The organism is Pseudomonas sp. FBCC-B1565 (genome assembly GCF_059133265.1).
In genome coordinates this window covers 3,432,333-3,547,675 of sequence record NZ_CP101438.1, presented here as the reverse complement: position 1 = coordinate 3,547,675, position 115,343 = coordinate 3,432,333, and the positions used below count along the sequence as shown (strand labels likewise).

Genomic DNA, 115,343 nt, shown 5'->3' with positions numbered 1-115,343 from the left:
GGCGAAGCAACCCACCAACAGGATACCCAGCACCCACCAGCCGGCGCGGAAGGTGGCGCGGTCGTGGATGGCGCTGGCAGGGTCTTCCAGGTCGGCCGGGTCGTAGGTTTGTGGAATATCGCGGCGGAAGAACCACAGCAGCACCGCCAGGGTGGCCGCGACGCTGACGAAGTTCACCGGCGCCATCACGGCGGCGTATTCGTTGAAACCGATCTTGAAGTAGTCGGCCGAGACGATGTTCACCAGGTTCGACACTACCAGCGGCAGGCTCGCGGTATCGGCGATAAATCCGGCGCCCATGACAAAGGCCAGGGTCGCCGCCGGGGAGAAGCGCAGGGCCAGCAGCATCGACATCACAATGGGTGTCAAGATCAGCGCCGCGCCGTCATTGGCAAACAGCGCCGACACCAGCGCGCCCAGCAGCACCATGTAGGCAAACAAACGCCGTCCGCGCCCGCGTCCCCAGCGCGCCACATGCAAGGCGGTCCAGGCGAAAAAACCAGCCTCATCCAGCAGCAGGCTGATGATGATCAGCGCGACAAAAGTGCCGGTGGCATTCCAGATGATGTGCCACACCACCGGAATGTCAGCCAGGCTGATCACGCCGAAGGCCAGGGCCAGGATCGCGCCCAAGGTTGCGCTCCAGCCGACGCCCAGGCCCTTGGGCTGCCAGATGACCAGGACAATGGTGAAGATAAAAATCGCAATGGCGACAAGCATGGATAAACGCTCCGATGGCTCAGCAGCAGCTGCTGGCCCGTTGTGGTCGGTCGCCCATTGCATCCAGACGCAGTGCGTCGTTGTGCAACCAGGGCTGGTTGGCTTGCAGGGTGGTGTGCAGCACCTGCGTCACCCACTCGGGCAGCGCAGGATTGATGCGGTAGTAGATCCATTGACCCTGACGACGGTCCTGCAGCAACCCGCAACTGCGCAGTTGCGCCAGGTGCCGGGAGATTTTTGGCTGGCTGTCGTCCAAGGCATGGATCAGTTCGCACACGCAAAGTTCGCCTTCGCGCAGGATCAATAACGTCAGGCGTGCCCGGGTGGCATCGGCCAGACATTTGAATAGGGTGGGGGGCGAGATGAGGTCCGACATGGTCAAGGCCTTCGTATATATGGTTATCCGAATATACGTATTTCCATATGTGTAGGTCAAATCCCGTTTCAATTGACTTGGATCATATGTCTCGAAAATCACCACAAGTGTTTGAAATTAAAATGAAACACGAATGTCCTAAAGTGCCTGCCCATTGCTGATGAAGGAAGAACCCGCGTGACCCGTGCCACTCGCAACCTGCGCAAGACCCTGGATTCCGTCGCGGAAAATAACGAAACCGCGGCGTTCGACCTGATGCGCGCCGTCGAGAAACTCGGCGATGAAGTGCTGCGCCAGCGCCTGCTCAATACCATTCACCGGCTCAACCAGGATGCCCACGAACTGCGCGAAGCGCGTGATTCGGTGGAGCAGGTGTCGGTGCGGCTCGCCTGAGCAAGATCGTTCAAGACAACCCCACTGTTGCGCTGGCATGCTTGTCGACTGTCTGTCGATGAGCCGTTTCCATGCCTACTGCCTTACCTCATTACGCCTTCGCTCGCGGCGCCATCGCCGTCATTCCCTTGTCCCTGGCCTGCGCGCCCTGGGGACTGTTGGCCGGTTCCATGGCCATCGATGCGCAATTCAGTCCGTTGGAAGCCCAAGGCCTTTCTGCCATCGTATTCGCCGGTGCGGCGCAACTGGTTGCCATCGGCATGGTCAAGAGTGGCGCCAGCCTGATTTCCATCGTGCTGACCACTTTGCTGCTGACCTCCCAGCATTTGCTGTATGGCATGCATTTGCGGCCGGTCCTTTCTCCCCTTAAAACTCGCTGGCGCATGAGCCTGGGCTTTCTGCTGACCGACGAATTCTTTGCGCTGGTCAGTCACTATGACCGCGAGACCTTCAATCGCTGGTATGCCTTGGGCGTGGGTCTGACGTTCTACATCGCCTGGAACCTGTTCACCCTGGCCGGCATCGTGCTCGGCAAGAGCATTCCCGGTCTCGACCAACTGGGCCTGGAATTCTCCATCGCCGCTACTTTCATCGCGTTGATTACGCCGGTGGTGCGTGACATCCCCACGGTGGTCTGTGTGGCCGTGTCATTGCTGTTCTCGGTGTGGCTGAGCTTCCTGCATTGGGAGTCGGCGGTGGTGGTGTCCGGCCTGCTGGGCATGAGCGCAGGGTATGCCTGCAAGCGACTGGGAGTAGGGCAGCAATGATCTACATCATGATTGTGGCCATGGGCCTGGTGGTATTTCTCAACCGTTACCTGTTTATCGAGCCGCGCCTGCCGGTGCGCCTCAACCGTGGCGCGCGCGAGTTTTTGGGATTCGCGGTGCCGGGCATGCTCACGGCGATTTGCGGGCCGATCATTTTCCTGGCCGACCACCAGCTCAACCTGAGCCCGGCCAACCCTTACCTGCTGGCGGGTATCAGCGCCGTGGCGTTGATGTTCTGGACGCGCAATGTGTTGATGACGGTGCTGCTGAGCATGGCGTTGTTCTATCTGTTCCGCTGGCTGCTCTGAGCACAACCGGGACGAAAAAAAGCCCGCGGGAGAGCGGGCCGAAGGGAGACTTCTAAAAATGAGCGTGACCACTATAGGTCGCGCCTTGCCCCTTTACAGTGAAACAAAGTTCATGCGGCCATCAGTCCGGCCAGTGGCAATGGTACAGTCGCGTTTTTTTCCAACGGAGCAATGGCATGCACAAGGTGGTAATTGGCGCACTGGTACTGGCGGCCCTGGCCGGTTGCGCGGGTTCGAAGATGAAAGAGGCGCGCGCAGGCACGCCTTACAAGACCCTGGCTTCGGACAAGGCCACCCTGGTCGTTGCCGAGTGCGTACAGTTCGGCTGGCAGGACGAAAGTGTGTTCGGCGTTGACGCCGGCGGCTTCAAGGAGCCAATCGGCGCGGGTGGCTTCACGGTGTACACCACCGCCGGCGATTACTTTGTCGATGTGCAGAGCGCGGGCAGCGGTTCCACCATCAAGTACTACGCCATCGAAGACAATATGCCGGCCAAGCGTCGTTTGGCCGCACTGGCGACCTGCCTGTAATCCGTTGCCTTAGTCGATTTAGGAAATGCCTGGCACGACAGCCGCAAGGCATTCGCTTATGATTCACCCGCTCGCCCGACATGATGGCTCTTTACCAGTACACGGACGTCGAGGCCTAAACGTCGGGCGAGCTCCTTTTTAGCCCTCAGCGCGGCATGAAACCCAGGTGCCAGCGCCGAGGGATCTTCAGCGATACCAGCCCCAGCAACCCCGCCAATCCACCGCTGACGATCAGCGCCTTGAGCCCCAGTTGCTGCTCCAGCAGCGCACCGATTACTGCCCCCACGAACATCCCGGCCCAAGGGATCAACTGCACGCGCCAGCCATTGCGGCGCTCGCCGAGCAGCCAGCGCCCCAGCCCACGGCCAAAGCGTGACAGTGCGCCGGTGACGTAAGTCAGACCCACCGGCAGCCCGTTGACCTCTTCCACCGCAGCATTGAGCATGCCCATTGCGATGATCGCCGCCAGCAGCGCGGGCAAGGTATCGGCGAAGGGCAGCAGTGCACCGCCGCACAGCAAGGCGGCAATACACAGCAGTAATGGCAGGGCATGGCGACGGCTGAGTCGGCTGACCACCACGCCCAGCGCGTTACCCACCACAAAGGTCGCCACCAGCAACAGCAGCCGCCCGGTCAGGCCCAGGTCACCCGCGCTGATCGCCACTGCCAGGCGCGTGGTGTTCCCGCTCATGAACGACACAAAGTCGCCGCTCGCCATGAAGCCGATGGCATCGGTCATGCCCGCCAGCACCGACAGGCTGGCCACCAGCATCAGGCCGACGCGGCCACGCCAACGCTGTCGATGGGCCAGTGCAGCATTGGCAGAGGGCTTGCGCGGCGAAGGCAGCATAGGACCGGGTTCCTCGGTGAGATTATCCGGCCACTACGGTAGGACGCTTTCAGCGCGCATGCAATGACCTCAGGCAGGGTCCAGGGTCCAGCCCGTGTGCTGCCAGTCCAGGAAATGTGTCGGTTTGATCGCCTGCACAAACGCTGCGTCATGGGACACCACCAGCATGGCCCCGGTGAAACACTGCAGCGCCTGCTCAAAAGCCATCACCGACTCCAGGTCCAAGTGGTTGGTCGGCTCGTCCAGCAACAGCAATTGCGCCGGCACTGCACGCCACAGGGCTACCGCCATCGCGGCTTTCAAACGTTCGCCGCCGCTGAGTTGCCCGGCGGGTTGGGTCACGCGCAGGGCATCCAGTTGCAGCAGGGCCAGGCGCGTGCGTAATTCGCCTTGCGCCAGCGGTGTGTCCAACAGGTTAAGTTGTTCGACGATGGAGCGATGGTCGTCGAGCAGCGCGATGTGCTGATCGATGTAGGCGCTGGGTACGTGCACGTGGCATTCGCCGCGTTCTGCACGCCATTCTCCCGCCAACACTTTGAGCAGCGTGGATTTGCCGCAACCGTTGGGCCCACGCACAGCCACACGCACCGGGCCGACGAGGTGGACGTTGAGGCAGGTCGACGGCAGCCAGGGTAATTGCGCGTCGATCAACGACAGCACCTGTCGCCCGTTGGGCACCGCTGAAGCAGGCAATGCCAACAGCGTCGGTGTTTCATCCTCGACCCGTGCATAGGCTTGGCGCACCTGGGTATCCAGCTCCTGTTTGTGTTGCTCATGCGCGCTGCGTACGGTGTTGAGGATTTGCGTGGCGGCGCCTTTCCAGCGCGCTTTGGTGAAGCGATCGACGTTGGCCGTTTCCGCATGTTTGCGTGAGCGGGCGGCATGGCGTTGCAGGTTGTCGTGGTCTTTTTGCAGGCGCCGTTTTTCGCGGCTGCGTTCCAGGCGGGCGTGTTCCAGCGCGGCGACGGCGGCGTGTTGTTCAGCCTCGCGCTGTTGTCGATAGGCGTCGTAGTTGCCGCCATATACGTTTACGCCGAGCGGCGACAGTTCAATGATGCGCCCCATGGCGTTGAGTAATTGCCGATCATGGCTGACCACCACCAGGCCGCCACGCCATTCGTCGAGGGCACGCAGCAGCCAGGCGCGGCCATCGCTGTCGAGGTGGTTGGTGGGCTCATCGAGCACCAGCAACTGTGGCGCGGCTAGCAGCGCGCCGATGACGGCGACCCTGGCCAACTGGCCTCCGCTGAGTTGACGGGTGGGGGTATCAACAGAAAGCCGCGACAACCCTGCGGCATCCAAGCGACTACGCAAGCGCTCGGCCAAGTCCCAGCGATCATCAATCAATTCAAGGTCATCGATCTGTGCGGCGCCTGCGGCCATACGCTCAAGGGCGGTCAATATCGCAGCCGTGCCGGTAAGATCGGCGACGGTATCGCCTGGTGCTACCACGACGTTCTGCGCGACATAGATCACGCTGTTCGGGCAGTTCAACGAGCCGGAGGAGGGCGACAGCAGCCCCGCGATCAATTTGGCGAGTACGCTTTTACCTCGACCATTGCGCCCCACGATGCCGGTGGGGGTGTAATCGATGGACAGGTTCAGGTCATCCAGCAGCGTGTCGCCATTGGCGAACTGGAAGGATAAGTGTTGCAGGGAAACAAGCACGGGCAGCCGGTTGACGTCAGTCATCAGCACCTCCAAAAAAATGTCGGACAGGCCAACAAGCGCGCCAGGCGGCTCGTTGCAGATACATTTTGGAAGGCTTAGTGGTTCACGTCGGCGGTCGTCCTGCGTATCAGAAGGGAGGCAGAGCCTAACCCGCCTTGGCTTTTTTCGGCAAGTCCGCCGCCAGTTGCTCAAGGAACATCGCCAACGCCACTTCTTCGGCCTTGAGCCCTTTGCGCAACCTCGGCTTGGGCAATTTGGAGAGTTCACCGAGGCTGAAATGCTCCAGCACGGCGGGGTGGATGTAACACTTGCGGCACACCGCCGGGGTATTGCCCAGTTGCCTGGCGACATCCTTGACCATCGCCACCACATGCCGCTTGGCGTCCGACTCAGGTTGCCATTCCAGCTCGCGCAACACCGCCAGGGCCATGGCGGTGCCGGCCCAGGTGCGGTAGTCCTTGGCGGTGAAGTCCGCACCGGTCAGGCGGTGCAGGTAGTCATTGACGTCCTGGGAACTGACGGTGTGCCGCTCACCGTCTTCGTCCAGGTACTGGAACAGATTCTGCCCCGGCAGCTCCATGCAGCGCTTGACCACCGTGGCCAGGCGCCGGTCCTTGACGCTGATCTGGTGCTCGACGCCGCTCTTGCCGCGAAACTGGAACTGGATCTCGCTGCCTTTCACATCCACATGGCGGGTGCGCAGGGTGGTCAGCCCGTAGGATTTGTTGTCCCGCGCATACTGGGTATTGCCGACCCGGATCAGGGTGGCGTCTAGCAGCATGACGACCGTGGCCAGGACTTTTTCGCGGGTGAAGCCGGGTTCGGCGATTTGCGCTTCCAACTGCTTGCGCAGCTTCGGCAAGGCGTTGCCGAATTCCTGCAGGCGCGAGTACTTGTCGCTGTCGCGCACCTCACGCCAGCGCGGGTGATAGCGGTACTGCTTGCGCCCACGTGCATCGCGGCCGGTGGCTTGCAGATGACCTTGCGGGTCGGCGCAGATCCACACATCGGTGTAGGCCGGCGGTACGGCCAGGGCATTCAGGCGCTTGATCTCGTCGGCATCGCGGATGCGCTCGCCCTTGGGATCGAAGTACTGGAACTTGCCCCGCAGCGTCTTGCGACGGATGCCGGGCTGGGTGTCGTCAACGTAATGCAGGTCGCGGGGCAGCGCAGAATCGGACATGGGGCGGGTTCCTTGGCAACACATCAGGCCGGTATGTCTGATTGACCGCAGCCGTGTGTGGTCGTGCCAAAAGATTGCTCAAGCCAGCACGGCGACCGCCTTGATCTGCGCCCACAGCGCCTGGCCGGGGTGCAGTTGCAGCTGGTCGCGGGAGAATCGCGTGATGCGCGCCAGCAACGGCGTGCCTGCCGCGTCCAGGCGCACCAGCACGTGGGCGCTGTTGTCCGCGGCAATTTCCTGAGTGACGGTGACCGGCAGGCGGTTGAGGATGCTGCTGTGCTCCTCGGCTTGCAGGCTGAGGCTCACGTCCCGCGCCTGCACCTTGATGCGCAGCGCCTTGCCCAACGCCAGCGGTGCGTGGGCCACGCGCATGTGCAGGGCGCTGGCGGGCAGTTGCAGGGTGAGCAATTGGTAGTGGTCGTCGTAGGCACTGACCGTGCCGTTGATGACCACACCTGCATCATCACCCCGCGCCAGGGGCAGGTCGAGCCGCGCCAACGTTTCACCGATGGGGCCGCTGGCCAGGGCCTTGCCGTCGCTGAGCAGCACGATGTGATCGGCCAGGCGTGCCACTTCATCCTGCGCATGGCTGACGTACAGCACCGGGATATCCAGTTCATCGTGCAGGCGTTCGAGGTACGGCAGGATTTCACCCTTGCGCTGGCTGTCGAGGGCGGCCAGCGGTTCGTCCATCAGCAGCAGGCTCGGGCTGGTGAGCAAGGCGCGGGCGATACCGATGCGCTGGCGCTCGCCGCCGGAGAGGTGCTGGGGGTGGCGTTCGAGCAGATGGCCGATGCCCAGCAACTCAGTGGCCTGGGCCATGTCCACCCGGCGCTGTTGGCGGGGAATGCGCTTGAGGCCGAACTCCAGGTTGGCGCGCACTGACAGGTGCGGGAACAGGCTGGCCTCCTGAAACACGTAACCCAGCGCACGCTTATGCGGCGGCACGAACAGCCCGTTCCGACTGTCTTGCCAGACTTCATCATTGATCTGGATGAAGCCGTCTTCGGCGCGTTCCAGCCCGGCGATGCAGCGCAGGCAGGTGGTCTTGCCGGAACCGGAATGCCCGTACAGCGCGGTCACGCCTCGGCCGGGCAGGTGCAGGTCCACGTCGAGGGCAAAACCTGCGTACTTGAGGTTAAGGCGTACATTGATCATCGACATCAGCTCCAGCCCATCCTGGTTTTACGGCTGGAGTAGAGCGCCAGCAACACCAGGAACGCGAACACCACCATGGAGCCGGCCAGCCAGTGGGCCTGGGCGTATTCCATGGCTTCCACATGGTCGTAGATCTGCACGGAGACCACGCGGGTCTTGTCCGGGATATTGCCGCCGATCATCAGCACCACGCCGAATTCGCCGACGGTGTGCGCAAAGCCCAGGATCGAGGCGGTGATAAAGCCGGGCCGGGCCAGGGGCAAAATCACCGTGAAGAAGGTGTCCCAAGGATTGGCGCGCAAGGTCGCGGCCACTTCCAGCGGGCGTGTGCCGATGGCGGAGAAGGCGTTTTGCAACGGTTGCACCACAAACGGCATGGAATAGATCACCGAGCCAATCACCAGCCCGGCGAAGCTGAAGGTGAGGGTGCCCAGGCCCAACCATTGGGTGAACTGGCCGAAGTAGCCATTGGGGCCCATGGTCAACAACAGGTAAAAACCGATCACCGTGGGTGGCAACACCAACGGCAAGGCGACGACCGCGCCGATGGGGCCGCGCCACCAGGAACGGGTGCGCGACAGCCACAAGGCAATCGGAGTGCCGATGACCAGCAGGATCACGGTGGTCAGTGAGGCCAGTTTGATGGTCAACCAGATAGCGGAAAAATCGGCACTCGATAACGGCATTTACTTGGCCAGCTCGTAACCATAGGACTTGATGACGGCAGCGGCTTTAGGCCCCTTGAGGTATTCGACCAGTGCCTTGGCAGCGGCGCTGTCTTTGCCCTTGTTGAGGATCACCGCGTCCTGTTTGATCGGGTCGTGCATGGACGCCGGAACGATCCACGCCGAACCGCTGGTGACTTTGCCGTCTTTGTAGATCTGCGACAAGGCCACAAAGCCCAGATCGGCGTTGCCGGTGGACACGAACTGATAGGCCTGGGTGATGTTCTGGCCTTCGACGAGCTTGTCCTTGACCTTGTCGGTCAGACCTTCCCTGGCCAATACCTGGGTGGCGGCCAGGCCATAGGGTGCGGCTTTCGGGTTGGCAATCGACAGGTGCTTGAACTGGTTTTTCTTCAGCACGTCGCCTTTGGCGTCGACGTAACCGTCCTTCGCCGACCACAGCGCCAAGGTGCCGACGGCGTAGGTGAAACGCGACCCCTTGACGGTGTCGCCTTCGCTTTCCAGCTTCTGCGGGGTGGTGTCGTCGGCGCTCAGGAACACTTCGAATGGCGCGCCGTTCTTGATCTGGGTGTAGAACTGGCCGGTAGCACCGTAGGCCGCGACCAGCTTATGCCCGGTGTCTTTTTCGAAGTCGGCGGCAATCGCCTGGATCGGCGCGGTGAAGTTGGCGGCCACGGCCACCTGGACTTCATCGGCGTGGGCGGCGGTGGCCATCAGGGCGATCCATGTCGCCAGGCAGGTCGATACTAAACGCGGGGTGGTGCTGAAAGTCATATACGGCTCCGATGCCTGTGTAGTTGGAGAAGTGCTGGAGGGCTGCAAAACGCTGTATGTATAGGTATATAGCGAATAAATGGCAAGCAGAAAAAAAGCCGTCGTCGATGCGCCGAGATTTCTCTGCATCACTCGATGGGCGGCCTACATCCATAGGCAGCCGATGCAAGGATAGTGAGGCGCTTTCGGGAAGGAACAACCCATGGAGAAAAGCTACGCCTATGTGAGCGTCGGGGCGACCAGCCTTGCCTCGTCCGAGAGCCAGATACAGCACTGGATCGATGACCGTGTCCTGCAACGGTCCAGGCTGGCGCCAGAGGCCAAGGCGCTGATCAAGACCACTTCCAGGGTGCCGGTGAAGTTCTCGGTCTACGCCGACCCTGACGACACCGACCAAGCGCCGATTATTGAGGCCTGGGAGGAAGTGCCGTTGTGGCACTTGCTTAATGATCGTTATGACTGGAAGAATTTCGTTGGCAAATGGCAAAAAAGCTCGGTACGGGTTGAACCCCGGATGCCACGCTATTACGGGGCCGTCGCCGAGCAACTGACGTTCACCCGATTCTTTCTCGACAGCATCCGTACCGCCAGTCAATCCAGGGTTACCACCGGCACGTCCTATACCCTGGTGTTGCCCGAGAGGAACCTGGTGAAGACCGAAGTAGTGCTGTGCAGTGTCTGGAGTACCACCAACCGGTTGCTGGCGAAGATCTGGTTCGATGTGCCGTTGATCGCGTTGTCGTTAAAGGATTGGCCCAAGGCAATCAGTACCGCGTGGCCCGGTTTGCGGATTGGCGCGCGGTCGGGGGACTACATCGACTATTCCAGGGACCCGACAAAGAACCAGGTTTGGCTCGTACCCTTCGACGAGCCCGTCGCCGATGTCGACTTTATGATTCTGCCCCGCTGGGTCTCCGGTTCAGTGGTGCTGCCCGACATCGATATCGGCGTCGACCAATGCGTGGTCGTGACCCTACGGCGACTGCCAGGAACACCTGCGGAACAGACCTACACCGTCAATATCCCGCAGGCCTATTGGTCGCGAGCCAAATGGGGCTATTACTTGAGCGTCTACATGAATCATCGCTGCCAATGGGTCAACTGTGGCGTGCTGGCCGACGACCAATTGATCTCGGTCAGCAGCGATCAGGAAAACCGCTGGTATGTGCGAAATGATGCGGCGCAGGCATTGATTACTGTACAGATCGTCGCCCGGGACACTACACAATGGCCACAACGCCTTCCGCCCGTCGATCAACTGCCGAGAGCTCCCAAAGCCTGGCAGAAGTGGGATGGCTTGGCCCGAAGCGTGGGCAACGCCCAGCTCACCAAGACCTACATTCAATCGCTGGTCAAACGGTGCCTGGCCAAGACCGGCCTGCCGAACGGAACTACCGAGCGGATAGAGACCGGTAAACGTTTTCGCTACAAGTACCTGGTGGGTTACCCCATGCATTCGTCGGGCATGTCGGCCTACAGTCCACCGCGCTACAAATATTTTTCCTTCGCCCAGGTGATGATCGGCGAGCCACAGCGCAGTGCGTTTTACCGGGAAAAAGTCGGCGAAATACACTTGGACGGCGAGCCGCTGTCACCCTCAGAAATCAAAGCGGTGTCCGGTTTGAGGGATACCCTGGTCGCGGAATTCCTGGCCGATGTCGACAGCCTTTCCAATAGCGCGGACTTCAAGAAGTTGTTCGATGACACCTGCGACGCCGTTGCCCGGGTGCGAGTTGGCCAGTTCATGGCGGATACCCAAGAGCAGGATGTTGAATTGCGCGCAGTCGCCTTTCGATACCTGAAGGGCGACCTCAAGCCACAGGCGTTGCTGTTCAAGGAGAAGGTGGTACCGAACGCCTTGGTCGTGGCGTTTTCGTCGAACAAAGCGTTGCTGGTATCGCTTAACATCGCAGGCCCCAAGTGGGTTGAGTGGCAGCCCAGCACGGCGCCAGGTCAGCCCAGTGAGAAGCTGATGACCTTCATCGGTGCGCACTTGCCGCCGGTGGATAAATTCAGCCTGACGCGCAAGGATTTCCACCCCCGGAAAAAACGCTACGGCTATCACTACCGGCGTTTTCCACCGCAACCGATTACGTTTCGAACCACCGAAGACCTTGCGCTCGAGTTACGCCAGGCGGCCATCGCGGAAATCAAACAGCAGATGGACTACGCCGTATTTTCTTCCGACGAAGAGCGGCGCCGCGCGAAAACAGGCATGTTCAAAAGCCTTGTGCGGGTGGTGTCGGCATTGGTCATCGCGTCCATTGGCCCCACCGGTGGATTGGGCGCGCTGTTACTGTCAGGGATGATCCGGTTCGTCGCCAACATCAGCGACGTGAGCTTTGACTATGCACTGGCGCAGAACAGTGATCGCCCGGAGGAGTACGCGGCCTACATCCATGAGTGCAAATTGGGGGTACTGCTCGGCTTGGTCGATCTGGGGGTGGACGTGACTATCGCCAGCCGCAAGCTGCGTGTCCTGCTCAAGCAGTCAACCCTGGCCGCCAAGTTTGCCGTGCCCGTGCTCAACGTACCGCTGCCCGCCGAGACACCGGTAAGCGTAGCGCTCAATGACGACAGCCAGGGTGTGTTCCTGCTTACGCCCACCTGGCTGGCAGCGATGCGTGAGCGTTTGCGCAAGACTTTGCGCAGTGACAATGAGTTGGCCGAGCTGACAGGCTACCGTGAGGTTTCCACCACCTGCGGTTATACCGAGGCCAGCCGTTGCGCCGAACACCTGCTGAAGAATGGTTGGGAGGTCCAGGGCATTGGTGTGCTGGTGTTTTCCGACCTTCACGACAGCCAACCGCAACAGCACTTTGCACTCTGCCTGCGTCACGAGGGTGATACCGCCATCATGGACAGCGCCCTCAGCCACCTTGATCCGGACGCCGACAAGTGCATCTATTTCGGCACGCTGGGTAGTTGGGAGCAGTACCTCAAGGCGCTGCCTGGATTGCAGAATAAAGTGGTCTGCTACAAGTTCTATGAGTCGATGGCACACGCCAGTCATGAGGTCGATGGCGTCTTCGCACTGGGCATCAGTTGGGCAGGGTTTTTCAACGAAGGCAGTTGCAGCGTGATCAACTTGCCGTCGCGTTATACGGAACAGATCCACCGGCAGATCCAGCGGTTGTGGAACGAGGTGTTCCACCAGTTCGGCCCCAGCCCGTTCGATGCCTCCGCCCCCGGGCGTGAAACGCTCCATTCGTTCAGCCAGGCTGACCTGTTGAGCCAGGTCAGTAACCTTACCAGCCTGGTGAACGAGTCGGAGGAGTTGTTGCGCCGTACCCTTGGCGTCGAAGCCGTTCGCGACCTCAGGGCGCAACTGTTGGGCCTCCTGCAAACCTGGCAAGGGGAGCCGAAGCCGGAGATTCTCGACCTGATGAGCGAGGTCATGAGCGCAGAAGCTGCCATGGTGCAACACGCGCTGATGCACCTGGAAATGCTGCAATCAGGATTGCCGGCGAACCTCACCGCAGGCGGTGACGCGTTAGTGGACTGCATTGATTGGATCGCCATGCGCGCCGAGCAGGAAGATGACAAGTGGCGCGAAGGCGTGCGCCAACTTGTGCAGCGGTATGTCACTGGCGACAAGGCCTCCGTCAGTCTTTTCGCGATAGAAGCACTGGACCTGTTGTACGAGCAGGCCAAGACGGACGCCGAGCTTGCCTTTCATCATTCCCGTTCGGTGAGTTACGGGCGCTTGTCAGCCGCCAGTGGCCGCGCGTTGTTCGCCACAGGGCTGGCGTCCATTCGCGGCGCGGACCTTGCTCGTCAGCCCGAGTGCTTTTTTGCCCTGATCCTGCGCAGCCAGCCCTATGCCCATGACAACGAGCACTTTGCGCGGGTGGTGTATGGCATCAGCGCACTGCGCCAGAACCGTTTTGCGGTGCTGAGCCCGGCCCACGAAAGCCGGCTCAGTGGGTTCGAGCCGGTTGACGCGGTGCTGGCCTAGCGGCCGAAGCGGGCAAGGCGCTGTAGCGTTTGCTCCGCCAATTCGCGGGTCAGTTCATAGGTCGTGGTGTCTTTGCCCAGGCGCAGTGCCTGGCCGGACCATAGGTTGCTGAAGCCCGCTTCATCCTTGGCCTTGAGCGGTATCAGCGCACCGCCGGAGGTGGGGAACGCCGGTGCGGCCGGGTTGATCGCGCCCAACTCGCGCATCACCCGGTTGACGATGCCCCGTGCCGGGCGACCGGTGAACAGATTGGTCAGCGCGGTTTCGCTGGCCTGGGCATGGCGCAATGCATAGTGATGTGAAGCCGTGACGTTGGCTTCGGGAGTAAACAGATACGCCGTGCCAATCTGCACCGCCGAGGCGCCAAGCGCAAAGGCCGCGACAATCCCCCGCGCATCACCGATGCCGCCGGCGGCAATCACCGGCACGCTGACGGCGTCGACGACTTGCGGCAACAGCGCGAACAGGCCGATCTGGGTATTGAGGTCATCACTGAGGAACAAACCACGGTGTCCGCCGGCTTCACTGCCCATGGCGATGATCGCATCGCAACCGTGCTGTTCCAGCCAGATGGCTTCCTCAACAGTGGTCGCCGAGGACAGCACTTTGGCACCGGTGGCTTTAACCCGGTCCAGCAGGGACTTTTCCGGCAGGCCAAAGTGAAAGCTGACCACCTCGGGGCGCAATTCTTCGACGACCTGGCACGCCGCGTCATTGAACGGTTCGCGATTGGAAACCGGGGTTGGCGCATCAAAGTCGGCGCCCAGTTCGCGGTAGTAGGGCTCCAGCAGTGCCTTCCAACGACGATCACGCTCAGGGTCTGGCGCGGGCGGTTGGTGGCAGAAGAAATTGACGTTGATCGGACGCGGGCTGGCCTGGCGGATGGCGGTCAGTGCATCGCGCAATTGCTCGATACTCAGTGCAGCTGCCGGCAATGAGCCCAGCGCACCCGCCTGGTTGGCGGCGATGACCATGGCGGTGGTCGTGCCCACCGCCATGGGAGCCTGGATGATGGGCAATTCAATGCCCAGCAGGTCGAGAAGGCGGGTGTCTGGCCAGGTGCTCATGGGATGCGTCTCCAGCGTTAGTGAGGCTTTTCGCTGTTTTAGCAGGGCCCATGGCCCCCGGCCACTCTGTTTTATTCACTGGACGAACGCGTCGTTTCGTGGTGCATCATCAATCGATGGCGTCGCCCAGCACGGCGTGAATGCGTTCGGCGATATGGGTTGCATGGGTTTCCAGGGCGAAGTGGCCGGTGTCGAGCAGTTCTACCACCGCGTTCGGGTTGTCGGTTGTATAGGCATGGGCGCCTGGCGGGATAAAGAACGGGTCGTTCTGGCCCCAGATCACCAGCGTCGGTACGTGCGTGGCCTTGAAGAACGCCTGGAACGCCGGGTAAAGCGCAAGGTTGTTGCGATAGTCGAGGAACAGGTCCAGTTGGATCTCGTCATTGCCGGGGCGCTGCATGAGCAGTACATCGAGCATGTAGGATTCCGGGGCTACCCGCTCTGGCTGCTTTACGCCGTGCAGGTACTGGTAGCGCGTGCCTTCCAGGCTGATCACTGCGTTGCGGATCACCTCGCGGTTGGCCTGGCTCGGCTCGGCCCAATAGGTACGAATCGGCGCCCAGGCATCACCCAGGCCTTCCAGGTAGGCGTTACCGTTCTGCGACACCAGCGCGCTGACCCGTTCCGGATGTGCCACGGCCAGGCGCAGGCCCACCGGCGCGCCGTAGTCGAAGACATACAACGCGTAACGGCTCAACGCCAGCGCCTCGACAAAATGCCCGACCGTGATTGCCAGGTTATCGAAGCTGTAGGCGTAATCGCGCTCGGCCGCCACCTCGGTGAAACCGAAGCCTGGCAGGTCCGGCGCAATGACCCGGAAGCGCGTGGCGAGCAGGGGGATCAGGTCGCGGTACATGTGCGACGAACTGGGAAAGCCGTGCAGCAGCAAGATGACCGGTGCCGTTGCAGCGCCGGCTTCGCGGTAGAACATGCGCACACCATCGGCATCGACGTGGCGGTAGTGAACGACAGGGGTTGGAGTGGTCATGATGGAGAGCCTTTTGTAACTTGATTGAGGTGATTTAAGGGTTACCGTTTTAAAAAGCTGCGCCGAATATTGTAACCTGTCAAACTATTTATTCAGGTTAGCGTTGTGCTTTTTGTAACTATCCTGGTGTCGAAACAGCGGTTACGATGTGGCCGCTCACAAGAGGATTGCCCCATGACCCTTTCCCCACCCACTGCCGCCCCCTCGGAACCTTACGTCCTGGCCGACGATCCGGTGCTGGACATGCTCAACACTCTTGCGAATATCGACGGCGTGCCGTGGGATTTCTGGCAGACCGATGCCGACGTAGCCGCCTGGCTGGTGCGCCTGCAGTGGGTTGAACAGAACGGCATCCCGTTGTTTGAACCGGGCGCCTTGCTCAGCGCCGCGCGAGAGCTGCGCGAGGTGATTCGTGAATTGGTGGCTGCACGCAAGGCGCAACAACCCGGCAATCCGGCGGCGCTGAACAGCTTTTTACGCAAGGCAGTGAGCCATCCGCAGCTGGTGTGGCGTGCTGGCGAGACGCCAACGCTTGAGCGCCAGCGCAAGCAGCAGACGGCGGAACAGTTCCTGGCGCCGATTGCCGAGGCGGCCGCCACGCTGTTGGTGGAAGGGGATTTCAATCTGATCCGGCGCTGCGAGCATCCGGAATGCATCTTGTGGTTTTATGATCGCACCAAGGCCCACAAGCGCCGCTGGTGCAGCATGGCGTTATGTGGCAATCGGCATAAGGTCGCTGAATTTCGTAAACGCAAACTGAAGCTTTAAAGGAGATGGCTTTGCACACCATTCAGGAGCAACACATCGCGGCAATCCGCGTATCGGGCTTGAAAGTACGTACGCGCAACGCGGATGAGATGACACCGTCAAGTGCGAAGATCGGCCCGATGTGGCAGCGATTTTTCAGTGAGGGACTGTACGAGGGCATCCCGGGAAAACTGCCTGAGTCACCCATTTATGGGGTGTACAGCGGCTATGAGTCGGACGCGCATGGCGAATTTGACGTAACGGCGGGTGTTGCCACCGCTGGGCCGGCGGACGGGTTTGAAAGCCTTGTAATAGAAGCCGGACGCTACCTGGTGTTCGAAGCCCGAGGCCCCATGCCGGAGGCGATCATCAACGCCTGGCAACAGATCTGGACCTACTTCCAGCAGCCTGGCGCGCAGGCCCGTGCCTTTGTCACTGATTTCGAGGCTTACCAGGCGGACGACCTGGCGTTGATCCACATCGGGATCCGCTAGGTCTTCGACGCCTGTTCTCGGGCGAGTAGCTGCTGCTTGCGTTCCACGCCCCAGCGGTAGCCCGACAGCTGGCCATTACTGCGCACCACGCGGTGGCAAGGAATGGCCACTGCCAGGCTGTTGGCGCCACAGGCCTGGGCCACCGCACGGAACGACTTCGGTGCGCCGATACGCTCGGCGATCTGTGCGTAGCTGGCGGTGCTGCCCGCTGGAATCTCGCGCAAGGCTTGCCATACCCGCTCCTGGAATGCCGTGCCGCGCAGGTCCAGCGGCAGGTCCAGGCCAAGTGCGGGCGCTTCGACAAACCCTACGACCTGCGCAATCAATTGCTCGAAACCCGGGTCGGCGCCCACCAGTTCGGCGTTGGGAAATTGATCCTGTAGATCGCGCACCAGTTGGTCCGGATCATTCCCCAGCAGAATCGCGCAGACGCCGCGAGCGCTCTGCGCCACCAGGATCGCTCCCAGTGAGCACTGCCCGACGGCGAACAGGATCGCCGTATTGGTGCCGCCGGCCTTGTAGTCGCTGGGCTTCATGCCAAGCAGTTGGTCAGCGGACTCATAAAAGCGACTGTTGGAGTTGAAGCCTGCGTCATACAGGGCATCCGTCACCGAGTGCGCGCCCTTGAGACCGTCGCGCACCTTGCGCGAGCGATGGGCGCTGGCATAGCCCTTGGGTGTCAGGCCGGTAACGGCTTTGAACACGCGGTGAAAATGAAAAGGGCTGAGGTTGGCGTGCTGCGCCAACGTGTTCAGGCTGGGCGGGGTGTCGGCCTGTTCGATATGCCGACAAGCGTCGGCCACCAGTTGTGCATGCTGCGCTGCGAGCTGGGTCTGGTCGCCGGCCGCGCGTTTGCTGGCGCGATAACCGGCGGCTTCGGCCTGCGCCGGGGTGTCGAAGAACTCGATGTTTTCCGGACGTGGCAAGCGTGACGCGCTACTGGGGCGGCAGTACACGCCGGTGGTCTTCACGCCGTAGACGAACAGCGCATCGGCCTTGGGGTCGCGGGCCAGTATGGCTGCCCAGCGCGGGTCTTGTTCGGTAGTCATGGTGGGCACTCTTGACGGATCCCGGCCAGATTAGACGGGTCGCGAACACCTGGCACTCTGAAGCTTGCGGTCAAATCAGCCGGCGGTGCGAAAGGTCAGGTTGATGCGTTGCGCACCCATTACCGGGTGCATGCCTTCCTTGATCGGCATCACACCATGAAAGCGCAGGCGGTCCACGCCGCCCCAGACCACCACGTCGCCATGGAACAGCGAGACTTTGCGGGTCTTGTCGTTACGCGCGTGCCCACCAAACAGAAAAATCGCCGGCAGGCCGAGCGAGACGGACACCACCGGTTCGCTGTAGCGACGCTCATTCTTGTCTTGATGCAGCGACATTTTTGCGCCGGGTACATAGCGGTTGATCAGGCAGGCGTCCGGGGCAAAGTCAGGGAAACCGGCCTCTGCAGCCGCCTGCACGGCCAATTGGCGCAGGGTATCCGGCATCTGCGGCCAGGGTTGCTGGCTACGTGGGTCCACGGGTGAGTAACGGTAACCGGAGGTGTCGGTAGTCCAGCCCAGGTCGCCGCAACTGCTCAATGCCGCCGACATGGTAAAACCACCCGGTGTGACCATTTGCCGAAACGGTGACTGAGCCAGCACCCGCCGCAGTTCCGGTAGAAGGCGCTCAATCCAGGGCAGGGCGTAGCCTTTCAATACACAGGACTGTTCGCCAATTTGCTCGCGCCCGGCGGGTTGCTGCAAGGCGTCGTCGGCGAACAGATCTTCGGTGGGGCCGGACATCGGCTTACAGCGCCTTGCTCACATTGATATCGGTGATTTCATCACTGGCATCGTGAATTTTCGCCAGCGCTTGCTTGGCTTCTTCGACGCTGTTGGTCTGCAGTTGTGCGAACTCAAAGCGGCGTTCGCCATTGAGCTTGTACTTGATCACGTATTTGGTAGTGGCGGTCACGGTCATTTCCTGTGGGGTGTTCGGGTCAGCTCAGCTTGGAACTGGTACGGCGCACAATGCGGATCTTGTGGGACAGCGCAGGTTTGCGGGTCACGCTGATGGCTCGGCGCGTGACCACGTCCAGGGTGATGTTCCAGAACCCAGTGCTCGGTGCGGTGATTTTGGCGGGGAACTTGTCGAATGCGCCACCGTGGTAAGTGTGACGGCCGCCATTCTTAAAGCTGCGAAAATTCGCATCGCTCATCAGACGGATATTACAAGTCTGCGAGCATTCGATGACAACAATGTCTCCCTCGTTGAGGTGCTCGCGCTGGTGGATGAATTTCATGGGGGGTGTCTCCAGAAGGGCTTTTTCTGAAAAATCAGAACGATACGTAGGTTAAGATGGAGTTTATCAGCCCCAGCGCGTTTATTATCGGCCCGTCTTCAACGACGTCGACAATTTAAAACAGTTATTTACCGAGTTATCAGGGATAAATCCTACGTGGGCGGGAGAAAAATACCATCCCCGCTGTCGTAGGATCTTTATCGGAGGTTTTGTATGAAGTGGAGTGTGTTGGTTCTGGCCTTGGCGATTGGTGGGTGTGCTTCGGTTGCAGATATCAAGCAGACCCCGCCGACCCTAGCGGTCATTTCCGGGAAGAAGCCGCAGGAATATGCTGCCTGTGTCGTGCGCAAACTATCCGCCACGCGCCGCCCGCCGCAGATCGAGCCCCATAAGGACGGTGTGCAGGTGATCGTGCCGCAGAAATTCTCGGCTGACCCGTCGGCGATTTTCGAGATCGAAGACCGTTCCAGTGGTAGCAGTATCAAGCTCTACGAGAGCATGTCCAATGTGCCGATCCGTCCCGGTGATGTGAAGAAGGCCGGCGAAGAGTGTATTTCCGGCTCATAAGCGCCGTTTCACCCAGCCACTTCGAATCCGATCAAAAAGCCTGGCCCCGCCATTGTGGGACCGGGCTTTTTTTGATGGCGCGTTTTGGGAGTTGTCGCGAGGGGCTCATTCCCCTACCATTTGTAGGCTTATGCCATAAACGCCTAAGCATATAACTATAAAAATGGAGTCGTGATGATGTCTCTGGAACGAGTATTGGTGGGCAGTGCGCTGATGTTGCTACTGGGCAATGCCTGCGCGTTGGATGGGAAGAAGATCTTCACCGAAGGCGGTTCGCAGCCCGGCGCCATGCCCTGTGTCGCCTGCCACGGTGCCGATGGTGGAGGGCTGGCCGCAGCGGGTTTTCCCCGGTTGGCGGGCTTGCCTGCACCCTACCTGCGTAAACAGCTGGAAGACTTCAAGCACGGCAGTCGCGCCAACCCGGTGATGCAACCCTTGGCGACTGCGCTCACCGACGCTGAAATCGACGCGGTCAGTCAGGCGCTGGCGGCGATGCCTGGCGCGGTCCCGCAAATGGTTCATCGCAGCGAGATGCCTGTCGGCGCTGCGCAAAAACTTGCGCAGCAGGGGGCGTGGGAGCGCCAGATTCCAGCGTGTGCCAGTTGTCACGGCCGGGCCGGTACGGGTGTCGGCGATGCGTTTCCACCGTTGGCCGGTCAGCCTGCCGCTTACTTGGCGGCCCAGTTGACGGCTTGGCAAAACGGAACCCGTCACAATGATCCGAATGACTTGATGGGGCATATCGCCAAAGCCCTGACCTCGGAAGAAGTGCAGGGTGTCGCCCAGTATTTCGCAGCGTTGAAGTTGGAGGTCAAGCCATGAGCCCGCTGATATTGGCCTTGGGCCTGTTGGGCATATCGTCAGCCCAGGCGGCGACGATTGCTATGGAAGACCAATCGCAGTTGCAACCTGTCGCCGGCCACGCACCGGTCAGTCAATTCCAGCCACCTCAGGAAAGTGAGCTGCCCGACAACGCCTACGGCAAGTTGGTCAAGGATGGCTATGCGCTGTTCGTGGATACCCGGCGCCTGGCGCCGAAATTTGTCGGCAACGGGCTCAATTGCAGCAATTGCCACCTGGACCAGGGACGCCTGGCCAATTCGGCGCCGTTATGGGCGGCTTACCCTATGTACCCGGCGTACCGAAAGAAGAACGACAAGGTCAATACCTTTGCCGAGCGATTGCAGGGGTGTTTCCAATTCAGCATGAACGGCGGTACGCCGCCGGCTGCTGACAGCCCGGAAATTACTGCGCTTTCGGTGTATGCCTACTGGCTGGCCAGCAAGGCGCCGTTAGGCGTTGAATTGCCGGGCCGGGGTTATCCCGACGTGGCACAGCCGGCCAAGGGTTACGACATCGCCCAAGGCGCCGAGGTGTACAAAGGGCAATGCGCGGTCTGCCATGGCGTTGAAGGTCAGGGCCAGAAGGTCGGTGAAAGCTACGTGATGCCACCGCTGTGGGGTAAGGATTCCTACAATTGGGGGGCCGGCATGCACCGCATCAATACGGCAGCGTCCTTCATCAAGCACAACATGCCATTGGGCAAGGGCGGTAGCCTGAGCGACCAGCAAGCCTGGGACGTTGCGGCCTACGTCAACAGCCACGAACGACCGCAGGACCCGCGGCTAGTTGACGGCTCGGTGGAGAAGACTCGGGTTAAATTCCACGCCAATGACGGCATCAATCTCTACGGCCAAACCGTAGAAGGCGTGCTGATTGGGCAGGGCATCCGTTAAACTCTCGGCCATTCAATGCAAAAATGCCGCGCAAACCCTCGGTTTGTGCGGCATTTGTTTTTTCGGGAAGTCTTTTATGAAGCGTGAACACGTCAGGGCTCGCCAGGCCGAAGGCCAGATATCGGCCACTCATATCATTCAGAATCCGGCCGACTTGGGGGAGTGGATCGTATTCTTCAAGAAAAGCGGCGGCCGCAGCTTTTTCCTGGTGGACGATCAGGATGAAGTCGAGTCGTTCCCACGGCTGGATGACTTGGTGGAGACCATTCGTGGCCTGGGTATCAAGTTCGCCGATATCCAGCTGTAGCCGCGACGCTTACTTGCACACCACCACGACACTGCGGCTTTTGAAGTTGCCGACGTCCTGGCCCAGGGTCTTTTCACTTTCCTTGAGCGAAGGTGTGCCTTCGGTGCCGACGATACGGTAGCCAGTGCCTGCGCAAGAGGCATCAGCCTTCTCATAGCAACTCGCCCAGGAGTTGGCTTCGCCCGAGCAGTCGATGGTCAGGCCTTGCTCACCGTTTTTCAGGTAGACATCAGAGGTGGTGGTGCATCCGGCGAGCGCCAGTGCTGCAGTCAGTGCCAGAATCTTGTTCATGTAGGTTCATCATCGAGGGTGTTGGAGGGCGCGCTGACACTGTCGTGGGGCGTTCTGGCGAGATTATAGCGAACTGCCATCTACGTACAGACAAACACAAAAAAGCCCCATTCAGCGGGGCCTTTTGCACAGGGCGTTGACGTTTACTTGCCCTTGGGCCGCTTGCTCGAAGCGTGGCCTGCTTCATCGACAAACACTTCGGCTACAGCGATAGCCTGGCTTTCGCTGGCGAATGCGCCGGCGACGCTGTCGCCGTGGAAGTTGATCAGGTGCCAACCGTCCGCTCGCTTGGTGATCAGGTAGCCGTTCACGCCTTTTGGTTCTGACATCTATCAAGTATCTCGTGGTCTGGTTCAAGGGCCTAATGATAGCGCCAAATGTCGCGGGAGCGCGCAAGTTATTCTAGGTCAGTGTTGCAGCCGTAAAAGCATGCTAAAAAGGTCGTAGCCCTTGGAAATACTGAGGTGCAGGCTTTTTTGGCCGTGCCGGTGCAAATGCGCTTCGCAAGATGCGCGGAACTTACGCCGACATTTTTTCTCTATGATGACATCGCAACGCCAGCAGGACCCATTGTAAGGTGACTGCGGCCTGATTAGACTGCGCCGAATTCCGTACGCACAGCCCTTTGTAAGGACTTTTATGATCAAGAAATGCTTGTTCCCAGCAGCCGGTTACGGCACTCGCTTCTTGCCAGCGACCAAGGCCATGCCCAAAGAGATGCTGCCGGTGGTGAACAAGCCACTGATTCAGTACGGCGTCGAAGAGGCACTGGATGCCGGCCTGAACGAAATCTCCATTGTGACCGGCCGTGGTAAGCGCGCGCTGGAAGACCACTTCGACATCAGCTACGAGCTGGAAAACCAGATCAAGGGCACCGACAAGGAAAAATACCTGGTCGGCATCCGCAAACTGCTGGACGAGTGCTCGTTCTCCTACACCCGCCAGACCCAGATGAAAGGCCTCGGCCATGCGATCCTGACCGGCCGCCCGCTGATCGGTGACGAACCGTTCGCCGTGGTCCTGGCGGATGACCTGTGCGTGAACCTGGAAGGCGACGGCGTACTGACCCAGATGGTCAAGCTGTACCAGAAGTACCGTTGCACCATCGTTGCGGTCCAGGAGGTTGACCCTCAGGAAACCAACAAGTACGGCGTGATTGCCGGCGACGACATCGGTGATGGCCTGATCCGCGTTCGTGACATGGTCGAGAAGCCGGCGCCGGAAGATGCTCCGTCGAACCTGGCGATCATCGGTCGTTACATTCTGACTCCGGACATCTTCAAGTTGATCGAGGAAACCGAGCCAGGCAAGGGTGGCGAGATCCAGATCACCGACGCCCTGTTGAAGCAAGCCAAAGACGGCTGCGTGATTGCCTACAAGTTCAAAGGCCGTCGTTTCGACTGCGGTGGTGCCGAGGGTTACATCGAGGCGACTAACTTCTGCTACGAGCACTTCTACAAGACTGGCAAGGCTTACTGATTCACGCTGTAGGCAGCCTGTTCCAAAAAAGCCACCTTCGGGTGGCTTTTTCGTTTTTCAGCCCCATCTAAGTCGGTATGCTGATGTCCTGCCGAGGAGAGTGAAATGGCCTACGATTTTGACCTGTATGTAATTGGCGCCGGTTCCGGCGGTGTGCGTGCGGCACGTTTTGCCGCAGGCTTTGGTGCCAAGGTGGCCGTGGCGGAAAGCCGCTACCTGGGAGGCACCTGTGTCAACGTCGGCTGCGTGCCGAAAAAACTGTTGGTGTACGGCGCCCATTTTGCCGAGGATTTTGAGCAGGCCGGCGGTTTTGGCTGGTCGTTGGGCGAGGCGAATTTTGATTGGGCCACTTTGATCGCCAACAAGGACCGCGAGATCAATCGCCTCAATGGCATCTATCGCAACCTGCTGGTCAACAGCGGCGTGACCCTGCATGAAGGGCATGCGCGCCTGGTGGACCCGCATCAGGTCGAAATCAATGGCCAGCGCTTTACCGCCAGGCACATCCTGATTGCAACAGGTGGTTGGCCGCAGATTCCGGAGATTCCGGGGCGCGAACATGCCATTGGCTCCAATGAAGCGTTTTTCCTCAAGGAATTGCCCAAGCGTGTTCTGGTGGTCGGCGGCGGTTACATTGCCGTTGAGTTTGCCGGTATTTTCCACGGCCTGGGTGCCCAGACCTCGTTGCTGTATCGCGGCGACTTGTTCCTGCGCGGCTTCGACGGTTCGGTACGCACGCACTTGAAGGAAGAACTGACCAAGCGCGGCCTGGACCTGCAATTCAATGCCGACATCGAGCGCATTGACAAGCAGGCCGATGGTAGCCTCAAGGCCACCCTGAAAGACGGCCGGGTGCTGGAGGCTGATTGCGTGTTCTACGCCACGGGGCGACGTCCGATGCTGGACAACCTGGGGCTGGAGAACACCGGCGTCAAACTCGACAAGCGTGGTTTCGTTGAGGTGGATGACCTGTACCAGACCGCCGAGCCCTCGATCCTGGCCATCGGCGACGTGATCGGTCGTGTGCAATTGACCCCGGTTGCCCTGGCCGAAGGCATGGCCGTGGCGCGTCGCCTGTTCAAGCCTGAGCAGTATCGCCCGGTGGATTACAAGATGATCCCGACGGCGGTGTTCAGTCTGCCGAACATTGGCACCGTGGGGCTCTCCGAAGAAGAGGCGAAAGAGAAGGGCCATGAGGTGCAGGTCTTCGAAAGCCGTTTCCGGCCGATGAAGCTGACCCTGACCGAGTGCCAGGAAAAGACCCTGATGAAGCTGGTGGTCGACGCCGACACCGACAAAGTGCTGGGTTGCCACATGGTCGGCCCGGATGCGGGGGAAATCGTGCAGGGCCTGGCGATCGCGCTCAAGGCGGGCGCGACCAAGCAGCATTTCGATGAAACCATTGGCGTGCACCCGACGGCGGCGGAAGAGTTCGTCACCATGCGCACGCCCGTAGCGGGTTGATCAGGCCTTGGGCGTTGCCTCTGGCGCCGCTGCAACGGCGGCAGCCAGGCGCAACGCCTCGACACTGGCCTGAGCCTTGATCAGCGCCAGCTCAAGCGTTTTATTGGTGCGCTGGTGCTCGTCCAGTGCTTCCTGGCGTGACTGGCTCTCCAGCGCCGCTACCCGCAGGCGCTCCTGAAGCAGGGTGCGTTCGCTGTCAATCAGGCTCACCTGTTCCGTCAGTTTGAGCTGCTGGGCCTGATCTTTGCGGGATTGCTCCTGCAGTGCGGTCAATTCCTTCGCTGTCACCCGATGCTCGATCAACAGCCGCTCATTGTCGCGATGCAGTTGGGTGATTTCATCCTGGCGCACCATGGCGCTCTGTTGGGCCTGGCGCAGTTCTGCCTGTACCTGTTGCAACTGGCCTTCATGGCGGCGCTGTTCCTGTTCGCGCTGCTCCTTGATGGCATTGCGGTAATGCTCCAGCGCGTCCCGGGCATGCAGGTGCTTTTCTTCCAATGAACGAATCTGCTCGTCCTTGTCGTTGATCCTTAGCTCGTAGTCACTGCACGCCTGGCTCAGCCCGGCGTTGCGGGTTTGCTCGGTCTGCAGGCTGGTGCTGGCGGTTTGCAGGGCGGCGCTTTCTTCTGCCAGGGCGGCGGCCTGGATATCGAACTGCTGCTGGAGTTGGCCATGGGCCTCCTCAAGGGCTCGCACCTGGGCGAGCAGGGCGGCCTTCTGCTGTTCGAACTGCGCCAGGGCCAGGTCGATTGGTTCCTGGGCTTTCTCTTTCAGGCGCTGGGCCAGTCGCGCCACCAGTTCGCCAAGCTCGTCGTCGATTGGCGCTTCGGTGATGGTGGTGCGGGTTTCGCTTTCATCCAGCTCTTTCAAATAACGATGAATGGTGGTTTTCGAGCCGGTATTGCCCATCTCGATACGCACTGCGTCGATGCTGGGGTTCTCGCCGCGGGCGAGGATTGCCAAGCGGGCCGTTTGAACTACTGCTTTGTTGATGCCGCCGCGAGCCATGGGGTCTCCGTCGATTTTGTAATGTGGTACGTGGTATGTATATACATACTATATCACGTATAAAAACTTGTTTAAATTCATCATTTAACAGATGGGATATTGGCGTATTATCCCGTGTCATTACCGTTTAATCCGCTAATGCGTCAGTCAACAGTACGAATAGGCCTCCCATGAGCGATCTGGATCGTTATCTCAACGCTGCCACCCGCGACAACACGCGGCGTAGCTATCGCGCAGCGATCGAGCATTTCGAAGTGAGCTGGGGCGGGTTCCTGCCGGCGACCAGCGACAGCGTGGCGCGGTATCTGGTCGCCCATGCCGGTGTGCTGGCGGTCAACACGCTGAAGTTGCGGCTCTCGGCACTGGCGCAATGGCATACGAGCCAGGGGTTTCCTGACCCAACCAAGGCGTCCGTGGTGCGCAAGGTGCTCAAGGGCATTCGTGCAGTGCACCCGGCGCGGGAGAAGCAAGCCGAACCGTTGCAGCTCAAGCATCTGGAGCTAGTGGTTGCTTCTCTTGACGCTGAAGCGATAGAAGCGGCGCAAACACAGAACCAGCCCCGATTGCTGCGTGCCAAGCGTGATACCGCATTGATCCTGCTGGGATTCTGGCGTGGCTTTCGCAGCGACGAGTTGTGTCGTCTCTCTATCGAGCATGTGCAAGCGATGCCCGGTGCAGGGATCAGCCTGTACCTACCCCGCAGCAAAAGCGACCGCGACAATCTCGGCAAGACCTATCACACCCCGGCACTGTTGCGCCTGTGCCCGGTGCAGGCCTATAGCGAGTGGCTCAGTGCCTCGGCTTTGGTACGTGGCCCGGTGTTTCGCGGGATTGATCGCTGGGGCAACCTGGGGGAGGAGGGCTTGCACCCCAACAGTGTGATCCCGCTGCTGCGCCAGGCGCTGGAGCGTGCCGGCATTCCCGCCGAGCACTACACCAGCCACTCGCTGCGCCGGGGCTTTGCCACCTGGGCTCATCGCAGCGGCTGGGATTTGAAGTCGTTGATGAGTTACGTCGGCTGGAGCGACATGAAATCCGCCATGCGCTATGTTGAAGCGACGCCCTTTCTCGGCATGAGCCTGGCGAGCCAGCCGCTGCTTTGAGATTTCTTCTATTAATACAGTCACCTGATAGGGAAAACCAATCGTCAGCATCAGGTTTGCCAATGAGCCATCGGCGTAGAGAGTGGGTAGGATTCACCTCATCAACTTACTAAGCCCTTCTACAAACCTGACGGAGAGTCAACGATGCCTATCATCAACAGCCAAGTAAAACCGTTCAAAGCTACCGCCTACAAAAACGGCAACTTCGTAGATGTGTCCGACGCTGACCTGAAAGGCAAGTGGTCTGTTGTGTTCTTCTACCCAGCCGACTTCACCTTCGTTTGCCCAACCGAGCTGGAAGACCTGGCTGACAACTACGCCGAATTCCAGAAACTGGGCGTCGAAATCTACAGCGTTTCCACCGACACCCACTTTGCCCATGCGGCCTGGCACAACACTTCGCCAGCCATTGGCAAGATCCAGTACACCATGATCGGCGACCCAACCCTGACCATCTCCCGCAACTTCGACGTACTGATCGAAGAAGCTGGCCTGGCAGACCGCGGTACGTTCGTGATCAACCCGGAAGGTCAGATCAAGATCGTTGAACTGAACGACGGTGGCGTTGGCCGTGATGCTTCCGAGCTGCTGCGCAAAATCAAGGCCGCTCAGTACGTTGCTGCCCACCCAGGCGAAGTGTGCCCAGCCAAGTGGAAAGAAGGCGAGGCCACCCTGGCTCCGTCCCTGGACCTGGTCGGCAAGATCTAAGTCTGTGAAGTCTCAAGGGCGGGAATCCGCACTTAAGTAAGCTGCATCCGCCCTCAAAACGCCCGGGCGAGGTTCGCTCGGGCGTTTTTTTGTCTGCAATAAACCGAATGAACAGGAAATCGCCCGTATGTTGGACGCCAATCTTAAAGCTCAGTTGAAGTCATACCTGGAACGGGTCACCCAGCCGATCGAGATCGTCGCCTCCCTCGACGACGGCGCGAAATCCCAGGAAATGCTTGCCCTTTTGCAGGACGTGGTCAGCCTTACGACGCTGATTACCCTGAAGACTGATGGCAACGATGCGCGCAAGCCTTCGTTCTCCATCAACCGCCCGGGTGCCGATATCAGCCTGCGTTTCGCCGGCATCCCCATGGGCCATGAATTCACTTCGCTGGTGCTGGCCCTGCTGCAAGTGGGTGGCCACCCGTCGAAGGCCAGTGTCGAAGTGATTGAACAGATCCGCGCCCTCAAAGGCGAGTTCAGCTTCGAGACTTACTTCTCGCTGTCCTGCCAGAACTGCCCGGATGTGGTCCAGGCGTTGAATCTGATGGCCGTGCTCAACCCGAACATCCGCCACGTCGCCATCGACGGTGCACTGTTTCAGGCTGAGGTTGACGAGCGCCAGGTTATGGCGGTGCCCAGCGTGTACCTCAATGGTGTGAACTTCGGTCAGGGCCGCATGGGCCTGGAAGAGATTCTTGCCAAGCTCGACACCAGCGGCATCGAAAAAGCCGCCGAGAAAATCAGCGCCAAAGACGCCTTCGATGTGCTCGTCGTCGGCGGCGGCCCAGCCGGTTCGTCGGCTGCGATCTACGCGGCACGCAAAGGTATTCGCACCGGCGTCGCCGCCGAGCGTTTCGGCGGGCAAGTGCTGGACACCATGTCCATCGAGAACTTTATCTCGGTACAGGAAACCGAGGGGCCGAAACTGGCCAGCGCCCTGGAAGCTCACGTGCGTCAGTACGATGTGGACATCATGAACCTGCAGCGCGCCAGTGCCTTGATCCCGGCGAAAAACGCCGGTGACCTGCACGAAATTCGCTTCGAAAGCGGTGCGACCCTCAAGTCCAAGACCGTGATCCTGGCGACCGGCGCTCGCTGGAGAGAAATGGGTGTGCCGGGCGAGCAGGAATACAAGGCCAAGGGCGTGTGCTTCTGCCCGCACTGTGACGGTCCGTTGTTCAAGGGCAAGCGTGTGGCGGTGATCGGCGGGGGTAACTCCGGCGTGGAAGCCGCGATCGACCTGGCTGGTATCGTCAGCCACGTAACTTTGCTCGAGTTCGACAGCAAGTTGCGCGCCGACGCTGTGTTGCAGCGCAAGCTCTACAGCCTGCCGAACGTCGACGTGATCACCAGCGCGCTGACCAGCGAAGTCAAAGGCGATGGCCAGAAAGTCACCGGCCTGGCGTACAAGGACCGCGACAGCGGCGAGTTCAAGACCATCGACCTGGAAGGGATCTTTGTCCAGATCGGCTTGTTGCCCAACACCGACTGGCTCAAAGGCACCGTGGAACTGACGCCGCGTGGCGAGATCATCGTCGATGCGCGTGGCGAGACGTCACTGCCGGGTGTATTTGCTGCCGGTGACGTCACGACTGTGCCCTACAAGCAGATCGTGATTGCGGTGGGCGAGGGTGCCAAGGCCACCCTGAGTGCGTTCGATCACCTGATCCGAACTTCTGCCCCGGCGTAAGGACGGCCGCGCAAATGAAAAACCCCATGAGTGATCATGGGGTTTTTTCGTTACAGCGGCGCGGGCTGGATAATTTCGACCCAGTACGCATCCGGGTCCTTGATGAACGCCAGGCTCTTCATGCGGCCATCGCTCAGGCGCTTCTGGAAATCGCAGCCCAGGGCTTCGAAGCGCTCGCAGGCGGCGACGATATCCGGCACCGAGATGCAGATATGGCCGAAACCACGCGGATCGGTATTGCCGTTGTGATAGGCGAAGTCGGCGTCGTTTTCGGTGCCGTGGTTGTGGGTCAGTTCCAGGATGCCTGGAATCGACTTCATCCACTGGGTGCGCTCGGCAGCATCGGCCGGGATCTGGGATTTATCGACCAGGGCGAGGAAGTACAGGCTGAACTCGGCTTCCGGGAAGTCGCGTTTTTCAACCAGGGAAAAGCCCAGGACGCGAGTGTAGAAGTCCAGCGACTTGGTAATGTCCTTGACCCGCAGCATGGTGTGGTTGAACACGAAGTTGGCGGTGGCGGTATCAGGTTGGGCAGTGACGCCCGGGAAGGTGTTCAGTTCGTGCAGGCTCATGGGCCCTCCAGAAAAAATGGGGCAAACGCGGCTCTGAAATGTGAGCGGTTCCTTGGCTTGCGGCTGGCATCCGTGCAGCCGGGCCATGATACGCAAGGCTCGGCCCGGTCGCCATATGAAAAAGCCACGCAGGCCTTGCGGCCTGTGGGTGCCGGGGCTCAAACTTTGGTCCTTGGACCTTGGGTGTTTTTCGTAATGACCGAATTTCGTAAACCGTTGTTGAGCATGCTGTGCTTGTGGTTGGGCAGTTCCTGCGTAGTAGCCGCTGAGCCCGAAATTCATTGGCCTAGCGGGTGGCAGGTTGAAGAAGTGATGGCGGATGACCAGGCGCCTGCAAAGCCCCAGGCAGTGTCGCGGCAGCGGGCAATCAAGAATGATGAAAACGGTACGACCCTGATGGTCATGGAGTTGACCGGGACGCCGATTGAAGTTGGTCATAAGGTTAATCTTCAAGGCGTACTGCTGGAGATGCGCAAATCCATCCAGAAGGATTTCGCCCAGGGTGGTTATCAAAGCGTGTGCAGCAAGATGCACCCTACAACATTGAGCCGTCTTGACGCGTTGGAAACTACTTGCGTGATAACCGAGAACGGGCGGCACGTGCTCTCGCAAACATTGGTGGGCGCGGTTGATACCGATAAGGCGTATGTTTTTTCATACGCAGGTCAGGCCGAGGCGTACGAAGCAAGCAAGGAAGAAGTCAGTTCGGTGCGCGACAGCCTGAAACTTTAAGTGCGTGAGGCCTGTCGATTTTGAACAAAGTGAAATGTTATTTAAGTTCGATTTCGAACCGATAAAATAAAAAAGCCCCGCATCAGCGGGGCTCTTTATAAGTGCAGTACGATCAGCCGCGAAGCCAGGAATCTACAGTGGCAGCGCCGTACTGTTCTTTCCAGGCCTTGAGGCCACGGTGGTTACCGCCTTTGGTTTCGATCAGTTCACCGGTGTGCGGGTTCTGGTAAACCTTGACCACACGCGCACGGCGCTGTTTAGGTGCGGCGGCAACAGCGCTGGACTTGCCCAGGTTTGGATCAAGGATGGAAATGATGTCGCGCAGGCCTTTGCCATAGCTCTTCATCAGGGCTTGAAGCTTTTCTTCGAATTCGATTTCTTTCTTCAGGCCAGCATCGTTCTTCAGGGATTCCAGCTGGGCAAGCTGCTCTTGAAGGGCTTTTTCTGCTGCGCGAAATTCGGCGAGTCTGGACAAAATCTGTACTCCAATAGTGTAGTTGGCTGATATCAACTGCAGACAAAGCTATAAGCCAAGCGCTTTAAGGCGACCCAGGAAAGAAGTCATCCCGCGAGTTCTGCACAGGCAGGAAAAATTGTAGTAGTTAATGCGTCACGAGTAAATCATGTCTTTTCTATAGACCCAACTATTTCAGTGCAGGTAGTGCATGGCTATTCAATGACGCGCCAGCGATTTAATAAATTCATCACAGGGTAAAGGTTTTCCAAACAGGTAACCTTGCAGGAAGTCCACCCCTTGAGCGGCCAGATATTCACACTGTTCGCGCGTTTCCACACCTTCTGCAACGATGCCCAAGTCGAGCTTGCCCGACAGCGCTATGATGCTGTCCAGAATATGCCCCGATAGTGCATCTGCACCGATCATGGCGACAAAACTCTGGTCGATCTTCAAGTAGTCCACATTGAAGTTGCGTAAATACCCGAGGCTGGAATGACCGGTGCCGAAATCATCAATGGCAATCATCACTCCCAATTGATGCAACGCGTCGAACAAGCGGCGGGCAATGTCGGTGGGTTCGATCAGCTCGCGCTCGGTCAACTCCAGCACCAGGGTCACCTGGCCCACGGGAAAGGCGGCGAGAAACTCGCGGCAGTCCTCCACCAGTGCCAGGTCCTGGCAGTGGCGTGCGGTGATATTCACACCAATATGGAATCCGGGGCTGAAACGCGTGGCATGAGGCGCCAGTTGCGCGGCGGTCTGGCGCAGGAGGGCACGAGTCATCGGCACGATCAGGCCCGAATGCTCGGCGAGGGGGATAAACAGATCGGGTCGCACCAGCCCTTCCTTGGGGTGTTGCCAACGCATCAGTACTTCGCAGCCTGCCCATTCACGGGTATCGCCGCGCACCACGGGCTGGAAGTACGGAATGAATTCGTTGGCGCCCAAGGCCCGTCGCAGTTCATGGGTAGGGGCCGAAGAACGCTTTTGCAGCCAATGCGCAAGCACTCCCGCCGCCACGCCAAAAAACACCAGCAGGCTGAACAATGCCGGGTATCGTGCCTGCATGTAGCGCCAGACTTCGCCAGCCGGCATGCCCGCGTCGACGCTGTAGTGATAACGCGCGGATACAAGATGATGGTGGGCCACGGCAAATACCGGAACCGCTGTGTCATGCACTTTTCCATCGGCCCCCAGCCAATGGGTCCCCACTTGCAGCACCAGGTCGGCGTAGGGGCTGATCAGCCGCAGGGCGTTGGTCAGGTGGTAGCCGTCGATCGACGCAAAAGCGGCCTTGTCGCCCTCGACCAGCCGGTACACCAGCAGAGCGGTATCCGGCGTCACCGGGTTGCCATTCATTAGCCATAACTTGCCGTCCACGTAATCATCCGGGTTGACCGGTGACGCGTATTGGTCGCCAAACAGCGAGCTGCAATAGATGTTTCTCTGCCAGGACAAGGTGGTTGCCCGCACGAACGGGCGGCGTGTGACCTGTTCACGCAAGGCCAGCTGTGCGGCGTTATCACACGGCTGTCCTGCCAACGGCAGCAATGCCTGGGCGGCGAGCGCGGTGTTATCGAGCATCAAGTCGAATTGGCGTACGGCTTCCTGTGCGGTCTGGGCGGTGCTTTGTTCAAGGGTACGTTCGGCTTGCCAATGGAGGATCACCACGCCCAATGCCAGCGGCACCATGGCGCAGAACACGCTGATCAGGTTGCGGGTGGCACGGCTGCGCGGGCCTTTGACGGTCAAGGGCATGGGATGTAAGCCTGTTACGAGAGATGAGAGAGGCGCCGGCACGGCAGGTCGGACTTGTCTCGATGATAGTTGCAGTCGCCGCAATAAGCTCGGGATACCTAGCCGTTCGGTCAGTAGGCAGCCTTGCGCACGTTACTTATGATCAAAACGTCGGTTTTTCTAAGGTGGACGCATCATGAAAAGCAAAAGGCGGACAGCGGCGTTTCTCACATTCATGGGTATCATCGTCGGGCCTGCCATGGCAGCAGACGGCATCATCACCCTCAGTGGAGATATTGTTGGCAGCACGTGCCCGATTACCGGGGGGACCGGATCAGGGCCGGGCACCGGGGCGAGCTTTCCGGTAGCGCTGGACAAAGTGCAGGCCTCCGCGTTGAAGGCGGTCGGTGATACGGCCGGCAGCAAGCCCTTTTTCATCTACGTGGGCGGTACGGCATCCCCTTGTGCGGCGTCTTCGGTGGCGGTGTTGTTCGAGAGCACCAGCCCCGGGGTCAACCCGCTGACGGGGAATCTGCTCAACACGGCCGCCTCCGGCGCGGCGAATGTGGAGGTGCAAATCATCGATGGGGCCGTGAACCGGCCCATCGACCTGCGGCTGGGGACGACATCCACCCCCGCAATTCCGGACGATGGCATTGCAACGTTGCCATTTGCGGCGCGGTACATCGCTACTGGCGCGGCCGGTAATGGGCCAGTCCAGGCGGCGGTGCAGTACTCCGTGACCTTTCCCTGAGCGAGCCGGGAACAGGAGTGCGCAGCCATGGGGTGTTTGACAAAGGCCCGGCGCTGCCTGGGATTTCTGCTGGCCGCACTGTTGCCCGGCGCACCGGTGACGGTCGATGCCGGCGTGATTATCAACGGAACGCGCCATATCTACCCTGAGCGCCAGGCTGAGATCACCATCCAATTGACCAATGAAGACGCCGCAGCACCGCGCCTGGTCCAAGCGTGGGTCGAACCCGGTGATCGGCGGGTCGGTCCGGAAGACAGCAACGTGCCGTTCAGCCTTTCGCCGCCGGTGTTCCGTATCGACGCGGGCAAGGGCCACGCCATGCGCCTGGTGTATTCCCGAGAGCTATTGCCCAAAGACCGCGAAACACTGTTCTGGCTCAATGTGCTGGAGGTACCGCCAAGGTTTCACTCATCGGCTCCGCTGGACGACGAGCAAGGCAATCAACTGCGGTTTGCGTTCCGCATCCGCACCAAAGTGTTCTTCCGTCCTGACCAGCTGCCGGGAAAGCCCGATGACGCTCCGGGGCAATTACGTTGGTCGCTCTACAAGACGGCGACGGGACAGGGGCTGGAGGTGCATAACCCGTCGGCCTTTCATGTCACGTTCCAAGAGGTTGCGCTGGCCTTGGGGCCACGGGCCGATGCTCGCCTCTTGCGCAGCGACACCGGGATGGTTGCGCCGGGCGATACCTTGCGCCTGGCGGTCCACGAAGCCGCCCCGCACATTCCGGCCGATGCCCAGGTGCATTTCCAGTACATCAACGACTATGGCGCGTTCTCACCGCCGCAGCGTGCTGCGCTGAGGCTTTGACCGTGAACAGGCAGTCGATGCTTGCCGGGCTGATCAGTGCAGCATTGACGTCGATTGAACATGCGACAGCCGCGGAGCCGGTGTTTGACCTGCAAGCCTTTTCCAGCGAGGGCGCGGCCGTCGATGTGTCTCGGTTCAGTCGCTACGACCTGATGAGCCCTGGCACTCATCTTATGGAGATCATTGTCAACGGCCAGCCCATGGGCCGCCGTGAAGTAACGTTCATGACCACTGACGCACAAGCCGATGCTGTGCCCTGTGTCGACCATGACTTGCTGCTGCAACTTGGTGTCGCACCGGAGCGCATCGGCACGCTGCGCACGGCTTCCGAGTGTCCCGCGCTGGCGGATTGGCTGCCTGCGGCGACAAGCCGTGTAGACGCCGCCGCGCTGGAGTGGACGGTGAGCCTGCCCCAGGTGTACGTCAGACAACTCCCCCGTGGCTTTATCGACCCGTCTTACTGGGATGAAGGCATCAACGCCGGCCTGCTCAATTACACCTTCAGCACTACCCGCATGATGGCGGGCGCGGGCACCGACCGTGCTTATCTGGGCCTGAATGCGGGCCTCAACCTCGGCCGCTGGCGCCTGCGGCACCAAGGCGCGCAGACCTGGGATTCGGCGACCGGCCAGCCGCCCTATCAAAACACCTCGACCTTTGCGCAACGCAGCCTCCCGGTATGGCAGGCGCAGTTGCGAGTCGGCGACAGTTTCAGCAGCGGGCAGATCCTGGAAGGCGTACGCGTACGGGGCGTGACCCTGGCCAGCGATGAGCGGATGCTGGCCCCGTCCCGTCAAGGTTATGCGCCCCTGGTGCGTGGCGTGGCAGAAGGCAATGCCACCGTTACCATTCGCCAGAATGGCTACACGCTCTACGAGACGACGGTGGCGCCAGGTCCGTTCGAGATCAATGACCTGCCAGCCACCGGGTATGGCGGTGACTTGACCGTCAGCGTGACCGAGGTGGATGGGCGGCGGAACACGTTCACGGTGCCGTACTCCGCAACACCGCTGTTATTGCGCAGCGGGGCTCGCCACTATCAGGTGAGCCTGGGCCAGGTGAACCAGCTCGGCGTGTCCGCAGGCATGCCAGCGATGGTGCAGGGCACGCTTGCCCACGGTGTGGCGGACGGGTTGACGGTGTACGGTGGCGGCACCGGCACCCAGGGCTATCACCAGGGCAAATTGGGCGTCGCGGCAAGCACTGCGTTGGGCGTATGGTCCCTGGATGCCACCGGCTCCCGCACACGGCTGGACGGGCAGGGCAACCGCTCGGGGCACAGCCTGGGCCTGGGTTATTACAAAAGCGTGCCGACCTCCGGTACTCACTTCGCACTGGGCATGTACCGTTACTCCACGCCGGGGTATTTCAGTTTGTACGATGCCTTGAGCGCACAGGAAGGCCTGAGAAAAGGCTATGGCGCGGAGCGATTGGCCAGGCAGAAAAGCCGCATCGATCTGAATGTCAGCCAGCAATTGGGCGGCGGAACGTTAACTCTGTCCGGCAGTTCCACCGCCTATTGGCGGCGGCAGCAGGGGCGCCAGACCACCTTTTCAGTGAGCTACGGGGCTACCTGGAAACGCCTGGGCTGGAATGTCTCGATGCAGCGTTCACGTGTCGAAGACACTCGCCTGCGCGACGAGCAGCGACGCAGCCCGAGGGAACACAGCGACGCGCTCTTCTTTGGTGATGTTGGCCAGCGCGGGCGGCTGGATAACCGCATCACCCTGACCTTGTCGATGCCGGTGGGTGCGGGACTGCGCGCCCCCACATTGACCAGCACCCAGCATTGGGACCGTGGCGACCGGCGCGGTAGCCAACAGCAACTGGGTCTCAATGGTCTGCTGGGGGAGGATGCCAGCGCTCATTATGGCGTTTGGGCCAACCGTAGCGCAGCAGCAGGTTCACGGGCCAGCGCAGTGAATGCTTACACCGGCTATCGCGGTGAGGCAGTGGCGATGCGCCTGGGTTATGGCCAATCCAACCAGGGTGCGCAACTGGCATTCAGCGCAGATGGCGCGCTGGTCGCTCATTCCGACGGATTGATCCTGTCCCAGAGCCTGGGCGAATCCGCCGCCCTGGTACACGCCCCAAACGCGCAGGGGGCAGCACTCAACAACGGCCACGCGCGTATCGGCGCGGGTGGTTATGCGGTGGCGCCCAACCTGCAAGCATTCCGGCGCAATGTGGTGACGCTTGATCCCAATGGCATGCCCGTGGACGTCGAGCTGCTGGAGTCCAGCCAAAGTGTCGTGCCCACCCTGGGCGCATTGACGCTGTTGCGCTTCAAGGTCGCCAGCGGTCGCGCCGTGATCGTCAAGGCGCGCCGGGACAACGGCAAGCCCTTGCCGTTTGCCGCGCAGGTGTTCGATGAACAAGGGCGCGAAGTCGGGGTAGTGGGGCAGGCGAGCAAGGCATTTGTCAGGGGTATCAGCGACAGCGGCCGGCTGACTGTGCGTTGGAGCGCTGCGGCGGATGGACGTTGCGTCATTGTCTACCAATTGCCGTCCAGACCTTCCGCCGAGCGCCAGCGCAGCGCGCAGGTGTGGGAAGGTCGATGCGTGGCCATCCCATGAAGCGCCTTGCCGCCTGTGTCCTGGCGCTGCTGTTGACGGCACTGACATTACCCGTGGCCCGGGCGGGTGGCGACTGCGATGCCGCCGCCCCGACACTGATCAACGTGCCCGCCATCGACCCGCTGCCCGTTAACCCCAGTCCAGGGCAAGTATTGGGCAACCCGGATGGCTATACGTTCGACGTCCCCAACGCGATGGTTTGCCGATATGACGATGTATTCAGTGAGTATTGGAGCTACATATCCCTGAGCAGTGACCTGAGCTTCACAGGGAGCTTTTATTTTCATTATGGGGTGCGGATGCCGATTTACCGGACCGGCGTCGCGGGGGTCGGGATGGGTATGATTGCCGAAGATCGCGACAACAGGTCACCCCAGGCGGTCAGTACCGGTATCAACGTTTTGCATCCACCCATATACCCGGGGATACCGAGCTGGGGCTTGCGGGGGCGGTTGTTTTTCTTTGTCACCGGTCCTATCCAGGGCGGCCTTATTGCCTCCCGCCCGATCGCCCGCTTCGCCGTGCGCTCGGCGACGGGCGAGCACATGATCACCCTGGGCAGCACGTTGATCGGGCCGCCGCGCAAACCGACGTGTTCCGTCTCGACACCCAGCCTGGCAATGCGCCTGGGGACGGTGTCGGCGCGTGATTTCAGTGGCATCGGCAGCACCGCAGGGGCCGTCACCGAGACCATCGTGTTGCAATGTGCCGGCGGTACCGGTGCCAGCCTCGATGTGCTGGTGACCCTGACCGACCAGACCGCGCCAGCCAACCGTAGCAATCGCCTGTCTCTTACCAGCGATTCGAATGCTCGGGGCGTGGCCCTGCAGTTGCTGCACCAGGACCGGCTGCTGAGCTACGGCCCCGACTCCAGCGCAATCGGCACGCCCAACCAGTGGCTGGCGGGCACCACCGATAATGGCACCTTTACCATTCCACTCACGGCACGCTACGTGCAAACGGCCGCACGCATCCAGGCCGGAACGGCCAATGGGCAGGCGACGTTCACCCTGAGTTATCGATGAGTACGGGCTTGCTCTGCTGGAAGGCGGCGTGTTTCAGCATGTTGTGGGCTACCATCGCCAGTGGTGACGTGGTGTTGGACCGTACACGCATCATCTACCCCATGGGTAGCCGTGAAGTGAGCCTGCAACTGACCAATCAAGCCGACAGCCCGAGGCTGGTCCAGGCTTGGATCGATAAGGGTGACGCGCAGTTGCCACCGGAATACAGCGATGTGCCCTTCACCCTCACGCCGCCGATCAAACGCATTGACGCGGGCAAAGGTGCAGCGTTGCGTATTGTCTACCAGCCAAGCGAAGCTCCTGTGCCGGTTGCCGACCAGGAAGCGCTGTACTGGCTCAACGTGCTGAGTGTTCGACCCTCTGCCACCGACGCCACGGGCGGCAATACCTTGCAATGGGCGATTCGGACGCGGATCAAACTGTTCCTGCGACCGCTGGCGCTTGCCAACGGCGCAGCGGATGCCGCGAGCGGATTGGCCTGGCGCCTGGTCGGCGGGCAGCGAACCGTTGTGCAAGTGCGCAACCCCAGCGCGTTTCACGTGACGCTGGCGTCGGTGGTACTGGTTGTCGAAGGCGTCGAATACCCCCATCACAATCCACCCATGGTTGCCCCACGGTCCGCCACTCACCTGTCCTTCGACACGGTCCTGAAGGCGCCATCCGGTGCGGCCAGCCTGCGATTCAGTACCGTGGATGACAACGGCGCGCTGCGCCATCATCGCCAGTCGCTATAGCGGTGAGACATGCCCATAGTCCAGGCCCTGCGCCACGCGTATGAACGCCAGGGTCGCAGGGGACGCCTGGCGGCGATCCAGTACTGCCAGGCCGATCGAACGGGTAATGGCCGGTGCCAGTGGGCGCGCCACATAACGCGGATCTGGCGTAACCGGCAGGGAACCCTGGGCCACCACGCTGAGGCCATCGCCACGGCTTACCGCTTCCAGCGTGCTGAGCAGTTGCGCGCAACGATAACGCACCTTCGGCGTCAGCCGGGCGCTGGCGAACAGGCGTGAGACCAGCTCCGACGAGCCGGCCTCGGTCAGGATGAAGGTCGTCTCGCACAGGTCTTCAAGGCGCAGGGCAGGGTGTTCGGCCAGGGGATGGTTGGCCGGCAACAGCGCAACCATCTGATCGGTGAACAACGCGAAGGTGTCGAACCGCTCCTGCTCCAGCACCACGAAGCCCACGTCGATGCGCCGCTCATCCAGCCATTGGATGACCTGGCGGTCCGGGCCTTCATCGACATGCACCTCAATGTCAGGGTAGGCCTGGCGAAACGGTTGCAGGATCTGCGGCAACAGCCGATTGGACGACGTTGGCCCGAAGGAGCCGATACGCAGCGTGCCGCGCTTCAAGCCCCGGGCATCGGCGGCCTCCTGCTCCAGGGTGTTGGCCAGGCCGAGCATGGCGCGGGCGCGCAACAGCAATTGTTCGCCGATGTCGGTCAACGCCACATGGGCTTGATGCCGACGGAACAACTCCACCCCCAGTTCCTGCTCCAGACCCTTGATGGCATGGGACACCGCCGATTGGCTGATACCCAGGCGGTTGGCGGCATGGGTAAAGCCTTGCAGCTCAGCGACCAGGGAGAAAATTTCCAGTTGGGTCAGGGTCATGAGTGTTTACTCATTTTACGATGATCAGGTATTGGGCAAACACTAGGCTAACCCGTCCAACGCCAGAGCAATACCCCGATGAAACCTTCAACCGATTGTTTGACCTACCTGAAGCTCGCTGCCGTCTCCATGATCTGGGGCGGCACCTTCGTCGCCGGGCGTTCTTTGTCCGGTGCCGTCGACCCGCTGCTGGCGGCCAGCCTGCGTTTTGTGCTGGCCAGCGTCGCGCTGTTGCTGTTCATGGCGTTCGCGCGCATTCCCCTGGCCCGTCCAAACCTGCCGCAGTTGGGGCGACTGGCATTGCTGGGATTCTTCGGCATCTTTTTCTACAACCTGTGCTTTTTCTATGGCTTGCAGTACATCGGCGCGTCGCGGGCGTCGCTGATCGTCGCCTTGAACCCAGCGGTGATTGGCCTGGCATCCTGCCTGTTATTCAAGGAGCGCCTGGGGCCTGGCAAGGCGCTGGGAATCGCGTTGTGCCTGGCGGGCGCGGCGGTTGTCATTGTCAACCGCGACCCACTGGGGCTGCAGGGCGCGACCGACGCCTGGCGCGGCGATCTGTTGATCGCCGGCTGTGTGGCGGGGTGGGGCATCTATTCATTGGGCTCACGCACGCTGAACCAGAGCCTGGGCCCCTTGCAGACCGTCACCTGGTCGGTGTGGCTGGGAACGCTGATGCTCGCGGCCACCACGTTGCTGAGCGGACGGCTGACGCTGGATGCGCTCACTGCTATCCACCTGCCGCAGTTGTACAGCCTGCTTTACCTCGGTGTACTGGGCTCGGCCCTGGCGTATATCGGCTATTACGATGGCATCCGGCGTATTGGCGCGACCCGCAGTGGTGTATTCATCGCGCTCAATCCGCTGACGGCGGTGATCTGCGGCGCCTTGCTGCTGGACGAGCCTTTCACCCAGCCGATGCTGCTGGGCGGGGCCGTGATCCTGGCGGGCATCTACCTGTGCAATAAACCCCTTGCACGGGTACGGGTAATGGGGATTTGATAAGAGTACGGACAAACGTGGTTACGCTGTGTAGAATCGATTTACGCATACAAGAATATGGACTTGCGCTCACGCAAGCCTAAGCCGTCAGAGACCGATGACACCATGAAGCTACTCGGCTCCCCCCTCATCTTTGGTGACTTCCTCGCCCGCAGTGTGCGAGGCCTTTCCTGTGCGCCGCCCGTGCTCCTCATCCTTGCTGGCAATTGAAACCTTCAAAACACAAGAATGATGAGGCGCCAAATCATGGCAGATCTATACGAAAACCCAATGGGCCTGATGGGCTTTGAATTCATCGAATTCGCGTCGCCGACGCCGGGTACCCTGGAGCCGATCTTCGAGATCATGGGCTTCACCAAGGTTGCGACCCACCGTTCCAAGAACGTGCACCTGTACCGCCAGGGCGAGATCAACCTGATCCTCAACAACGAACCCAACAGCATTGCCTCCTACTTCGCGGCCGAACATGGTCCGTCGGTGTGCGGCATGGCGTTCCGCGTCAAGGACTCGCAAAAAGCCTACAACCGCGCCCTGGAACTGGGCGCCCAGCCGATCCATATCGAAACCGGCCCGATGGAACTGAACCTGCCAGCCATCAAGGGCATCGGCGGCGCGCCGCTGTACCTGATCGACCGTTTCGGCGAAGGCAGTTCGATTTACGATATCGACTTCGTCTACCTCGACGGCGTGGAGCGCAACCCGGTGGGCGCCGGCCTGAAGGTCATCGACCACCTGACCCACAACGTCTATCGCGGTCGCATGGTCTATTGGGCCAACTTCTACGAGAAGCTGTTCAACTTCCGTGAAGCGCGTTACTTCGATATCAAGGGCGAGTACACCGGCCTGACGTCCAAGGCCATGAGCGCGCCGGATGGCATGATCCGCATCCCGCTGAACGAAGAGTCGTCCAAGGGCGCCGGGCAGATCGAAGAGTTCCTGATGCAGTTCAACGGCGAGGGCATCCAGCACGTGGCGTTCCTCACCGACGACCTGGTCAAGACCTGGGACGCGCTGAAGAAGATTGGCATGCGCTTCATGACCGCGCCGCCGGACACCTACTACGAAATGCTCGAAGGCCGCTTGCCGAACCACGGCGAGCCGGTGGATCAGCTGCAGGCACGCGGCATTCTGCTGGACGGTTCCTCGGTTGAAGGCGACAAGCGCCTGCTGCTGCAGATCTTCTCGGAAACCTTGATGGGGCCGGTGTTCTTCGAATTCATCCAGCGCAAGGGCGATGATGGGTTTGGTGAGGGCAACTTCAAGGCGCTGTTCGAGTCGATCGAACGCGACCAGGTGCGTCGTGGTGTATTGACCACCGACTGACGCACACAAAAAAGCCCGGCCGAGGGTAACCTGGCCGGGCTTTTTGCTGCCTGCCGATCAGGCTTTACGCTGGCGTACCAGGTGTTTGAAGCCTTCGAATACCAGCACCATCACCGCCAGCCAGATCGGGATATAGGTCAACCATTCGCCGCCCTTGATCCCCTCACCCAGGATCAACGCCACGCCCAGCAAGAGCACCGGCTCAACGTAGCTGAGCAAGCCGAACAGGCTGAACGCCAGCAAGCGGCTGGCGATGATGTAGCTCACCAGCGCCGAAGCGCTGATCAGGCCCAGCATCGGAATCAGCGCGTACAGCTTGGGGTGCGCATCCAGCACCGCAAAGCCTTGCTCGCCGCTTTGCACAAACCACCAGGCCACCGGCAGCATCAACGCCATGTCCAGCCAGAGCCCACCCAAATGGTCGGTCTTGAGGTACTTGCGCACGATGAAATAGACCGGGTAGCCGATGATCACCACCAGCGTGGCCCAGGAAAAACCACCGGCCTGGTACAGCTCGTTGAGCACCCCAAGGCCGGCGAAACAGACGGCGATCTGTTGTAAGTACGACAGCTGTTCACCCCATACCAGGCGGCCGGTCAGGACCATGGTCAGCGGCAACAGGAAGTACCCCACCGACACATCCAGGCTACGCCCATTCAGCGGTGCCCACATGAACAGCCACAGCTGCACGCCCAGCAGGGCGGAAGACACCAGCACACCACCAATCAATGCGGGCCTGGCAGCCAGCATCCGCAGCAGTTCCCACACTCGTCGCCATTCGCCACTGACCATCATGAACACCGTCATGCACGGCACGGTGAGCAACATGCGCCAGCCGAAAATTTCCAGGCCGCTCAAGGGCGTGAGCAGCGACGTGAAGTAATACATCACGGCAAACAACACCGAGGCCAAGACCGATAACACGACACCTTTAGACACGCTGTCCTCGCGAAAAACCATTGATACGAAAAGAGGGGAAATTTCAGGAGGGGATTATGGTGCTTTTAGCAGGAGAGGGGTGCGCTGTTTTGGGGCGTTTTTCAGCAAATTTTCGCGTTAGTCCGCTGCGGGGGCGAGCTAACTGTGGCAAGCCCGCTCGCCACAGCAAGCCCGCTCACCACAATGGACGGTCTAGCTCAATAACCGCGGGCGATGCGCCCCGACACAAAATGCCCGACATCATTGAACCCCGGCGTCGACGAATGCCCCGGCGTCACCAGCGAATCGATGAACGCTTCATCCTCCGCCGTGACCTTCACCTCCAACGCCCCAAGGTAGGCATCCCATTGCGCCTCGGTGCGCGGTCCGACAATCGCCGAGCTCACCGCCGAATTGTTCAATACCCAGGCAATCGCAAACTCCACGATCCCCACGCCACGCCCTTGGGTGTATTGCTGGATCTGCTGGGCGATGCGCAGCGATTCCACGCGCCATTCGGTTTCCAGGATGCGTTTGTCCTGGCGCGCCGCACGGCTGCCGGCCTCGGGAGTGACGTCCGGCGCGTATTTGCCACTGAGCACGCCACGGGCCAATGGGCTGTAAGGCACCACACCCAGGCCGTAAGCGGCCGCCGCGGTGATCTGCTCGACTTCGGCCTGGCGGTTGACGATGTTGTACAGCGGCTGGCTGATGATCGGCTTGTCGACACCCAGGCGTTCGGCCACGCGAATCACCTCGGCAATGCGCCAACCGCGATAGTTCGACAAGCCCCAGTAGCGGATCTTGCCCTGGCGGATCAGGTCGCCAATCGCTGACACCGTCACTTCCAGCGGCGTGTTGTGGTCTTCGCGGTGCAGGTAGTAGATGTCCAGGTAATCGGTATCTAGCCGGGTCAGGCTGGCGTCCAGCGCGTTGAATATGCGCTTGCGGCTCAAGCCGCTGCGGTTGGGCAAACCGTCCAGCGGGCCGATGCCAACCTTGGACGCCACTACCCAGTCCTGGCGATTGCGCACGATAGCTTCGCCGACGATTTCCTCGGAACGTCCGCCGGTGTAGACGTCTGCCGTGTCGATAAAATTGATGCCCTGGTCCCAGGCCTTGTCGATGATGCGCAGCGAGTCCTCGGTGTTGGTCTGTTCGCCAAACATCATGGTGCCCAGGGTCAAGGCGCTGACCTTCAACCCGGACTGGCCCAATGTGCGGTAAATCATGGATAACTCCTCAAGGCGGGGGAACGTACCCCATGCAATACCAGACTCGGCCGCTCTGGGACAAGCCCTGGGCGCGTTTCTTCATGGACTCAGCAGGGTCTTGCAGCGCGCTTGTAAAAAACGATGCAGCACCTTCACCCGTTCCGATACTTGAAGACGGTGAGGGCACATCAGGTTGAACGGCGTCGGCTCGCCTTGCCAGTCAGGCAGCAACGGCACCAGCCGTCCGGCCTGGATGTCCTGGGCGATATCCAGGTTGGCTTTGTAGGCGATGCCGTGACCGGCCAACGCCCAGCGCCGCACGATTTCACCGTCATCGCTCAAGTAATCGCCCGACACCTCGACCTCCTGCAACACCGCGCCCTGGCGGAAATACCAGATGCTGTTGGCGCGGCCCTGACGCATGTAGCGCAGCGTGTTGTGCTGCGCTAAATCGCTCGGAACCCGGGGCGTGCCGTGACGCGCCAGGTAATCCGGGCTGGCACAGGCGATGCGGTGGTGGTCGGGCACCACTGGCAGCGCCACCAGGCTGGATTCCCGGGGCACGCCAAAGCGCAGGGCAATGTCCACGGTGTCGCGGAACAGGTCGGCATTGGTGTCGTTGAGCAGCAATTGCAGGCGGATATTCGGGTTTTCGAGCTTGAACGCGTCCAGCCAGCCCAATAGCACATTGCGCCCGAAGTCCGAGGGCGCCGCCAGTTGCAGCAGGCCACTGAGGCTCTGGCCCTGCTGCTTGATCGCCTGCTCGCCCTCGGACAGCGCCTCCAGTGCGACGCGCACGCTCTCCAGGTAGCGGCGACCTTCTTCGGTCAGGCGCATGCTGCGGGTGGAACGTGCCAGCAGGCGAATGCCCAGGCGGGTTTCCAGGCGCTTGAGGGCAATGCTGGCGGCGGCCGGGGTCAAGCCGAGGCTGCGGGCGGCGGCAGAAAGGCTGCCGGTGTCGGCGGTGCGCACGAAGACTTCAAGGTCGAGGGTCGAGCTCATTTGTAAAAATCCTTTAAAGATCTTGTCGTTTTACCGGGATTTTTCGTCGATTGCCAAGCTGGGAAGATGAACCCTCACTTTCTCAATCAGGAATTTCCCCATGACTTCTTCCCTCAACGGCAAAACCGTCATCGTGATTGGCGGCAGCAGCGGAATTGGCGCGGCCGTGGCCAAGGCCGCTGCTGCGCGCGGGGCGCAGGTGGTGCTGGCCGGGCGGCGCTTGACCAGCGGCGTGGTAAACGGCCTGCGCAGCGAACCGGTGGACGTCACTGACGCAGGGTCCTTGCAACACTTGTTCGAACGCGTGGGGCGGTTCGACCACCTGGTCTACACCTCAGGGCCCACCGTGCGCGCCAAGACCTTGATCGAAACCGATCTGAGCGAGGCCCAGGACAACTTCAACGTAAAACTCTGGGGCTCGCTGCGGGCGATCCAACTGGCACTGCCATTCCTGGATGAGCAGGGCAGCATCAGCCTGACCTCCGGGCAACTGGGACGTAAATTGGCGCCGGGCCAGTTCATCAAGACCGGCATCAACGCCGCCACCGAAGCGCTGGGTAAACAGTTGGCGAAGGAGTTGGCACCGCGCCGGGTCAACGTGGTCAGCCCAGGGGTGATCGATACACCGGCGTATGCCGGCCTTGCAGAGGAGCAGCGCCTGGCGATGTTTGCCAAGGCCGGCGCCGCGTTGCCTGTCGGGCGAGTAGGGCAAGCAGAGGAAGTGGCGGCGGGGTATGTGCTGGCCATGGAAAATGGCTTTATGACCGGCGCCGTGATCGATATCGACGGCGGCGGTCTGCTCTGATTGCCGCAGCGACCTAAGCCTTCAGGGTACGCGTCATCCGCAACGCCAATACGCTACCGGCGACAATCACCGCCGCCAGTAAGTACAGCGCCACATCCGTGGACCCGGTGGCATCCTTCACAAAGCCCACGATGTAGGGGCTGAGGAAGCCGGCCATCTGGCCCATGGAGTTGATCAACGCCAGGCCGCCTGCCGCCGCGCCCGCACTGAGCATGGCGGTGGGCACCGGCCAGAACATCGGTAGGCCGGTCAGCGCACCCATGGTCGCGATGGTCAGGCCGAGGATCGCAATCGCCGGTGTCGTGGCGAAGTTCACCGCAATCACCAGGCCAATAGCGCCCATCAACATCGGTATCACCAAGTGCCAGCGGCGCTCCTTGCGCAAGTCGGCGGAGCGACCCACCAGCAGCATGAATACCGCTGCCAGCAAGTAGGGGATTGCACTGAGCCAGCCGATCACCAGGTTATCGCTGAACCCCAGGTTCTTGATAATCGACGGCAGCCAGAAATTGATGGCGTACACGCCGCTCTGGATGCAGAAGTAGATCAAACCGAACGCCCAGATTGCGGGGTTCTTGAACACTTCGGCCAGCGAATCGCTGGTGGTTTTCGGCTTGTTGGCCAGGTCGGTCGCCTGGTCGGCTTCCAGCACCGCGCGCTCGTGGGGCTTGAGCCACTTGGCGCTGGCAAAGCTGTCGCTGAGCAGGAAGTAGGCGAGGGCGCCCAGGATCACGGTCGGGATGCCTTGCAGCAGGAACATCCACTGCCAGCCGGCAAGGCCGCCCTGGCCGGCAGCAAAGTGGTTGAGGATCCAGCCGGAGAACGGGCTGCCGAGCAAGCCGGAGACCGGGATAGCCGACATGAACAGCGCCATGATCCGCCCACGGCGGAAGGTCGGGAACCACTGCGAGAGGTACAGCACCACGCCGGGGAAGAAGCCTGCTTCAGCGGCACCGGTAAACAGGCGCAGGGTATAAAAGTGCGTCGGTGTGGTGACGAACAGCAGGCAGGTGGACAGCGTGCCCCAGACGATCATCATCAACGCAATCCAGCGGCGTGGACCGAATTTGGTCAACGCCAGGTTGCTCGGCACGCCGCACAGCACGTAGCCGATAAAGAAGATCCCGGCACCGAGGCCGTACACGGTTTCGCTGAATTTCAACGCGTCGAGCATCTGCAACTTGGCAAAGCCGACGTTTACCCGGTCGAGGTAGTTGAACAGATAGCAGATGAAAATGAAGGGGATCAGGCGCAGGGTAATGCGCTTGTAGATGGCGTTTTTATCGTCATCGGTGGCCAGTGTGGCTGCGGCGCTCTGTGACATGGGAGTCTCTCTTTATTATGATTTTTCGCGATGCGAGGGTAACGTTGATCGCCTGAAGAGTCTCGGCCCTCCGGCGGGCCGCTGTCTTTGTGCTTGCGCACAGCGAACCCTGCTTTGCGCTGTGCCGATGAACAACCACCCTTTCAAGGAATTTAGCCGCATGTTCGAGCTGGATCATGACCTGGCGCAGGATATCGTCGATCGGACCATGGCGATCCTGCCCCACAACGTCAACGTCATGGACAGCCAGGGCCTGATTCTCGGCAGCGGCGAACCCGAACGTATCAATACCCGCCATGAAGGCGCGCAGCTGGTGCTCGCCAATGGCCGCGTGGTGGAAATCGATGGCCAGACCGCCAAGCACCTCAAGGGCGTGCAACCGGGCATCAACCTGCCGCTGCTGCATGATGGCCGCCTGATCGGTGTGCTGGGCATCACTGGCGAACCGGAAGGCCTGCGCACCTACGCCGCGCTGGTACGTATGACCGCCGAGATGCTGGTGAGCCACCGCCACCAGCAGGCCGAGCAACAGTGGCGGCGCCAGCGTTGCGATGACCTGCTGGCCCTGCTGCTGGCAGACACCGGCGACTCGCCACGGCTGGTGGACGAAGCCCAGCAACTGGGGCTCAAGCCGCAGATGGCGCGCACACCGTATCTGTTCGAACTCGGCCCGGGGCAATCGGCAGAGGCCTTGAGTGCCTGGCTGACTTCGCGTTATCCGGACAGTTGGTGTGTCAGCTCGGCGCAGTACTCATTGTTGTGGTGCCGGCCTGCCGCGGTGCCGGTCGACAACCCACGCCTGCTGGAGAAGCTCGAAGGCCTCGGCTGGAGCATCCTGCGCGTCGCCGTTGGCGGGCAAGCCGACGGGCTGGCGGGGCTGCGCCGCTGCTATCGACGCGTCGGTGATTTGCTCGCTTACGGTCGCGATGTGCTGCCGCAGTCACGGCTGCTCACGCTCAACCGCTATCGCCTGCCAGTGATGCTCTGGCGCCATCGCAACGACGACGCCCTCGATGAACTGCTCAACCCGCTGCGCAAAGTGTTGGCCAAGGACGGCAATGGTCAACTGCTGGCCACCTTGCGCAGTTGGTGCGAACACGACGGGCAAAGCCAGGCCTGTGCCGACGCCCTGGGTATTCACCGCAACAGCCTGCGTTACCGCATGGAGCGCATTGCCGAACTCAGCGGCGTCGACCCGTTGACCCTGGACGGCATGCTCGCCCTGTACCTCGGCGTTCAGCTGCTGCCCCAGCCTTTGTCGGAATGAACAACAAAGCACCGCCACACTTGTGCATCGGACCGGCGTCAGCGGCGGTGGCAACTGGCAGCATGGGCGTCATAAAAACCGGAGAAAGCCCATGAAAATCATCATCGCCCCCGACTCGTTCAAGGACAGCCTGAGTGCCGAAGGCGTCGCCCAGGCTATTGCCCAAGGGCTGACCCAGGTGTGGCCTGATGCCGAGCTGGTCCAATGTCCAATGGCGGATGGCGGTGAAGGTACAGTGGATGCGGTGCTTGCGGCCTGCCAGGGCGAGTTGCGTCGTCAAACCGTGCGCGGCCCGCTCGGTACAGCGGTTGAGGCGCGTTGGGGCTGGTTGGCCGACAGCCACACCGCAATCATCGAAATGGCCGAGGCCAGCGGCCTGCAATTGGTGCCGTCGGGCCTGCGCGACGCATGCACAACCACCACCCATGGCACCGGCGAACTGATCCGAGCCGCACTGGATGCCGGCGCTGAACGCATCATCCTGGCAATTGGCGGCAGTGCCACCAACGATGGCGGCGCTGGCGCGATGCAGGCACTCGGTGTGCAACTGTTCGACGCCGACGACCAACTGCTGGCACCTGGTGGCCTGGCCCTGGCCCGCCTGGCGCGGGTCAGCCTGGAACAGCTTGACCCACGCCTTTCGCAGGTACGCTTTGAAATCGCCGCAGACGTCAACAACCCGCTGTGCGGCCCCCACGGCGCCTCGGCAATTTTCGGCCCGCAAAAAGGCGCCAATCCCGAGCAAGTCCAACAACTCGACGCCGCCCTTGGCCACTTCGCCGATCATTGCGCCAACGTGCTATCCAAAGATGTACGCGACGAACCCGGCAGCGGCGCCGCAGGTGGCTTGGGCTTTGCGGCCAAGGCCTTCCTGGGCGCGCAGTTCCGCGCTGGCGTAGAGGTAGTGGCCGAACTGGTTGGCCTGGACGCCGCCGTACGCGGCGCCGACCTGGTGATCACCGGCGAAGGCCGTTTCGACGCCCAGACCCTGCGCGGCAAAACCCCGTTCGGCGTGGCGCGCATCGCCCGACAGCACAACGTGCCCGTTATTGTGATCGCCGGCACCTTGGGTGAGGGCTACGAGCAGATGTATGCCCATGGCGTGGATGCGGCATTTGCCTTGCCTAGCGGTCCGATGAGCCTGGAACAGGCCTGCGCTGAGGCGCCGCGTCTGCTCAGCGAACGGGCAGCCGATATTGCGCGGCTGTGGCGCACCGCAGGCAAGCACTGACGAAAAAACCCGAACATGGGACAATCCGCGCCTTTTCGACACGGAGAGTCCCCATGCTGCGCCCCGCATTCCTGGCCCTGTTGCTCACCGGCGCCACCACCCCGGTCTTCGCCCAACCCCCCTCCGAAGCGGTACCGCTGCTGCGTGAGATCAAGCAGTGGGTGGTCGGTTGCGACAACCTGCGCAATTGTCACGCCCTCAGCGCACCCAGCGGCGTGGATGAAGAGGACTACAGCTCATTGACGTTGCACATCTGGCATCAGGCGGGTCCGCAAGGGTATCCGCGTCTGCGCTTTGATTATCGAGGCCAGGAGGTGGACCTTTCCACCTTGCTGCTGGACGGCCAGCCCCTGGGCCTGGAGCTGACGCGGGAATTGCACGTTGAACTGGATGACCAGGGCGGTGATCCCGAGGTGCATTCGTATGGGGTGATTGATGACGCAGGGGCGCGGCGCTGGTTGCAGCGTCTGCGCAATGGCCAGCGCCTGCAGTTGCCGGGTGATGAACAGGCGCATGTATCGCTGAGCGGGTTGAGTGCTGCGCTGCTGTTGATGGATGCAGTACAGGGACGCGTGGACAACCTGACGGCCCTGGCTCGACCCGGCAAGGGCGCGGCCAGCGAGGTGCCGCCACGGGCGCCAACGCCGGTACTGCGCAAGTTTTCGCCGGCACCGCCGTTAACCGCGCAGGAGCAGGCCGGGCTGGTGGCTGCCGCCTTGCAGGCCGTCACGCCGGAAGAGGGGGAGCCCGAGGCAAAAGCAGGGGCGCTGACGGCGCTCCAGGCCATGACCGTGACACGTTATGACTGCGCGGCCTACAACTGCGAGTTCAATGTCAGCAGCCGTGAGCGCCAGGCGCCCTATACGGAAACCCTGATGGACCTGCAGCCGCTGCCCTTGGAAGACGCCGCATTGCAAGGCGCGGTCGGCTATGACGAGGCTTCCGGGTCCCTGAGTTATTTCTACAAGCAGCGTGGCATCGGTGACTGCGGCGGCGGGGCCACTTGGGTGTTCGACGGCAAGCGCTTTCAGCTCAGTGAGTTCCACCGGATGCCGCGTTGCACCGGGGTCGGCTACGGTGACTGGCCATCGTTGTGGTCAACCGTGCCAGCCCCCTAGCCATCGGCTTAATGTCGCCCCTACACTGGTCGACCACGTGTCTTTCAAAGGATGAAACACCATGCACACGCCTGAACCCCATATCGTGATCCAGCGCTTCACCGAGGCCCACCTTGAAGGCGTCGCAGCGCTCTACAACGAACCGGCCGTGTGCCGTCAGGTGCTGCAAATGCCTTTCCAGTCGGTCGAGATGTGGCGCAAACGCCTGGTGATGGACAACGAGCGGCGCCTGCAACTGGTAGCGATGCATGGGGGTGAGGTGATCGGCCAGCTGGGCCTGGAACAGTACCTGCGTGTGCGCCAGGCCCATGTCGGTTCGTTCGGCATGGGCGTGGCAACGGCGTGGCAGGGCAAGGGAGTCGGTTCGCGGCTGTTGACGGCCGCGCTGGACGTGGCCGACAACTGGATGAACCTGCATCGGGTGGAGCTCACGGTGTACGCCGACAATGAGTCGGCGCAGCGGTTGTATCGCAAGTTCGGCTTTGAGGTCGAAGGCGTATTGCGTGATTACGCCCTGCGTGACGGCCGGTTTGTCGACACCGTGAGCATGGCGCGCCTGCGCCAGTCGGCTTAGCCCTGCAAAGCGAACGCCACCGCAGCCTGCGCATGCAGCTCGGTGGTGTCCAGCAGCGGCAGCTCGCTGTGTTCGGGCTTGATCAGCAGCCCGATTTCCGTGCAGCCGAGGATGATGGCCTGGGCGCCGCGTGCGGCCAGGGACTTGATCACACCTTGGTAGACCTTGCGTGACGCTTCGCTGATCACGCCGACGCACAACTCCTCATAGATGATCCTGTGCACGGCCTGACGCTCGTCGGCCTCCGGCACCAGCACGGTCAGGCCTTGGGCGGCCAGGCGCGACTTGAGGAAATCCTGTTCCATGGTAAACGCGGTGCCGAGCAGACCAACCGTCAGCGTACCGCCTTCCACGGCAGCCGCACCCGCCGCGTCGGCGATATGCAGGAACGGAATCGACACCGCCGCCTCGATACGCGGTGCCACCAAATGCATGGTGTTGGTACACAGCACCACACAGTCGGCGCCACCGGCTTGCAAACGGCGCGCGGCGTCTTCGAGGATCAGTGCGGTGTCATCCCAGCGCCCGGCATGTTGCGCCTGTTCCACCGGGCCGAAGTCCACGCTGTACATCAACAGTTGCGCCGAGCGCAGCGGGCCGAGCTGGTCGCGTACGCGTTGGTTGATGATGCGATAGTACTCGGCGCTGGACTCCCAGCTCATGCCGCCGATAAGGCCGATGGTGCGCATGCGATGCTCCTGACAAGGAAAGTCGCTTCACCTTACCCATCGACCATTGATTAGTCATACGCAGTTGCCCACGAAATGACCGGTGCAGTTTCACATGTCCAGGTTGGTCCACCCGGGTTTGGCATCTTCCGGTGCCACTGCGTTCACCTGCTTGCCGGTCGCCAACTCCACCCGCCGTGCCACTTCCGGGTCATCGGCGAAGGGCATCAGGCTGGCGTCGTCCAGGCTTTTGTCCGATTGACCGCGCAAGCAATACTCCACCGCGCCATACAGGCATACCACCATCAGCAGGCCCCACATCTCAGGCGATCCGCGCATCAAGCTGCGCCACTTTCAGGTCCGCGACACGCACCGTGCGCCAGGTGTTGTAGGCCATCAGCAGCATACCGGTCAGAAAGAACACACCACCGGCAAACCGCACCACAAACCCCGGGTGGCTGGCCTGCAAGGCCTCGACAAACGAATAGGTGAGGGTGCCGTCATCGTTGACCGCGCGCCACATCAAGCCCTGGGTAATGCCGTTGACCCACATTGACGCGATGTAGAGCACGGTGCCAATGGTGGCCAGCCAGAAGTGCAGGTTGATCAGCCCCACGCTGTGCATCTGCTCGCGGCCGAACACCTTGGGAATCATGTGATACAGCGCACCGAAGGTGATCATCGCCACCCAGCCCAGGGCTCCGGCGTGTACGTGGCCGATGGTCCAGTCGGTGTAGTGGGAGAGGGCGTTGACGGTCTTGATCGCCATCATCGGCCCCTCGAACGTCGACATGCCGTAGAACGCCAGGGACAGCACCAGGAATCGCAGGATCGGGTCGGTGCGCAACTGATGCCAGGCGCCGGACAAGGTCATCATGCCGTTGATCATCCCACCCCAACTCGGCGCCAGCAGGATCAGCGACATGGCCATGCCCAGTGACTGCGCCCAGTCGGGCAGGGCGGTGTAGTGCAAATGGTGCGGACCGGCCCAGATGTACAGGGTGATCAGCGCCCAGAAGTGCACGATGGATAAACGATAGGAGTACACCGGGCGTCCGACCTGTTTCGGCACGAAGTAATACATCATGCCCAGGAAACCGGTAGTCAGGAAAAACCCCACGGCGTTATGCCCATACCACCACTGCACCATGGCATCGGTCGCCCCGGAATACACCGGGTAGGACTTGAACCAGTCCACCGGGATCGCCAGGTGGTTGACCACATGCAGCATGGCAATCACCAGAATAAACGCGCCGAAGAACCAGTTGCCCACGTAGATGTGCCGGGTTTTGCGCCGCACCACGGTGGTGAAAAACACAATGGCGTACGCCACCCAGACCACTGCCATCCACACCGCGCCGGAGAATTCGATCTCGGCGTACTCCTTGGTGGTGGTGTAACCCAGCGGCAAGCTGACCAGCATGATCACGATCACCGACTGCCAACCCCAAAAGGTAAACGCCGCGAGGCGGTTGGAAAACAGCCGCACCTGGCAAGTACGCTGTACCGCGTAATAGCTGGCGGCAAACTGCGCGCTGCCGGCAAAACCGAAAATCACCAGGCTGGTGTGCAGGGGGCGTAACCGACCAAAAGTGGTCCAGGGTAGATCGAGATTCATCTCGGGCCAGACCAGTTGCGAGGCAATCCACACGCCCATGGCCATGCCCACCACGCCCCAGGCGATCGTGGCGATAACGAATTGGCGGACGACTTTATAGTTATACGCCTGTCCGATTGTTGTGCTGCTCATGCTCAGTCCTCCCACGGTTCCAAGTGGCGGCACTGTAGGAAGCATGGGTAAAACAAAACAGGCTCAGAAAAACCTCATTGTTGCGGATCAGTTTTAAGCCGTACGTCGAATGGCTGCATCTGCCATGATCAGGCTTCGCAACCAGGCTCACCCAAGGAACTCCGCAATGGACGATGTACAGCAACTGGGCGAGATGCTTCGTCATTACGCCGACAGCGAAGCGCACAAGAAGCAGCAGTTCGACGTGCAGTCGGCCCGTTGGGCGCAGAAGCTCGATGAGCTGTTCGGGCAGATCGAGCAGTGGCTTGAGCCGGTGAAGACGGTGGGGTTGCTTGAAGTCCACCGTGAAGCTTACGTAGCCAGCGGCCCGAGCGTGCCGGTGGAGACCTCGACATTCAAGACCGAGAAACTGACCGTACAGATCACTGGCAAACCGGTGGAGTTCGTGCCGGATGTCATGGGCGCGGGTGGCTTGATCTCTGTGTCGGTCATGGGCCTGACCGCGGCACGTCACGGCAGTGTGTCGTTGGTATTACCCGTGGATAAGAACGACTGGTTGTGGAAGAAGACCAATGGCCTCAAAGACCCGGACACCTTTGGTTTCGACGCCAACTTCCTGGCCTCGCAGTTGCAAAGCCTGATCCCCCGCGAACGCAGCTGAAACGTCGAATGATGGGAACAGGGTTATTTTGCCAGGATTGGCTATACCTACAACTCAGTGTTCCAACGTCGACCGCCAGGGAGTTCAAACATGACACTTAGGCATTTGCTCTGCACGTTGTGCATCGCTTCGCTCGGGCTGGCGGGGTGTGCCAGCAAGATCACCGCGCCGGATGAGTATTCCGGCTTTCTCTCGGACTACAGCCGGCTCAAGGAAGCCAAGTCTCCATCGGGGGCCGAGGTGATGCGCTGGGTCGATCCCGAGCTGGATCTGAGCCGCTATCACGCGGTGTACGTCGAACCGACCCAGTTCTACCCTAAGCCCCAGGCCACCGCGAAAATTCCGCTAACCACCCTCAACGACATCAACACCTACTACAACCAGGCACTCAAGCGTGAGCTGGAAAAATCCCTGCCCCTGGCCAATGCGCCAGGTCCAGGCGTGATCGTGGTGCGTGCAGCAATCACCGCCGTGAGCAGCAAGACCGAAGGCCTCAAACCCTATGAGTATATTCCGGTGGCCTTGGTCGTGGCGGCGGTAAGCACCGGCACCGGGATCCGTGATCAGGAAACCACCCTGGGCACCGAGGCGCAGTTCCTCGATGGCGCCAATGGCAAGGTGCTCGCCCAGGTGGTGCGCAAAGGCACAGGCAAGCCGCTGTCCAACGATTCGCAGGTGATGAAGGCCGGTGACGTGAAAAGCGTGATTGATGGCTGGGCGTCGGACCTGCATCAGTCGTACGTGAAACTTACGCGCTAGAACTTGCGAGAGGTGAGGGCTGCGGTGCCCTCACCATTGTTGCGACCGGGCGCGTGGCGTTACTTGAGCGGCGTCAACGGCGGCAGCTTCCATTGGCCGTTACCCACCTCAGGCTTGGGCAGGTAAATGCGCAATACCGCGTAGAACGGACCCGGTGGCGCCGGCAACCAGTTGCTTTGCTCGGCCTTCGGTGGCTCGTGGTGCTGCAAGGCCAATGTCAGGCCGCCATCGGCGTCACGCTTGAGGTTGGGCAGCATCCGCGAATTGATCAGGTAGCGCTTCTTGTGGTTGGGCACCAAAAGCTTGGTCTTGGCGTCGTACATGGTCAGCGACCAGAACGCATCGGCCGGCGGCAGTTGGTCCTTGGCAAAATGCACGGTGTAGCTGTGGCGTGCGCCGTTGGCGGGTTTGCCTTCGCTGTCGACGAAGTAGCTCATGTAGGTGGCTTCGTCGGAGGAGTTACCGAAAATGCCCATGTTGGCGCCGGCATAGCGGTACAGGTAATTGTTGTTCAGGTGGTCGCGGCTGCCGAACAGATCACCGCTGGTGATCTGGTGAGTGTCGACTTTGTCTTTCTTGAACGCGGCAAATTCGGCATGGGCGTCGGCAATGCCTTCATCCAGGGCCTTGCGCTGTTCGGCGGTCAGCTCCTTGACCTTGAACGGCGCGCCCGGGGCGATACCGATCTTGGCAAAGCGGGCCAGCAGCTCTTTTTCGCTGTCCTGCGGCGCGGCGAAGGCCAGCATGAAGTTCAGGTAGCGAAACAATTGCGGGCCTTCGGTCATGGTCGCCGTGGGCTTTGGCCATTCGACCTTGGCCGCCTTGGCTGGCGCGGGTTGTTTCACGTAGCTGCTCAGTGGCTGCACTTTATAGCCGGCCTGGATCTGCTTGACCTTGCCCAGGTCCTTTTCATCAAACAACTGCGTGCGGTACAGGGCGTAGGCAATATTGCTTTCGCTGTAGATCACGCGGTCGACATTCACCGGCTGCTGACCCTTCCAGTCGGGGCCGGCGATCATGTAGTGGCCGCCGTTGTTACCAGTGCTGCGGGTGCCCAGGTAAGCGAAGTTCTGCGTATAAAGGTCGATCAACTGCACCGAGTAGTAGCGGTCGTCTTCGATCCTGGGCAGGGTCAGCACCAGCGGTTCGCGGCGCAGGTCCATCCAGACGAACGAGTAGGGCGTGTCGGCGTTGGGCGTGACGAAGGCCGTGTCCTTGGGCGTGAACACTTGCGCGGTATTGCCGATCTGGTTGAACGGCGCCTTGAAGTTGGCACCGCCTTTGTCAACGGCCTGGGTATAGAGCGTCTTGTACATGTCCACCACCGGAAACCCATACAGGTAGGCTTCCTTGGCAATGGCCCGGGCTTCGGCCGGGGTTGCCGTGAAGTCTGCCCAGGCGCCGGTACTCATGAGTATCGAGAGGCTCGCCAACAGCAGGCGCGTCGGTTTTCCAATCATGTTGTTGCGTCCTTCCTGAGTGCGTTTTGTAGGGTAGCGTCTGAATAGCGTTGAGTTTCCGATGTTATTGACCGAAGGTCACGTTAATCTCTGAACACCTGACGCAAAAATGCCGCCCATGCAGGCGGCACCGTGTACAGGTCGAAATTAAAGTGCGGGCAGCATCGATTTGACTTTGTCGCGTAATTGATCGATCGAGAACGGCTTGGCGATCACTTGCATGCCGGCCGGCACGTCAATGTTTTCCGCATAACCGCTGGCGAACAGAATCGGCAGGTCCGCACGCAGTTCGCGGACCTTGGCAGCCAGTTGCTTGCCGTCCATGTCCGGCAAGCCGACATCGGTCATCATCAGGTCGATCACTTGGCCAGTGTTTTGCACCAGTGCCAGCGCTTCTTCAGCATCGCCGGCCTCCAGCACGTTGAATTCCAACTCCTCCAGGACGTCGACGATAAGCATGCGCACGATGGCATCGTCTTCGACGACAAGGATGGTGGAGGCGGTGGCGGACATAAAAAAATTCCCGAGAGTGAAAGGATTGGCCGTGAGCGGTGGAAAGGCCATCCTCTAATGAGTCGCGGCGATCTCGGCAAGTTCCCTCACCGAGGTCGGTATTGTGCCGGTGTTGGGAAGGAATGTCCCGTATGAGTCTGTGGTCGGGTTTCTACCGGGCTCGCAAGGGACTGCGGCATCTCCAGGAATCGGATGATGCCGGTACTCCCCGTCAAACGTCAGGCGACACTTGAGGCCAATCTGGGGGAGGAAATTGATAGCGGGATGGCCACTAGGTCATGCACGCCGTTGATGCTGCCGACGGTGTTCATCAGGTTCAATTCACTGAAGTCCGAGACAGAATAGGTCAAGGTCCCCGGATTCGGACGGAATAATGCGCTCGTTGAACCGGTGCTCATTGCACTTTCCACACCGGCGCGCATAGACGCCTCGGACTTGAATGTTGCCAACCCGAAGTTGGGATCGAAGTAGAACCATTCTTTTTCGCCGCCCTTTACGACAACGCCTGCGGTAATACCGTGTGTTGTATTACCTATCATCAGGCGGGTCGACGTGTTGGCATTCGCCAGTTGCTCGATGATTTGCGCAGCCGTCCGCTGCTGTTTGTATTGGCCTACATGAAAGTCATGCCTGAGCTTGGCCTGGAAACTTTGCATAGTCTTTTGAAATGTCTGGGTGGCGGGATGCTCGGGATGAGCCATTACCGTGAAAAGATTCTCCAACAGCGTGGTTTGCTTGCCCTCCTGAATGGCATAGGCCATCGAGTTAGCAAACACCGCGCACTGCCCTCCCGAGATAGGACTGACTTGGCTGAGGTACAAACCTTGTGGCATCGGGACGAACGCTCCGCCCGCGGCCTTGATGTTATCGCCGAATTTTTTGGCCAGGGACAGGTTGAGCGTGATCGCACGCTTTTCAACCTGTCGGTACAGACAGCCCATTTGTTGCGTCGTCAATCCACGTTGCAAAGCCAGCTCCTGGAGTTCAGGGACTCTCAACCCCTCCTTGTACCCCTTTATCGAGTCGGGCGTTCCGTACTTGTAACCCTGCTTGAAACTGTCCGCATCCAGCGTTTTGAGGTTTTCCATTTTGGTATAGAACGTATTCGGCAGTTCTTCCAAGTCTTCGATACGGCGAATCAGGCTTCCCAACTGTTGAGCACTTGGACCGGCTTGCAGTGAAAGTGTCTTGAGCTGTTCAACGCTCAGGGATGTTGAGTACCCGGTAATCGACGGCGGTGTCTGGCTGTTATAACCATGGTTGAATCCTTCGGCGTCCGTTTTCAAGGCGCTTAACCGCAAGTCCTCGAATTCCTTTGCGAAATCGGGGTTGGCGTCGGGACGGGAGGAACTCCACCAACTGGTGAACCACTCGATGCTCCCCGACTCAGTCAACCCTTTGATTTCCCCCGCGGAGGCCGCGACAGAGGGCGTGAAGTTCTCCAGCGGGGCTCCGTAGGGTTGAGCCTTGATCGGGTCGTAGCGGTACCATTGTCCATCGTTGAATACGGCAGCCGTCTGGATCTTTGTTTCGCCGACCTTGTAGCTGCCTATTGCGGCTATGTCGTACTGCTGGCTGAGGTTTTTCAGCAGCCCATAACTGTCTGATGTGCCCCGTAGCATTTGTATGCCTTTCTCCAGTGCCCGAGGGCTTTTGCCCAGTAGCCTTGCGCCGCCAAATACCAGGTCGTCTGCGCCCCCCAGCGGGTTGAATGCACTGAGGGTCGCCGCTCCAATAACGCGCGCGCCCTTGGCCAGCTTTGTGGCAGCAGAGCCGGCGATCGCCCCCACCTTGACCAGCTTGGCCGCAGTCGCTGCGCCAGCGGTCAGGAACTCCATGACATCCATCGTCAGATCAAGAGCGCCCGCCACATAGTTGCCGTTTATGAAGTTGACAATGGCCGATCTGAACGGGATCAGGTCCAGGAAAAAGTTGGCCGCGCGATCCTGTGCTTCGAACTGTTTGTCCAACTGCGTAGAGCCTTTGGCCGCTTTCACAACATCGGCGTTATCGATATCCAGGTGCTCAACGAACGCATCGGCAATGTATTGGCTGCGGTCGCTGCTGAAGCTTTTTGGCGTGACTGCGCTGTCGCCCGTGTTTTCCTTCTGGTTTGCCTGGCTATAGCGGGACGGCCGGAACTCGGTTGTATGAATTTGCCGTGAGCCTGGGCCATAGGTGCTCTCATCGTAATTTTTGCCGCTGCGTTGCTTGGTGATGGTGCCTTTCTTGATGTCGACCTCATAAACAGACGACACGCCGTCACGCTCGGTTTTTATCGAAAAGGTGAGGTATTTGTGTAGCAGTGTTTTGTCTATGAAATTTATTCTGTACGCCGAATCATGAAAGAAGCGCAGCTTTCCATATTCCAAGTCTTTGCGTTGATCCAAGGGGAGTTTGGATATGAGGTGCCTGACGGTCGCACTCAGACCTTTCTTTCGCGAAACAATAGCCTCGTCGAATTGTTGCTTGAATGCTGCATTCACACCGAGAACAGGATTTTCGTTGATCGCGGCGAGGGGGATACGCGGGTCAGCGGTCGTCCAGGTGTAACCACGGTTTTCCATCATCGCGATGTCGAGCATCGAAAAATACCCTTCAGGCCGCAAGTTTGGATTGTAGATCGGCATTGCGGGGGATTGATGGCCGGATGTCTGGAGTTTCAACAGGGGTTTTTCAAACGGAATTCCTTCACCAAAACGTTCTTTCAGTTTGGCGAGGGCGATGTCCTTACGGCTGGGTATTTCAGCATTGGCTAACGTCTGTGCGTCGATCTGCTCTGCGAACTCGCGGTTGTATTGGGTTCTCAGCTCATCCAGTTCCAGGTCCGTGTAGTGTTTGTCATCCTTTCTCTCGATCAGGCCGTTGACAACCCCCCAATCGACCAGTGCGGTTTTCTGAGCGAGCTCGGTTACCGCTGGATCGACCTGGGCGGCCTTTTCGGCCTTGATCATGATTTCGTCGAAGCCCATGGTCATCGCCGACCCGGGTGACAGCGCTTCCTGGATATCCACTGCGATCTGCAGGCGGGCCGAGGCCGGGCTGCCATAAGTGATATTGTCGGGAAGGCCTTTTACCTTAAACGCAGGCGCTGTCAGTCCGAATATTATCGTTGCGGCAACGTCGGCCATCTCCGGGCTAACCCGGCCATCGTCTATCAGGGGTTTGACCTGCGCATCGACCACCGCTGACGGGCTAGCGCCCCAAAGGTGCGGTTCAACCCTTTTTCGCTGCGGGTTGGTAATAGCTTCGGGGTTCAGGGCCAGGTAGATCGCCGGCAGGGCGTAGTCATGGGCGCTGGTGGCGGTGTCGATACCCTTCATATGCGCTTGCATTGCCCGACCAAACGCCTGCCCTCGGGGGCTGTTCAGGATCGACTCCAACGCTTTGATGGGGTCTGCCTTGGCCTCATCCGTCAAGGGTTTGTTGTCATTGAGCAACTCAAGGATTCCCAGGCTGTGGCCCGTCTCCGGTGATTCCGCGTGATCCTTGATGTATTGGAGAGCCGCTGCCTGCAGCGTTCGCTGATCGTCAGTACTCAAAGGTACAGGCCAGGACAGTGCCCCCCCGAAGTTCCCAAACGGGTTCGCCACCGCTCTCTCACTGACGGCATCCGCTAACGCGGTCAAGGAAAAATGGTTGGTGGGTAGACCCAGGCCAATGCCGCGGATGAAGCTCTCCAGTGTGACAAGGGTGTCAGGCTGCGTTGGAAAGGATGAATGCGGGTGGATGTCCATTGCGGTGGTCTTGAGTGCGTTCAGCACCGCCGGGGGAGACGCGTTGTGTCCCAGTGTCCTGGCAATTTTGTGCAGCGCTTGCGACAGGGTATGCAGGTTGCGGGCATTACCAATCAGGGTTTTGTTGGAGAGGTCGGCTGTTGTGAGAGAAGTCGGTTGTGGCGCCGGGTTGGCCTGTTGTTCTGCGACGCTTTCGGACGAGGTGGGTTGGGACAGTCGATAGAGTTGATTGGCCGCATGCGTGGGTGGGTTGAGGGCTGATGTGGACACCGCGTAGAGACTGGTCATGGCTGGATACCCTTTGAAGTTGGACGTTATCCGCGCATTTGCTTGCGCAAGGCTGCCTTTTTCAAGGCGCATCATTGAGTGCAATGCCCTGCGACCTGCGTTCCTGTGCCTCCGCGTTCACTAATGTAAGCAGCCAAAACAGTGGCTTGATTTGACGTGGGGTCTCACAATCGGCAGTGAGTCACCTGACAGTATTTGGCATAAAAATAGCGTTCAACCCCAAGTTTGGGGCAAACTCCTGGGTTTTCTGCACTTGGCCAAGGCATGCCCATGACTCCCGCTTCGTCCGTCGATGAAAAGAGCTTTCGTAATCTGCTGAGCCGAAACGTTGCATTGCCCCTGGGTGTGGGCGTGCTCAGCGCGGTGTTTTTCGTGTGCCTGATCACTTACCTGTTGTCGGTGATCCAATGGGTTGAACACACCGACCGGGTTATCAATAACCTCAATGAATCGTCCAAGCTGACCGTGGACCTGGAAACCGGCATGCGTGGCTTCCTGATCACCGGCGACGAGCATTTCCTCGACCCGTATGAAGTGGCCAAGCCGCGCATCGTCGCCGACCTGCGTAACCTGCAGGAGCTGGTGGCGGACAACCCACAGCAGGTGGATCGCCTCAAGCGCCTGGAAGCCCTGCAGGCCGAGTGGAACAACTACGCCCAGTCGATGATTGATATGCAGCGCAACAGTGGTGACTACCGCGGCGCAGTCAAGGCCGGCCGCGGCAAGCGCCTGACCGATGAAATCCGCAAGGAATACGACGACGCGGTGGCGATGGAGCAGCAGTTTCGCATCACCCGCAATGAAGACGTCACCCGCACCACGGTGATCAGCGTGACCCTGTACTTGGCATTTGTATTGGGATTGAGTGGCTTTCTGGCCTACATCGGTCGTAAAAATCTTGTTTCATTATCAAATAGTTACAGTTCAAACCTCGCGTCACAACAGAAGATTGCGCGACGCCTTGAGCAACAAGCCTGGTTGCGAAACGGCCAGACCGAACTGGCCGAACAGGTGCTCGGCCAACTGACCCTGAATATGCTCGGGCGCAATATCCTGCAGTTCTTTGCCCAGTACATGGGCTCCGCCGTTGCGGCGCTGTATGTGCGTGAAGAACACGGCGGTCTCAAGCGCGTGGCCACCTATGGTTTCTCCCGCGAACAGGAACAGCGGGAACAAGCGATCTACAGCGACGAAGGCATCGTCGGCCAGGCGGCCCAGCTGGATCGCCTGATTCGCCTGGATGATGTGCCGGTGGACTACTTCAAGGTCAGTTCCGGCCTGGGTGAAGGGCCGACGCGCAGCGTACTGGTCATGCCCACCAGTGATGATGACCGCGTCAATGGCGTGGTCGAACTGGGCTTCCTGCGCCCGCTGGAAGAGCGCGATGAAGAGCTGTTGGAGCTGATTGCCGGCAATATCGGCACTTCCATCGAAGCCGCGCGTTACCGCCAGCGCCTGCAGGAAGTGCTGGCCGAGACCCAGCAGCTCAACGAAGAGCTGCAAGTGCAGCAGGAAGAACTCAAGACCGCCAACGAAGAGCTGGAAGAACAGTCGCGCATCCTCAAGGAGTCCCAGGCCCACCTGGAAACCCAGCAGGCCGAACTGGAGCAGACCAACGAGCAACTGGCCGAACAGACCGAGACCCTGGCCGAACAACGCGACGCCATGGACCGCAAGAACATCGAGCTCAACCAGGCCCAGCTGGAACTGGAGGAACGCGCCGAAGAATTGCAGCGCTCCAGCAAATACAAATCTGAATTCCTCGCCAACATGTCCCACGAGTTGCGCACGCCGCTGAACAGCTCGTTGATCCTGGCCAAGTTGCTGGCCGAGAACCCCCAGGAAAACCTCAGCGCCGAACAGGTCAAGTTTGCCGAATCGATCTATTCCGCCGGCAACGACCTGCTCAACTTGATCAACGACATCCTGGATATCTCCAAGGTGGAGGCCGGCAAGCTGGAGATGCGCCCGGAAAACTCCAGCGTGGCACGGCTTGTCGACGGCCTGCGCGGCATGTTCGAGCCGCTGGCGGCTGATCGCAAGCTCGGCTTCCAGGTCGAGGTGCAGGAAGGCACGCCGACTATGCTGTATACCGACCGCCAGCGCCTGGAGCAGATCCTCAAGAACCTGCTGTCCAACGCGGTCAAGTTCACCGAACAGGGCGAGGTCAGCCTGTCGGTGTCGCGTGCATCGGAGGAGGGGATTGCCTTTACCGTGCGCGACTCCGGCATCGGCATTGCGCCGGACCAGCAAGAAAGCATCTTCGAAGCGTTCCGCCAGGCCGACGGCACCACCAATCGCCGCTACGGCGGCACCGGCCTGGGCCTGTCGATTTCCCGTGACCTGGCGGCCCTGCTGGGTGGCTATATCAGCGTGACCAGTGCCCCAGGCAAAGGCAGCACCTTTACGCTGGTACTGCCGGAACATTATGCAGAGCCGGGGGAAGACGTGGCACCGATCGAGCAGCCGCGCCAAGTGGTGGTGGCACCCGCACCGGCTCCGGCCAAGGTGTCGCCGCTGCCGGTGGCCGATGCCAGCCTGATCCCGCGCTTCGCCGATGACCGCGACAAGGCCCCGTTTACCACGCGTTGCATCCTGGTGGTGGAAGATGAGCCTAACTTTGCGCGTATCCTCTTCGACCTAGCCCACGAATTGGGCTACCACTGCCTGGTAGCCCACGGCGCGGACGAAGGCTACAGCCTGGCAGAGGAATATGTCCCCGATGCCATCCTGCTGGACATGCGCCTGCCGGACCATTCCGGGTTGACCGTGCTGCAACGTCTCAAGGAACACGCCAATACCCGGCACATCCCGGTGCATGTGATTTCCGTGGAAGACCGCGTGGAAGCCGCCATGCACATGGGCGCCATCGGCTATGCGGTCAAACCCACCACCCGCGAAGAGCTCAAGGACGTGTTCGCGCGCCTGGAAGCCAAGCTGACCCAGAAGGTCAAGCGTGTGCTGCTGGTGGAGGACGATGACCTGCAACGCGACAGCATTGCCCGCCTGATCGGCGACGATGACATTGAGATCACCGACGTTGGCTATGCTCAGGCCGCCCTGGACCTGCTGCGCACTAATGTCTATGACTGCATGATCATCGACCTCAAGCTGCCGGACATGCTCGGCAACGAGTTGCTCAAGCGCATGGCCACCGAGGACATCTGCTCGTTCCCGCCGGTGATCGTCTACACCGGGCGCAACCTGACCCGCGATGAAGAAGCCGAACTGCGCAAGTATTCGCGCTCGATCATCATCAAGGGCGCCCGCTCGCCGGAGCGCCTGCTGGATGAGGTCACACTCTTTCTGCACAAAGTCGAATCCCAGCTGTCCCATGATCGCCAGAAGATGCTCAAGACCGCCCGCAGCCGCGACAAGGTCTTTGAGGGGCGCAAGATCCTGCTGGTGGACGACGATGTGCGCAATATCTTCGCCCTGACCAGCGCCCTGGAGCACAAAGGCGCGGTAGTGGTCATCGGGCGTAACGGCCGTGAGGCCATCGACAAACTCAATGAAGTCGAGGATATCGACCTGGTGCTGATGGACGTGATGATGCCGGAAATGGACGGTTACGAGGCCACTGCCTTGATTCGCCAGGACCCGCGCTGGAAAAAGCTGCCGATCATCGCGGTGACGGCCAAGGCCATGAAAGACGATCAGGAGCGCTGCCTCGCGGCCGGTTCCAACGACTACCTGGCCAAGCCGATCGACCTGGATCGCCTGTTCTCACTGATCCGCGTGTGGCTACCGAAGATGGAACGCATTTAAGTGGAGCGAAGTTTCTTGGAAAAAAGCAGCGATATTGAACTGCGCCTGTTGATCGAGGCGATTTACCTCAAGTACAGCTATGACTTCCGGGATTACTCCGGGGCGTCGGTCAAGCGCCGCGTGGCGCATGCCTTGCGTCAGTTTGATTGCGCGACCATTTCCGCCTTGCAGGAGCGCGTGTTGCACGACCCGGCGGCGTTCATGCAGTTGCTGCAGTTCCTGACGATCCCGGTCAGCGAGATGTTTCGCGACCCGTCGCACTTCCTCGCGATCCGCCAGGAAGTGGTGCCGCTGCTCAAGACCTACCCGTCGATCAAGATCTGGATCGCCGGCTGCAGCACCGGCGAGGAGGTCTACTCCATGGCCATCCTGCTGCGGGAAGAGGGGTTGCTGGAGCGTACGATCATCTACGCCACCGATATCAATCCGGCGTCGCTGGACAAGGCAAAGCAGGGGATCTTCTCGCTGGAGAACGTACGCGCTTATACAGCCAACTATCAGCAGGCCGGTGGGCAACGTTCATTTGCCGACTACTACACTGCGGCTTACGATTACGCGATCTTCGATAAAACGCTGCGTGAGAATGTGACCTTCGCCGATCACAGCCTGGCAACCGATAGTGTATTCTCAGAAACTCAATTAATTTCGTGCCGTAACGTACTGATTTATTTCAATAAAAAATTGCAAGATCGAGCGTTTGGATTGTTCCATGAGTCGCTGTGTCATCGCGGTTTCCTGGTGCTGGGCAGCAAGGAGACCCTGGACTTCTCCGCGTATGGCAAGCAATTCGAACCGCTGGTCAAACAGGAACGGATCTACCGAAAGCTATGAATCAAGAGGCTGCCAGCCCGGCACAGGTCCGGGGCATAGAGGCTATTGTCATCGGCGCCTCCGCCGGTGGCGTAGAGGCGTTGCTGACGGTATTTGCCCAATTGCCTGCAGACTTCGGCCTGCCAATCATCACCGTGCTGCACCTGCCCGACGAGCGCCGCAGCCAGTTGGCCGAGGTGTTTGATCGCCGCGTTGCCATGCCGGTGGTGGAGGCGCGCGACAAGGAAGTGCTCAAGCCAGGCACGCTGTATTTCGCCGGGCCTGGTTATCACCTGTCGGTGGAGCATGATCGCAGCCTGTCCCTGAGTCAGGAGGACCGCGTGCACCATTCGCGACCGGCAATCGACTTCCTGTTTCAATCCGCCGCCGATGCCTACGGCACGGGCTTGCTCGCCATCCTCTTGACCGGCGCCAACCAGGACGGCGCCCGTGGCCTGGCCCACGTCAAGCAGCAGGGCGGAACCACTGTGGTGCAAGAGCCCACTGAAGCACGTGTCGCCGTCATGCCCCGTGCGGCCCTGGCACTGCACACACCCGATCACATTCTGACGTTGAGCCGCATTGGCTCACTGCTGGCTTCGCTGGAATATTCCCCATGTTAAGTACTGTCCAGGCCAAACTGCTGATCGTCGACGATCTGCCGGAAAACCTGCTGGCCCTTGAAGCGCTGATCAAGCGCGAGGACCGCCAGGTATTCAAGGCATTGAGCGCCGACGAGGCCTTGTCCCTGTTGCTGGAACACGAGTTCGCCATGGCGATTCTCGACGTGCAGATGCCCGGGATGAACGGGTTCGAACTGGCCGAACTGATGCGCGGTACCGAGAAAACCAAGAACATCCCGATTGTGTTCGTCAGCGCCGCCGGCCGCGAACTCAATTATGCCTTCAAGGGCTACGAAAGCGGCGCCGTGGACTTCCTGCACAAACCCCTGGATATCCATGCGGTGAAGAGCAAGGTCAACGTGTTCGTCGACCTGTACCGCCAAAGCAAGGCCATGAAGCTGCAGGTCGAAGCCTTGGAACGCAGCCGGCGCGAGCAGGAACTGCTGCTGACGCGCCTGCAGGCCACCCAGGCTGAGCTGGAACAGGCCGTACGTATGCGTGACGACTTCATGTCTATCGTCGCCCACGAAGTGCGTACGCCGCTCAATGGGCTGATCCTCGAAACTCAGTTGCGCAAGATGCACCTGGCCCGGGACAACGCCGCCGCGTTCACCCTGGAGAAGATGCACGCCATGGTCGACCGGGACGAGCGACAGATCCAGAGCCTGATCCGCCTGATTGAAGACATGCTCGACGTGTCACGCATTCGTACCGGCAAACTGTCGATCCGTCCGGCACGTTTTGACCTGACACAGCTTGTCAGCAGCCTGGTGCAGAACTTCGCGCCCCAAGTCGCGGCGGCGGATTCATCCATGACGCTGGTTGCCGACGGCCCGGTAGAGGGGCACTGGGATGAGTTCCGTATCGAGCAAGTGGTCACCAACCTGTTGACCAATGCCCTGCGCTACGGGGCCAAGAGCCCGGTGGAAGTGCGCGTGTACAGCGAGCATGACGAAGCCCGCGTAGAGGTGCGCGATCACGGAATCGGGATCAGCGAAGACAACCAGAAGCGTATTTTCCAGCAATTCGAGCGAGTGTCCGCCAGCCAGGTCGCAGCGGGCCTGGGCCTGGGGCTGTTTATTTCCGAACAGATCGTTGCGGCCCATGGCGGCACCATCGAAGTCGAGAGCCGGATAGGCGAGGGCGCCTTGTTCAGGGTGTGCCTGCCGCTGCAAGCGACGGCATGAACTCAATCGTCACCTCGACGCAACCTCTGCGTGACCCCATGGTCGTAATTGCAGCTATTGACCGGACAAAGGCTTCCCATGAGTGAAGATGCACAAGATGTCGTTCTGATCGTCGAGGACGACGAATCCATTATGTTTGTGCTGGGTGAATACCTGGCCGGCCTGGGCTATCGGGTGTTGAAGGCGATCGACGGGGAGCAGGCCTTCGAAATCCTCGCCACCAAGCCGCACCTGGACCTGATGGTCACCGATTACCGCTTGCCGGGAGGGATCTCTGGTGTGCAGATCGCCGAGCCTGCGCTGCTGTTGCGCCCGGAGCTGAAAGTGATCTTTATCAGCGGTTACCCGCAGGAGATCCTCGACTGCAACAGCCCGATCACGCGCAATGCGCCGATCCTGGCCAAGCCGTTTGATCTGGATACACTGCAGGAGCATATCCAACGGTTACTGGCGTGATGAAAGTAGTCAATGCGTATGTGCTCGGTCCGTGCATTGACCGCCAAGGTTGTCCCCGGGAGCAGTGAACAACCTTGGCGGAGTTCATCATGAACTGGCTGCGAAATCCTTCAGGGGAAGACCATACGGTTTATAGGTGACGGGGTCGAGGGCATACCAGTTGCCATTCCACTGAGTCGCCGCGACCTCTTGTTTTTCACCTCCACGATTGGCAGTTCCTATCGTGGCGTGGGAAACGTTCTTGAAAGTGTTCGCGACGTCAAATTTGAAGCCACTGAAGGGCAAGCTCTTGCTGCCCGCGACACCTGGCCTTTGCACTGTTTTTATGACTTCTTGTACACCGGCCAAACCCAAGCCTTGCGGATCCAAGGGGTTGAGCGCGCCTATAGCGCCACGCGTCAGTTTCTTACCCCCTTTGAGCAATGTATTGGAAGCACCGCCAGCTGCGGATGCACCCGCTTTTACCGTCGCCGTCGCCCCGGCGAGCAGAAAGCCGAATGCATCCCATGCCAGGTCGACAAGGCCTTCCTGCCACTTGCCGGCAACGAAGTTTTCAACGGCGTTGTAACCCGGAATAAGTCCTTTTAAAAAATCAACGATCTTCTGATAAAAGGGAACTTCAGTATCAAACGTTGTTTGCCCTCTCAAATAGTCCTCATAACCCTTTATATCGACACTTTTTACCATGGCGTCCGCGATGTACTTCGACCGTTCGCTAAAGTAGCTATTGGGTACACCGTCGGAAGCGCCAGACGGATGCTGGTCGAGCAAACCCGTTGTATAGTCGCCATCAGGAATGATGGACTCCAAGTAAGTCGACGTGAGGCCGGTAGGGAACTCGCCAGGTAGCGATCCAGGTGTAATATCCTTCAAATCATCACGTTTTCGGACGGTATTGGTGGCCCCGTCGATTTCATAGGAGTAGACGCGAGTGCGACCTTCTTCCTGAACTTCGCTGCGCACGATCACGCTGCTGTGTGACACACGCTTTACATCGCTGGCGCCAAAATTGTTCGTGCTGACCTGGACTTCTCTTGAGACTGTTATTTTTCCATTTTCAATAATGCGCCGGTCGTCCAGGCTTAAATTTGAAATCAAATATTTAGTCTGTGCACGTGTCGCTGACTCATGCTCTTCACTGTAGGATTTAATATCTGTGTTAAAGCTGCCTTTCATGACGGATGCCTGATCGGCATGGATGACAACTGTATCGAGATCAATGCTTGGTTCGCGGGAGGTAAACTTGTCCCTCCTGTATGTATCGTAACGATCAGTCTTCTGGAGGAACACGTCCACAAGCGAATACGGTCCTGGAAAGGCCAGTAATTCGGGGTCGGTTGCATCCAGCGACTTGCTCAGGATTTGCTCCTCCGTCAAGTGTGGGTTCCATTTTTTTATTGCGTCCACGGCCCGTTTATGAAGGTCGGGGATTTCTTTTGAAAACGTCTCAGAAGCGGCGTTCAACTCGGAGACTTGTTGACTGAAACTATCGCGCACCTGTTCCATTTGCGACTCGGTATATTCGCCCTGATCATTCGCCACGAGGACACCGTTAATCACACCCCAGTCTTTCAAGGCAGTGTTTTGGGCCTGTTGCTCAATCATTCGGTCTGCGAGTGTGACGGGGGGGAGATCAGCGCGCTTCATGATCTCGGCATACGTCATGTCGCTTGTAGCTCCGGGAGCCTGGGCTTCGGTACGTGCAAATGCGGTGGCAAAGCTGACCCCGGAATGAGTGCCCTTGGTCAAGAACTCAGGTTTATTCTTGACCAGGCTTTTCTGGGACTTGCGCGAGGACATAATGAACGTTGCAGGTCCGAGGGTTTTGGGGGTCGTATATTTTTCCAAATCCTCATGCGGACCCAGCACCCTGTGAATCGCTAGCAAAACCCAGTCGCTGATAGCGTCGGGCGAGGCAAGTTTACCCAGACGCTCTTCAGCCGCTTTTGCTAACTTTTGAGCGAAAGGTGACTTAAGCATTGCATCGATGGCGAGACGAGGACTGTCGCTGAACGCCTTCTCATCCCATTCAATACCACGGGTCAACTGGTCCAGTAAGGACGTTTCTTCCTCGGGGCTCAGGGCCTCCTTGATGACCTGGTGAAACACGCGCTGATCTTCAATGCTCAAGTGCGTCAGCGCACCTGCCAAATTGCCATGAGCGGGCGTTCTCAGGGGTGGGCTTTGCAGTGCTTTCGTTAATGTGTCTACCTCTTCATACGATTTGGGAGGGGTTATGCCATAACCTTCCATCAACGAGACCAGGTCCACTTGCGGGGTGTACGGCTGGTTGACCTTGGGAGCATAGGACGATTCAGGTTCTACGTAGACTCTGCTTGCGACCATATCTTCGTATATATCGTTTGCCGAGGACCGGCGAGTAGTGTGAGGCAGGGAAGCCAACGCCGTACTCATTCGAAAACGGTTGTTCAGGTCCGCTAGCTGGGTCTTTTGGTGACTCAAGTCTTCCTTAAAGGGATCGGAGGCATTGGCGGGTGTGATAGTTTCCGTTGAGAGTTTTGAGGTCAGGAGTCTGACTGCCTTCAGCTGAGCGCCCGGGCCTTCTTTTAGATATTCCTCCAAAGAGGGGAACTCTATGCCATAAAAGCGCGCTATGTTATGCAACTTAGTGGCCGTTGTTGTTTTTGCATCACCTGCGCCACTTAGCGTCAAACGGCCTTCTTCAGGCATCAGTGCCTTGGTGGCGGACAGGAGCAAAGGCCACCCGGCGAAGGTGTGAAGGTCAACGGTTTTGACCTGATAATTCTTACCGTAAGTGATGCCAGTGATGGTCCCTTTTTGGGTGTCAATGGTTAACGTGTCTGCCTGATCCAGTTGGTTATCGATCTTCCACTGTTTGAAGGCCTTGCTATTAACGATACCGTCGTGCAGTGCTAGCTGTTGCCCGTAGGAAGAGCGCGATGGGATGTTGGTTACATCTATGCTCTGAACGGGTTTGGGAGTAGAGGACGACTGATATTGAATTAACGATTTGATAATCTCATTTTTTAACTCCCCATCGCCTTTGGCCTGGGGTGTTTCGCCAGCAAGTGGCGTGGCAGCGGCTGTCGGGGCCTGGCTCAGGGCAATTGGCGATGCACTCTGCGTTACCGGCGGGTAGACAGGATGGGGAGATCGGGGCAGATAAGAAGTAACAGTCATAAGAAAGATCCGTGAAAACTAGTGATCGGGTGTTTATTCGTACGCTTTGCGCCAGCACTGCGTGAGAAAAACACCCCACTTCGTTCCAAAGTTTTCTTACTTATGAATGTCGCATTGTTTCCAGAGGATCTCTTTTGTAGACCCTGTTACGACTGCCTGTTTCTTGTGCATCAGATGGACCTGTCTAGGCCTGAATCATCTCCTTGACCTTGGTGGTCAATAAATCAAACGTAAATGGCTTGGTGATCAATTGCATCCCCGGGTCGAGGAACCCACCGCGCACCGCCGCATGTTCGGCGTAGCCGGTAATGAACAACACTTTCAACGCGGGGCGGATCTGCCGGCCGATTTCCGCCAATTGGCGGCCGTTCATGCCGGGCAGGCCGACATCGCTGATCATCAGGTCGATACGCTGGTCTGATTCAATGATAGGCACGGCTGTATCGGCATCGCCCGCTTCGACAAAGGCATACCCCAGTTCCTTGAGCACCGCGCTGACCAATATGCGCACCGCTGGGTCGTCCTCGACGATCAATACCGTTTCCCCTGCAATGGCGAACGGCGGCATCGCGGGGTCAGGGGGCTTGGCAGTGCCCATTTCACCCAAGAAGCGTGGCAGGAACAAGCTCACGGTGGTGCCTTTTCCCACTTCACTGTGGATGGTCACATGTCCATGGGACTGGCGGGCAAAGCCATAGATCATCGAGAGTCCAAGACCGGTACCCTGGCCGATGGGCTTGGTGGTGAAAAACGGGTCGAACACGCGGCCCATCACACTTTCCGGGATGCCACAGCCGGTGTCGCTGACACTCAACTCAACGTAGTCACCGGGTTTCAAGGTGCCGTAGGCGGCGGTGAACACGCTGTCGAGGTGGCGGTTGGTGGTCTCCACGGACAGGCTGCCGCCACCGGGCATGGCGTCGCGGGCATTGATGACCAGGTTGAGCAGGGCGCTTTCCAATTGGTTGGGATCGGCCTCGGCCGTCCATAGGGCGTCCGCGAGGCGCATGTCCAGGTGGATGCTTTCGTTGATGCTGCGTTGCAGCAGTTCGCCCATCGAGGTCACCAGTCGGTTGATCTCCACGGGTTTGGAATCGAGGGATTGGCGGCGGGAAAAAGCCAGCAGGCGGTGGGTAAGGCCGGCGGCACGGTTGGCCGAGGTCACCCCGAGGTCGATCAGGCTGTCGAGATCGTCCAACTTGCCACGGGCCACGCGCCTGCGCAGCAGCTCCAGGCTGCCGATGATGCCGGTGAGCATATTGTTGAAGTCATGGGCGATACCGCCGGTCAATTGGCCGACCGCTTCCATTTTTTGTGATTGGCGCAGTGCCTCTTCATTGCTGCGCAGTTGGGCGGTACGTTCCTCGACTTGCTGTTCAAGGGTCTCCAGCGTGCGTTGCAGGCGCAGTTCACTTTCGCTGAGGTCGATCAAGCGGTCGCGAGCTTCGTATTGCCGGCGGCGGCCGCGCAGGGCGGCGCTGACCAGGCTGATCAGGGTCACCGGATGGAACGGCCGCTCCAGGAAGGTCACGTTGCCGAGCATGCCGCTCAGGTGGGATGAGCCATTCTGCTCGCTGCCGCCATGATGGGTCATCAGTACGATGGGTAGATCCGACCATGCCGGCTGTTGATGCAGGTACTCCAACAGTGGTTCCAGGTCCACCCCGCGCAGGGCCTCCGCGGCAATGATCAGCAGCCCTGCACCGTCTTCCAGCGCCTCGCACAACGCCCCCAGGTTGCTGGCGACGATACCGCTGTAGCCGGCTTCGTTAAGCATCATCAGCGCCAATGAGCCGTCACGCCCCATCGGCGCCAATACAATTGCTCGCTCGGAGACTGGAGAGAGGCCCGTCACGCGTCCTCATCCTTGAGTAGGGGCGAGCCGGCGCCCATGTAGGTCGGGATGCCGCGCAGTACGCCCTGGAAGTTATCCAGCGGTTCGCCGACGGTCATGCCCTGGCTGCCGATCCGGTATTCGCGAATAGTGGCCTCATGGGAGCCGGTGCGTTTCTTGATGATTGAAATCGCCCGGCGCACCTTGCCCAATGCCTCGAAGTAACGCAGCAGGATCACGGTATCCGCCAGGTAAGTGATGTCGACGGGGGCCTGCATGTCGCCGACCAGCCCGTGTTGCGCGACGGTCATGAACGTGGCCGCGCCCCTGCGGTTGAGGTACAGCAGCAATTCGTGCATGTGCAGGATCAGCGCGTTCTCTTCAGGCATGGCAGCCTGGTAGCCGTTGATGCTGTCAATGACCACGGTCTTGATCCCGCGCTCATCCACGCAGCGTCTTACACGGTGCGAAAACTCGCCCGGCGACAACTCGGCAGCATCGACCTGTTCGATCAGCAAGTTACCGGTTGCCTGCAGGGCCGCCAGGTCGATACCCATGTTCTTCATGCGTTCGAACAACAGACCCAGCTCTTCATCGAAGATAAACAGCGCGGCTTTCTCGCCCCGCGCCACGGCGGCGGCGGCGAAAATCATCGAGATCAGCGATTTGCCGGTACCGGCCGGGCCGAGGATCAGGCTGCTGGAGCCGGTCTCGACGCCGCCGCCCATGAGGGCATCCAATGCCTTGATGCCACTGCTCAGGGTCTCGCGCTTGTAACCGCCACGATGCTCAGCCGCCACCAGGCGTGGGAACACATGGACGCCGTCCTGCATGATGGTGAAGTCGTGGAAGCCACCACGGTATTTCTGGCCGCGGTACTTCACCACCCGTACACGCCGGCGTTCGGCGCCGTAGTTGGGGGTCAGTTCTTCGAGGCGGATAACACCATGGGCAACACTGTGCACGGTCTTGTCGAGGGACTCGGTGGTCAGGTCGTCCAGCAACAGGACAGTAGCGTCGTAGCGCACAAAATAGTGTTTGATCGCCAGGATCTGCCGGCGATAACGCAGGGAGCTTTGCGCAAGCAGGCGGATTTCCGAGAGGCTGTCGATCACTACCCGGGTCGGCTTGACCCGTTCCACCACTTCGAAGATTTGTCGGGTCGCTTCGCCCAGTTCGAGGTCGGAGGAGTACAGCAGGCTCTGCTGGTGGTCAGCGTTGAGCAGGCTCTCCGGTGGTGTGAGTTCGAAGATATGAATGTTGTCATCCAGGTCCCAACCGTGGGACTTGGCGCCTTGCCGCAATTCGCGTTCGGTTTCCGACAGGGTGATGTACAGCGATCGCTCGCCGTTGCGGGCGCCAGCCTGCAGGAAATGCAGGGCGACCGTGGTTTTACCCGTGCCGGGCTCACCTTCCAGCAGGAACAGGTGGCTGCGCGAGAGCCCTCCGGCAAGAATGTCATCAAGACCTTCAATGCCGATGGCCGCTTTTTCGGATAACTGCGCTTTGGATGTAGACAAGAAGTGCCCTCAGGTCACATACGAGTAGAGGATGCACGCCCATGTGGACGTGCCATATTCTCTTGACCGTAGCGCTTTGTGGCGGTTCAACAAATTCTGAGTCGGCCTACAGGCCTTGCTGCAATGCAGGGTCGTCCGGATTCTGTTGCTCAAGCTGCGCGAGCAGTACCTGGACGTTCTGCAGTTGGCCGCTCTCTTTCCAGTAATTGACCAGCAAAACCCGGGCTTTGCGATTGGCCGGGTGGCGTTGGATGATTTCTTCCAACTGGCGTTGCGCAGCCTCCAGTTCCTCTTGCGCATGCAGCGTGGTCGCGAGGTCGTAGCGGTAATCCTGATTGTCCGGCTCCAGCTCCACGGCCTTGGACAGGCCGAGCAGGGCGTACGGACGTTCGCCATGATGCAGCAGCCACATGCCCAGCGCATGCTGCAGGTAGGCTGACTCCGGATGCGCGGCCAATTGGCGTGCCAACAGTTGGCGCGACTCCTCGGTCTTGCCTTGTTTGTCCAGCAACTCGATCTGCGCGACCACGGCTTGCAAGTTATCCGGTTGCAGGCGCATGGCCTGCTCAAGCGCGTTTTGCGCCTCCGGCAACAGGGCGCTGTGGATATACAGGCGCGCCAGTTGAATCCAGCCTTCGGCCGTTTCGGGTTGGGCCTTGAGCTTTTTCACGAATTCATCCAGCACCTGCTGCAACGGCCCGAAGTACAGGCCCAGGGTGTCGGGCGACAGGCCAAGCAAGGCGTTGGCGGCGGCAAACCGCACATCCTGCTCGGGGTCATCCAGCACCGGGCCGAGCAGCAGCGTGCGTTGGCCGGTTGGCACCAGGCCGACAATACTGTGGATGGCGGCCTCGCGTACCAGCGGTGATTCGCTGGCCAGGTCCTTGTCTGCCAGTTTCAGGGCCTGGGGGCTTGGGTAGTTCGGCAGTTCGGCATGCAACGCAGCGCGACGCTCGGGGGACAGGTCCGGCCGGCCAAGTTGCTGATACAGCACGCGAGCCGCTCCGGGCTCACCGTTGCGCGCCTGTTTCAAGGCTTTTGAATACCCATGGGCGATGGCCGCAGGTACGGCTACCGGGGTGGTGCGAGAGAAATACCAGGTGATCAGCACAATCAACAGCAGGGCGCACAGGCCGACGATGGAATAACGGCGTGACTTTGACATGCAGGCGTCCGAAAGCGAGGGCAGCAAAGCCGCCAGCTTCGGTCAGACTACGGCGGGTGTCAAACCCGCGTCAGGTGAGCACGTAGTCCACCGGTTCCAGAGGCGGCGGCAGATCGGTTTCGCCGAGGGCGGCCAATACTTCGCGTTCCAGGGTGCGCAGGAGGGCATTGCAGGGCAGGTCGTTTTCATCGAAACCGAACGGGTCCTCCAGGTCATCGCCGATTTCATCAAGGCCGAAGAACGTGTAGCTGACAATGGCCGTGAACACCGGCGTCAACCAGCCCAGCGGCTCGGCCATGGCAAACGGCAGTAAAATGCAGAACAGGTAAATGGTGCGATGCAGCAGCAGGGTGTAGGGGAAGGGCAGCGGCGTGCTCTTGATGCGCTCGCAGGCCGCCTGCACCTGGCTGAGGCTCACCAGTCGGGCTTCCCATTGGGTGTAGCGCCACTCGCTGATCACACCTTGCTCGGCGAGCATCGAAAACCGCGCGCCCAGCTGTTGTAGCAGGCTATCGGGGAGGTTGGGGTGGTTGGCCTGGAACGTGCCCCACGGCTTGATGGCCCAGGCTTCATCCTCATGGCGCAAGCGTGCAACCAGGCCGTGGGCGAAGCCGCACAGGCTGCGCAGCAGGCCTGCACGCTCAGCCGGGTCAGTGAGCACCTGGGTTTCGCGGATCAGCGAACGCACATCGATGATCATCTGTCCCAATTGCTTGCGGCCTTCCCACCAGCGGTCATAGCAGGCGTTGTTGCGAAAACTCATGAAGATCGACAGCGACAGCCCGAGCAAGGTGAACGGCGTGGCATTGACCTTGGAGAAGTACGCCGGGTGCAGGGTTTCCACCAGCACGATCACCGACGCCAGCAGCGTGACCAGCAGGCTGCGCAGGGCGATACGCTTGGCAATCGAACCCTTGAGCGAGAACAGGATGCCAAGGAGATTGGGTTTGGGGCGGACTATCATGCAGGGGGGCTTCTTTGGTGGCGCAGGCCATCAGGTTAGAAGCAAGCGTCGCCAGCGTCCAATCGCTTGGGCCGACCGGATGATCAGTGCGGTCGATGACTGGCCAAAACAGTCAGGCAGGTTGAAGGCTTTGACCATTGCCGCGTGGCGGCTGCGGGGCGACTATTCCGACAATTCGGACCGTTCAAGGAAACAACAATGCAGATTGAAAACAAGAGCTTCCTGGTCAGCGGCGGTGCATCGGGCCTCGGCGCGGCGACTGCCGAGATGCTGATTGGCGCCGGTGCCAGGGTCATGCTGGTGGACCTGAATGCCGACGCCGTGGCGGCCAAGGCCAGGCAACTTGGCGACAACGCTCGCAGCTGCGTGGCCGATATCAGCCAGGAAGCGGCTGCCGAAGCGGCGGTGCAGGCGACGCTTGCGGCGTTTGGCGGTTTGCACGGGCTGGTGAACTGCGCCGGTGTGGTGCGTGGCGAGAAAATCCTCGGCAAGAACGGCCCCCATGGGCTGGCGAGTTTTGCCCAGGTGATCAACGTTAACCTGATCGGCAGCTTCAACCTGCTGCGCCTGGCCGCCGCCGCCATCGCCGAAACCGAAGCGAATGCCGACGGCGAACGCGGCGTGATCATCAATACCGCTTCGGTGGCGGCGTTTGACGGGCAGATCGGCCAGGCGGCGTATGCCGCGTCCAAGGGCGCCATTGCCAGCCTGACGCTGCCTGCCGCACGCGAACTGGCCCGCTTTGGCATTCGTGTAATGACCATCGCCCCCGGCATCTTCGAAACCCCGATGATGGCCGGCATGACCCCTGAAGTTCGCGACTCCCTGGCCGCCGGTGTGCCGTTCCCGCCGCGCCTGGGCAAACCCGCCGAATACGCCGCGCTGGTGCGGCACATCATTGAAAACAGCATGCTCAATGGCGAGGTGATCCGTCTCGACGGTGCCTTGCGCATGGCGGCCAAGTAAGGAGGATTTGCCATGACCGATCCTATCGTTATCGTCAGCGCCGTGCGCACGCCCATGGGCGGCTTCCAGGGTGACCTCAAGGGCCTGACCGCGCCTCAGCTGGGCGCCGCGGCGATTCGCGCCGCCGTCGAGCGTGCCGGTATTGCCCCCGATGCCGTGGATGAAGTGCTGTTCGGCTGCGTACTGCCTGCAGGCCTCGGCCAGGCGCCGGCACGTCAGGCCGCGCTGGGTGCCGGGCTCGACAAGGGCACGCGCTGCACCACACTCAACAAGATGTGCGGCTCGGGCATGGAGGCGGCGATCCTGGCCCATGATTCACTGCTGGCCGGCAGCGTCGACGTGGTGATTGCCGGTGGCATGGAAAGCATGTCCAACGCGCCGTATTTGCTCGACCGTGCGCGCAGCGGCTACCGCATGGGCCACGGCAAGGTGCTTGATCACATGTTCCTTGACGGCCTGGAAGATGCCTACGACAAGGGACGCCTGATGGGCACCTTTGCCGAAGACTGCGCCCTGCATAACGGGTTTACCCGTGAGGCCCAGGATGCGTTCGCCATCGCTTCGCTGACCCGGGCGCAAGAAGCCATTACTCATGGCAGCTTTGCCGCAGAAATCGTCCCGGTGCAGGTCACCGTGGGCAAAGAGCAGAAAACCATCCTGCATGACGAACAGCCACCCAAGGCCAAGCTGGACAAGATCACCAGCCTGAAACCGGCGTTCCGCGAAGGCGGCACTGTGACGGCGGCCAATTCCAGCTCGATTTCCGACGGTGCGGCGGCCTTGTTGCTGATGCGCCAGTCCGAGGCGCAGAAACGTGGCCTCAGGCCCTTGGCGGTGATCCATGGGCATGCGGCTTTCGCCGACGAACCGGGGCTGTTCCCGGTAGCGCCGGTGGGGGCGATTCGCAAGCTGATGAGCAAGACCGGCTGGAGCCTGGATGAAGTCGATCTGTTCGAGATCAACGAAGCCTTTGCCGTGGTCAGCCTGGTGACCATGAGCAAGCTGGAGATCCCCCATGCCAAGGTCAATGCGCATGGCGGTGCCTGCGCCCTGGGCCATCCGATCGGTGCCTCCGGTGCGCGGATCCTGGTGACCTTGCTCTCGGCCCTGCGCCAGAAGGGCCTCAAGCGTGGCGTTGCCGCCATCTGCATCGGCGGTGGTGAAGCCACGGCCATGGCTGTCGAATGCCTGTATTAAGGAATCACCATGCTGCCCAATGACGAACAACTGCAAATCAGCGACGCCGCCCGGCAATTTGCCCAGGAGCGCCTGAAACCCTTTGCCGCCGAGTGGGACCGCGAGCACCGCTTCCCCCAGGAAGCCATCGGTGAAATGGCCGAGCTGGGCTTTTTCGGCATGCTGGTGCCGGAACAGTGGGGCGGTTGCGACACTGGCTACCTGGCCTACGCCATGGCGCTGGAAGAAATCGCCGCCGGTGATGGCGCCTGCTCGACCATCATGAGCGTGCACAACTCGGTGGGTTGCGTGCCGATTCTCACATTCGGTAACGACCAGCAGAAAGAGCAGTTCCTCAAGCCCCTGGCCAGCGGCGCCATGCTCGGCGCGTTCGCACTGACCGAGCCGCAGGCCGGCTCCGATGCCAGCAGCCTGAAAACCCGCGCACGCCTTGAAGGCAACCATTACGTGCTGAACGGCTGCAAACAGTTCATCACCTCGGGGCAGAACGCCGGTGTGGTAATTGTGTTTGCCGTGACCGACCCGGCGGCGGGCAAGCGCGGGATCAGCGCGTTTATCGTGCCGACTGATTCGCCGGGCTACAGCGTGGCGCGCGTTGAAGACAAGCTCGGCCAGCATGCCTCCGATACCTGCCAGATCCTGTTTGAAGACGTAAAGGTGCCTGTTGCCAACCGTCTGGGGGAGGAGGGCGAAGGCTATAGGATTGCCCTGGCCAACCTCGAAGGTGGCCGCGTGGGCATCGCCTCGCAATCGGTGGGCATGGCCCGCGCCGCTTTTGAAGCGGCTCGTGATTACGCAAGGGAACGCGAAAGCTTCGGCAAACCACTCATCGAGCACCAGGCCGTCGCTTTCCGCCTGGCGGATATGGCCACGCAAATCGCGGTTGCCCGGCAGATGGTGCATTACGCCGCCGCACTGCGCGACAGCGGCAAGCCCGCCCTGGTGGAAGCCTCGATGGCCAAGCTGTTTGCTTCGGAAATGGCCGAGAAAGTCTGTTCGGCCGCCTTGCAAACCCTGGGCGGTTACGGTTACCTGAGCGACTTCCCACTGGAGCGGATCTACCGCGACGTGCGGGTCTGCCAGATTTACGAAGGCACCAGCGATATCCAGCGCATGGTCATCTCACGCAATCTCTAAGGAGCCGATACATGAGTTACGAAACCATTTTGCTCGAAGTCCAGGGCCGCGTCGGGCTGATTACCCTCAACCGTCCGCAATCCCTGAACGCTCTGAATGCGCAACTTGTCAGCGAGCTGAACCAGGCACTGGACGGCCTGGAGGCCAACCCGGAAATCGGCTGCATCGTATTGACCGGCTCGAAAAAAGCCTTCGCCGCCGGTGCCGACATCAAGGAAATGGCCGAGCTGACCTACCCGCAGATCTACCTCGACGACCTCTTCAGCGACAGCGACCGCGTGGCCAACCGCCGCAAGCCGATCATCGCCGCCGTCAACGGCTTCGCCCTGGGCGGCGGTTGCGAACTGGCGTTGATGTGCGACTTCATCCTGGCCGGTGACGGCGCCAAGTTCGGCCAGCCGGAAATCAACCTCGGCGTACTGCCGGGTATGGGCGGCACCCAACGCCTGACCCGCGCGGTGGGCAAGGCCAAGGCCATGGAAATGTGCCTGACCGGGCGCTTTATCGATGCAGTGGAAGCGGAGCGTTGCGGAATCGTCGCGCGCATCGTGCCGGCCGATGAATTGCTGGAAGAAGCGCTGAAAGTCGCGACGCTGATTGCTGGCAAGTCAGTGCCGATCAGCATGATGGTCAAGGAAAGCGTGAACCGCGCGTTTGAAGTGAGTCTGTCGGAAGGCGTGCGCTTTGAGCGCCGGGTGTTCCATGCGGCATTTGCCACGCAGGATCAGAAGGAAGGCATGGCGGCGTTCGTGGCCAAGCGCGCGCCGGAGTTCAAAGACAAATAACCCGGTGTCAAAGACACTGAGTATCAAATGTGGGAGGGGGCTTGCCCCCCTCTCACATTGGCAGTCAGAGTTGGTAGTTCTTCAGCTCCCTGGCAATCACCATCCGCTGAATCTCGCTGGTCCCTTCGTAAATCTGCGTGATCCGCGCATCCCGGTAGTAACGCTCCACCGGGTAATCCTCCAGGTATCCGTACCCTCCGTGAATCTGCATCGCCGATGAGCAAACCTTCTCGGCCATTTCCGAGGCAAACAGCTTGGCCTGGGACGCTTCCGACAAGCAGGGTTTGCCGGCACTGCGCAGCCGTGCGGCGTGCAGGATCAGCAATCGTGCGGCGTTGAGTTGGGTTTGCATGTCGGCCAGCAGGTTGGCCACGCTCTGGTGCTCGATGATTGCCTTGTTGAACTGCACCCGATCACGGGCATAGGCCAGCGCGGCTTCAAACGCCGCACGGGCGATGCCCAACGCCTGGGCGGCAATACCGATGCGGCCACCCTCCAAGTTGGACAGCGCGATGGCCAGGCCTTTGCCACGCTCACCCAGCAGGTTGGCCTCGGGCACGCTGCACTGGTTCAGGGTCACGGCGCAGGTGTCGGACGCACGGATACCCATCTTGTGCTCGGTACGATCCACCACGAATCCTGGGGTTGCGGTGGGCACCAAGAACGCCGAGATACCTTTCTTGCCCAGGTCGGGATCAGTCACCGCGAATACGATTGCCAGTTTGGCGCGTTTACCATTACTGACGAACTGTTTGGCCCCGTTGATCACCCACTGGCCGTCGCGCAGTTCGGCACGGGTACGCAGGTTGTGCGCTTCGGAACCGGCCTGGGGTTCGGTCAGGCAGAAGCAGCCAATCGCCTGGCCGCTGGCGAGGTCGGCCAGCCAGGTCTGTTTTTGTGCATCGGTGCCGTAGTTGAGAATCGGCCCGCAACCCACTGAATTATGGATACTCATCAGTGCACCAGTGGCACCGTCACCCGCAGAAATTTCTTCGACGGCGAGGGCATAGGCGACGTAATCGACATAAGTGCCGCCCCATTCTTCCGGCACCACCATGCCCAGCAGGCCCAGTTCGCCCATCTTGGCGACGAGGGCGTCGTCGATCCAGCCGGCTTTTTCCCAGGCTTGGGCATGCGGTGCGATTTCACCCCGGGCGAAGTCACGCGCCATGTCGCGGATCATCACTTGTTCTTCTGTGTATTCAATGTCTTGCATGGCTTATTTCGCAACCTTCTCGAAGTGATGAAAGAAGCTCTCGACGTGGCTGAGGGCCAGCCCGTGCAGGGTGGGCGGGTTCCAGCGTGGGCTTTTGTCTTTGTCGATGATCAGGGCACGCACACCTTCAATCAGGTCGCCGCGCTCGAACCATTGGCGATCGAGGTGCAGCTCCAGGGCAAAACAGTCTTCCAGAGGCAGGCGGCGGCCGCGGCGCAACATCTCCAGCGTGACCGCCATGGCCAGGGGCGAGCGGGTCAGCATCAGGTTGGCGGTGGTCAGCGCCCATTCATGGCTGTCGGCAACCGTGACTTGCTGCAGTTGCTCGACGATGCTCGGTACATCCGGCAGCGCGAAAAAGTGGTCGATGGCGGGGCGCAGAGCGGCCAGCGGCGCATCGGGCAATTGTTGCACGGCCAGTTTGGCGAGCACGCCTTGCAGGTCCTTGAGCGGCGAGTCGTGCCATTGCAGGCGGTCGAGCTTCTGGTCCAGGTCGGCGAGCTTGTGGCTATCCAGGTACCAATCGGCCAACCCGCAATACAGCGCGTCGGCCGCGCGGATCTGTACCCCGGTCACGCCCAGGTAGATCCCCAGTTCGCCGGGGATACGCGGCAGGAAGTAGCTGCCGCCCACGTCAGGGAAGTAACCGATGGCTACTTCCGGCATCGCCAGGCGACTGCGCTCGGTGACCACGCGCAGATCAGCGCCTTGCACCAGGCCCATGCCGCCGCCCAGGACAAACCCGTCCATCAGTGCCACGACGGGCTTGCGGTAGTGGTGGATGGCCAGATCGAGTGCGTATTCCTCGACGAAAAAGTCCTGATGCAGGGTGTCGCCGTTCTTGAAACTGTCGTACAGCGAGCGGATATCGCCACCGGCACAGAAGGCTTTTTCACCGGCGCCACGCAGGACTACGGCATACACCTGCGGGTCATCGGCCCATGCCTGCAAGTGGGACGCCAGGCTGCGCACCATGTCCAGGGTGATGGCGTTCAAGCCGGCGGGGCGATTGAGGGTGAGGTGGCCGATGTGGTTGCGGACCTCGGCGAGGACTTCGTCCTGAAGTATTTCGGCGTGGCTTGCTTCGGATGAAACCTGAGCAGTCATCGATAACTCCCTGCTTTTATTGTTCTTTATCAAGATGTTCACGGATGAACCTTCTCGCGATCGTACCAGTGCAAATTTGCCCAGTACAACCTTCAATCCTGCAGGTCGTTTTTGCATTTATGCAGTAAGCATGCGCCGGGCTCAAGGCACCCGGCTGGCCAGTGTTTCACCGATGCTGCGGCGCCTGGCGTGGGTTTCCGCCGCGTGGATCAGCTCTTCCAGTTCGCTGGGCTCCACATCGTAGAACTGCTCCATGTCCGCCAGTGCCAATTTCAAATCAGCGGCGGTAATGGCAGGGTCTCGGCCGGCTCTGGGGTTGAACGGGAGAGGTGCCGGAGCTGGCGCCGCGCCTTTGGGATAACGTGTGCGCGTGGCGTTGTTATACGCCAGTGCGCAGGCCAGCAGCGCACCTGCGCCGAGCAATACCGCGCCCAATTCATACCAACCCAGCGCCGCTGACGCCGGGTCTGCCAGGACCAGCGTCATGGCCAGGCCGCCGGCGGGCGGGTGCAGGCAGCGCAACCAGCACATCAGCACCACGGTCATGCCAGCCGCCAGGCAGGCGCCGCCCAGGGACGGGCCGAGGACACGCGTCACCAGCAAGGCAATCACACCTGCGCACAGGTAGCTGCCGATAATCGACCAGGGCTGCGCCAAGGCACCCGATGACACGGCGAACAACAAGACGGCCGACGCACCCAGCGGGCCAAGCAGGTGCAGCGCGACATCCATGCCAAACACCTGGGAGCACAACCAGACGCTGAACAAGGTGCCAAGCGCCATACCGATCGCGGCACGGCTCCATTCGGTGGGGCGGGTGTTGATAGCAGCGGGGAACCAGCGAGCGAGCATTGGAAGGCAGTCCATAAACAGCGGGCAAAAAAAAGGCTTGTCTGGTTGCCCGGAAAAGCCCTTTGAAAGTTCCAACATTTGGGGGAAGGAACCCATGCAGTGTGCCGCGCGTGGAACAGAGGCGCCAATGCATATTAATGAGGGTTGAATGCAAAAATAATGAATTGGAATACGTTCAGACGGCTATCGAACAGCAGACTTTACCCAGCACCCGATTAGTGAGTTCTTCATCGAAAAAACGCTTGCGCAGGTTCTCCTGCAAACCGGGTTCACTGGCCAGCGGGCCTTTCAACGCCACCAACGCGTCGCGCAATCCCATCAGCCGGTCCAGCGGTGGCAGGGGAACGTAGCCGACATGCACTTCGGTGCTGGTCAAGGCTGGGTTATCAAGCGAAGCATCATCTGGCACGGCGTTGTCCTCTCGTCCTTGTGGTCACCCATGACCTGTGGCGGTACATGAATACCGCACCAGGCAAGCGAGTTTACCGTCGGGTTTTGGGCGCAGGAAAGAGAAACGGCAGCAGTTATTACGTAAAGCTGTGTGGGAAGTTTCCGCGCCGGCAGTGCCGGCGCAGGCTCAAGGTTGCACAGGTTTGGCCAGGTGCAGCAGCACGTAAGGGTTACGGTCGAATTCGCCGGTCAGGGTCGGCGTGATGGACCGAAAGCGCGGGTCTTGCAAACCTTCGTAATCCACTTGGCTCATCACCAGCCAGGCGGGTCCCTGGAGTGGCTTGAGGTCGGCGGCTTGCTGAGTGAACAACGGCACCTGGTCGCAGTCGAGGTTGACCATGTACTTGATGGCCTTGGCGTCTTTGCCCAAGCCATGCAGCACCACCGGCGCGCGCTGCTGCATCACCTGCTCATGAACCTGCAAGGTAAAGGTGCGGGTGTCGTAGATACTGCGCTCCAGCGGCTCGACCACCAGGATATAGGTGGCCCAAACCGCCAGTACCGCGGCAAAGGCCGGGCCGACCGGACGCACGCGGCGCTTGAAGAGTGTCACCAAGGCCACCACCTGCAGGCCCGCCAGCACGCCGAACACCCAGCCCAGATGGCTCAACTGCTCAGGGTAGCGCGGTCGTGCCAATAAAAGGCCGATGATCAACAGCGTCGGCAGCAGCGTCCAGATCACCAGCAGCAGCCCACGCAGCCCGGCGAAGAGCCGTCCGTGTGCGACCTGGAACGGGTACGCCGCAATGATCGCCGCCATGGGCAACATCGGCAGCACGTAACGTGCTTTTTTCGCCTGGGGAATCGACAGGCCGACCATCACCAGCAAGCCCGCGGCGGCGCAATACCACACCAACTGCAATGCCGGTCCCGGCGCGCGGCGCCCGCTGAGCAGCATGGCCAGCAATACCAGCAGCGCCATCGGATACGCCAAGGCGTAGTTGCCCAGCGAACTGGTGAAGTAGTACAGCGTGCCGCTCGAGCCTTCGCTGCCATCCATGCGACCGAGGAACTGCATGCGGATCACGTCCTGCATGAAGCTTTCGCCGCCGCTCAACTTGGCCATCAGCAACAGCAGGCCCACGCATGCCACCAGCAGCGCCAGGGCCAGCAAGCCGAAACTGAACAGCTGGCGCCATTGTCGGTTGATCAGGTAGTAGCTGCAGAGCACGCCCGTAGGAATCACCAGGCCAATCGGCCCGCGCACGGCAAACCCCAGGATCAGCATCAGGTACAGCCAATGCAGGCGTTTAGCCGCCCCGAAGTGATCATGGGCATAACCCAGGTAGAACACCGCCAGGGCGATGGCGGCCAGCATCTGGTCGAGGGACACCGCACGGGTTTCGCTGATGAAGTTGCTGCTCAACAACAGCAGCGCAATGCTCAGCAGCCCCCAGCGCGGGGAGTAGGGCGCCGTCAGGCGATAAACCAGGGTGACGATAAACGCCGAGGCGATCGCCGTGGGCAACCAGGCCGTGAGGCTGGTGACCTGGCCCAGGGGCAATGAAACCAGCCAGGTCAACAGTGTCGAGGTGGCCAGGTAATCCGCGTAAGGCTGCCCATAGGTGGTGGGGAAGACGCTGGGGCCATGCCGCAGCATTTCCTGGGCAAACAACACGAAGCGCGAGTCGAAGCCAATGATCGCCTGGTGCCAGTTGCCGGCGATAAACAGCAACAACGCCAGCAATCCCAAACCGAGGGATTGGCGGCGAATCGTCGCATTCAGCGGGGACGGTTGAACTCTGTTCACGTCTCAGGCTTCCACGACCTGGCCTGCACCCAGGGCTACCCATTGCTGCTGGGGAATCGGCAGTTGGCAGGAATCGCCTCGGCCGATCGGGTAGTACTGGAAGCCTTTGCGCGCCAGGCGCTCGCCGTCGTAGAGGTTGCGCCCGTCGAAGATCACCGGGGTTTTCAGGCGCTGGTGGATCAGGTCGAAGTCCGGCGCCTTGAACTGCTGCCATTCTGTGCAGACGATCAGCGCATCCGCACCGCCCAGGGTCGATTCCGGGGTGCCCATGAGCATCAGCCGTGGGTCATCGCCGTAGATGCGTTGGGTTTCCTGCATGGCTTCCGGGTCGAATGCACGTACGTTGGCGCCGGCGGCCCAGAGGGCTTCCATCAGCACGCGGCTGGGGGCATCGCGCATGTCGTCGGTGTTGGGTTTGAATGCCAGGCCCCACAGGGCAAAGGTCTTGCCGCGCAGGTCGCCCTTGAAGAACGCATTGATCCGTTCGAACAACTTGCTCTTCTGACGCTGGTTGATGGCTTCCACCGCTTCCAGCAGGTCGCTGGAGCAGTTGGCTTGCTTGGCGCTGTGGATCAGGGCGCGCATGTCCTTGGGGAAACACGAACCGCCGTAGCCGCAGCCGGGGTAGATAAAGTGGTAGCCAATACGCGAGTCAGCACCGATGCCCAGGCGCACGGCTTCGATGTCCGCCCCCAGGTGCTCGGCCAGCTCGGCGATCTGGTTGATAAAGCTGATCTTGGTCGCCAGCATGCAGTTGGCGGCATACTTGGTCAGTTCGGCGCTGCGCAGGTCCATGAAAATGATGCGGTCATGGTTGCGGTTGAACGGTGCGTACAGGTCGCGCATCACGTCGCGCACTTCTTCGCGCTCACAACCGATGATGATGCGGTCCGGGCGGCGGCAGTCGGCAACGGCCGAGCCTTCCTTGAGGAATTCCGGGTTGGAGACGATATCGAACTCAAGGTGCCGGCCGGCCAGGTGCAGGGCTTTTTCGATGTGGGCGCGCAGGGTGTCGCCGGTGCCGACCGGCACGGTGGATTTTTCCACCAGGATCACCGGCTCTTTGCGGTGGCGGGCCACGGCGTCGCCTACCGACAGCACGTATTTCAAGTCGGCCGAGCCGTCTTCGTCCGAAGGGGTGCCCACGGCAATGAACAGGACTTCGCCGTGTTCCACCGCCAACTTTTCATCATGGGTGAAGTGCAGCCTCCCACTCTCCAGGTTCTCCTTGACCATCGCAGCCAGCCCCGGCTCGAAGATGGTCACATGGCCTTTTTGCAGTGACTCGACCTTGTTCTTGTCAACGTCCATGCAAATGACATCGTGGCCGACTTCAGCCAACACGGTGGCCTGCACCAGACCGACGTAACCGCTACCAAATACACTGATTTTCATGGGGCATTCCTGGGACTTGTGGCGCTAGCACGACGAGAGTTGATAACCAGAACACCGAGGATGACCAGCGCCACCCCCAGGGTTTTTGAAACGGAAAAATGTTCGTTGAACACCGGCAGGCTGGCGGCCAGCAGGTATACCAAGGCGTAGCTGATGCTCAGCAGCGAATAGGCGCGGCCCAGCGGCAAATGCTTGAGCGCGCCAAGCCAGCAGAGCATCGACAGCGCGTAGGCCAGGATCGCCAGGGTCACGACGCCGAGGGCGCCCAGGTCGATGCTGTTCTGGCTGAAGGCGTCCAGCCATTCGCTGGGCAGCGGCAGGCGCGTCATGCTCCAGCGCATGCCCAGTTGGGCGGCACTGACCAGGCCGACGCTGCCCAGGGCCAGGGCAAACCCCTGAACCCGGCTCATACCTGGCGCCCCAGCAGCACGACGCCACCGATCACCAGCGCTACACCCAGCCAATGGCGGGTGTCGATGTGTTCCTTGAATACAAAACGCGCGACCAGCGTGACCAACACGAAGTTGAGGCTGAGCATCGGGTAGGCAATGCCGACTTCCAGGCGTTGCAACACCAGCAGCCACACCAGCAGGCCGAGGCCCAGGCACACCAGCGCCGACCACAACCAGGGCGAGCGCAGTTTCAGCGCCCAGCCATCCGGCAGGTCGCGCCAGCTTTCCACGGCGAACTTCTGGGAGACCTGGCCCATGCAGGTGAGCAGGCAGGCGGCCAGTAACAGCAGCAGGGTGATCATTGCGCAGCCTGCGGGAAGATCAGGATCACGATGTTGCCTTGTTCGTAGCGCTTGCCGTCCTTGGGCAGCAAGTCGACTTCGGCGATTTCGTCATCGCCCTTGACCCGCATGACCACGCCGACCGGGCCCTTTTGGCGCGCAACGCTCATCCATTGCTGGACTTGGGTGGTATCCACCTTGTGGTGCGTGGCGTCCGCGTAGGCCAGGCCGTATTTGACTTCGCCGACGGTGTTGTAGAGCGTCACGTCCGGGCGCGCCAGGCGCCACGACAGTGCCGACGCTGCGCCCAGGTCATTGCTCAACAGGGCCGTGGCCGGTTGCAGTTCCTGCAGGTGGTCGATGATGAATTGGTCCGGAGTCTTGTTGTACACCACCGAGTGCGGCAACGCGGCGGGCAGCAATGCCACCATCAGCCAACTGCCGAGGACCGGCGCGGCCCACAGGTGCAACGGCCGGGCCGCCTGCAACAGGTTGACGAGGATCCAGGCAAACAGAAAGGTGAACACCAGCACCAGGCTTAGGGTTTCCTGGCCGTGCTCGTACACCGGTTTCTTCAATTGCACCCAGGTCAGCGCGAGCAATGCCACTACGCCGATGATCAGGTTCAGCCAGCCGTTGATGCGCAGCGCACGGCTGCGTCCCTGGGCCAGTTTGTCGGCCAGGGTATTGCCCATCAACAAGGCCAGGGGCAGCAGGCACGGCATGATGTAGGACGGCAGCTTGCCTTTGGCCAGGCTGAAGAAGGCCAGGGGCATCAGTAGCCACAGCACGATAAAACCGATTTTTGCGCTGCGTTTGTCGCGCCACGCCTGTTTGACGGTGGACGGCAACAGCGCCACCCACGGCAGGCAGAACGCAACCAACAGCGGCAGGTAATACCAGAACGGCTCGGCATGCTGGGCATCGTCACCGGCGAAGCGCTGGATATGCTCGTGCCAGAAGAAGAAATTCCAGTAGTCCGGCTCTTGCAGGTGCACCGCCAGCGCCCACGGCAAGCTGACGACAATCGCCACCACCACGGCAACCACGCCATAGCCCAGCAGTTCACGCAAACGTTTCTGCCAGATCGCATAGGGCAGGGCGATCAACACCGGCAGCAACCACGCAAGAAAGCCTTTGGTCATGAAGCCCATGCCGCAGGCGAGGCCGAGCAACGCCCAGGACCCCAGGCGCCCGTTGCGGGTGGTGCTGTCGAAGCAGAACCACAGGGCAGCACCGGTCAGGTTGACCCAGAAGGTGAACTGCGGATCCAGGTTGGCGTAGCCACCGAGCAACGCCACGCTGACAAAGCTCATGTACAGCACGGTGCTGACCAGGGTTTTGCGCGGGTCATTCCATAGCCGGCGCGACACCCCGTACACCAGCAGAATGCTCAAGCCCGTGCTCAGGGCCGAGGCAAACCGCACGCCGAACAGGTTCTGCCCGAAGATTGCCTGGCCCAGCGCGATCATCCAGTAGCCCGCCGCCGGTTTTTCAAAGTAGCGGATGCCCATGAAGTGCGGCGAAGCCCACTTGCCGGTCAGCAGCATTTCCTGGCTGATCTGCGCGTAGCGGGTTTCATCCGGAATCCAAAGGCCATGGGTAGCCAGCGGCAGCAGGTAGAACACACCAAACGCCAACAGCAGAAGGGGCAAGGCCCAACGGCGGATCATGCCTGCTGCACTCCGAGCCAACCCTCGCGGCCCGGCAACGCACCGCGCACCAGCTGTTGCTGGGGCAGGGTGGTCACGTCCGCTGGCAACAGCTCGCCCAGTGGTTTGAAGTCGATGCCGCGCTGCCCGGCCTGGGCGAGCAAATGGCGAAAATCGTTGGCCATCAGAATCCCTTCTACTTCGGCATGAATCGTATAAACGTTGAGTTTCGACGCGGCAAAACGGTCGAGGATGAACCCATTGAAGTCTTTGGCAGCCACCACCGGCCCGACGACTTCGTCGAAGGTCGGCAGGTCTACCGGAATTTGTGGGGTGCCCGCACTGCCATCGGCCAGGGTTGGACGAAACAGGCTGGTGCCCCGGCAATCGCTGTTGTAGCGAAAGTTAAAAGCTTGCTTGGCTTGCACCACACGTTCATCCGCGCGCCAACCGGCGGCGGCGGAACAGTCGATGCGCTCACCGAGTATGTCGCTGAGGGTGTCGACGCCACGGCGGATCTGCTCGATCAACTGCGCCTCGCTCCAGCGCCCGGTATTGGCCTGCCAGCCATGGTGATCCCAGGCGTGCAGGCCCACTTCGTGCCCGGCGGCCTTGGCCTGGCGCATCAAGTGCCCCAGGTCGCGGCCGATCGGTTTGCCCGGCCAGGCAGTGCCGGCGAGCAAGATGTCCAGGCCATACAGGCCGACCGCATTGGAACGCAGCATTTTCCACAGGAATTGCGGGCGGATGAGACGCCACAAGTGGCGCCCCATGTTGTCCGGCCCGACACTGAAGAAGAACGTCGCTTTCACCCCAGCTTCATCCAGGGACTCGAGCAATCGTGGTACACCCTCACGGGTGCCACGGTAGGTATCGACGTCGATGCGGAGGCCTGCCTGCATTATTTCTTGTCCGCGATTTCGAGCATGGCTTCACGCAGGAAGAAGTCCAGGGTGTTGCCGATGGTTTCGCTCATCTCCACGGTCGGCTCCCAGTTCAGCAGGCGCTTGGCGTTTTCGATGCTTGGCTTGCGGTGCGCCACGTCTTGGTAACCGGTGCCGTAGAACGCCTTGCTTTCGACGTCGCGGAAACCGGCAAACGGTGGGAAGTTGCCACGCAGTGGGTGCGCCTCGAACTGACGCAGCAGTTCTTCGCCCAACTGACGGATGCTGGCTTCGTTTTCCGGGTTGCCGATGTTGACGATCTGGCCGTCGCACACGCCATTTTCGTTGTCAATGATGCGTGCCAGGGCTTCGATGCCGTCGGCGATGTCGGTGAAGCAACGCTTCTGCTCGCCGCCGTCGAACAGGCGGATCGGCGTGCCTTCCACCAGGTTCAGGATCAGTTGGGTGATTGCGCGGGAGCTGCCGATACGTGCCGAGTCCAGGCGATCCAGGCGTGGACCCATCCAGTTGAACGGACGGAACAGGGTGAATTTCAGGCCCTTGTCGCCGTACGCCCAGATCACACGGTCCAGCAGTTGCTTGGAAACCGAGTAGATCCAGCGCTGTTTATTGACCGGACCGACCACCAGGTTGGAGGTGTCTTCGTCGAAGTACTGGTCCTGGCACATGCCATAGACTTCGGAGGTCGACGGGAAGATCACGCGCTTGTTGTACTTGACGCAGTAGCGCACCAGCTTGAGGTTTTCTTCAAAGTCCAGTTCGAACACACGCAGCGGGTTGCGGGTGTATTCGATTGGCGTGGCGATGGCCACCAGCGGCAAGACCACGTCGCACTTCTTGATGTGGTACTCGATCCACTCGGTGTGGATGCTGATGTCGCCTTCCACATAATGGAAGTTCGGGTGGCTGCGCAGGCGCTCGATGGCGTCGGAACCGATGTCCAGGCCGTAGACTTCGTAACGGTCGTCACGCAGCAGGCGCTCGGACAGGTGGTTACCGATAAAACCGTTCACGCCCAGGATCAGCACGCGGGTACGACGAGGCTTGCGGCCGGACTCGGCGCCGCGCAGTACGGAACCGTCGACCAGGCCCAGTGCGTCCGCCAGGGCGGGGCCGGCCAGGAACAGGCCGTCGGCGTTACGCTGGCCGAACTTGACCACCAGGGAGTCTTCACCGCAGGCGATGCGCAGCGGGTTGACGCTGATCACGCGGCCAGGGGCCAGGCCTTCGTTGCCCTTGACCACTTCGGCCTGCCACACGATCAGTTTGTGCTCGCCCACGGCGCAGAAAGCACCTGGGTAAGGTTGGGTCACGGCACGTACCAGGTTGAACAGTTCTTCAGCCGGCTTTTTCCACTCCAACTTGCCATCGGCGGCGGTGCGGCGGCCGAAGTAGGTGGCCTGGCTTTCGTCCTGGGCGGTTTCGGCCAGTTTGCCCTGGGCCAGTTGCGGCAGGGCGTCGCGCAGCAGGGTAATGGCGGCGTCGCGCAGTTTGGCGTGCAGGGTCAGGCCGGTGTCACTGCGCTCGATGATGACTTTCTGCTGGGCCAGGATCGCACCGGCATCGGCACGCTTGACCATGCGGTGCAGGGTCACGCCGGTTTCGGTCTCGCCGTTGACCAGCACCCAGTTGGCTGGGGCGCGGCCACGGTATTTCGGCAGCAACGAGCCATGCAGGTTGAACGCGCCTTTGCCGGCGGTGGCCAGCAGCGGCTCGCTGAGCAGGTTGCGGTAGTAGAACGAGAAGATGTAGTCCGGGTTCAGCTTGGCGATGCGCTCGATCCACAATGGGTGGTTGGCGTCTTCCGGGGCATGCACCGGGATGCCGTTGCGGGCGCACAGTTGCGCGACGGAACCGTAGAAGTTGTTTTCCTTGGGGTCATCGGCATGGGTGAACACGGCAGCAATTTCGTAACCGGTGCTGAGCAGCGCTTCAATGCCTGCACAACCAATATCGTGGTACGCGAATACAACAGCTTTTGAACTCATGATTAGACCTGATCAGCAGAAGTAGAGGTATGGGAGGACACCAGGCCGTCGACGACGACCACGGGAGCCGGTGCTGCCGGTTGGTTGCGCAGCACTTTTTCGATAAAGAAGCGCGGACGGGCGCGCACGTCGCTGTACATGCGGCCCAGGTATTCACCCAGGAGGCCCATGCCGATGAACTGGCCACCGGTGAACACGAACAGCACCGCGAACAGCACGAACATGCCTTCGCCGGCCCATTCGGCACCAAAGGCCATACGCAGGATGATCAATGCAAAGGCGAACAACATGCCCAGCGCCGCCAGGCTGAAGCCGACAATCGATAGCAGGCGCAGCGGGGTGGTGGTCATGCACGTCAGCAAGTCGAACATCAGGCTGATCAGGCGCATGGCACTGTATTTGGATTCGCCGTGTTCGCGCTCGGCATGGTGCACCAGGATTTCCGTGGTGTGCCGGGCAAAACCGTTGGCCAGGATCGGGATAAAAGTGCTGCGCTCACGGCAGGCGAGCATCGCGTCGACGATGGTGCGGCGATACGCACGCAGCATGCAGCCGTAGTCAGTCATGGCCACGCCGGTGGAGCGCTGCACGGCCAGGTTGATCAGGCGCGACGGCCAGCGGCGGAAGGCCGAGTCCTGGCGATTGTTGCGCACGGTGGCAACCACGTCGTAACCGAGGGCGGCCTGTTCGACCAGGCGCGGGATTTCTTCCGGCGGGTTTTGCAGGTCGGCGTCGAGTGTGATCACCACTTCGCCCCGGCACTGCTCGAAACCGGCCATGATCGCCGCATGCTGGCCATAGTTGCGGTTGAGGATCACCGCGACCACGTTGCTGCCGTCTTCAGCGGCGGCGTCTTCCAGCAGTTGGGCCGAATTGTCGCGGCTACCGTCATCCACCAGGATGATTTCGTATTCGTAGGCCAGTTGCTTGCAGGCTGCGGTGGTACGGCGCAGCAATTCAGGCAGGCTCTCTTGTTCGTTGTAGACCGGGATAACGATCGACACGCAATGAATAGGGTAGGGTTTCAAAGATTCATGACCTCGGGGTTAGAGCAACTTGGAGCGCTGAAACAGCAGCAATCAGTGGGCGAAAGTACAGGCAACTGATTAAAAGGCAGTGGTGTGCGTGGTGTTCATTCGACATTCCTGAGCGCTGGCCGTGTGTTCTTCCTGGTGAACTGCAGTAAAGACGATATTGCGTAAAGGTAAAGCGGAATCAATGGGTTAGTTGGAGAAGCGCGGATGGCCCTCAAGTCAACAAGGGCAAGATTAAGCGTAAAAATGTAGTACGAATATGAAACGCAGATGAAAAACTCGTTTATTTGACAGGTAGACAGCTAGGGTTCAGCTAAGCGGACGCGGTGCTGCACAAGGCGCCGGGGGGGATCGCGACGCAATGTTATTCAATCCTGTTTTCAGTGAAGAATATTCTCTGCAATGCCCTGCAAGTGCCGGTAAAGTAAGCCGTCTCTTGCCAGGGTGAACGGATGAATAGCGTGCAGCTTTTACGCGGCCAATTGCGGCCAGTGTTGATGGGGTTGTTGATGAGCGTCGCGTGCATCACCACCGTATGCGCCGATGATGGGGTGGCGCTGACCAGCATCGACCAGGTGCCGGACGGCGTGGAAGTGCGCGGCAAGCAGATCGCCGCGTATACCTGGGACGATAAACAAGGCAAGAACCTGCTGGTGCTCGCCGAACAAGTCAGCGAGCGCGATGACGACGGCACCCAGTCGGCATTCGTGTATGCGGCCCAGTACCTGATCGACGGCAACCGCCCCAAGCGCGTGTGGATGCTCTACGACGATGTGCAGCACTGCGAATTCGATGCGTCCCTGCGCTTTGACAGGGCTGCAACCAAAGTCACCGACCTCACTGGCGACGGCATCACCCAGGCCACCGTGGGCTATTCGCGCACCTGCACCAGTGATGTCAGCCCCAACGAATTCAAGTTGATCATGCACGTCGGCAAGTCGCAGAAGTACCGCCTGCGTGGGGTCGACCGCGTCGGTGCGGCCTGGTGGGACGAAGAGGCCGGCGCCCTGCGCGGCATGCCGCTGCCAAAGGACTGCAGCGTGGCCGCTCAGCAGGCGCTGGTCAGCCAGTACAAGGAGCAGGGCACCGAGTTGCCGTTGCCGGGGTGTTATGGCGATGAGAAGGACTTTGCCAAGGCGCCGGAGGCGTACCTGACGTTCATGCGCCAGCACTGGTTCGCATTGATGCAGAAGCAGGACAGCGAGTGGAGCCAGACCCAGGTCCAGCCTCAGGAGCCCACCGAGGACGACGATACGGCCCCGTGATTTTGTGCCGGGGCTGGTCCTGGGTTAGACTCGGCACTCGCCAATTCACTAAATACCTCGATTAAACAAAGGCTTGTTCGAGGTATTTAATCCAAAGGCTGATCTACCTTGACTGAGTCTATCCGCAACCCACTGACCCTATACCTCACCCGCCTGGCCCCCTCCAGCCAATTGACCATGCGCTACGTGCTGCAAGATGCGGCCGACCGCCTGGGCTTCGAGGATATCAACCTCGAAGACATCGACTGGCACTTGCTGCAACCCGAACACGTCATCGCCCTGGTCGCCGCCCTGCGCGAGGACGGTTATGCACCGAATACCTCCTCGTTGTATGTGAACGCGGTGCGCGGGGTGATGAATGAAGCCTGGCGTCTGAACCTGATCAGCCAGGAGCACCTGCTGCGCATGCGCACCGTCAAGGCTGCACCCGGTACGCGCCTGGGCCAGGGCCGCAACCTGCGGCGCAGCCTGATCCGCGAAATGATGGAAGTCTGCGCCGCCGACCCACGCCCCCAGGGCCTGCGGGATGCCGCGGTGATCGGCATACTCTACGGCTCCGGCATGCGCAAGTCGGAATCGGTCAACCTCGACCTGGCGCAAATCAACTTTGAAGAACGCAGCCTGCGGGTGATCGGCAAGGGCAACAAGGAGTTGATCAAGTACGCGCCGGATTGGGCGTTCGGCAAATTGCAGGCGTGGCTGGCGTTTCGGCGCGAGCAGCTCAAGGAGGGCGAGCAGGACGACAGCTTCCTGTTCAACCGTATCCGCCGTGGCAGCCATATCACCCGCGAGCGCATTACCAAGCATGCGATCTACTACATCGCCCGCCAGCGCGGCGAACAGGTGGGAGTGAAGATCATGCCCCACGACTTCCGTCGCTCGTTCATCACCCGGGTGATTGAAGAGCATGACCTGTCGATCGCGCAGAAGCTCGCGCACCACACCAATATCCAGACCACCGCCAGTTATGACGTGCGTGACGACAATGAGCGGCGGCGGGCGGTGGATCGGTTTGACTTGTGATGAATCAGGGGGAGGGCGGGTTGTTGGCCAAATGCGCTGGCAAACGACGCAAGGTCCACAGCGTGGTCAACAGCGCCGCAATAGCGCACAGCGCTATGCCGATCAGCATCGGCGCCGGCGTGTGATCGGCGAACACGCCGATCAGGGTCATGGACACGGCACCGATGATCATCTGGATCGCGCCGAGCAGGGCTGAAGCAGACCCGGCTACCGCGCCATGATCCTCCAGGGACAGTACCCCGGCGGCCGGCAGCAGCAAGCCGAGAAAGCCGAAGCCGATAAACAGCAGGGTCATGGTCAGGGCCAGGCTGTCGAGCCACAGTGTTGTGGCCGCCAGGACGGCCATCACGGCGGCCACGGCCGTTACCGACCAACGAATCAGCGGCGCCAGGCCAAAGCGCGCACTGAGGCGTGCAGTGAGTTGGCTCATGGCAAAAAACGACGCAGCATTCAACGCAAAGCCGAGGCTGAACTGCGTGGGTGTGAGGCCGTAGTACTCGATGTACACGAACGGCGCGCTGCCGATAAACACGAAGAAGGTCGCCAGGCCAAAACCGCAGACCACTGACAGGCCGATGAATACCGGGTCACGCAGCAATGCGCCATAGCTGCTGAAGGCGTTGCCCAGGGTCTTGCCCAACCGGCGTTCGGCCGGGTGGGTTTCCGGCAGTTGCACAATGGTCATCACCAGGCACGCCGCCGCCAGCACCGCCAGCACGGCAAACACTTCACGCCAGCTCCACAGCGCAATCACCAGGCTGCCGGCCAATGGCGCGAGGATCGGCGAGACGCTCATCACCAGCATCAGCAACGCCATCAGCCTGGCGGCCTCATGCCCGGTGTACAGGTCCCGCACGATGGCACGGGGAATCACCATGCCCGCGCAGGCGCCGAACGCCTGCAGGGCACGAAACGCGATCAGTGTCTCGATGGTCGGCGCCAAGGCACACCCCACACTGGCCACGATAAAAATCACCAGGCCGGCATAGATTGGCGGCTTGCGCCCGAACACATCACTGATCGGCCCGTAGAACAACTGGCACAGGCCGACGATGACGAAGAACACCGTGAGGCTCATCTGTACCAGAGCCGGCGAGGCCTGCAGGCTGGCGCCCAGGGTTGGCAGTGCGGGCAGGTAGATGTCGATGGCGAACGGGCCGACGGCGGTGATCAAGCCCAGGAGGAGGGCGAGGTGGGCAATGCTTCGAGACATGGAATTCCGGTATCTTCAAGGGATCGGCCAGCTTAGTGGTCCGCCTGCGGCTGTACAAGATGACGCTTACAGAGTCATTACAACTTCGATGTAGCCCTGATAACGCCGAGGCAAAGAGCTGCCCTTGCACGCGAGCACAAGGGAATCGCGCAGATTCCCTGACTTGGGCTTCACTAATAAGCAACGGCTGCCGATAACGGTACTAGACGCTCAAGCGGTTGGGTTCCCAACCGGCTGTCCAGGCTATGGGGATACCTGCATGACGATCAAACTGCGCTTGATGTTGTTGATTGCGACCGGATTGCTGACCGCCTTGATCATGAGCCTTGCCGGCTACCTGGGAAATACCCGGATGGGCAATGCCGTGCAGGACAACGAGTTGAGCATGACGGTGCTGCGCAATCACATGGAAGCCGACATGATGCACGACGCCCTGCGTGCCGATGTACTGTCAGCCATGCTGGTGGGCCTGGGCAAAAGCACCAGCAGCAAAGCGCAGGTGAACAGCTCCCTGAAGGATCACGCTGAGCACTTTCGGCAGGTGCTGGCAGACAACCTCAAGCTGCCGTTGGACGACACGCTCAAGGCGAACCTGGAAAAAATCAAACCGAGCCTGGACAACTACATTGCCGCCGGTGAGCGCATTGTCGCCCTGGCGCTGGACAATCCCGACGCCGCACGCAATGAACTGGGAACGTTCAATGCCGCTTTCACCCAGCTTGAAGATCAAATGGCCGCGCTGAGCGAGCTGATCGAGACCAACACCCAGCAGACCAGCCTCGGTACACAGCAGACCATCAGCAACGCCAATTTGACCCTCGGCGTGGTGTTGATCGCCAGTCTTTTACTGTTGTTGGCCCAGGGCCGCTGGGTCATGCTCAGCATCATGGGGCCATTGCAGGCCGCCAGCCGTATTGCCGCCAGCATTGCGCGGGGCAACTTGAACGAAGCGATTGTCGAACCCCGGCGCAAAGATGAAGCCAGCACATTGATTCGCAGCCTCGCCACCATGCAACGGGATCTGCGCGGCATGATCGAAGTGGTGCGCAGCAACGCCCACGGGGTCAATGGCATGAGCGAGCAACTGAGCCACGGTTGCCATGAAGTGGCCGGCAGCAGCCAGCAACAAAGTGCGGCGGCCAGCACCATGGCCGCGGCTGCGAGTGAAATGACCGCCAGTATCGAGGAAATCACTCGGCATGCCGGGCGAGCGTTGGACATGGCCAACCAGGCCGAAACCTTGGCCAAGGACGGTGGCCGGGTGATTCATCAGGTGGTCAACGACATGGGCGGCATTGCCCGCTCCGCGCAGCAGTCGGCCCAGGTGATCCGCACGCTGGACAAAGAGTCCGAAGCAATTTTCAGCATTATCCAGGTAATCAAGGGGATCGCCGACCAGACCAACCTGCTGGCCCTGAATGCCGCGATCGAAGCCGCCCGCGCCGGTGAACAGGGGCGGGGGTTCGCAGTGGTCGCCGATGAAGTTCGCAGCCTGGCCGGCCGTACCAGTGCCTCAACCCTGGAAATCGCCAGCATGGTCGAGCGTATCCAGCAAAGTACCCGCGAAGCGGTGACCAGCATGGAGGAGGGCGTGGCTCAGGTGGACAAGGGCATGGCGGTAACCACCGAGGTGGAGCGGGCGATTCGCGAGATTTTGCAAGCGACCCTGAACACCACGGAGATGGTCAACGATATCTCGCGCACTATCGGTGAACAGAGCCTGGCCAGCAATGAAATTGCGCACCAGGTGGAGATGATTGCCGGCATGTCGGAAAACAACAGCCGGGTCATTGGCCAGACAGCGTCAACAACGGACGAATTGTCCAGCCTGGCCGGCAAGCTGTCGCAGTCGGTTGATCGATTTCAGTTGTAAACCATTGATTTAACTCAACTAAATAGTCATTTAGTTGAGTTAGGCATCAGGGCAGGGGGCTCAGGATTGGGAGAGGGCAGACGTCCTCCGTGCGGCGATGCGCTCTACCGTTTGCATATGCTGCGTACCCCATTGGCACAACCCACCCAACGCCGACGCCAGGGACTCCCCGAACGGCGTCAGGGAATACTCGACTTTGGGCGGTATTTCCTGGAAGTCCACGCGAAAAATAATCTCATCGCGCTCCAACTCCTTGAGTTGCTGGATCAGCACTTTATCGGTCACACCGCCAATCGCGCGCTTTAATTCTCCATATCGATGAACATTCTGCGCCAGGTTGAACAGCACCAGCGGCTTCCATTTGCCGCCAATCACCGCCAGGGCCGCCTCGAGCCCGCAATTGAATGAGTTATTGGCCATGATTGAGGTGCCTCCAAGGGTACTTACCAAAAGGTGCATACTATTCAAAAGAATAGAGCGGATCTAGAGTTGCGCCTCAACATTCTTTTTTGGAGTCATCATGAGCAAGCTCAACGGAAAAGTTGCAGTGGTTACCGGCGGCAACAGCGGCATCGGCCTGGCCACCGCGATTCGCTTTGCAGCTGAAGGCGCACAGGTGGTGATTGTAGGCCGTAGACAGTCAGAGCTGGACAAGGCGCTGGAGCTGATCGGGCCTGACGCCATCGCCATCCAGGCCGACATTGCCAAGCTGGACGACCTGGACCGTGTGTTCACCGAGGTTAAAGCTGCCAAAGGGCGTGTTGACATACTGTTTGCCAACGCAGGCCTGGGGGATTTCCAACCGATCGGGTCGATCACCGAGGAATCGTTCGACCGCACGTTCGGCATCAACGTCAAAGGCACGCTGTTCACCGTGCAAAAAGCCTTGCCACTGATGCAGGCCGGCGGTTCCGTGATCCTGACTGGCTCGACCACCGGGACAATGGGCACCGCGGCGTTCAGCGTGTACAGCGCCACCAAAGCGGCGTTGCGTAATTTCGCCAGAAGCTGGGCGCTGGATCTCAAAGGCACCGGCATTCGCGTGAACGTACTTTCACCCGGACCGATCTCGACACCAGGCTTGGACTCGGCGTTGTCAGGTACAGGCCAGAAGGAGGCGATCATCGACGACATGACGGCGCAGGTGCCACTGGGCCGTATCGGTCAGCCTGAAGAAGTGGCAGCCGCCGCGTTGTTCCTGGCATCGGATGAGAGCAGCTTCATGACGGGCAGTGAAATGTTTGTCGATGGAGGCTTTGCTCAGGTTTGAATCTGACAGGGGGTTTTGCCTGTTGAAATCTGACGGGCACTGCCCCTGATTACGCAATATTATGTTACGCATAATGTATATTATGTTAAATCATGTATTACGCTACACGTATCACCCAGCCACTTTACGAATCTCAACAACCACCTGCTTCACAGCCTCTTCAATCGCACCTTCATTACGGCATAACACCCAGCCCTGACCCACAACCGCCTGCTCGAACATTTCGGTACACGCAACATGCTCTGCATACTTCTGAATCACTGTGCCGCCCAATCCTCGTGATCGTGCCGTTGCTCTCGCCCATGAAATATCCGGCGCGGTGACAACACCGACATGCAGATCCGGCACTCGCACGCTTAGCTCCAGGTTCAACTGCAGAATCTCTGCAAACGGTATCGTGTGTCGAAACGCAGCCTCAGAGGGATACCAGCGATCAATCAGGATAATGCTGCCCAACGGCTGCCGAGTCAGGACATTCCGGGATATCCAGCGGCGACTCTCGGCAAAGCGCTCACACACAGCCCATTCCAAATCCCGTGAAGGATTTCTGGCAAGTTCATTGACCAGGGCCATGGTTTCACCTCTGTAGGGGTCGCTTTTTCGCTCGCAAAGCCGAATGACTTTCTTGTTTTCCGCCCTCAGTGCCGCCGTTACAGCCTCCAACAACGTGGTTTTGCCGGTGCCTTTGGGGCCATCCAGAGAAACAAAAAGCGGAGCATTCATTTTTCACACAGCGATCAAGATAATCATCACCACTCTAACTGCATTTGCAGCTGGCCACGCATCCAAGCACTTTCACAAGTAATTTTCCTACCCCCTAGGTATGCTCCGCCTCTATTGCCGATCACTGATACCGGGATGCCCGCCCAAGTCTCTGCTGCACAGTCGCAGTCTATGGAGCCGTATCCTCTCAAGGACGTTTGAACGATGAGTACCCCCGCGCTGGATATCAGCGGCCTGACCCCCTTGCCTTACCACCAGCGTGTGGTCGATTACCTGAAAACCCATGAGCCTGTCGTGTGGGAGTGGGCCTCTTCTCTGGGCGTCCAGCAGGAACATGCCCAGGATGTGCGCGCACAGTTGCTGCGGGACACCTATCGCCTGAGCCCCGAGACCCACCCGCAGGCCTATCAGGCCTGTGAGACGGCGCTGCAATGCTTGCAGATCCAGGCGCCCGCGACGCTTTACCAAGCCGGCGACGGCGCGATGAATGCCAGCCTGTATTACCTGGCCGGTGAAGTGCATGTGGTGTTCTACGGACCGATTCTTGAACGGCTCGACGCTCAGGAGTTACTGGCGCTGCTCGGGCATGAGCTGGCCCATTACCGCTTATGGTCTGAGCACGGTGGTGACTATCTCACCGCCGAGCGGATTCTCAATCACGCCATGGCTGATATGAATACGCCTCCGAGCCTGGAACAGACCGCGCGTTTATATAGCCTGCACACCGAAATCTATGCCGACCGAGGCGCGGCCCTGGTGGCCGGCGGGCCGGAAGCGTCGATTACCTCGCTGGTCAAGATTCACACCGGGATCGTCAGCGTCGATGCCGCCAGTTACCTGAAGCAGGCCCAGGAGCTGGATGGCAAGGATGCACCGTTGTCCCAAGGCGTTTCGCACCCGGAGACGTTTCTGCGCTCCCAGGCGGTGGACAGCTGGTGGCGGCAGGTGCCGGATACCGACAATTGGCTGCATGGCCGGTTGCGCGGGCCGCTGGCGCTCAGTCGTTTGGATGTGATCGGCCAAGTCGAGCTGACCGCCCTCACCCGCAGCTTTATCGCCAGCTTCATCGGCACCTCCGTGCTGCAATCGGAGGTGGTGCTCAATCAGGTACGTGGATTCTTTCCCGACTGGAAAGACAACGAAACCACGCTGGACCTGGGCACGCTGAATGCCGAGTGTGTCGACGCAAGCATCCACGAATACCTGCACTTCATCATGCTCGACCTGAGCCTGGTGGACCGCGACCTGCGGGATGAGGCCTTGTTGCACGCGGCGCGCACCGCCAAGAAGCTCGGCAGTAGCGACGACTTTATCAACGTGCTCAAGCGCGATATCAAATTACCCAAACGTGAGCTCGACCCGATCGTTCGCGCGCTCAAAGCGGAGGTCGACACATGGACCCGATAACCCAACCCATCAATTTCACGCAATTGCTGCAGACCCACGATGGCGTCGCCGTCCCCATCGACGATGTGCTGTTCCTGGCGCTGCCGTTACTGCGCCAGGTTGCGCAATTGCATGAACTGGGACGTGTCGCCCAACTCAGTTATCTCGATGTGCTGCAAGGGCCGGAACGCACGCTGCAACTGCGCAATCCCGAAGGCGTCTCGCCACGGCTGGCATTGGAAGCGATCAAGCAGGTGCAGCCTAATCCGGAGTCGGCACTGAATATTGTCGGCAAGGTCCGCCTGACCCGGGATTCGGAAAGTGGCGTGGCCGTGACCGACCTGCAAGTCCAGGAAGACCCGCATCAGACCATTGACCACCCGGTGTTCCTCACCGACCTGCACAGTTGGGAGCATCGCCTCGGGCACCACGACGAGATAACCGATATTTTCCAGCTCGGCCAGTTGCTGGCCTGCCTGGCGTGCGGGTTGGATTTTGCCGATATCAACGACCTCAAGGCCTTTGCCCGGCATCGCCGTAACCTGTTCCAGCTCAACGGCCGGCTCAACCCGGTGCTGGCCAATTTGATCGTTGAAATGACCGAGCTGAACCGCCATGAACGCGCCACGGATGTCGGCTCACTGGTGCGGCGCCTGGAATCCTGGCGCGAACAGCCGGCCAGCCTGGATGTCGAGCGTGTATTGGCCCAGGCCGAAGGCCCGGCTTCACGGCGCACCGTGGTGCTGGAGCATCTGCGTAACCGCTTGTTTGACCTTTCGCGACGCAATCGCCTGCTGTACTTCCGGCCAACGCAAGCCAACGTCAACTTGACCGTGGCCAGCGTGCCCTTGGTGATGCGCGTTGAAAGTATCCGCCCCGAAGCCTTGTGCACCTGGCAGCCTACCTTCGGTGGCTTCTCCGAGCAGGTGTTGAGCGGCAAACCGGTTGGCCTGCAGCAATGGTTGCGGTTTGAAGACCAGACCTGGTTGCAGGCGTCGCTGGAACGCATCATCCAGGAAACCCGCCGCGACCGCGCCGAGTTCGGCTTCAGCAACCTGCGCCTGGTCGTGGCCTTCATGCGCTGGCACAACCTCAAGGACACGCCGGAAGAACGCATCGTCACTCCCCTGCTCTGGCTGCCGGTGGAACTGAGCCGCAAAAAGGGTGTGCGCGACCAGTTCATGTTGCAGTGCGATGAGACCGAAGCCGAGTTCAACCCGGTACTGCGGCATCAACTGCGCCAGCTCTACGATATCCAGTTGCCGGAAACCGTCGACCTGCAAAAGACGTCCCTGGAGGAAATCCACGCCGATATTGCGCGCCAGATCAAACTGACCGAGCCCGGCGTCGAGTTGCGCCTGCAAAGCAAACCGCAAATCGAACTGATCCACCAGAAGGCCGTGCAGCATCTGCACCACTTCCAGCGTCGTCGCGCCCGTCAGCGTTCGGCGATGCCCTTGGTCAGGCCGGATTTCAGCTACGACCGCGAAGACTACCGCCCGCTGGGCCTGCAATTGTTCCAGCAAAAGGTGCTGCCCAGCGAGTTACCGTTGCGCCTGGCCGTCGGCGCCAAACCTGTGCTGCGCAACCAGCATCCGCAGATGGTCGCCAGCAGCACCGAGAACAGCACCTTCGCCATGCCCGAGAATCAGGGGCACCGCTACGCCTGGGACATCGACCTGACCCAGGTGACCCTGGCCAACTTCAACTATCGCAAGATGTCGCTGGTGCGTGACTACGCACAGCTGATCGATGAGCCCGCGCAAAACGAAGCGTTTGACCGGATGTTCTCGATTGAGCCGCGAGACGTCGAAGTCCAGACTCCAGACCCGATCCCGCTGCCCGACCAGTGGAACGTGGTGGCCGGTGATGCGACGCAGAACGCCGCTGTCAGCCTGGCCCGAACCGGGCGTCACTTCATCATTCAGGGGCCGCCGGGCACCGGCAAGTCCCAGACCATCACCAACCTGATCGCCGACTACGCCGCGCGCGGCCTGCGCGTATTGTTTGTGTGTGAAAAGCGTGCGGCGCTGGACGTGGTGTTCCATCGCTTGCAACAGAGTGAACTGGGCGAATTGTGCTGCCTGATTCACGACTCCCAGACCGACAAGAAAGCCTTCGTGGGCAACCTGCGTGAGTGTTATGAGCGCTGGATCGCCGGTGATGCCCAATCATCGCAGTTACAAGCTCGGCGTGACGCCACGCTGGCGACCCTGAGCCAGCAACTGGGCCTGATAGAGCGCTTTGAACAGGCGATGGCCGGCGTGCCGGAGTCCTTGGCCTGTTCGGTGCGTGAGTTGGTCCGTCATTTGATCGAGCTGCCACCCGTTACTGCACAGCTGCCGCCCGAAGCGCTGGAACGCTTGCCCGAATGGCGGCACTGGCAGGCACAACAGGAGCTGACCGGCCGATTGTATCAGACCATCAAGGAACGCTTCGGCCTCGACAGTTTTGCGCGTCACCCCTTCAGCCACCTGGCCTCAAGCCTGGTCACCCACGAGCATGCCTACGGCCAGCTCAAGGCGTTTCTGGAGCAAGCCAGTGGGCTGATGGACAGCGTCGAGTCGTTCCTGGAGTCATCCTCCAGCCTGCTGTCCGGTGACACGCGCCTGACGGATGCGTGCGTGCTGACTCAAGCCGCCGAGCAACTGACCGGCGCCAACCTGGCGGCTCACCTCGACCTGCTGGAACCTGGTTCAACGGGTTCCCAAGCGCTGCACGCCGAACAGGCCGGCTTGCAGGCACTGGCCGTGCAGCAACACAACGCCCGTGAAACCACCCGCCACTGGCGCGAGAAACTTGAGCCCCAGGACACCCAGGCGGCCCTGGAGCAGGTACAGCGCCAGGAAGGCTCGCTGCTGCGCTGGTTGCAACCCGGCTGGTGGCGCCTGCGTGGCGAACTTCAACGCCGTTACGACTTCAGTCAGCACGCGATTCGCCCCAGCCTGCGCAGTGTGCTCGACAACCTGGCCGGTGAACACCGCGCCACCGCCGAGCTGCACGCCGAGCAGCAACGCCTGCAAGGTCGCTACGGCATCCAGGATATCGACCTGTTCGTGCACAACCTGCAAGCCTTGCTGCAGCAACTGAGCGCATCACCGCTGTTGCGCAAGTGGGTCGAAGGCCTGCGGGGCAACCCGAGCAACTTGCCCGTTGTGCGCCAGGAAGCCAGCCTGCGCCAACCCATCGCGCGCCTGGCCGAGCTGGTTGCCCAACAGTGTGTGTTCGACGCCGCGCCAAGCCTGGCCGAGCTAGCCGAATACCTGCGCGACCTGCGTGAAGAACTCGACGAACTGCCCGACACCCTGCCCCTGCTCAACGAGCTGCACCAGGCCGATCCCGGCTGCCTGGCGGTCGTGCAACAGTATGCTTTGCCACAACCCGTGCTGGACGGGTTGATTGCCCAGGAAAACCTGACCCGCCTGTACCGCGCCAATCCGCAGATGGCACGCTTTGACGGTCCGGCCTTGAGCCTGGCCGCGCGCCAGGTCAGCCAGGCCGAAAGCAACCTGCTCAAGAGCAACGCTCACGTGCTCAGCGCCACCCTGCACCAGCGATTTCTGGAGCATGTGAAGCAATCGGCGATGTCAGTGACCCAGCTGGACGCCCAGGCCCGCGAGTTCAAGAAAGCCTATGCCAAGGGCCGCCGCGAACTGGAACATGAGCTGGGCAAGACCATGCGCTATCGCTCCATTCGCGAAATGGCCAGTGGCGACAGTGGCCGGGTGATCAACGACCTCAAGCCCATCTGGCTGATGAGCCCGTTGTCGGTGTCCGACACCCTGCCGTTGACCCCGGACCTGTTTGACGTGGTGATTTTCGACGAGGCCAGCCAGATCCCCAGCGAAGAAGCCGTGCCCGCCCTGAGCCGTGCGCAGCAGGTGATTGTGGTGGGCGACGAGATGCAGTTGCCACCGACCAACTTCTTCTCCAGTGCCGGTGACCAGGACGATAACGACCTGATTGCCATGGAGGACGGGGAACAGATCGCAATCAACCTCGATGCCGACAGCCTGCTGAGCCAGGCCGCACGCAACTTGCCGGCGACCCTGCTGGCCTGGCACTACCGCAGTCGCCACGAGGCGCTGATCAGTTTCTCCAACGCAGCGTTCTACGAAGGGCGGCTGATCACCATTCCCGACCGGCGTATCGAGCGCCCTGCCCCAGCCCACGCCGCGCTGGACTCCAGCGACGCCCAGGCCGTGATCCAGGGCGCCGACACGCTGCTCGACAGCCCGATCAGCTTCTTGAAGATGAGCGATGGCGTCTACCTCAGCCGCAGCAACCTGGCCGAAGCCCGCTACATCGCCAACCTCGTGCGTGAACTGCTGCAACGCGAGACCGGCCTGAGCCTGGGCATCGTGGCCTTTTCCGAGGCCCAGCAAGGCGCCATCGAGCAGGCTCTGGAAGACCTGGCCAGCAATGATTCGGCCTTTGCCACACGCCTTGAGCGCGAGTACGTGCGTGAAGATGCCGGGCAGTTCAATGGCCTGTTCGTCAAGAACCTGGAGAACGTGCAGGGTGATGAGCGCGATGTGATCATCCTGAGCATCTGCTATGCGCCGGGACCGAACGGCAAGATGCTGATGAACTTCGGCCCGATCAACCAGCGCGGCGGAGAAAAACGCCTTAACGTGATCTTCAGTCGTGCGCGCAAGCGCATGGCGATTGTCTCCAGCATTGAGTCCGAGGCCATCACCAATACCCACAACGACGGCGCTGCTGCATTGCGCGCGTTCCTGCAATTTGCCCAGGCCAGTGCCAGCGGCGATGCACCGCGCTCCCAGGGCATCCTGGCCAACCTCAACCCGGGCGCCAAGCAGTCCTTTGCCGTCAGCCTGCCCAGGGACAAACTGCGCAGCGCCCTCGCCGTCGCGTTGCGCCAACGCGGGCACTCGGTGCAGGAATATGTCGGGCGTTCACAGTTCCGCTGTGACCTGGCGATCAGTGACGCCAGCGGTGAATACTTCAGTCTGGGGGTGCTGCTCGACAGCGACACGGCAGCCGCGACTGACGTGCGTGAGCGTTATATCTTTCGCCCGACGGTATTGCGCAGCTTCGGCTGGAGGATCATCGACGTGCTCAGCCATGACTGGCTGCGCGATCCGGAGGAAGTGCTCAAGCGCATCGAAGCGCTGCTTCGGGGTGAAGAAGCGCCTGCACTGCCAGCGCTGGAACAGGTCGTGGAAACCGTCGAGATCGAAGCCGAGCCTGCGGTAACCCCTGAAGCGGCGCCGTCGATGCGCGAGTTCACCTATGGCGAAGGCAACTCTAATAAATTCTGGCGTATCGGCGTCACGGAGGCTGAGGTGGTGGTGAGTTTCGGCCGCATCGGCACCAAGGGCCAGACCTTGATCAAATCCCTGGAGAGTCCCGAACGCGCGTTGCGTGAAGCAGAGAAACTGATCGCGGAGAAACTGCGAAAAGGCTATCAAGAACAGGCATGAAGGAAAGGACGGCGCCCGCCCCGGGCGCCTGTCCCCCCCAAACCGTAAACCCACGCTCCATGCACCAGCCCCTGCCCTAATGCTGAAACGTCATCATCTCCCCCCCGCCCGCATGTTAATCTCGCCCCACCACGAATAGACATTGATCGTCACAAGACGATGCCCAGAACCAGGAAAGCCCATGCCAAAGATTTCTCACTCAGCCCTGCGCCGCAAATTCCGTGAATTGCTTGCCACCCCAACCTGCGTTGAAACCGCTTCCGTCTTCGACCCGATGTCGGCGCGTATCGCCGCTGACCTGGGTTTTGAAGTCGGCATCCTCGGTGGCTCCGTCGCCTCGTTGCAGGTATTGGCCGCACCCGATTTTGCGTTGATCACCCTGAGTGAGTTCGTTGAGCAAGCCACCCGCATCGGCCGCGTTGCCCAGTTGCCGTTCATCGCCGACGCCGACCACGGCTACGGTAACGCCCTGAACGTGATGCGTACCGTCGAAGAGCTCGAGCGTGCCGGTGTGGCCGCGTTGACCATTGAAGACACGTTGCTGCCGGCGCAGTTCGGGCGCAAGTCCACCGACCTGATCTCCATTGAAGAAGGCATCGGCAAGGTCCGCGCGGCGCTGGAAGCACGTGTCGATCCGGAGTTGTCGATCATTGCCCGGACCAATGCCGGCGTGTTGCCGACCGAAGCCGTTATCGAACGCACCCAGGCCTACCAGAAAGCCGGCGCCGACGGGATTTGCATGGTCGGTGTGGCCGATTTCGTGCACCTGGAGAAGATCGCGGAAAACCTGACGGTGCCACTGATGCTGGTGACCTACGCCAACCCCAAACTGAATGACGCCCAGCGTCTGGCCAGCCTTGGCGTGCGCATAGTGGTTGCCGGTCATGGGGCTTACTTCGCCGCGATCAAGGCGACGTATGACAGCCTGCGTGCCCAACGTCAGTTGACCCACAGCACGGATAACCTCAGTGCCACCGAACTGACGCACACGTACACGTTGCCGGAAAGCTACGTGGCGTGGGCGGAAGAGTTCATGGATGTAAAAGAATAACCCTGACACAGTTCATCACTCACGGCAGCCCTGTAAGCCATTGATCTACAGGGCTCTGCTCGTGCCGCATTGACGCCGGATAAGGCAATGAAGAGCCTTGGGAACGGCTCGATACACAGCTATCCCCCGCCCCCTCCCCCAGTGCTTCAATGGGACCAGCCTCTCTTCAAAGGTTTCGTCCGCTGCGCACGCCATTTGTAAATTCCCCTTTTTGAACTACTTTCAGTCATGTGCCAACGGTAACAGCCCACACCTCGGTTGAGAGTCAAGGTTTGGTTGGCACACGCTATGAACAGTACTCGACTTATCAGGGATGACACTTGCAAGCCAAAATGAAAATCGCGATCCGAGGCCAATCACGGGATGTGGCGAAGGCATCGAACGGGATTTTTTCCAGCCCCTGGGCACACCGTGAACTGCTGAGTTCGATGATTAAGCGCGACATCCTGGGACGTTACAGGGGATCGGTGATAGGCCTGGCGTGGTCGTTCCTGAATCCGCTGTTGATGTTGCTGGTCTACACCTTGGTGTTCAGCGTGATGTTCAAACAGAAGTGGTTGGGGGCGAGCGAATCCCGAGGGGAATTTGCGTTGCTGGTATTTGCCGGCCTGTTGGTCTTCAATATCTTTGCAGAGTGCATGCAGCGCGCACCTACCCTGATCGTTCAGAACGCAAACTACGTGAAGAAGGTGATATTCCCCCTGGAGATACTGCCCTGGGTATCGCTGGGTTCCGTCCTGGCTCACACAACCGCGAGCTTGGTCATCTGGTTGGTTTTCCACCTGCTTCTGCTCGGTCCGCCCCCGCTCACCGCCCTCCTCCTGCCGTTGGTACTGTTGCCTCTGGTGTTGTTTTCCCTAGGGGTTTCCTGGCTTTTGGCCGGGCTTGGCGTTTATCTGCGCGATATCAGCCAAGTGACCACGGCACTGACGACGGCCCTGCTGTTTGTTTCGGCAGTGTTTTACCCCATCAACGTATTGCCTGAGGCCTACCAGGCGGTCCTGTTACTCAACCCCATCGCGTTGATCATCGAGCAGGTCCGGGATGTCCTGTTCTGGGGCAAGTTGATCGACCCGCTGACCTGGTCGCTGGGTTTGTCGATGTCCTGCTGCGTGGCGTGGCTTGGCTTTCAGGGTTTCCAGCGAATGCGCAGCGGGTTTGCCGATGTCCTCTGATATCGCGGTGCAGCTCACCGGCCTAGGGAAATTTTTTCGGATTTATGATCGGCCCCAGGACCGATTGAAACAACTGCTGTTGCCTGGAAAGGCCCCGCATTACCGCGAACTCTGGGCGGTAAGGGACGTCACACTGACCATCGAAAAAGGTGAAGCAATAGGCCTCATCGGCCGCAATGGCAGCGGTAAATCCACGCTCCTGCAATTGATCTGCGGGACGCTCAGCGCGTCCACCGGCAACGTTGTGTGCCAAGGTCGGATCGCGGCGTTGCTGGAGTTGGGCTCCGGCTTTAACCCCGACTTCAGTGGTCGGGAAAATGTATTCCTCAATGGTGCCATCCTGGGGCTGAGCCGCGCCGAAATCGAACGCCGCTTCAACGACATCACCGACTTTGCCGGCATCGGCGACTTTATCGAACAGCCCACCAGGACCTATTCCAGTGGCATGCTTATGCGCCTTGCCTTCGCGGTGTCCGTCTGGGTGGACCCCGACATCCTGATCGTCGACGAAGCACTCGCCGTGGGGGATGCCTCGTTCCAGTTCAAGTGCCTGCAACGTTTGGAGGCGCTCACGGCACGCGGTACCACGCTACTTTTCGTGTCCCACGACCTGAACATGGTCAAGCGCTTCTGCAAACGGGCGGTTTACCTGCGCGCCGGGGAAATCCGCGCCAGCGGGCCGCCCGAGGAGGTTGCCGAGCGCTACTTGCTGGATGTGCGTGATGAGCAACGTCGCGAGTCCAGTGCTGATGCTGTGGCCGTGGTGCCAAAGGCGCACCTGGCGAACAAAGACGGGATCGCCTTTGGTACTGACGAAGGTCGCATTCTCACGGCGTACTTCGTTAATACCCAGGAAGTGCATTCCACCTTTGTGCACGACGACATGATTGAGGTGCGGGTGGAGGCCATGGTGCGTGAATCGATCACCTTGCCAAGTATCAGCCTGACTATCCAGGAACCGCGTTTACTGGTGATCGGCGGGGCCAACCTGAAGTTGTTGCGCGAACCGCCGCATGACGGCTGGTGCAAAGCCTCCCTTACCGCTCGGTTCCGTTCGCGCTTTGCCGCCGGCCGATATCACATCACCTTGAAACTCATGAATGGCCATACCGAGGAGAGCGCCCAACTGATCGAAAAACAGGTCGCGCTCTTGTCGTTCGATACGTTGGTACTCGGCAACGACTTTCTCGGCATCGTCGACCTCGGCGTCGAACGGCTACCCCAGGGCCAGCATCTCAAGGATGGCACTTCACTTGGCTAACGATAAGACCAGAACCTGGCAGATTGCGATCCACGGCACATTCGACGTAGCCAATTATGGCGACCTGTTGTTTCCCATCATCGCCGAGGCGGAACTGTCGCGCCGCTTGGGCGCGGTCAGGATGCACCGGTTTTCCTATCACGGGAAAACCGTCGGAGAATGGCCCTATGCAGTCACCTCCCTGACCGAACTGCCAGCAATCGCGCATAGCCTGGATGCCACGCTGATCGGCGGCGGCTTCATCATCCGCTTCGATAAATTTGTCGCTGACGGCTACCTGCCGCCCGATCCCGCTATTCATCACCCAACCGGCTATTGGCTGGTTCCCGCCCTGATGGCATTGCAACACGGCGTTCCCTTGATCTGGAACGCGCCAGGCATGCATTGCAACGACGTCCCTGACTGGGCCAGGCCGCTACTGGCACTTGCCATCGAACACAGCCCGCATGTCAAAGTGCGTGATGCCTTGACTCAAACGGCCTTGCAGTCAGTGAGCCAACACGCGCGCATCGAGGTGCTGCCGGATACAGCGTTCGGCCTGGCCCAACTGGTGGATGTACAGCGGCCATCTGCGCAACTGCGCGACCTCTTGAGCCAATACGAGCTGGATAAACCTTACCTCTTCGTACACGCCGCAGACGGCCTGCATACATTCCTCGATCTTTGGCGCAGCGCCAGTCCTGCGTTGGCGCATGTGCAGTTGCTGATCCTGCCGATCGGCCCGGTGCTTGGCGATCATGCGTCGGCACTAGGGCCGACGCTTGATCGCTCGATGACGTTACCGTTCTGGCCCTCACCTTTACTGCTCGCTGAGCTGATCGCTCATTCGGTTGGGGTGATAGGCCACAGTTATCATTTAGCCATCAGTGCCATCGCCTTTGGTCTACCGGTGTTTTGTTCGGCGCACCTGGATACGGGGAAATTCACAGCGTTACCGGCTTACGGGCGTGTCTTCCAGTTGCGTCATGACCATCCGCTCGACCCGCAGTGGTTTTTTGCGCAACTTGGCAGGCAGCCATTGTCCCCAGCCACCCAACTTGCGGTGAAACAGCTACACGAGCACTGGGACCAGGTGGCCGAACTCATTGTCACCCGTCGAGCGGGTGAGCCGCAGGTGATGAACCGCGTCTTGCAGTCCTTGCCCGCAGTATTCGAAAACATGCAAACACAACAAGGTGAGCTCAGGGACGCCAGACGCCAACTCGCCCAGGCAGATGGGCGTGGTGTTTTTCACCGATTCAAAAAGTTTATGGCAAGGAATGCTCAATGATCGACTTGGAAAAAATTGCCCACCATCCGTTACAGCTCCAGCCGTTCCACTGGGCACAAATCGGCAACCTGTATAGCCACGAAAATGCCACGGCGCTGGCTGAAACCTACCCTCGCGATCACTTCAAAGTGGTCAAGGGCTATGGCGGCGAGAAAAACTACGAATACGAAGCCAGGCAATTGGTTTCAATGACTAATGGCCAAGTGGCTAACCCCCAGGCGCTCAGCGCGCAGTGGCTGCAGCTCGCACAAACCCTGACTTTACCGGCCTATCGACGGGCACTCGGGCTGTTGACCGGTATCGATCTGCACGACGCCCCCATGGAAGCCAACCTGTTTCACTATGGCCCGGGCGCCAACCTCGGCCCCCACCCCGACCTGCCCGACAAGGTCGTCACCCATATTCTCTATTTCAATGAATCATGGCACCCATGCCGGGGCGGATGCTTGCAAATTCTCGGTTCCCAAGACCCCACCCACATCATCGAGGAGGTCCAGCCCTTGATCGGTAACTCAGCGGTGCTGGTTCGCAGCGATAACTCCTGGCATGCGGTTTCCCGAGTGATAGACAGTAGCCCCACGTCCCGGCGCAGTGTCACCGTCACGTTCTACCGACCGGGCTCCAGCAGCTCCATGTGGCCGCAGGGCGATACCACACCGTTACATGACTACCCGGAATACGAGGTGCGCGGCCATGACGGGCGCTAAAGCCACGCTGATCGAGCGCCTGCGCACTTGTTATCGCCAGCTGCCGTTACCCAGGGCGCTTCGCCGGTGGCTGTCTGCGCGCCTCCACAACCGGTTGTTCACGTGGTTACGCCGACCGCTGCATGGCAGCGTCTCACGTCGGCAACTCAAGGTGATGCTAGCGGCCCCCAATGGTCCCGACTACATCATCTGGGGGGTGATCGACTGGGATTTTCGTCATCAGCGGCCACAACAGCTCGCACGTACGCTCAGTGCCAGCGGGCGGCGGGTTTTCTACGTGGGGAGCAGCCTGCAAGAGTCCCAGTCCCCCGGGTTTTCCATACGCCCGCTTGATGAACGGGGGAACCTGTTCGAAATTCGCCTGCGCCTCAGCAAAGTACCTTCCATCTACTCGACAGCGCCGTCCCCGGCCCAGGTGACGCAATTGCGAACAGGCCTCGGCGAGCTGTTGCTCTCTACTCAGCCCACCGAGACAGTCTCACTGGTTCATCATCCTTTCTGGCTCGAAGTGGCCAAGGCCGCGCCGAACAACCGACTGGTGTATGACTGCATCGATCATCACCAAGGTTTCGGCAACAACGACGCTCGGATTCTAGGGCTTGAGCAACAATTGGTCCGCGAAGCCCAGGCCATTATTTTCACCTCTGACTGGCTTGCCCAACAATGGGAACAGGTGGCGTCGCAACAACGCATCGTGGTACGGAACGCGGCCGACTACGAGTTCTTCTCGCGGCGTCCCGCCTCGGTCTACCAAGACCCGCAAGGTCGCAAGATCATTGGCTACTACGGCGCAATCGCCGACTGGTTCGACAGCGACCTCGTTGCAGCGACGGCCCAAGCCTTTGCACACCATGTGATACTGCTGATCGGTGCCGACACCGCCCACGTCCAACACAAGCTCGGCCAATACCCCAATGTCGTGTTCACTGGCGAGGTCGCCTACAGCGCCCTTCCCGACTACCTGCATGCCATGGATGTGTGCCTGTTGCCCTTTCGGGTTACACCGCTGACGCTCGCCACCAACCCACTGAAAGTCTACGAGTACCTCAGCGCCGGGAAACCCGTGGTGACCGTGGATCTCCCTGAGGCCCACCAGTTTGGCGAGTGGGTCTATCGCGCCCGAACACCCGGGGCGTTCATCGACGGCGTCGCCCAGGCGCTCGCAGAACCGCCAGGCATACAAGGCAACCAACGCAGGGCATTCGCTGCGTCCCAGTCCTGGGCCCATCGACTTGAGGCGTTACTGGGCGCCACTGAGCCCGCACGACGTGCCCGTGATATCAGCGTGATTGTGGTGACTTACAACAACCTGGCGCTCACCCAGGCGTGCCTCGGTAGTTTGCTTGCCGATCCCAAGAGCGCGGCACTGGAAATTATCGTGGTCGACAACGGCTCCAGCGATGGCACGCCCGCATTTCTCGAACACTGGGCCCGCGTCCACGGGCACCACGTCATCCTCAACCCGGACAATCGCGGCTTTTCCGCGGCGAACAACCAGGGACTCGCGGCCGCCACCGGCGACTACCTCGTGCTGCTCAACAACGACACCCAGGTCACGCCGGGGTGGGCGCATACACTGCGCAATCACCTGGACCATAACCCCGGCATAGGGCTGATCGGCCCGGTCACGAACAATATCGGTAACCAGGCGAAGGTGAACATCGAATACTCGCTTGCCGAAATGCCGCGACACGCTCGTCTTTACACCTACAGGCACCTGGGCGAATGGTTTGCCCTGCCTACCCTGGCATTCTTTTGCGTCATGTTGCGTCGCAGCACCTATGCTCAGGTGGGGCCGCTGGATGAAGCGTTTG

At 60.4% G+C, this 115,343-nt stretch carries 103 protein-coding genes and 1 pseudogene (2 of these 104 cut by a window edge); 53 read left to right on the top strand and 51 right to left on the bottom strand.

The features are described 5' to 3' along the window. Both NL123_RS16655 and NL123_RS16650 read right to left on the bottom strand, forming a co-directional pair. Positions 1-720, bottom strand: partial view of an arsenic transporter gene (locus NL123_RS16655; RefSeq protein ID WP_494355815.1) — the 5' portion only. 564 nt of this gene lie to the left of the window's left edge; 720 of the gene's 1,284 nt are visible here — the first part of the coding sequence; the start codon lies at positions 718-720; its stop codon lies beyond the left edge, outside the window. A gap of 19 nt (positions 721-739) precedes the next feature. Next, on the bottom strand, positions 740-1,096 hold the full coding sequence (locus NL123_RS16650; protein ID WP_058427858.1) for a metalloregulator ArsR/SmtB family transcription factor: 357 nt from the start codon (positions 1,094-1,096) through the stop codon (positions 740-742). Positions 1,097-1,273: 177 nt separating this feature from the next. Here NL123_RS16650 and NL123_RS16645 point away from each other — a divergent pair, with 177 nt between their 5' ends. The 4 genes from NL123_RS16645 (at position 1,274) to NL123_RS16630 (ending at position 3,094) form a co-directional block, all read left to right on the top strand. Continuing rightward, positions 1,274-1,489 (top strand): hypothetical protein, encoded by a 216-nt coding sequence (locus NL123_RS16645; protein ID WP_025856028.1) that lies wholly within the window; start codon positions 1,274-1,276, stop codon positions 1,487-1,489. 71 nt (positions 1,490-1,560) lie between these two features. Continuing rightward, the gene (locus NL123_RS16640; RefSeq protein ID WP_248481425.1) at positions 1,561-2,256 is read left to right on the top strand and encodes an AzlC family ABC transporter permease; all 696 of its coding nucleotides are present in this window, start codon (positions 1,561-1,563) and stop codon (positions 2,254-2,256) included. Further along, entirely contained in the window at positions 2,253-2,564 is a 312-nt protein-coding gene (locus NL123_RS16635; RefSeq protein WP_071488226.1) for an AzlD domain-containing protein, read from the top strand. Before NL123_RS16640 ends, NL123_RS16635 begins: the two co-directional genes overlap by 4 nt. Before the next feature lie 176 nt (positions 2,565-2,740). Then, a complete protein-coding gene (locus NL123_RS16630; protein ID WP_058427861.1) occupies positions 2,741-3,094 on the top strand; it encodes a hypothetical protein in 354 nt (117 codons plus the stop codon). A gap of 145 nt (positions 3,095-3,239) precedes the next feature. Here NL123_RS16630 and NL123_RS16625 read toward each other — a convergent pair whose 3' ends face one another. The 6 genes from NL123_RS16625 to modA all read right to left on the bottom strand — a co-directional run bounded on the left by NL123_RS16625 (position 3,240) and on the right by modA (position 9,356). After that, positions 3,240-3,944, bottom strand: coding sequence for a YoaK family protein (locus NL123_RS16625; protein ID WP_248481427.1), 705 nt, complete (start codon positions 3,942-3,944; stop codon positions 3,240-3,242). Between the two features lie 69 nt (positions 3,945-4,013). After that, positions 4,014-5,636, bottom strand: coding sequence for an ABC-F family ATP-binding cassette domain-containing protein (locus tag NL123_RS16620; protein WP_494355814.1), 1,623 nt, complete (start codon positions 5,634-5,636; stop codon positions 4,014-4,016). Between the two features lie 124 nt (positions 5,637-5,760). Next, complete coding sequence (locus tag NL123_RS16615; protein ID WP_248481429.1) at positions 5,761-6,798, bottom strand: DNA topoisomerase IB; 1,038 nt, start codon at positions 6,796-6,798, stop codon at positions 5,761-5,763. Between the two features lie 78 nt (positions 6,799-6,876). Then, positions 6,877-7,956 (bottom strand): molybdenum ABC transporter ATP-binding protein, encoded by a 1,080-nt coding sequence (modC, locus tag NL123_RS16610; RefSeq protein WP_494355813.1) that lies wholly within the window; start codon positions 7,954-7,956, stop codon positions 6,877-6,879. A gap of 5 nt (positions 7,957-7,961) precedes the next feature. Further along, a complete protein-coding gene (gene modB, locus NL123_RS16605; protein WP_248481431.1) occupies positions 7,962-8,642 on the bottom strand; it encodes a molybdate ABC transporter permease subunit in 681 nt (226 codons plus the stop codon). Then, positions 8,643-9,356, bottom strand: a complete 714-nt coding sequence (modA, locus tag NL123_RS16600; RefSeq protein ID WP_248488211.1) for a molybdate ABC transporter substrate-binding protein — start codon at positions 9,354-9,356, stop codon at positions 8,643-8,645. Between the two features lie 262 nt (positions 9,357-9,618). Between modA and NL123_RS16595 the strand changes: the two genes are divergently transcribed. Continuing rightward, complete coding sequence (locus tag NL123_RS16595; RefSeq protein ID WP_494355812.1) at positions 9,619-13,374, top strand: hypothetical protein; 3,756 nt, start codon at positions 9,619-9,621, stop codon at positions 13,372-13,374. Here NL123_RS16595 and NL123_RS16590 read toward each other — a convergent pair. Together NL123_RS16590 and NL123_RS16585 are read right to left on the bottom strand one after the other, a co-directional pair. After that, a complete protein-coding gene (locus tag NL123_RS16590) occupies positions 13,371-14,441 on the bottom strand; it encodes an NAD(P)H-dependent flavin oxidoreductase (protein WP_494355811.1) in 1,071 nt (356 codons plus the stop codon). The two genes, NL123_RS16595 and NL123_RS16590, sit on opposite strands and share 4 nt — an antisense overlap. 109 nt (positions 14,442-14,550) lie before the next feature. Then, positions 14,551-15,429 (bottom strand): alpha/beta fold hydrolase, encoded by an 879-nt coding sequence (locus NL123_RS16585; RefSeq protein ID WP_494355810.1) that lies wholly within the window; start codon positions 15,427-15,429, stop codon positions 14,551-14,553. Between the two features lie 174 nt (positions 15,430-15,603). On the opposite strand from NL123_RS16585, the gene NL123_RS16580 reads away from it, so the two are divergent. Next, complete coding sequence (locus tag NL123_RS16580; protein ID WP_248481437.1) at positions 15,604-16,197, top strand: CGNR zinc finger domain-containing protein; 594 nt, start codon at positions 15,604-15,606, stop codon at positions 16,195-16,197. 11 nt (positions 16,198-16,208) lie between these two features. Beyond that, a complete protein-coding gene (locus tag NL123_RS16575) occupies positions 16,209-16,670 on the top strand; it encodes a GyrI-like domain-containing protein (protein ID WP_494355809.1) in 462 nt (153 codons plus the stop codon). Here the strand turns inward: NL123_RS16575 and ada are convergent. The 4 genes from ada to NL123_RS16555 form a co-directional block, all read right to left on the bottom strand. After that, positions 16,667-17,719, bottom strand: coding sequence for a bifunctional DNA-binding transcriptional regulator/O6-methylguanine-DNA methyltransferase Ada (gene ada, locus NL123_RS16570; protein WP_494355808.1), 1,053 nt, complete (start codon positions 17,717-17,719; stop codon positions 16,667-16,669). The genes NL123_RS16575 and ada overlap by 4 nt on opposite strands. 75 nt (positions 17,720-17,794) lie before the next feature. Continuing rightward, positions 17,795-18,460 (bottom strand): DNA oxidative demethylase AlkB, encoded by a 666-nt coding sequence (gene alkB, locus NL123_RS16565; RefSeq protein ID WP_248481441.1) that lies wholly within the window; start codon positions 18,458-18,460, stop codon positions 17,795-17,797. Positions 18,461-18,464: 4 nt separating this feature from the next. After that, complete coding sequence (locus NL123_RS16560; RefSeq protein WP_012724160.1) at positions 18,465-18,632, bottom strand: hypothetical protein; 168 nt, start codon at positions 18,630-18,632, stop codon at positions 18,465-18,467. 25 nt (positions 18,633-18,657) lie between these two features. Beyond that, positions 18,658-18,960 carry a DUF1883 domain-containing protein gene (locus NL123_RS16555; RefSeq protein WP_003191319.1) on the bottom strand — a complete coding sequence of 101 codons (303 nt, stop codon included), beginning with the start codon at positions 18,958-18,960 and terminating at the stop codon, positions 18,658-18,660. 213 nt (positions 18,961-19,173) lie between these two features. On the opposite strand from NL123_RS16555, the gene NL123_RS16550 reads away from it, so the two are divergent. From NL123_RS16550 to NL123_RS16535, 4 genes are all read left to right on the top strand, one after another. Further along, positions 19,174-19,527, top strand: coding sequence for a hypothetical protein (locus NL123_RS16550; protein WP_058427873.1), 354 nt, complete (start codon positions 19,174-19,176; stop codon positions 19,525-19,527). 174 nt (positions 19,528-19,701) lie between these two features. Beyond that, entirely contained in the window at positions 19,702-20,349 is a 648-nt protein-coding gene (locus NL123_RS16545) for a c-type cytochrome (protein ID WP_494355807.1), read from the top strand. A gap of 62 nt (positions 20,350-20,411) precedes the next feature. Continuing rightward, complete coding sequence (locus NL123_RS16540; protein WP_494358317.1) at positions 20,412-21,263, top strand: c-type cytochrome; 852 nt, start codon at positions 20,412-20,414, stop codon at positions 21,261-21,263. 76 nt (positions 21,264-21,339) lie between these two features. Beyond that, positions 21,340-21,570, top strand: coding sequence for a hypothetical protein (locus NL123_RS16535; protein ID WP_058427876.1), 231 nt, complete (start codon positions 21,340-21,342; stop codon positions 21,568-21,570). Positions 21,571-21,579: 9 nt separating this feature from the next. Here NL123_RS16535 and NL123_RS16530 read toward each other — a convergent pair whose 3' ends face one another. Then, complete coding sequence (locus NL123_RS16530) at positions 21,580-21,861, bottom strand: hypothetical protein (protein ID WP_058427877.1); 282 nt, start codon at positions 21,859-21,861, stop codon at positions 21,580-21,582. A gap of 143 nt (positions 21,862-22,004) precedes the next feature. Beyond that, positions 22,005-22,190 carry a hypothetical protein gene (locus tag NL123_RS16525; RefSeq protein ID WP_012724166.1) on the bottom strand — a complete coding sequence of 62 codons (186 nt, stop codon included), beginning with the start codon at positions 22,188-22,190 and terminating at the stop codon, positions 22,005-22,007. A 310-nt stretch (positions 22,191-22,500) separates the two neighbouring features. Between NL123_RS16525 and galU the strand changes: the two genes are divergently transcribed. Together galU and gorA are read left to right on the top strand one after the other, a co-directional pair. Then, a complete protein-coding gene (gene galU / locus NL123_RS16520; RefSeq protein ID WP_003212579.1) occupies positions 22,501-23,340 on the top strand; it encodes a UTP--glucose-1-phosphate uridylyltransferase GalU in 840 nt (279 codons plus the stop codon). Between the two features lie 105 nt (positions 23,341-23,445). Next, complete coding sequence (gene gorA, locus NL123_RS16515) at positions 23,446-24,804, top strand: glutathione-disulfide reductase (protein WP_494355806.1); 1,359 nt, start codon at positions 23,446-23,448, stop codon at positions 24,802-24,804. Here gorA and NL123_RS16510 read toward each other — a convergent pair whose 3' ends face one another. Then, positions 24,805-25,812, bottom strand: coding sequence for a DNA-binding protein (locus NL123_RS16510; protein WP_494355805.1), 1,008 nt, complete (start codon positions 25,810-25,812; stop codon positions 24,805-24,807). It abuts the gene before it with no gap. 170 nt (positions 25,813-25,982) lie between these two features. On the opposite strand from NL123_RS16510, the gene NL123_RS16505 reads away from it, so the two are divergent. From NL123_RS16505 to ahpF, 3 genes are all read left to right on the top strand, one after another. Beyond that, positions 25,983-26,915 carry a site-specific integrase gene (locus NL123_RS16505; protein WP_494355804.1) on the top strand — a complete coding sequence of 311 codons (933 nt, stop codon included), beginning with the start codon at positions 25,983-25,985 and terminating at the stop codon, positions 26,913-26,915. Positions 26,916-27,059: 144 nt separating this feature from the next. Continuing rightward, entirely contained in the window at positions 27,060-27,623 is a 564-nt protein-coding gene (gene ahpC, locus NL123_RS16500) for an alkyl hydroperoxide reductase subunit C (protein WP_010210361.1), read from the top strand. 127 nt (positions 27,624-27,750) lie between these two features. After that, positions 27,751-29,316, top strand: coding sequence for an alkyl hydroperoxide reductase subunit F (gene ahpF, locus NL123_RS16495; protein ID WP_494355803.1), 1,566 nt, complete (start codon positions 27,751-27,753; stop codon positions 29,314-29,316). 50 nt (positions 29,317-29,366) lie between these two features. Here ahpF and gloA read toward each other — a convergent pair whose 3' ends face one another. Then, entirely contained in the window at positions 29,367-29,888 is a 522-nt protein-coding gene (gene gloA, locus NL123_RS16490; RefSeq protein WP_012724171.1) for a lactoylglutathione lyase, read from the bottom strand. A 195-nt stretch (positions 29,889-30,083) separates the two neighbouring features. On the opposite strand from gloA, the gene NL123_RS16485 reads away from it, so the two are divergent. After that, positions 30,084-30,620, top strand: coding sequence for a DUF4946 domain-containing protein (locus NL123_RS16485; protein ID WP_248481449.1), 537 nt, complete (start codon positions 30,084-30,086; stop codon positions 30,618-30,620). A gap of 112 nt (positions 30,621-30,732) precedes the next feature. Here the strand turns inward: NL123_RS16485 and NL123_RS16480 are convergent, their stop codons facing one another. Both NL123_RS16480 and NL123_RS16475 read right to left on the bottom strand, forming a co-directional pair. Then, positions 30,733-31,095: a histone-like nucleoid-structuring protein, MvaT/MvaU family gene (locus NL123_RS16480; RefSeq protein ID WP_248481451.1), complete on the bottom strand. Its 363-nt coding sequence runs from the start codon at positions 31,093-31,095 to the stop codon at positions 30,733-30,735. A 198-nt stretch (positions 31,096-31,293) separates the two neighbouring features. Continuing rightward, entirely contained in the window at positions 31,294-32,835 is a 1,542-nt protein-coding gene (locus NL123_RS16475; RefSeq protein WP_248481454.1) for an EAL domain-containing protein, read from the bottom strand. 175 nt (positions 32,836-33,010) lie between these two features. Between NL123_RS16475 and NL123_RS16470 the strand changes: the two genes are divergently transcribed. The 5 genes from NL123_RS16470 to NL123_RS16450 are packed head-to-tail and all read left to right on the top strand — an operon-like array spanning position 33,011 to position 38,713. Then, positions 33,011-33,568, top strand: a complete 558-nt coding sequence (locus NL123_RS16470; RefSeq protein ID WP_248481456.1) for a fimbrial protein — start codon at positions 33,011-33,013, stop codon at positions 33,566-33,568. Positions 33,569-33,595: 27 nt separating this feature from the next. After that, positions 33,596-34,378 carry a fimbrial biogenesis chaperone gene (locus NL123_RS16465; protein ID WP_494355802.1) on the top strand — a complete coding sequence of 261 codons (783 nt, stop codon included), beginning with the start codon at positions 33,596-33,598 and terminating at the stop codon, positions 34,376-34,378. A gap of 2 nt (positions 34,379-34,380) precedes the next feature. Then, positions 34,381-36,954, top strand: coding sequence for a fimbria/pilus outer membrane usher protein (locus NL123_RS16460; protein WP_248481460.1), 2,574 nt, complete (start codon positions 34,381-34,383; stop codon positions 36,952-36,954). Continuing rightward, positions 36,951-37,979, top strand: coding sequence for a fimbrial protein (locus NL123_RS16455; RefSeq protein WP_494355801.1), 1,029 nt, complete (start codon positions 36,951-36,953; stop codon positions 37,977-37,979). The genes NL123_RS16460 and NL123_RS16455 overlap by 4 nt, the downstream gene beginning before the upstream one ends. Continuing rightward, positions 37,976-38,713 carry a fimbrial biogenesis chaperone gene (locus tag NL123_RS16450; protein WP_248481464.1) on the top strand — a complete coding sequence of 246 codons (738 nt, stop codon included), beginning with the start codon at positions 37,976-37,978 and terminating at the stop codon, positions 38,711-38,713. Before NL123_RS16455 ends, NL123_RS16450 begins: the two co-directional genes overlap by 4 nt. Here the strand turns inward: NL123_RS16450 and NL123_RS16445 are convergent. Continuing rightward, entirely contained in the window at positions 38,708-39,595 is an 888-nt protein-coding gene (locus tag NL123_RS16445) for a LysR family transcriptional regulator (RefSeq protein WP_248481465.1), read from the bottom strand. The two genes, NL123_RS16450 and NL123_RS16445, sit on opposite strands and share 6 nt — an antisense overlap. 78 nt (positions 39,596-39,673) lie before the next feature. Here NL123_RS16445 and NL123_RS16440 point away from each other — a divergent pair, with 78 nt between their 5' ends. Further along, positions 39,674-40,597 carry a DMT family transporter gene (locus tag NL123_RS16440; RefSeq protein WP_248481466.1) on the top strand — a complete coding sequence of 308 codons (924 nt, stop codon included), beginning with the start codon at positions 39,674-39,676 and terminating at the stop codon, positions 40,595-40,597. A gap of 246 nt (positions 40,598-40,843) precedes the next feature. Next, positions 40,844-41,920 (top strand): 4-hydroxyphenylpyruvate dioxygenase, encoded by a 1,077-nt coding sequence (hppD, locus tag NL123_RS16435; RefSeq protein WP_071495569.1) that lies wholly within the window; start codon positions 40,844-40,846, stop codon positions 41,918-41,920. 57 nt (positions 41,921-41,977) lie between these two features. Here hppD and rarD read toward each other — a convergent pair whose 3' ends face one another. The 3 genes from rarD to NL123_RS16420 all read right to left on the bottom strand — a co-directional run bounded on the left by rarD (position 41,978) and on the right by NL123_RS16420 (position 45,054). After that, entirely contained in the window at positions 41,978-42,859 is an 882-nt protein-coding gene (gene rarD / locus NL123_RS16430) for an EamA family transporter RarD (RefSeq protein ID WP_494355800.1), read from the bottom strand. A 197-nt stretch (positions 42,860-43,056) separates the two neighbouring features. Next, positions 43,057-44,070: an aldo/keto reductase gene (locus NL123_RS16425; RefSeq protein ID WP_248481468.1), complete on the bottom strand. Its 1,014-nt coding sequence runs from the start codon at positions 44,068-44,070 to the stop codon at positions 43,057-43,059. Positions 44,071-44,151: 81 nt separating this feature from the next. Further along, the gene (locus NL123_RS16420) at positions 44,152-45,054 is read right to left on the bottom strand and encodes a LysR family transcriptional regulator (protein ID WP_494355799.1); all 903 of its coding nucleotides are present in this window, start codon (positions 45,052-45,054) and stop codon (positions 44,152-44,154) included. Between the two features lie 100 nt (positions 45,055-45,154). Here NL123_RS16420 and NL123_RS16415 point away from each other — a divergent pair, with 100 nt between their 5' ends. Beyond that, positions 45,155-45,859, top strand: coding sequence for an SDR family oxidoreductase (locus tag NL123_RS16415; RefSeq protein WP_248481470.1), 705 nt, complete (start codon positions 45,155-45,157; stop codon positions 45,857-45,859). A 13-nt stretch (positions 45,860-45,872) separates the two neighbouring features. Here NL123_RS16415 and NL123_RS16410 read toward each other — a convergent pair whose 3' ends face one another. After that, entirely contained in the window at positions 45,873-47,183 is a 1,311-nt protein-coding gene (locus NL123_RS16410; protein ID WP_494355798.1) for an MFS transporter, read from the bottom strand. 160 nt (positions 47,184-47,343) lie between these two features. Between NL123_RS16410 and NL123_RS16405 the strand changes: the two genes are divergently transcribed. From NL123_RS16405 to NL123_RS16390, 4 genes are all read left to right on the top strand, one after another. After that, entirely contained in the window at positions 47,344-48,450 is a 1,107-nt protein-coding gene (locus NL123_RS16405) for a sugar diacid recognition domain-containing protein (RefSeq protein ID WP_494355797.1), read from the top strand. Positions 48,451-48,541: 91 nt separating this feature from the next. Then, positions 48,542-49,681, top strand: a complete 1,140-nt coding sequence (locus NL123_RS16400) for a glycerate kinase (protein ID WP_494355796.1) — start codon at positions 48,542-48,544, stop codon at positions 49,679-49,681. Positions 49,682-49,734: 53 nt separating this feature from the next. Next, positions 49,735-50,799, top strand: a complete 1,065-nt coding sequence (locus tag NL123_RS16395; protein WP_494355795.1) for a DUF1176 domain-containing protein — start codon at positions 49,735-49,737, stop codon at positions 50,797-50,799. 61 nt (positions 50,800-50,860) lie between these two features. Next, on the top strand, positions 50,861-51,373 hold the full coding sequence (locus NL123_RS16390) for a GNAT family N-acetyltransferase (RefSeq protein WP_248481479.1): 513 nt from the start codon (positions 50,861-50,863) through the stop codon (positions 51,371-51,373). Here the strand turns inward: NL123_RS16390 and NL123_RS16385 are convergent. From NL123_RS16385 to ccoN, 3 genes are all read right to left on the bottom strand, one after another. Beyond that, positions 51,370-52,062, bottom strand: coding sequence for an aspartate/glutamate racemase family protein (locus NL123_RS16385; RefSeq protein WP_494355794.1), 693 nt, complete (start codon positions 52,060-52,062; stop codon positions 51,370-51,372). The genes NL123_RS16390 and NL123_RS16385 overlap by 4 nt on opposite strands. 90 nt (positions 52,063-52,152) lie before the next feature. Then, entirely contained in the window at positions 52,153-52,362 is a 210-nt protein-coding gene (locus NL123_RS16380) for a cbb3-type cytochrome c oxidase subunit 3 (RefSeq protein ID WP_494358316.1), read from the bottom strand. A gap of 1 nt (position 52,363) precedes the next feature. Further along, positions 52,364-53,791, bottom strand: a complete 1,428-nt coding sequence (gene ccoN / locus NL123_RS16375; protein WP_248481483.1) for a cytochrome-c oxidase, cbb3-type subunit I — start codon at positions 53,789-53,791, stop codon at positions 52,364-52,366. 166 nt (positions 53,792-53,957) lie between these two features. Between ccoN and NL123_RS16370 the strand changes: the two genes are divergently transcribed. Together NL123_RS16370 and NL123_RS16365 are read left to right on the top strand one after the other, a co-directional pair. Continuing rightward, a complete protein-coding gene (locus NL123_RS16370; protein WP_248481485.1) occupies positions 53,958-54,452 on the top strand; it encodes a hypothetical protein in 495 nt (164 codons plus the stop codon). A 90-nt stretch (positions 54,453-54,542) separates the two neighbouring features. Continuing rightward, on the top strand, positions 54,543-55,211 hold the full coding sequence (locus NL123_RS16365) for a DUF3313 domain-containing protein (RefSeq protein ID WP_494355793.1): 669 nt from the start codon (positions 54,543-54,545) through the stop codon (positions 55,209-55,211). A gap of 59 nt (positions 55,212-55,270) precedes the next feature. Here the strand turns inward: NL123_RS16365 and NL123_RS16360 are convergent, their stop codons facing one another. The 3 genes from NL123_RS16360 to NL123_RS16350 all read right to left on the bottom strand — a co-directional run bounded on the left by NL123_RS16360 (position 55,271) and on the right by NL123_RS16350 (position 61,284). Then, positions 55,271-56,671 (bottom strand): DUF1254 domain-containing protein, encoded by a 1,401-nt coding sequence (locus tag NL123_RS16360; protein WP_494355792.1) that lies wholly within the window; start codon positions 56,669-56,671, stop codon positions 55,271-55,273. Between the two features lie 147 nt (positions 56,672-56,818). Further along, a complete protein-coding gene (locus tag NL123_RS16355; RefSeq protein WP_248481491.1) occupies positions 56,819-57,184 on the bottom strand; it encodes a response regulator in 366 nt (121 codons plus the stop codon). 218 nt (positions 57,185-57,402) lie between these two features. Continuing rightward, positions 57,403-61,284, bottom strand: coding sequence for an Mcf1 protease effector domain-containing protein (locus NL123_RS16350; RefSeq protein WP_494355791.1), 3,882 nt, complete (start codon positions 61,282-61,284; stop codon positions 57,403-57,405). A 195-nt stretch (positions 61,285-61,479) separates the two neighbouring features. Between NL123_RS16350 and NL123_RS16345 the strand changes: the two genes are divergently transcribed. The 5 genes from NL123_RS16345 (at position 61,480) to NL123_RS16325 (ending at position 68,053) form a co-directional block, all read left to right on the top strand. Beyond that, positions 61,480-64,977, top strand: a complete 3,498-nt coding sequence (locus NL123_RS16345) for a response regulator (RefSeq protein ID WP_494355790.1) — start codon at positions 61,480-61,482, stop codon at positions 64,975-64,977. Further along, the gene (locus NL123_RS16340; RefSeq protein ID WP_012724198.1) at positions 64,978-65,808 is read left to right on the top strand and encodes a CheR family methyltransferase; all 831 of its coding nucleotides are present in this window, start codon (positions 64,978-64,980) and stop codon (positions 65,806-65,808) included. It abuts the gene before it with no gap. Beyond that, positions 65,805-66,410, top strand: coding sequence for a chemotaxis protein CheB (locus tag NL123_RS16335; RefSeq protein ID WP_071495601.1), 606 nt, complete (start codon positions 65,805-65,807; stop codon positions 66,408-66,410). Before NL123_RS16340 ends, NL123_RS16335 begins: the two co-directional genes overlap by 4 nt. Beyond that, entirely contained in the window at positions 66,404-67,597 is a 1,194-nt protein-coding gene (locus NL123_RS16330) for a hybrid sensor histidine kinase/response regulator (RefSeq protein WP_248481497.1), read from the top strand. The genes NL123_RS16335 and NL123_RS16330 overlap by 7 nt, the downstream gene beginning before the upstream one ends. A gap of 78 nt (positions 67,598-67,675) precedes the next feature. Continuing rightward, entirely contained in the window at positions 67,676-68,053 is a 378-nt protein-coding gene (locus NL123_RS16325) for a response regulator (RefSeq protein WP_071488289.1), read from the top strand. 87 nt (positions 68,054-68,140) lie between these two features. Here NL123_RS16325 and NL123_RS16320 read toward each other — a convergent pair whose 3' ends face one another. From NL123_RS16320 to NL123_RS16300, 5 genes are all read right to left on the bottom strand, one after another. Beyond that, positions 68,141-71,215 (bottom strand): hypothetical protein, encoded by a 3,075-nt coding sequence (locus NL123_RS16320; protein ID WP_494355789.1) that lies wholly within the window; start codon positions 71,213-71,215, stop codon positions 68,141-68,143. A gap of 184 nt (positions 71,216-71,399) precedes the next feature. Further along, entirely contained in the window at positions 71,400-73,070 is a 1,671-nt protein-coding gene (locus NL123_RS16315; RefSeq protein ID WP_248481499.1) for an ATP-binding protein, read from the bottom strand. After that, positions 73,067-74,569, bottom strand: a complete 1,503-nt coding sequence (locus NL123_RS16310; protein ID WP_248481500.1) for an ATPase domain-containing protein — start codon at positions 74,567-74,569, stop codon at positions 73,067-73,069. Before NL123_RS16310 ends, NL123_RS16315 begins: the two co-directional genes overlap by 4 nt. 106 nt (positions 74,570-74,675) lie before the next feature. After that, positions 74,676-75,734, bottom strand: coding sequence for a tetratricopeptide repeat protein (locus NL123_RS16305; protein WP_494355788.1), 1,059 nt, complete (start codon positions 75,732-75,734; stop codon positions 74,676-74,678). 70 nt (positions 75,735-75,804) lie between these two features. Next, on the bottom strand, positions 75,805-76,698 hold the full coding sequence (locus NL123_RS16300; RefSeq protein ID WP_494355787.1) for a bestrophin family protein: 894 nt from the start codon (positions 76,696-76,698) through the stop codon (positions 75,805-75,807). A gap of 198 nt (positions 76,699-76,896) precedes the next feature. Here NL123_RS16300 and NL123_RS16295 point away from each other — a divergent pair, with 198 nt between their 5' ends. The 4 genes from NL123_RS16295 to NL123_RS16280 are packed head-to-tail and all read left to right on the top strand — an operon-like array spanning position 76,897 to position 80,783. Next, the gene (locus tag NL123_RS16295; protein ID WP_248481503.1) at positions 76,897-77,664 is read left to right on the top strand and encodes an SDR family NAD(P)-dependent oxidoreductase; all 768 of its coding nucleotides are present in this window, start codon (positions 76,897-76,899) and stop codon (positions 77,662-77,664) included. Positions 77,665-77,676: 12 nt separating this feature from the next. Continuing rightward, positions 77,677-78,861: an acetyl-CoA C-acyltransferase gene (locus NL123_RS16290; RefSeq protein ID WP_494355786.1), complete on the top strand. Its 1,185-nt coding sequence runs from the start codon at positions 77,677-77,679 to the stop codon at positions 78,859-78,861. Between the two features lie 9 nt (positions 78,862-78,870). Next, positions 78,871-79,998 (top strand): acyl-CoA dehydrogenase, encoded by a 1,128-nt coding sequence (locus NL123_RS16285; protein ID WP_494355785.1) that lies wholly within the window; start codon positions 78,871-78,873, stop codon positions 79,996-79,998. Positions 79,999-80,009: 11 nt separating this feature from the next. Continuing rightward, positions 80,010-80,783, top strand: coding sequence for an enoyl-CoA hydratase (locus NL123_RS16280; protein WP_494355784.1), 774 nt, complete (start codon positions 80,010-80,012; stop codon positions 80,781-80,783). A 64-nt stretch (positions 80,784-80,847) separates the two neighbouring features. On the opposite strand, the gene NL123_RS16275 is transcribed toward NL123_RS16280, so the two are convergent. The 12 genes from NL123_RS16275 to arnC all read right to left on the bottom strand — a co-directional run bounded on the left by NL123_RS16275 (position 80,848) and on the right by arnC (position 93,859). After that, positions 80,848-81,999, bottom strand: coding sequence for an acyl-CoA dehydrogenase family protein (locus NL123_RS16275; protein WP_248481509.1), 1,152 nt, complete (start codon positions 81,997-81,999; stop codon positions 80,848-80,850). Positions 82,000-82,002: 3 nt separating this feature from the next. Beyond that, the gene (locus tag NL123_RS16270; protein WP_248481511.1) at positions 82,003-83,106 is read right to left on the bottom strand and encodes an enoyl-CoA hydratase/isomerase family protein; all 1,104 of its coding nucleotides are present in this window, start codon (positions 83,104-83,106) and stop codon (positions 82,003-82,005) included. Between the two features lie 141 nt (positions 83,107-83,247). Continuing rightward, positions 83,248-83,958 carry an HPP family protein gene (locus NL123_RS16265; protein ID WP_494355783.1) on the bottom strand — a complete coding sequence of 237 codons (711 nt, stop codon included), beginning with the start codon at positions 83,956-83,958 and terminating at the stop codon, positions 83,248-83,250. Between the two features lie 175 nt (positions 83,959-84,133). Beyond that, positions 84,134-84,367: a type VI secretion system contractile sheath small subunit gene (locus NL123_RS16260; protein ID WP_348984781.1), complete on the bottom strand. Its 234-nt coding sequence runs from the start codon at positions 84,365-84,367 to the stop codon at positions 84,134-84,136. Positions 84,368-84,535: 168 nt separating this feature from the next. Next, a complete protein-coding gene (locus NL123_RS16255) occupies positions 84,536-86,158 on the bottom strand; it encodes an ArnT family glycosyltransferase (RefSeq protein ID WP_494355782.1) in 1,623 nt (540 codons plus the stop codon). Between the two features lie 3 nt (positions 86,159-86,161). Next, the gene (locus NL123_RS16250; RefSeq protein ID WP_494355781.1) at positions 86,162-87,553 is read right to left on the bottom strand and encodes a UDP-glucose dehydrogenase family protein; all 1,392 of its coding nucleotides are present in this window, start codon (positions 87,551-87,553) and stop codon (positions 86,162-86,164) included. Continuing rightward, the gene (gene arnF / locus NL123_RS16245; protein ID WP_248481519.1) at positions 87,550-87,963 is read right to left on the bottom strand and encodes a 4-amino-4-deoxy-L-arabinose-phosphoundecaprenol flippase subunit ArnF; all 414 of its coding nucleotides are present in this window, start codon (positions 87,961-87,963) and stop codon (positions 87,550-87,552) included. The genes NL123_RS16250 and arnF overlap by 4 nt, the downstream gene beginning before the upstream one ends. Continuing rightward, a complete protein-coding gene (gene arnE, locus NL123_RS16240; protein ID WP_494355780.1) occupies positions 87,960-88,307 on the bottom strand; it encodes a 4-amino-4-deoxy-L-arabinose-phosphoundecaprenol flippase subunit ArnE in 348 nt (115 codons plus the stop codon). Before arnE ends, arnF begins: the two co-directional genes overlap by 4 nt. Next, entirely contained in the window at positions 88,304-89,959 is a 1,656-nt protein-coding gene (gene arnT / locus NL123_RS16235; RefSeq protein WP_494355779.1) for a lipid IV(A) 4-amino-4-deoxy-L-arabinosyltransferase, read from the bottom strand. Before arnT ends, arnE begins: the two co-directional genes overlap by 4 nt. Next, positions 89,956-90,840: a 4-deoxy-4-formamido-L-arabinose-phosphoundecaprenol deformylase gene (gene arnD, locus NL123_RS16230; protein ID WP_494355778.1), complete on the bottom strand. Its 885-nt coding sequence runs from the start codon at positions 90,838-90,840 to the stop codon at positions 89,956-89,958. Before arnD ends, arnT begins: the two co-directional genes overlap by 4 nt. Next, the gene (gene arnA / locus NL123_RS16225; RefSeq protein WP_058425883.1) at positions 90,840-92,831 is read right to left on the bottom strand and encodes a bifunctional UDP-4-amino-4-deoxy-L-arabinose formyltransferase/UDP-glucuronic acid oxidase ArnA; all 1,992 of its coding nucleotides are present in this window, start codon (positions 92,829-92,831) and stop codon (positions 90,840-90,842) included. The genes arnD and arnA overlap by 1 nt, the downstream gene beginning before the upstream one ends. A 2-nt stretch (positions 92,832-92,833) precedes the next feature. Then, positions 92,834-93,859 (bottom strand): undecaprenyl-phosphate 4-deoxy-4-formamido-L-arabinose transferase, encoded by a 1,026-nt coding sequence (gene arnC / locus NL123_RS16220; RefSeq protein WP_494355777.1) that lies wholly within the window; start codon positions 93,857-93,859, stop codon positions 92,834-92,836. A gap of 458 nt (positions 93,860-94,317) precedes the next feature. On the opposite strand from arnC, the gene NL123_RS16215 reads away from it, so the two are divergent. Both NL123_RS16215 and NL123_RS16210 read left to right on the top strand, forming a co-directional pair. Next, complete coding sequence (locus NL123_RS16215) at positions 94,318-95,130, top strand: M949_RS01915 family surface polysaccharide biosynthesis protein (protein WP_248481529.1); 813 nt, start codon at positions 94,318-94,320, stop codon at positions 95,128-95,130. A gap of 108 nt (positions 95,131-95,238) precedes the next feature. Beyond that, positions 95,239-96,153: a site-specific integrase gene (locus tag NL123_RS16210; protein ID WP_494355776.1), complete on the top strand. Its 915-nt coding sequence runs from the start codon at positions 95,239-95,241 to the stop codon at positions 96,151-96,153. A 4-nt stretch (positions 96,154-96,157) separates the two neighbouring features. Here the strand turns inward: NL123_RS16210 and NL123_RS16205 are convergent, their stop codons facing one another. Continuing rightward, positions 96,158-97,366: a multidrug effflux MFS transporter gene (locus tag NL123_RS16205; RefSeq protein WP_494355775.1), complete on the bottom strand. Its 1,209-nt coding sequence runs from the start codon at positions 97,364-97,366 to the stop codon at positions 96,158-96,160. A 259-nt stretch (positions 97,367-97,625) separates the two neighbouring features. Here NL123_RS16205 and NL123_RS16200 point away from each other — a divergent pair. Together NL123_RS16200 and NL123_RS16195 are read left to right on the top strand one after the other, a co-directional pair. Further along, a pseudogene (locus NL123_RS16200) lies at positions 97,626-98,333 on the top strand (MCP four helix bundle domain-containing protein); the annotation flags it as partial. Between the two features lie 42 nt (positions 98,334-98,375). Then, positions 98,376-99,239, top strand: a complete 864-nt coding sequence (locus NL123_RS16195) for a methyl-accepting chemotaxis protein (RefSeq protein ID WP_494358315.1) — start codon at positions 98,376-98,378, stop codon at positions 99,237-99,239. 60 nt (positions 99,240-99,299) lie between these two features. Here the strand turns inward: NL123_RS16195 and NL123_RS16190 are convergent, their stop codons facing one another. Beyond that, positions 99,300-99,659, bottom strand: a complete 360-nt coding sequence (locus NL123_RS16190; RefSeq protein WP_248481535.1) for a winged helix-turn-helix transcriptional regulator — start codon at positions 99,657-99,659, stop codon at positions 99,300-99,302. A 100-nt stretch (positions 99,660-99,759) separates the two neighbouring features. Here NL123_RS16190 and NL123_RS16185 point away from each other — a divergent pair, with 100 nt between their 5' ends. Continuing rightward, complete coding sequence (locus tag NL123_RS16185) at positions 99,760-100,509, top strand: SDR family NAD(P)-dependent oxidoreductase (RefSeq protein WP_494355774.1); 750 nt, start codon at positions 99,760-99,762, stop codon at positions 100,507-100,509. A 111-nt stretch (positions 100,510-100,620) separates the two neighbouring features. Here NL123_RS16185 and NL123_RS16180 read toward each other — a convergent pair whose 3' ends face one another. Continuing rightward, positions 100,621-101,232, bottom strand: coding sequence for a dTMP kinase (locus NL123_RS16180; RefSeq protein ID WP_494355773.1), 612 nt, complete (start codon positions 101,230-101,232; stop codon positions 100,621-100,623). A gap of 204 nt (positions 101,233-101,436) precedes the next feature. On the opposite strand from NL123_RS16180, the gene NL123_RS16175 reads away from it, so the two are divergent. The 8 genes from NL123_RS16175 to NL123_RS16140 all read left to right on the top strand — a co-directional run. Beyond that, positions 101,437-102,639 (top strand): M48 family metalloprotease, encoded by a 1,203-nt coding sequence (locus NL123_RS16175; RefSeq protein ID WP_494355772.1) that lies wholly within the window; start codon positions 101,437-101,439, stop codon positions 102,637-102,639. Then, positions 102,627-108,065 carry a WGR domain-containing protein gene (locus tag NL123_RS16170; RefSeq protein ID WP_494355771.1) on the top strand — a complete coding sequence of 1,813 codons (5,439 nt, stop codon included), beginning with the start codon at positions 102,627-102,629 and terminating at the stop codon, positions 108,063-108,065. Before NL123_RS16175 ends, NL123_RS16170 begins: the two co-directional genes overlap by 13 nt. Before the next feature lie 181 nt (positions 108,066-108,246). Beyond that, positions 108,247-109,116 carry an isocitrate lyase/PEP mutase family protein gene (locus NL123_RS16165; protein ID WP_248481542.1) on the top strand — a complete coding sequence of 290 codons (870 nt, stop codon included), beginning with the start codon at positions 108,247-108,249 and terminating at the stop codon, positions 109,114-109,116. Positions 109,117-109,544: 428 nt separating this feature from the next. Then, positions 109,545-110,291 (top strand): ABC transporter permease, encoded by a 747-nt coding sequence (locus tag NL123_RS16160; protein WP_494358314.1) that lies wholly within the window; start codon positions 109,545-109,547, stop codon positions 110,289-110,291. A gap of 64 nt (positions 110,292-110,355) precedes the next feature. Next, on the top strand, positions 110,356-111,552 hold the full coding sequence (locus NL123_RS16155; RefSeq protein WP_248481543.1) for an ABC transporter ATP-binding protein: 1,197 nt from the start codon (positions 110,356-110,358) through the stop codon (positions 111,550-111,552). Then, positions 111,545-112,822 carry a polysaccharide pyruvyl transferase family protein gene (locus tag NL123_RS16150; protein WP_494355770.1) on the top strand — a complete coding sequence of 426 codons (1,278 nt, stop codon included), beginning with the start codon at positions 111,545-111,547 and terminating at the stop codon, positions 112,820-112,822. Before NL123_RS16155 ends, NL123_RS16150 begins: the two co-directional genes overlap by 8 nt. Continuing rightward, positions 112,819-113,529, top strand: a complete 711-nt coding sequence (locus NL123_RS16145; protein WP_248481545.1) for a 2OG-Fe(II) oxygenase — start codon at positions 112,819-112,821, stop codon at positions 113,527-113,529. Before NL123_RS16150 ends, NL123_RS16145 begins: the two co-directional genes overlap by 4 nt. Beyond that, a protein-coding gene (locus tag NL123_RS16140; RefSeq protein WP_494355769.1) for a glycosyltransferase crosses the window boundary here: on the top strand, positions 113,516-115,343 show its 5' portion. Its footprint extends 209 nt past the window's final position; the window shows 1,828 of its 2,037 coding nt (coding positions 1-1,828); the start codon lies at positions 113,516-113,518; its stop codon lies off the right edge, out of view. The genes NL123_RS16145 and NL123_RS16140 overlap by 14 nt, the downstream gene beginning before the upstream one ends.

What these genes read in the sequence shown, in the direction of transcription:
- arnA (WP_058425883.1), bottom strand. Translation starts at nt 92,831, where the DNA reads ATGAGTTCAAAAGCTGTTGTATTCGCGTACCACGATATTGGTTGTGCA.
- NL123_RS16410 (WP_494355798.1), bottom strand. Translation starts at nt 47,183, where the DNA reads ATGTCACAGAGCGCCGCAGCCACACTGGCCACCGATGACGATAAAAAC.
- ada (WP_494355808.1), bottom strand. Translation starts at nt 17,719, where the DNA reads ATGACTACCGAACAAGACCCGCGCTGGGCAGCCATACTGGCCCGCGAC.
- NL123_RS16305 (WP_494355788.1), bottom strand. Translation starts at nt 75,734, where the DNA reads ATGTCAAAGTCACGCCGTTATTCCATCGTCGGCCTGTGCGCCCTGCTG.
- NL123_RS16580 (WP_248481437.1), top strand. Translation starts at nt 15,604, where the DNA reads ATGACCCTTTCCCCACCCACTGCCGCCCCCTCGGAACCTTACGTCCTG.
- NL123_RS16270 (WP_248481511.1), bottom strand. Translation starts at nt 83,106, where the DNA reads ATGACTGCTCAGGTTTCATCCGAAGCAAGCCACGCCGAAATACTTCAG.
- NL123_RS16640 (WP_248481425.1), top strand. Translation starts at nt 1,561, where the DNA reads ATGCCTACTGCCTTACCTCATTACGCCTTCGCTCGCGGCGCCATCGCC.
- NL123_RS16355 (WP_248481491.1), bottom strand. Translation starts at nt 57,184, where the DNA reads ATGTCCGCCACCGCCTCCACCATCCTTGTCGTCGAAGACGATGCCATC.
- NL123_RS16195 (WP_494358315.1), top strand. Translation starts at nt 98,376, where the DNA reads ATGCAACGGGATCTGCGCGGCATGATCGAAGTGGTGCGCAGCAACGCC.
- galU (WP_003212579.1), top strand. Translation starts at nt 22,501, where the DNA reads ATGATCAAGAAATGCTTGTTCCCAGCAGCCGGTTACGGCACTCGCTTC.
- NL123_RS16505 (WP_494355804.1), top strand. Translation starts at nt 25,983, where the DNA reads ATGAGCGATCTGGATCGTTATCTCAACGCTGCCACCCGCGACAACACG.
- NL123_RS16625 (WP_248481427.1), bottom strand. Translation starts at nt 3,944, where the DNA reads ATGCTGCCTTCGCCGCGCAAGCCCTCTGCCAATGCTGCACTGGCCCAT.
- NL123_RS16465 (WP_494355802.1), top strand. Translation starts at nt 33,596, where the DNA reads ATGGGGTGTTTGACAAAGGCCCGGCGCTGCCTGGGATTTCTGCTGGCC.
- hppD (WP_071495569.1), top strand. Translation starts at nt 40,844, where the DNA reads ATGGCAGATCTATACGAAAACCCAATGGGCCTGATGGGCTTTGAATTC.
- arnD (WP_494355778.1), bottom strand. Translation starts at nt 90,840, where the DNA reads ATGCAGGCAGGCCTCCGCATCGACGTCGATACCTACCGTGGCACCCGT.
- modA (WP_248488211.1), bottom strand. Translation starts at nt 9,356, where the DNA reads ATGGCCACCGCCGCCCACGCCGATGAAGTCCAGGTGGCCGTGGCCGCC.
- NL123_RS16445 (WP_248481465.1), bottom strand. Translation starts at nt 39,595, where the DNA reads ATGACCCTGACCCAACTGGAAATTTTCTCCCTGGTCGCTGAGCTGCAA.
- NL123_RS16635 (WP_071488226.1), top strand. Translation starts at nt 2,253, where the DNA reads ATGATCTACATCATGATTGTGGCCATGGGCCTGGTGGTATTTCTCAAC.
- arnF (WP_248481519.1), bottom strand. Translation starts at nt 87,963, where the DNA reads ATGAGCCGGGTTCAGGGGTTTGCCCTGGCCCTGGGCAGCGTCGGCCTG.
- NL123_RS16320 (WP_494355789.1), bottom strand. Translation starts at nt 71,215, where the DNA reads ATGACTGTTACTTCTTATCTGCCCCGATCTCCCCATCCTGTCTACCCG.
- NL123_RS16180 (WP_494355773.1), bottom strand. Translation starts at nt 101,232, where the DNA reads ATGAATGCTCCGCTTTTTGTTTCTCTGGATGGCCCCAAAGGCACCGGC.
- NL123_RS16350 (WP_494355791.1), bottom strand. Translation starts at nt 61,284, where the DNA reads ATGATGCGCCTTGAAAAAGGCAGCCTTGCGCAAGCAAATGCGCGGATA.
- NL123_RS16615 (WP_248481429.1), bottom strand. Translation starts at nt 6,798, where the DNA reads ATGTCCGATTCTGCGCTGCCCCGCGACCTGCATTACGTTGACGACACC.
- ccoN (WP_248481483.1), bottom strand. Translation starts at nt 53,791, where the DNA reads ATGAGCAGCACAACAATCGGACAGGCGTATAACTATAAAGTCGTCCGC.
- NL123_RS16275 (WP_248481509.1), bottom strand. Translation starts at nt 81,999, where the DNA reads ATGCAAGACATTGAATACACAGAAGAACAAGTGATGATCCGCGACATG.
- NL123_RS16530 (WP_058427877.1), bottom strand. Translation starts at nt 21,861, where the DNA reads ATGAACAAGATTCTGGCACTGACTGCAGCACTGGCGCTCGCCGGATGC.
- NL123_RS16620 (WP_494355814.1), bottom strand. Translation starts at nt 5,636, where the DNA reads ATGACTGACGTCAACCGGCTGCCCGTGCTTGTTTCCCTGCAACACTTA.
- NL123_RS16550 (WP_058427873.1), top strand. Translation starts at nt 19,174, where the DNA reads ATGAAGTGGAGTGTGTTGGTTCTGGCCTTGGCGATTGGTGGGTGTGCT.
- NL123_RS16380 (WP_494358316.1), bottom strand. Translation starts at nt 52,362, where the DNA reads ATGTGGGGCCTGCTGATGGTGGTATGCCTGTATGGCGCGGTGGAGTAT.
- alkB (WP_248481441.1), bottom strand. Translation starts at nt 18,460, where the DNA reads ATGTCCGGCCCCACCGAAGATCTGTTCGCCGACGACGCCTTGCAGCAA.
- NL123_RS16450 (WP_248481464.1), top strand. Translation starts at nt 37,976, where the DNA reads ATGAGTACGGGCTTGCTCTGCTGGAAGGCGGCGTGTTTCAGCATGTTG.
- NL123_RS16370 (WP_248481485.1), top strand. Translation starts at nt 53,958, where the DNA reads ATGGACGATGTACAGCAACTGGGCGAGATGCTTCGTCATTACGCCGAC.
- NL123_RS16385 (WP_494355794.1), bottom strand. Translation starts at nt 52,062, where the DNA reads ATGCGCACCATCGGCCTTATCGGCGGCATGAGCTGGGAGTCCAGCGCC.
- NL123_RS16175 (WP_494355772.1), top strand. Translation starts at nt 101,437, where the DNA reads ATGAGTACCCCCGCGCTGGATATCAGCGGCCTGACCCCCTTGCCTTAC.
- NL123_RS16540 (WP_494358317.1), top strand. Translation starts at nt 20,412, where the DNA reads ATGGAAGACCAATCGCAGTTGCAACCTGTCGCCGGCCACGCACCGGTC.
- NL123_RS16650 (WP_058427858.1), bottom strand. Translation starts at nt 1,096, where the DNA reads ATGTCGGACCTCATCTCGCCCCCCACCCTATTCAAATGTCTGGCCGAT.
- NL123_RS16395 (WP_494355795.1), top strand. Translation starts at nt 49,735, where the DNA reads ATGCTGCGCCCCGCATTCCTGGCCCTGTTGCTCACCGGCGCCACCACC.
- NL123_RS16250 (WP_494355781.1), bottom strand. Translation starts at nt 87,553, where the DNA reads ATGAAAATCAGTGTATTTGGTAGCGGTTACGTCGGTCTGGTGCAGGCC.
- NL123_RS16265 (WP_494355783.1), bottom strand. Translation starts at nt 83,958, where the DNA reads ATGCTCGCTCGCTGGTTCCCCGCTGCTATCAACACCCGCCCCACCGAA.
- NL123_RS16300 (WP_494355787.1), bottom strand. Translation starts at nt 76,698, where the DNA reads ATGATAGTCCGCCCCAAACCCAATCTCCTTGGCATCCTGTTCTCGCTC.
- NL123_RS16390 (WP_248481479.1), top strand. Translation starts at nt 50,861, where the DNA reads ATGCACACGCCTGAACCCCATATCGTGATCCAGCGCTTCACCGAGGCC.
- arnE (WP_494355780.1), bottom strand. Translation starts at nt 88,307, where the DNA reads ATGATCACCCTGCTGCTGTTACTGGCCGCCTGCCTGCTCACCTGCATG.
- NL123_RS16475 (WP_248481454.1), bottom strand. Translation starts at nt 32,835, where the DNA reads ATGCCCTTGACCGTCAAAGGCCCGCGCAGCCGTGCCACCCGCAACCTG.
- NL123_RS16455 (WP_494355801.1), top strand. Translation starts at nt 36,951, where the DNA reads ATGAAGCGCCTTGCCGCCTGTGTCCTGGCGCTGCTGTTGACGGCACTG.
- NL123_RS16510 (WP_494355805.1), bottom strand. Translation starts at nt 25,812, where the DNA reads ATGGCTCGCGGCGGCATCAACAAAGCAGTAGTTCAAACGGCCCGCTTG.
- NL123_RS16470 (WP_248481456.1), top strand. Translation starts at nt 33,011, where the DNA reads ATGAAAAGCAAAAGGCGGACAGCGGCGTTTCTCACATTCATGGGTATC.
- NL123_RS16170 (WP_494355771.1), top strand. Translation starts at nt 102,627, where the DNA reads ATGGACCCGATAACCCAACCCATCAATTTCACGCAATTGCTGCAGACC.
- NL123_RS16415 (WP_248481470.1), top strand. Translation starts at nt 45,155, where the DNA reads ATGACTTCTTCCCTCAACGGCAAAACCGTCATCGTGATTGGCGGCAGC.
- NL123_RS16285 (WP_494355785.1), top strand. Translation starts at nt 78,871, where the DNA reads ATGCTGCCCAATGACGAACAACTGCAAATCAGCGACGCCGCCCGGCAA.
- NL123_RS16555 (WP_003191319.1), bottom strand. Translation starts at nt 18,960, where the DNA reads ATGAAATTCATCCACCAGCGCGAGCACCTCAACGAGGGAGACATTGTT.
- modB (WP_248481431.1), bottom strand. Translation starts at nt 8,642, where the DNA reads ATGCCGTTATCGAGTGCCGATTTTTCCGCTATCTGGTTGACCATCAAA.
- NL123_RS16405 (WP_494355797.1), top strand. Translation starts at nt 47,344, where the DNA reads ATGTTCGAGCTGGATCATGACCTGGCGCAGGATATCGTCGATCGGACC.
- NL123_RS16205 (WP_494355775.1), bottom strand. Translation starts at nt 97,366, where the DNA reads ATGTCTCGAAGCATTGCCCACCTCGCCCTCCTCCTGGGCTTGATCACC.
- NL123_RS16420 (WP_494355799.1), bottom strand. Translation starts at nt 45,054, where the DNA reads ATGAGCTCGACCCTCGACCTTGAAGTCTTCGTGCGCACCGCCGACACC.
- NL123_RS16165 (WP_248481542.1), top strand. Translation starts at nt 108,247, where the DNA reads ATGCCAAAGATTTCTCACTCAGCCCTGCGCCGCAAATTCCGTGAATTG.
- NL123_RS16440 (WP_248481466.1), top strand. Translation starts at nt 39,674, where the DNA reads ATGAAACCTTCAACCGATTGTTTGACCTACCTGAAGCTCGCTGCCGTC.
- NL123_RS16290 (WP_494355786.1), top strand. Translation starts at nt 77,677, where the DNA reads ATGACCGATCCTATCGTTATCGTCAGCGCCGTGCGCACGCCCATGGGC.
- NL123_RS16485 (WP_248481449.1), top strand. Translation starts at nt 30,084, where the DNA reads ATGACCGAATTTCGTAAACCGTTGTTGAGCATGCTGTGCTTGTGGTTG.
- NL123_RS16365 (WP_494355793.1), top strand. Translation starts at nt 54,543, where the DNA reads ATGACACTTAGGCATTTGCTCTGCACGTTGTGCATCGCTTCGCTCGGG.
- NL123_RS16185 (WP_494355774.1), top strand. Translation starts at nt 99,760, where the DNA reads ATGAGCAAGCTCAACGGAAAAGTTGCAGTGGTTACCGGCGGCAACAGC.
- NL123_RS16345 (WP_494355790.1), top strand. Translation starts at nt 61,480, where the DNA reads ATGACTCCCGCTTCGTCCGTCGATGAAAAGAGCTTTCGTAATCTGCTG.
- modC (WP_494355813.1), bottom strand. Translation starts at nt 7,956, where the DNA reads ATGATCAATGTACGCCTTAACCTCAAGTACGCAGGTTTTGCCCTCGAC.
- NL123_RS16325 (WP_071488289.1), top strand. Translation starts at nt 67,676, where the DNA reads ATGAGTGAAGATGCACAAGATGTCGTTCTGATCGTCGAGGACGACGAA.
- gorA (WP_494355806.1), top strand. Translation starts at nt 23,446, where the DNA reads ATGGCCTACGATTTTGACCTGTATGTAATTGGCGCCGGTTCCGGCGGT.
- NL123_RS16280 (WP_494355784.1), top strand. Translation starts at nt 80,010, where the DNA reads ATGAGTTACGAAACCATTTTGCTCGAAGTCCAGGGCCGCGTCGGGCTG.
- NL123_RS16190 (WP_248481535.1), bottom strand. Translation starts at nt 99,659, where the DNA reads ATGGCCAATAACTCATTCAATTGCGGGCTCGAGGCGGCCCTGGCGGTG.
- ahpF (WP_494355803.1), top strand. Translation starts at nt 27,751, where the DNA reads ATGTTGGACGCCAATCTTAAAGCTCAGTTGAAGTCATACCTGGAACGG.
- NL123_RS16545 (WP_494355807.1), top strand. Translation starts at nt 19,702, where the DNA reads ATGATGTCTCTGGAACGAGTATTGGTGGGCAGTGCGCTGATGTTGCTA.
- NL123_RS16330 (WP_248481497.1), top strand. Translation starts at nt 66,404, where the DNA reads ATGTTAAGTACTGTCCAGGCCAAACTGCTGATCGTCGACGATCTGCCG.
- NL123_RS16360 (WP_494355792.1), bottom strand. Translation starts at nt 56,671, where the DNA reads ATGATTGGAAAACCGACGCGCCTGCTGTTGGCGAGCCTCTCGATACTC.
- NL123_RS16425 (WP_248481468.1), bottom strand. Translation starts at nt 44,070, where the DNA reads ATGATTTACCGCACATTGGGCCAGTCCGGGTTGAAGGTCAGCGCCTTG.
- NL123_RS16160 (WP_494358314.1), top strand. Translation starts at nt 109,545, where the DNA reads ATGATTAAGCGCGACATCCTGGGACGTTACAGGGGATCGGTGATAGGC.
- NL123_RS16215 (WP_248481529.1), top strand. Translation starts at nt 94,318, where the DNA reads ATGAATAGCGTGCAGCTTTTACGCGGCCAATTGCGGCCAGTGTTGATG.
- NL123_RS16525 (WP_012724166.1), bottom strand. Translation starts at nt 22,190, where the DNA reads ATGTCAGAACCAAAAGGCGTGAACGGCTACCTGATCACCAAGCGAGCG.
- NL123_RS16145 (WP_248481545.1), top strand. Translation starts at nt 112,819, where the DNA reads ATGATCGACTTGGAAAAAATTGCCCACCATCCGTTACAGCTCCAGCCG.
- arnT (WP_494355779.1), bottom strand. Translation starts at nt 89,959, where the DNA reads ATGATCCGCCGTTGGGCCTTGCCCCTTCTGCTGTTGGCGTTTGGTGTG.
- NL123_RS16295 (WP_248481503.1), top strand. Translation starts at nt 76,897, where the DNA reads ATGCAGATTGAAAACAAGAGCTTCCTGGTCAGCGGCGGTGCATCGGGC.
- NL123_RS16585 (WP_494355810.1), bottom strand. Translation starts at nt 15,429, where the DNA reads ATGACCACTCCAACCCCTGTCGTTCACTACCGCCACGTCGATGCCGAT.
- NL123_RS16335 (WP_071495601.1), top strand. Translation starts at nt 65,805, where the DNA reads ATGAATCAAGAGGCTGCCAGCCCGGCACAGGTCCGGGGCATAGAGGCT.
- ahpC (WP_010210361.1), top strand. Translation starts at nt 27,060, where the DNA reads ATGCCTATCATCAACAGCCAAGTAAAACCGTTCAAAGCTACCGCCTAC.
- NL123_RS16590 (WP_494355811.1), bottom strand. Translation starts at nt 14,441, where the DNA reads ATGAGCACCTGGCCAGACACCCGCCTTCTCGACCTGCTGGGCATTGAA.
- NL123_RS16535 (WP_058427876.1), top strand. Translation starts at nt 21,340, where the DNA reads ATGAAGCGTGAACACGTCAGGGCTCGCCAGGCCGAAGGCCAGATATCG.
- gloA (WP_012724171.1), bottom strand. Translation starts at nt 29,888, where the DNA reads ATGAGCCTGCACGAACTGAACACCTTCCCGGGCGTCACTGCCCAACCT.
- NL123_RS16630 (WP_058427861.1), top strand. Translation starts at nt 2,741, where the DNA reads ATGCACAAGGTGGTAATTGGCGCACTGGTACTGGCGGCCCTGGCCGGT.
- NL123_RS16400 (WP_494355796.1), top strand. Translation starts at nt 48,542, where the DNA reads ATGAAAATCATCATCGCCCCCGACTCGTTCAAGGACAGCCTGAGTGCC.
- NL123_RS16595 (WP_494355812.1), top strand. Translation starts at nt 9,619, where the DNA reads ATGGAGAAAAGCTACGCCTATGTGAGCGTCGGGGCGACCAGCCTTGCC.